The sequence below is a fragment of the Brucella anthropi ATCC 49188 genome (assembly GCF_000017405.1).
GTDB classification, from domain to species: Bacteria; Pseudomonadota; Alphaproteobacteria; order Rhizobiales; family Rhizobiaceae; genus Brucella; species Brucella anthropi.
This window is the reverse complement of the sequence record NC_009667.1, coordinates 1,800,377-1,915,719: the sequence shown is the minus strand read 5'-3', so window position 1 is coordinate 1,915,719 and position 115,343 is coordinate 1,800,377. Positions and strand designations below refer to the sequence as shown.

Below are 115,343 nucleotides of genomic sequence, written 5' to 3'. Positions count from 1 at the left end.
GAGCGCAATGAAGGCCGCATCGAGATTTGGAGTGTTGGTGCGCTGCAGCAATTCCTGCGGTGTACCCGTCGCCAGAATCTGTCCATCATTCATCGCGACCAGCCAGTCGAAACGCTCGGCCTCTTCCATATAAGCGGTCGCGACAATGACGCTCATTCCGGGGCGATCCTTGCGGATATCATCAATCAGCTCCCAGAACTGGCGCCGGGATAGGGGGTCGACACCGGTCGTCGGCTCATCGAGTATGAGTAGATCGGGATCATGGATGAGCGAACAGCAGAGGCTGGTCTTCTGCTTCATGCCGCCCGATAGTTTGCCAGCCGGACGATCGGCGAAAGCCGACATACCCGTGCGCGCCAGAAGATCGGCGATACGACGCTCACGTTCTTTTCGATTATGCCCGAACAGCCGTCCGAAAAAGTCGATATTCTCGAACACCGAAAGCGTGGGATAGAGGTTCTTCCCAAGTCCCTGCGGCATATAGGCGATACGGGGATAGGCAGACTGGAGATGACGCTTGTCCGAAATATCACCGCCGAGAACCTCGATGCATCCCTGTTGCATCGTTCGCGCTCCGGCGACCAACGATAACAGGCTTGATTTCCCGACCCCGTCAGGTCCGATCAGACCGACCATGCAGCCGACGGGAATATCAACGTTGACGTCGCGCAGAGCGCGCGTCTTCCCATAGGACAGCCCTACGCCTTGCGCCCGGACGACAAAGCTGTCGTCATTGGCGCCAGCTTTGACAGTAGAACCATTCATTTCACGGTTTCCGCGAGATTCTTCGGCCATTCGGCATTGGGGTCAAGCTTGACATAGGCCATGCCCGGCAATCCGGTTTTCACCTGTTGGATATATTTTTGAAGCAGTTCTTGCGGGATTTTTGCCTTCACGCGGAACATCAGCTTCTGGCGCTCTTCCTCCGTTTCTACGGTCTTCGGCGTAAATTGGGCCACATCGGCCACAAAGCTGATCTTTGCAGGAATGACATATTGCGGCGCGGCATCGAGAACAATCCGGGCGTCGGCCCCCATGGCCACCCGCCCGGCCTGCCCCGTCGGCAGGAAGAAAGTCATGTAAACGTCGCTGACGTCTACAAGATTGAGCACCCTCCCACCTGCGGAAAGCACTTCACCCGGTTGGGCAACGCGGTATTGAACACGTCCCGGCTTCGGCGCTCTCAAAGTGGCGTCGTTGATATCGGCCTCAATGCTCGCGATTGCCGCCTTGGCGGCTTCAACCGATGCTTCGGCATCCACGACCTGTGCCTTGGCAGCCCCAATGGCGGCCTCAGTGGCCGCAAGTTGCGCCTTGGCTGCACCGACAGCCGCCTCCGCACCCTGCGCAGTTGCACGGTCATCGTCCAGGACTTGCTGGGAAACCGTGCGCGATTGCGTCAATTGCTGGGAGCGGGCCAGACGGCGCTGGGCGGCATCCAGTTGCGCTTCGCGCTGTGCCACCGTCGCTTCTGCAGCCGTGTGTTCGGCTTCGCGCTGCGTGACAAGACTGCGCGCTGTCTCGATACCGATCTCAGCACGGCGCAATTGCGCCTCAGCCTGCTTGCGCTGGCTTTCCAGCTGATCCGTATCCATACGTGCGAGAATATCATCTGCCTGAACGAAATCCCCTTCATCTGCGAGGATTTCGCGAATGCGACCCGGGCTCTTCGTCGAAATATCGATTTCAACCGCCTCGATGCGTCCATTGCCCTTGGCGATACCGTCCGGCAACCCATCGCCGTTCAGCGCTTTCCAGGCATAGTACCCGCCTGCGGCAAGGACGATAATCGCTCCAGCCAGTATCCATTGCTTACGGTTGAAAGCCATAATGAAACACCCTCATTGCCATCGTCGTCACAATACCGTCTTCAAATGAAGCACCGGCAAGCGGTCGCTGCCTGCAAGGGTTTTGATTGTCCCCACCGCCCCGCCTCCGGCGTCTGCCAGAACCTTCTCGGGAGGATATGGAACTACCTTTTCATTTAGCAACCGGTGAATTGGGGGAAGCGATCCAGAATCGTAAACTCCCGGTTAAACCTGCTCTAATCGGAGTAAAGGCTGCCCGCCTTGATTAGGATCAAGAACCGCTAAAATACAGAACAATGTTGCTAGAGACGCGGGTGCTGATTTTATGAAACAGAGGGGAGTAACGTCGACAGCACCCGCTGGCTGTCGACAGACGACGTTACAGAAAGATCGCGCTCATGCGCTCGACAGATTGATTTAGCCGGGGTGCCATTCGAGTAGGGCCTCGGCACCCCGGGTCACCGACTCTGGTGGAAACCGGCAACGATTGTTGGTTAGCACCCGCTCAAACGAAGCTCTTTGATTTCAATCAAACAAACAACAATTCCGCAAATCGTCGTCGTTTTTTTGCCGTTAGTTTTTCCGTGGCCTGCACTTGCCCCACGTCTTTTTCAGATAGTTCGACACACCTTTCAGCTTCGGGTCGGAGAGGAAACCCTGACGAAAGAGAATGCTCCCTTTCACCTCCGGCAAAGATTCATTGAATTCTAGCTGGCGCTTGATTTCGGTCACGCCCTCGCCCGCCTGCCAACTGGGTTCAAGTGTGGTTCCAGAACCGGCCCGATAGAGTGCCAAACCAATATAAAGATCGGTCTTCGTGCCGCGAACGGTATCGGCCCACCATTTCGCAATCGTCCCGTAAGACACATCTTTGCGGCCAAAGGACCAGTAAATCTGCGGCGCGATATAGTCGATCATGCCTTCTTTCACCCAGCGCCGGGTGTCAGCAAAATCTCCGTCATAGTTCGTTTTCCCGGCGCGAGTTGCAGAACCACGCGGATCGTCCGCAGCGTTGCGCCAAACGCCACTCGGACTGATGCCGAAGCGAACATTTGGTTTGATGGCTTTTATCTTGTCTGAAATCTCTCGCACCAACGTATGGGTATTGTAGCGACGCCATTCGTATTTGCTCGAGAACCGTGTCCCAAACCGTGCGTATGATTTGTCGTCGTCAAGTTTCGACGATGCTGTCTCGTAGTAGAAGTAGTCATCGAACTGAATCCCATCGATATCGTATTTCTGGACGACCTCTGCCGTCACATTCGTCACCCATTCACGGACAGCCGGAATGCCAGGATCAAGGACGTAACGGTCGGCTGAAACACCGACCCAGTCGGGGTGGGACTTGAAAACACTGACTGGCGACTCGTTTGACGAATTCCGCAATTCCTTGCGGGTAGACGGCTTCGTATCCATCGAAACACGGTAGGGATTAAGCCATGCATGCAGTTCTATGCCGCGCTTATGCGCTTCCTGAATTGCAAATTTCAGCGGATCAAAGCCGGGATCTTTACCGAGAGTTCCAGTCAGATAGGACGACCACGGCAAATAGGATGACTGATAAAATGCATCGGCAGTCGGCGAAACCTGAAAGATGACAGCATTGATACCATGCTCAGATGCTTCATCGAAAAGTCTGAGCAGCTCTTCTTTCTGACGCTTTATGCGTTCAGCATCGTCCTCGATACGGGACGAACTGCGTGACGGCCAGTCGAGATTGAGAACTGTCGCTATCCAGCTGGCATGAAATGCATCGCAGTCGAGGGGCATGAAATCGTTCCGTCTAAACAACTCGTCAGGCAAGGGTTTGAAATGGTTCTTTAACGCATCAGAGCGCCGTACGTCCATTTGGACGCGCAAAGGTCGCTCTAATTTACTGAAATTACGCATTGTGCTTTCCAAAAAATCGATCCCGATTTTTGGCCCGATGCTGTAGCTTAAAGATGGAAAAGCAACAGCGAGGGCAGCATGTACAAGAATATTCTCGTAACCACCGACGGGTCAGAATTTGCAGAGCGCGGGCTCGTCCACGCATTTAAACTGGCACGAACAGTCGGCGCGAAGGCGACGGTACTGACTGTGACCGCTCCCTATTCCGTTTCGGGGCTTCCTGGCGGCTGGACTGATAGCCCTGCCTTCATCGAGCGCTTCGAGCAAGAATGGAACGAGTATGCCGATAAATCCCTCGCTCGTGCGCGCGAACTGGCGGCTGAAACGGAAGTCGAAGTTCATACGCTTCATGTGGTTGCCCCACATCCGGCGACATCGATCATTGAAACTTCTAAAGAACTGCGCAACGATCTTATCGTCATGGCCTCTCATGGTCGTCGCGGACTGAAAGGTATGCTTCTTGGCAGTCAAACCTACGAAGTCCTGACACGCAGCAACACACCGGTTCTAGTGGTAAAATAAAGCCACATCGAAAGGGCCCGAAATTATCGGGCCTTCTTCCTTTTCAGCCAGTCTGGTGACCCGTCGCGCTTTCGATATCGATACGGAAGAAGATCGGTTCAAGTTTGCGTTCGTGTCCGTCCTTCGCGACCGTTTTTATGTATGCCGGTTCCCACCAGGTCGGTTCCGAAGCCATAAGCGCGACGATCGCATTTTTTTCGTCCTCACGATCGATTTCCCGATAATGACCATTCAGCACAACGGTGTGCCAGTTTGTCCGGGATTCGATATGATCGAAGAGGATACAAACTGCATCATTCTTGCGCAGGGCCTCGGTCTTCTGCCCATCGGTGGTAAAAGAATAGAGCGAGCCGCCACTGAACCGGAAACTAAGCGGTACGATAAACGGACGATTGTCGAGAACATAAGCCAGCCGCCCGAGATGGGTGTGCTGTATCATGTCCCGGATATCGTATTCCGACATTTCCCTGATCATCATGGCACGCCTCCGCTGTTTGTTTATCTGCCAACAAACTAACATAGGGCGGGCCTACAGCTTTGACTGTAATCAAAACACAAGTAGAGCTAATTTATCAGACGAACAAACGCCCTTCCGCGATCTTGACCGCCGTGCCTCCAATCCTCGCTCCCGTGAGCTGCTGCTTGGCAACGTCCAGTTCGAGACGAATCCGCGAAGGTCGCCCCATCTCCATTCCCTGCTCGATCCACCACTGCGAACTGCCGTCAACAGGTTTGTCGTTCTTCTGAATCATGCCTGCAAAGGCGGCTGCAGCCGAGCCCGTAGCCGGATCTTCATAGACATTCGCCCCCGTTACAAACATGCGCGCATGGAAATTGCTGTCGAACAAAATCGTTTCGCGGCAATAGACGTAAATCGGCAAAGGTCGGCCATCGACGTGTGGGAGGCTTTCGTTCACATAGACCGGGTCAATGGACACTTTTGCTGCGGCAATCAGATTGTGAACCGGCACGAGCAGATAAGGTGTGCCCGCGCTCCAGACGCCAGGCACATGGTTCTCAAATCCGATCTCATGTGTACCGAGACCGATCGCAGCAGCGGCCTCTTCTTTCTCGACCTTGACATCAACTCGCTCCGGCAGGCGGGGCAGATCGAACTCGGCGAAGGCGCTATTTTCGCCCAATATCACGCCGCAGCGAACAATACCGACCTTCTCTTCCAAAGCCACGAGCCTGTCGGTCTCATCACCAGTTTTACGACGGCGAGCCAGCGACACGGCAGCCCCCACTGTCGGGTGCCCGGCAAAGGGAAGCTCATAATCAGGCGTGAAGATACGCACCGCCGCTTCATGTGCGGGATTGTTCGGGGGAAAAATGAAAACCGTTTCGGAAAGATTGAACTCGCGTGCGATGGCCTGCATACGCGCATCGGTCAAACCTTCGCTATCATGGACGACAGCCAGCGGATTTCCAGCCAGAGCCTTGTCGGCGAAAACGTCGAAAACCTCATAAAATCTGCCGGAAACGGCGGCGTCATTCATCCCTTATTCTCCCCTCGACCTACACACAAAACCGACTGCGAGGTCGGTTTCACTCCAATGTCTCATGCTTCGCATTGTCTGCGAGCATAGCCAATTTCGCGCCGCTGTCATCTGCAAGTCTGGCCAAGCTTTAGAGATTGTTGAAATGCCAGTCGGCAAATGCTCGCACATAGGACGGTGTTGCGTCTCCCATCGTTCGAGCTGCCTTCACTGGTATGATCTCTGATAGTTCCGGTTCTTCCTCCGCAGAAAGATATCGTTCAATCCGTGATACCAGATCGGTTGACGGCGCATCGAAATAATAACGGCGGAAAAGCGCGATGCTACGGTTTCCTGTCACAAGATTGATCTGTCGCTCCGCACGCGCGTCAAGAAGATCAAGACCCGTTTCCTCGCGAACCTCCCGTTGCCGATTGGCGTCATAATCGACAGCTCCATCGACAATGTCATTATCATCCACTGAGCCCGCCGGAAAATAGACCCTTCCCGCCCCGGCATTTTGTGTGCTCATACGCCCGGCGATCAAATGTCCTTCGCTCGAGACGACCACACCGACACCGAAAATGTGCCACGGACGTTCCTGCGATACGTCATGCCGCCAGTGCATCAGCGTTGCAAAACTGGTGCGCTTGAAGCCAGCCTGAAACACGCCGCCAATCAGTTCTGCGTGTGGTGCCAGATAGAATTCGCCATCGAACAAAGTAGGGTTGGCCGCCCGCTCACGTGTCCAGTTCGAAGCAATCGCTTCGTGGTTATCCACGGTATATGATAAAGGACCGGGCAGTACCCGGACATCGGCACTGTCAATAATGTGGACAGTATTTTCCCGAACCTGCTTCATCGCTCAAACCATGTTCAATGTCACTGCAACCGGACAATGATCGCTTGCTTTCGGGCGATCCCAACCTGTTCTAGGATAACGCTCGATCTGCTGATCAGGTGGAAAAATCGTGCGCCAAGGCTGGCCACGCCGAATGATATTCGGAACCGCCTTCTCATTTTTCTTCGCAAAAGAAGGCGATGCCATGATGTAATCAAGCTGGCAAAGATGACGCTCCTGCGGCCCGCGCGTATGGTAAAGCGTCCAGCGGTCCATAACGGGACGGCGCTCGACCAGATTGACCGCAAACCCATCGGCTAAGAGCACGTCCAACGCACTTTCTTCTTCAACCATTGGCGTGAACTGATAGCCGTTCCATTCATCGCCCCCGATAATGATCCGCTCACGATAATCATTGAAATCACCACAAATCAGCCAGCGGCGATCTGCAACATTGGATGGTCCGAACTTATCCTCGATGATACGGCGCATGGCGCGCGCCTCTGCGCGTCTCACCGGCAGAGATGCTGTCCGTCCGTCAAATCCGTTGCGCGCGCCCGTCATCGATTTCAGATGCGTAACGAAGAGCGATATGGGCTTCCCGGCAATGCGGATATCCAAATTCAGGCAATCCCGCTTGAAGATTCGGTCATGGGGTTCCAGGCCAAGTTCCCCAAGTACGGGCTCGTAGAGGCCAAAATCATTATAGGTTACATAAGCATAGCTGGTGACTTCGTCGACTTCGATGGGCTGCCCGTCCCGTGTCGTGTCGCGCATCATAACGGCAACATCTATGCCGCGGCTGTCATTGCCATCTATGAGATATTTATGTCGGAAACCGTGGCCTATCATCTTGAAAAGATAGCCATATTCAAACGCATTCAACGCCGCCAGATTATCCACCTCTTGCAGGCAGAGAATATCGGCCCGCGTTTCGGCAATCGCCAGAGCCGTCATCTGGCGTGTGTCGTCTGCGTGCGCCACAGCGCGCGCCTGCTCAAGAAGGCGATACTGCGCCTCATCGTTGATTTCGAACAATTGCAGGGTGCGATCCTGATGCAATTCATTGCGAAAGCCGGAAAAATCAAACCGGCGCATCAGATTTTCGACATTGAAAGTAGCTATGGTAAACATGTCTTCGCAATCTCTCTGCTTGCTGGGCGATTGGCAAGAGGATGATTTCCGAAACCAATAAATTTCTGCCGAAGCGGTGACTTGGATATAAAGTATACCCATATATCGGGAGAACGTTGATTAAAGCGAGCTGAAACGATGCGAAAAATTGTGCGCCTGACGATACTGACAGGGCTATTCGTTGCAGGCATTGCAAGTGTGGGTTCAGCCGTCGAACTGCGTAACAGCCAATATCTTCCCTCGCTGAAACCGAGCGGACCGTTGATTATCGGCGGTCAGGCAGGTGCCAATCGCACAGATCCGAGCGCTCGCAACTGCTACGGTTCAACGCTTTGCCGGGAAAGTGGAACTTATATCACCGAACATGGCGTATTGAACTACAAGAACGGCGATGCTCTGCAATATCGACGCACGATGCAGCCACCGGCTGCGGGCGCGCGCCCCAGCAGCAATCATATCCAGTGGTGTTCAAACCGCTATCGCAGCTACCGAACATCCGACAATACATTCCAGCCGTTGGCTGGTCCCAGAACAGGCTGCAATTCGCCATTCCAGTAAGAAAAAAGCCGGGTCTGAACCCGGCTTTTTTTATTTCCACCAACCTAGGCGGCAGCGGATTTCGTATGAGCACGTATCAAACGACCAAGGCGCTTGATGCCTTCATCGATCATCTCGTCGTTGGCGCATGAATAGCTGAGGCGCAGCGTGTTGGCACCGCTACCATCGGCAAAAAATGCCCGCCCCGGAACAAACGCCACTTTCTCGCTATCGATGGATGCAGCAAGTAGCGCTGCGCCATCCATGCCTTCCGGCAGCGTGACCCAGATGAACATACCGCCTTCAGGCTTCGTCCAGCTTGTGGTTTCAGGCATATATTTCGCCAGCGCTTCGAGCATCTTGTCGCGACGGTGCTTATAAACCTTGTGCAGCTTCGCGACCTGAGTACCAAAGCCGCCGCTCGCAACACGCTGAATAGCGATCTGGTTGATCGTGGACGAATGAAGGTCCGCAGCCTGTTTCATGAGAACAAGCTTACGAATGACTGGCTTCGACGCAACCACATAGCCGACACGCAAACCCGGAGCCAGCGTCTTGGAGAAGGAACCGCAATAGATGGTGCGGGTCTTCTCGATGTCACTGCCATTGCGGGCAATGTCCAACGCCAGAATTGGCGAAATCGCATCGCCATTGTAGCGAAGATACTGATAAGCCGCATCTTCGATAACCGGAATATCGAGCTCATCAGCCTGTGCGAGCAGTTTCTCACGACCGGCAAGATCGACGGTTTCCCCTGTCGGGTTGCTGAAATCGGCAGACAGATAAGCGAACTTGACCTGACCGCCGGCTTTCTTGGCAGCCTCTGCATAGGATTCCGGCGTGCGGTTGCCGTTGATCGCCAGCATATCGTAATTGGGCTCGTAAGCGTTGAAAGCCTGCAGCGCGCCAAGATAGGTCGGTGCGGTCACCAGTGCTGTGTCGGCGGGCGACAAAAACAGCTTGCCCAGATAATCGAGAGCCTGCTGCGAACCCGATGTGATGAACACATTGTCTTCCGTGCAGGGAATGCCAATCTTGGCAAGTTCTCCGACCAACCAGGTGCGCAGCGGCTTGTAGCCTTCCGAAACGGAATATTGCAGCGCTGCGTTGGCTTCTGGACCCGTAAGAATGTCCTTATAGGCTGCCTGGAATTCTTCGTGCGGGAAAAGAGCCGGATCAGGAATTCCGCCCGCAAACGAAATAATATCTGGGCGTTCCAGAAGCTTCAGCAGTTCGCGGATTTCCGATGCGCGCATACGTTTCGAGCGCGTTGCAAATACATTTTCCCAGTCCAACACGGGAAATCTCCTCAATTAGACTATCCGTACATTTTACGGAACTTGTAATAGCTAAGTCTCCTCAAAACTTGGCTATTGGATGTGAAGCTCTAGCGCACTTTTCGGCAAGCGAGAACAGCTTTTCCCATGCTTCTATGGAATAAAGATATTCGGAATTGTTTTGGGCCTCAAAGTGCACGAAACGAAAAATCTGGCACAGAATTTGGGTTCTTTTCGTTCGCCTTACGTTGACGATCAACCCGGCCATAGAGTGCCAACTATGAAGGGGGCGCAAGAAGCGCCCCCTCTTTTCGACCTTCATCGCGGCCGAAAACCAGATGGCATTCTGGTTCTGGCGCCCATGTCGTTTGCAGACGGCCAGAACCTGAACCCCGCCGATTTTAGTTGCGAGCCTTGTCGACAAGCTTGTTCGCTGCGATCCATGGCATCATGCCGCGGAGCTTTTCGCCGACTTCTTCGATCTGGTGGCTATCGTTGTTGCGACGGATGCCCTTGAAGCGAGCAGCACCTGCGCGATATTCCTGCATCCAATCGGAAGTGAACTTGCCAGTCTGAATGTCCTTCAGAACGCGCTTCATTTCTTCCTTGGTTTCAGCAGTGATGATGCGCGGACCAGTGACGTATTCGCCCCACTCTGCAGTGTTCGAGATCGAGTAGTTCATGTTGGCGATGCCGCCTTCGTAGATCAGGTCCACGATCAGCTTCATTTCGTGCAAGCACTCGAAGTAAGCCATTTCCGGCGCATAGCCAGCTTCGACCAGAACTTCAAAACCGGTGCGGATCAGTTCAACCACGCCGCCGCAAAGAACAGCCTGCTCGCCGAACAGATCAGTTTCGCACTCTTCCTTGAAGGTGGTTTCGATGACGCCTGAACGACCGCCGCCAACGCCCGAAGCGTAGGAGAGAGCCAGATCATGAGCATTGCCCGAGGCATCCTGATGAATGGCGATGAGGCAAGGAACGCCGCCGCCCTTCTGGTATTCGCCGCGCACCGTATGGCCTGGGCCCTTCGGTGCGATCATGACGACGTCAACCGACTTCTTTGGCTCGATGAGGCCAAAATGCACGTTGAGACCATGAGCGAAAGCGATTGCCGCGCCATCACGGAGATTGTCGTGAATGTGTTCCTTGTAGATATCAGCCTGCAGTTCGTCAGGCGTTGCCATCATCATGAGATCGGCCCACTTGGCGGCGTCAGCAACATTCATCACCTCGAAGCCGTCAGCCTGTGCCTTCTTCGCGGTCGCAGAACCTTCACGAAGGGCCACACGCACGTTAGCGGCACCGGAATCCTTGAGGTTCAGCGCATGGGCGCGGCCCTGGCTGCCATAACCGACGATAACCACCTTCTTCGACTTGATCAGGTTAACGTCTGCATCCCGATCGTAGTAAACGCGCATTTCCTTATTCCCTTCGTTCAGATTGTTCTTCGGCTTCCTTGCGTTCACCGATGTGATTAGGCCCCATAGAGGGCGAAAAACTGCTTGGTGGCGCGCCGGGCGTCCCGGATGACCACGTCGTCAGTCAGTTCCAGATGGTCGCCAAGCAGCAACCGTATTTGCATGTCCCGGACGACAAGCCCGAAAAACGTGCGAAATGCCTCATCGATATCGTCGAAGGCCAGCAAACGTGCCTCCTGCCCCATATGGAGAATGGGCTTGAGGCGCTTGGCCATGGCCACAGGGCCGTTGGCCAGAACGATATCACCTAATGTGGACTTGCCGGACGCCGCATGGCTCACCGCCAGCCGGTTCAGGGCAATGGAGGTTTTTCCCGACAGCACCAGCAGCCAGTCGCGCGCGAAATGTTCCAGGCTCGAGAAAAGAGATTCCGCATCCAGCTTTTCACGGGTCAGCGGCACGACGCGAACTTTCGATGCCTGCCAGCGAACCATCGCCGTCAACAGACCGTCGCGATCGCCAAACCATTTATAGAGGCTTTCTTTCGAGCAGTTGGCGGCACGAGCAATACTTGCCGTCGTCAAAGCGCGGTCCCCGCCTTCCACTAGAAGGCGCAACGCCTGCTCCAGAACATCGTTCTGACGCGGCGAAAGAGCCTGCTGCTTTTGAGCCTGCATTTCGTCGCTGGTATCAGTCACGGGTCTTTTCCTCCACCTTGTACCGTACGGTACGGTTCCCAATTCATAATTACTGTTTCTTCAGCGGTCAAGCATGTTTTCAAAAATTACGGTCGCCTAAAGCGGGATTAATTTTCATCGACAACAAATGCAAAAAAGCGCCTCCCCGAAACCGGAAAAGCGCTCTTTAAAACTATCAATTCAGATGAGTTACAGATTCACCTGCGTTCCAATTTCCACCACACGACCGGTGGGGATCTGGAAATATTCGGTCGCGTCCGATGCCGTTCGGGCAAGCAGGATAAACAGCTTGTCCTGCCAGAGCGGCAAGCCGGAATGGGCCGATGCCTTGAGCGAGCGGCGCGACAGGAAGAACGACGTCGTCATGATATCGAATTTCCAGCCAAGCTTTCGACAGATGCCGAGCGCTCGTGGAATATTCGGTTGCTGCATATAGCCGAAGGTAAGCGTCACCTGCATGAAGCGTTCGTTATATTGGGATACACGCGCGCGGTCGGCACTTGAAACCCATGGCTTCGATGCCGTCACAACCGTCAGTATGACGTTATTCTCGTGCAAAACCTTATAGTGCTTCAGGCTGTGCATGAGCGCAGTGGGAGCGCTTTTGGGATCGCCAGTCAAGAATACAGCCGTGCCCGGCACGATGGTCGGCGGACGTTTGGTCATTTGTTGGACGATCAGATCAAGCGGGACTTCGGCCTTGCGGGTCTTGTTAAAGAGATGCCGCGTTCCGCGCACCCAGGTCCACATGATGAGAACAAGTATCGCAGCAATACCAATCGAAGCCCAACCACCCTCATGGACTTTGATGATATTTGCACCGAAGAACATAATATCGATGATCAGGAAGCCAACAATAATCGGAAGGGCGCGGCTCACGCGCCAATTCCAGATGCGTGTCATCACGATATAGAGAAGGACCGTCGTGACCAGCATGTTGCCGGTAACTGCAATGCCATATGCAGCGGCCAGATTGCTGGACTTCTCGAACCCGAGCACCAGAATAACCACCGCCAGCCCTAAAAGCAGATTGACGCGCGGAATATAAATCTGGCCGTGCAGCTTTTCCGAGGTGTGCTGGATTTCAAGGCGCGGCAGAATGTTGAGCTGAACGGCCTGACGTGCCACCGAATAAGCGCCCGTAATAACTGCCTGGCTAGCGATAACAGTCGCTGCAGTTGCCAGCAGGACCATGGGCAACAGCGCGAAGCTCGGCATCATCTGGAAGAATGGCAATGCAGCGGCTTCGCCATGTGAAAGGATGAAGGCTGCCTGCCCAAAATAGTTGAGCAGAAGGCATGGGAACACGATCCAAAGCCATGCGCGAACGATTGGCTTGCGTCCAAAATGACCGAGATCGGCGTAAAGAGCTTCGGCACCGGTCATTGCGAGGAACACGGCACCAACCGTGATAAAGGCAATGCCCGGGCTGATCATCAGAAAGCGTACAGCATAATAGGGATTCAGCGCCACCATCACCGTAGGATCATCGAAAATATGCCAGAGACCCGACGCACCCAGCGCCAAAAACCACAATGCCATAATCGGTCCGAAGACGATGGCCACCTTGCCAGTGCCGAGTTTCTGGACCGAAAACAGCGTCACAAGAATGACGACAGTTATCGGAACAACGAACGGAGTAAGATCAGGAGCGACAATCTCAAGACCTTCCATCGCCGATAGAACGGAGATTGCGGGCGTAATGACCGCGTCACCGAAGAACAGCGCCGCACCGCAGATGCCTACCCCCAAGATAAGGTCAGGCCGGCCTTTCAACGCACCTCTGACAAGAGCCATCAACGAAAGAATGCCGCCTTCGCCGTTATTATCGGCGCGCAGAACAAACAGCACATACTTGATGGTCACAACCAGCGTCAGTGCCCAGAAGATCAGAGAAACAACACCCAGAATGTCACTGCGGGCGAGAATGCCATCGCTCGCCGCCGCATGAAGGGCTTCACGAAAAGCATAGATGGGGCTGGTGCCGATGTCACCGTAGACAACGCCCAGCGCCCCAAGCACCAGCGTTTTCATGCTCTCATTGTGCTGCTCGGCATCTTCAGCAAAAGCGACGCTTTCAGGAACACCAACGGCAGGCATAGCGGCCTGTGTGGGCGTGTCATTGCCATTTAGCTCGCCGCTCATATGCAGGCACCTCGCAACTTCCTGAAAAGATTCTGGCTGGAGTTACTGGAGATCGATTTCAGATAATGAGTGTATTCGCAAAAAGTTGCGAATTGCCGCATCGTCGCCGCACCGTTTCCCAAATCAGCTTTAATCATAAGCTTGGTATCGATTGAACGTAGCAATTCGTCCGAATGCAACCGCAATAGAACTGCCTCGGCGCAGAAAGCAGACGTCGGAAAACTGCTTCAATGCTTCCCTCATACGATCCTGCGTCCCCCAACGCATCTGAATAGTGGCGGACGCCTAAAGCTTGTCTCACCCGAATGCAAATGCGCTTTTTGCAAAGCTTCAACCCGAGCCATGCACCAAGCGCATTAACTAACATCTTATGCCAATGCCGCAATATAGCGGCTTACAGTTACCGGCATTCCATACATGAGTGCATCGGCGGTCAATCCATGTCCAATGGAAACTTCACTCAACTGAGGGATACGTTTTACCAGCGCCGGCAGGTTGTCTACTGTAAGATCATGCCCCGCATTGATATCGAGGCCTAGCGCCGTAGCGGCATTTGCAGCCTTTTCCAGTCGATCCAGTTCACGTGTTGCGGCTGCCGGGTCATCATAGGTAGCACCATAAGGGCCGGTATAGAGCTCCACACGGTCCACACCGATAGCAGCTGCGCGTTCGTATCCAAGCGGATCGGGGTCGGCGAACAATGACACCCGCATTCCGCCCGCTTTCAAACGGGCCACGATAGGAGCCAGAAAGTCAGATCTCGACACGAAATCCCATCCATGATCCGAGGTCGCCTGTGTTGGATCATCAGGAACGAGCGTCACCTGCTCAGGCTGATGTTTCTCCACCAGATCGAGAAATGCTTCGCTTGGAAAACCTTCGATATTGAACTCCGCTTGCGGAAACTCATCATCGATCAAAGCGCGTATATCACCCAGATCGGAAAACCGGATGTGACGCTGATCGGGACGCGGATGCACTGTCAATCCCGCAGCGCCTGCGGCAAGCGCAGCGCGGCCCAGACCGGTAACGCTTGGCCAAGGCAAATCACGCCGATTTCGCAGCATCGCAACAGCATTGAGATTGACCGATAATTTCGCAGGCATTGGAGACTCCCGGATAGATATCCCGCTTTATAACGCCTGCCACGAAAAAATGTGAGTGCTTTGCCGTCGCACCGCAGCCGCAATCCCCAACCATGAAATCTGCCTGCAACAATCTGGGTTTGCATAGTTTTTCCAGTTCGCATCAATTTGGAGACTGTCCGCAACCTTTGCCCCCGCTTCGACGTTTAAATCTGATCAATGATGGAGGTCTATGATGCGAAATGAGGACATACCCGTCATTCGCCGCATTCCAACAAACCGGGAAGACGTTTTTGCTTTTGCAATCGAAGGACATCTCGACGATGCGTCATTGGAGAACCTCTACGGGCTTCTTGACGCAGCTTACGAAACACATGAAGAAATTGACCTCCTGATCCGCCTAACCGGATATGAAGGTTTCGACTGGACGGCTGCATTCTCGGAAAGCATGCTGTCCATGCGCTCCAAATCCCTGAAAAAGCTTCGCCACTATGCAATCGTCGGCGGCCCCCTGTGGATACAGGCCAGCATAACCCTCATGCAGCCTTTCCTGTCGATAGAACTTCGCGCTTTCGAAGCAGACGAAGAAAACGAGGCCTGGGAATGGCTGAGTGCCCGACCGACAGACGAGTAATTATTTTACAATGGTCAAACGTTCGGCAGCCCGCGTGATCGCCGTATAAAGCCACCGCTCACGCGTATCGCGAAACGCAAAACTTTCATCGAAGAGCACGACTTCATCCCATTGGGAGCCCTGTGCCTTGTGCACAGTCAAAGCATAACCGTAATCGAAATCGTCGTAGCGTTTCTTGGTCTGCCACGGAATTTCACTGTCGGGGTCTTCGAACTGCGCCTTCAGCAGCTTGATCTTCGCCACACCGCGATCATCATCCTCAGGTGTAACCAGCAGATTGATACCGGGCTTCACCGTTTCCTTGGACGATGTCATCACCTTCCAGAGCGATCCGTTGAGAAGTCCCTTGGCAGGATCGTTGCGCAGGCAAACCAGTTTGTCGCCAGCCTGCGGGTAATCAGCAGTAAAGCCTTTTAGCTCCCGAAGGCGCTGGTTATAGCGGCGGCGCGTCCGGTTGGTACCGACGAGCACCTGATCGGCGGCTAACACCATCTCCTGATTGACGTCGCCTTTTCCGATAACCTTTGCAGCGCCATGGTCACCATAAGGAAGTTCACGCCCTTCCCGCACATCAAGCGCCATACGGATGATCGGATTGTCCTGCGCCTGACGATGAATCTCGGTCAGAAGATAATCCGGCTCGTGTTCCGTGAAAAAGCCGCCGCCGGAAATCGGCGGCAATTGCCCCGGATCGCCAAGAACGAGGATGGGTGTGCCGAAACTCATCAAATCCCGCCCCAGCGCCTCATCGACCATGGAACATTCGTCCACGACGATCATCGCCGCTTTGGCGACAGGGCTCTGCCGGTTAAGCGAGAAGGTCGGCGCGATGGAAGTCTTGCCAGTCGTTTCGTCCTCAATCGCTTCTTCGCCACGTGGGCGATAGATCAGCGAATGAAGCGTGCGTGCGTTGCTAGCGCCTTTCGAGCGCAGCACCTGTGCCGCCTTGCCGGTAAAGGCCGCAAACTGCACATCGCCATCCACATGCTCGGCAAAATAGCGGGCGAGCGTCGTCTTGCCCGTACCCGCATAGCCGAACAATCTGAAAATAGGGCTGCGGCCGTCTTTGAGCCACTGCCCGACGGCCTTCAGCGCCTGATCCTGTTCCGGTGAAAACTGCATGATCCTTTCAGACAGGATTCGCCGCCCGAAAACAAGATCAAACCGTGATCAAACGGTTTTGCTCACCAGCGCTGCAAATCTGTCAAGATCGACATTGCCACCACTGACGATCACCCCCACACGCTTGCCTTGCAGCTTCGACGCCATCTGTCGTGCGCCAGCAAAAGCGAGACAGCCTGTCGGTTCGACCACCATTTTCATCCGACTGGCGAAGAATTTCATACCGTCAACCAGTTCATCGTCGCTAACGGCCAGAATATCACGAACAGTTTCGCGGATGATGGCAAAGGTCATGTCGCCAAGAGCTTGTGTCTGGGCGCCATCCGCCAAGGTCTTCGGCACGTCGATGTGCACAATCTTGCCGGAGCGGAACGACTGCTGGCCATCATTTCCCGCCATCGGCTCGACACCGTAGACGTCGCATTCCGGCGACAAGGCTTTTGCCGCTAGCGCCGAACCGGCCAACAGGCCACCACCGCCAAGACAGACGAACAGGGCATCGAGGGGACCGGTTTCCTCAATCAATTCCTTTGCCGCAGTTCCCTGCCCGGCGATGATATCCGGATGATTGAATGGCGGAATGAGGGTCAGCCCACCGTCTTCGGCCAGACGCTTCGAAAGCACATCGCGGTCTTCTTCGTAACGGTTATAGGTCACAACCTTCGCGCCGTAGCCTCGCGTTGCATCAAGTTTCGCGCGCGGCGCATCCTCAGGCATGATGATAGTCGCGCCAATACCGAGCAGTTTTGCCGCAAGCGCGATCGCCTGCGCGTGATTACCGGACGAGAAAGCCAACACGCCTCGCGCTTTTTGCTCATCCGTAAACCGCGACAGAGCATTGAAAGCACCACGAAATTTGAAGGCACCTATGCGCTGGAAATTCTCGCACTTGAAAAAGAACTGAGCGCCGGTTTCGCGGTCGATAGTTGACGACGTGAACACCGGCGTATGGTGTGCGTATCCTTCGATCTGCTTTGCGGCCGAAATAACATCATCATAAGTTGGAAGCTGGTTCATAATTCGCCTCTTCATTCTCTATTTCAGCATCGGCCATAGGCTCAGAACGAGCAGCAGGGCCATGATAAGGTTGAACCATTTCAATCGAACAGGGTCAGAAAGCCAGTTGCGCAGCAATGTGCCAAACCCTGCCCAGACCGAAACGCTCGGCAAATTCACAATCGCGAAGGCGGAGCTGACCAGGAGCACGGCGACATAATAGTTGTCGTGATTGGCATAGGTGGCAATTCCCGTGATCGCCATTACCCAGGCTTTCGGATTGACCCATTGAAATGCCGCTGCCTGCAAGAAAGTCATTGGCTCAGCTTTATCTCGATGCTTTGCCTCTCCGATGGAACGCGACATAGCAATCTTCCAGGCAAGGTAGAGCATATAGGCGCCACCAGCGAATTTCAGCGCGGCATAGAATGACGGCACCGTTTCGATCAAAGCGCCGAGCCCGAAGCCGATCGCAAGCAGCAACACGAAGAAGCCCACACCGATCCCCAGCATATGCGGGATCGTTCGACGGAAACCAAAGTTTACGCCTGATGCCAGAAGCATGAGATTATTTGGCCCCGGCGTAACGGACGACACGAAGGCGAAGACAAGAAGCGCCAGAAAAATTTCAACAGACATAGGACGGCCCCAATTTATGGGGACAAATTAGCTCAATAAAAAACCGGCACAATCGAAACATTGTGCCGGTTTTCAAACATATTGTATCGATTTCAGTTGAAAGCTTTTACATGCCTTCCGGGCCACGGTTCATGGCTGCAACACCCGTACGGCAGGTCTCAACCAGTCCGAGTGGCTTCATGATCGAGATGAACTGATCAATCTTGGCAGTCTTCCCGGTGATCTCCAGGATGAAGTGATCCGTCGTCGCATCAACCACCTTGGCCTTGAACGCGTCGGCAAGACGAAGCGTTTCCGCCCTCGCCTCACCTTTGCCGGCAACCTTCACCAGTGCCAGTTCACGTTCAACCGGACGGTCGTGGCCAAGCTCAGAGGCGCGATGGCTGAGATCGACGACGCGGTGAACTGGAACAATCCGGGCCAGCTGGTGGCGGATCTGGTCAAGCACGTGCGGCGTGCCGCGCGTCACAATCGTAATGCGCGACAAGTGCTTTTCATGCTCGGTTTCCGAAACCGTCAGACTTTCAATATTGTAGCCACGTCCGGAGAAAAGACCGATCACGCGGGCAAGGACACCCGGCTCGTTGTCAACGAGTACCGCAAGCGTATGCGTTTCCGGCGTTTGCGTTTCGGCTGCAATGAAATAGGCCGATCCGGAAGCTAGGTTCTGTGCATTCATGATTTCTTTCCTCCGGATCAGACGAGCGCGCGGCCCTTGGCATCGATGGCGTTGGCGACAGCTTCATCCGTTGCTTCATCCGGCAACAGCATTTCGTTATGCGCCTTACCCGATGGGATCATTGGGAAGCAGTTGGCGAGATTTGCCACGCGGCAATCGAAAATAACCGGCTTGTCGATGTCGATCATTTCCTGAATGGCGGCATCGAGGTTGCCCGGCTTGTCACAACGGATACCATGTGCGCCATAGGCTTCAGCCAGCTTCACGAAATCCGGCATCGCCTCGGTATAGGAGTGCGACAGGCGATTGCCATGCAGGAGCTGCTGCCACTGGCGCACCATGCCCATATACTGGTTATTCAGGATGAATATCTTGATTGGCGCATTATGCTGGATGGCAGCCGACATTTCCTGAATGCACATCTGGATCGAGGCATCGCCCGCGATATCGATAACCAGTGCATCAGGGTGTGCGATCTGTACTCCGAGCGCTGCCGGCAGGCCGTAACCCATGGTGCCGAGGCCACCAGAGGTCAGCCAGCGGTTCGGTTCCTCGAAGCCATAGAATTGCGCAGCCCACATCTGGTGCTGACCAACTTCCGTGGTGATGTAAGTCTTCCGATCCTTGGTCAGTTCATAAAGCCGCTGAATTGCATATTGCGGCATGATGACGTCCTTGTTCGGCGCATAGGCGAGCGAATTGCGGGCACGCCAGCGATCGATCTGTTCCCACCAGGCACCGATTGCCTGCTTTTCCGGCTTCTTGTCAGAGGCACGGAACTGCCGAACAATATCTTCCAGAACATGCGCAACATCGCCGATGATCGGAACATCAACGCGAACGCTTTTGTTGATGGAGGATGGGTCGATATCGATATGAATTTTCTTCGAGTTCGGAGAAAATGCGTTCAGACGTCCGGTAATACGGTCATCGAAACGGGCACCGACGCACAGCATGACATCGCAGTCATGCATGGTCATGTTGGCTTCGTAAGTGCCATGCATACCGAGCATGCCGAGCCAATTCTTGCCGGAGGCCGGATAGGCGCCCAGCCCCATCAGCGTGGATGTGATCGGGAAATTGCTGATCTCAACCAGCTCGCGCAGCAGACGGGAAGCTGCCGGGCCGGAATTAATCACACCGCCGCCAGAATAGATGACGGGCTTCTTTGCATTGACGAGCAGACGAACGGCGTCCGAAATTGCCTGCGCCTTGCCGTCGAGAACCGGACGGTAGCTGGTGCGCGGCGCGGTTTCCGGTGGCGTGTAAATACCCTTGGCGAACTGGATATCCTTCGGAATGTCGACCACAACGGGACCGGGACGACCGGTGGAAGCGACATGAAAGGCTTCATGCAGGATGCGCGCCAGATCGTTGACGTCCTTCACCAGCCAGTTGTGCTTGGTGCAGGGGCGCGTGATACCAATCGTATCGCATTCCTGAAACGCATCGGAGCCGATCAGCGTTGTCGGAACCTGACCAGAAATGCAAACCAGCGGAATGGAATCCATCAGGGCATCCTGCAGCGGCGTAACTGCATTGGTCGCACCCGGACCGGAGGTAACAAGCATCACACCGACTTTGCCGGTCGAACGCGCATAGCCTTCCGCAGCGTGTCCTGCGCCCTGCTCGTGTCGGACCAGAACGTGCTGAACCTTGTCCTGCTGGAACAGTTCGTCATAGATCGGAAGCACAGCGCCGCCGGGATAACCGAAGATGCTCTCCACACCCTGATCGATCAAAGCCTGAATGACCATTTCTGCGCCGGTCATTTCGCGTGGATTGCTTGCTTCCTGCGTTTCTGCGGCGTTTGCGTCCGCCTCACGTTTACCTGCAGTCATTGTTCTCTTCCCGTCGTCTGCATTTCATTTCTGATTTGGATAATAAAAAAGGCCCCCGAGGGAGCCTGTCTTTCGCGCATGGGAGCTTTCGCCGGATGGTTACACCATCCTGCCCATGCGCGCCCGTACCACAAGAATAATAATCGTGTTCATGGTGGCGGACACTAATAGCCGGATTTGGCGTCGTCAACGCATAAATACATCGCCCGCGATATTTTCTTAGGCTCACCCGCCCCAAACGATAACTTTATTTCAACGGAAGATTCTTATCCTGACACGAAACCTCCTGTTGAAAGTTGGGGCGGAGTGGGCAGCATGAGCGAAATTGGGGACAGTTCCAACGCGCGAGAACAGAGCGAATATGTGCAGCGCAATCGCACGGAAGGCTATGTCATCCAATGCGATGGCGAGAGTGCCATCGTCTCAGCGCTATCAGGCCCCTCTTCGGCAGCATCTGACGATTATTGGGCCGTAGGTCAGCTTATATCCATTCAGGCAGGCGACAATCGCGTCGTGGGACTCATCCGCAACGTGCTTGTTCCCGGTGATGTCTGGATACGCGGCGGTGACAACACGCTCCATGTCCATGTCGAGTTTCTGGGTGAAGTTCGCGTGCAACCGACCGGGCAGACCACTTTCAACGGCGGTATTTCGCAGTTTCCCCATCCCGGCGCTATTGCTCACCGTATCCGCGCCACCGACCTTGCCGCCATTTATGCGCAAACAGGTCACAGCAGCGTTTCAATCGGTACACTCACGCAGGACGCAACCGTTCCGGCTTACATATCGGTCGATGATCTTATCTCCCGGCATTTCGCTATCGTCGGCACAACGGGCGTCGGCAAGTCGAGCGCAGTCATCCTGCTGCTACGCCGGATCGTCGCCGAAAAGCCCAATCTGCGTGTGCTCATTCTTGATCCACACAATGAGTTCGCGAGCGCATTTCCCGATCTGGCCGTGGCGGTCGATCAGACGAATATCGAACTGCCATTCTGGATGCTGCGGCTGGATGAATTTGCAGATGTGATCTTTCGCGGGCGCGCGCCGGACCCGATGGAACTCGATATATTGCGTGATCTGGTCCAGCTAGCCCGCGAAAAAATGCAGGGCACAGAACTGTCAGCCGCGAAAACATTGCGACGGCAGCTTGCCGACCGCCAGAGCGTCAGCGCCGACACGCCCATCGCCTACCGTCTGCTTGACCTGATAGCCCTCATCGATGAGCGTATGGGTCTCCTCGACAGCAAGGCGGAACGTCCCTATCTGCGCAGCCTCAAAGCTCGGCTTGAATCGATCTCTGCCGATCCCCGCTTCCGTTTCATGTTCGCTGTAACTGGCGGCTCGGAAACAATGCGACAGGCCATTGGCCGGATTTTTCGCATCCCGCTGAACGGAAAACCCATCTGCACATTCCAGCTTGCAGGCTTACCATCCGAGGTTGTCAACGCTGTTGCTTCCGTCTTGTGCAGACTGGCATTCGATATCGCCCTTTCAAGTGAGGGCAGCCTACAGACACTGGTAATCTGCGAGGAAGCCCACCGCTATATTCCAACCGACCGCGACGCCGGGTTCTGGCCGACAAGGCAGGCAATATCCCGAATTGCCAAAGAAGGTCGAAAATACGGTTCCTATCTCGGAGTTATAAGCCAGCGCCCCGGCGAGCTTGATCCAACGATCCTCTCACAGTGCAATTCGATTTTTGCGATGCGGCTCGGTAATGAACGTGATCAGGAAATCATCAAAGGTGCCATTCGCGGCGGCGCACAGAGCATGGCAGGCTTCCTGTCATCCATCGCCAACCGCGAAGCGATAGCCTTCGGCGAAGCGTTCTCAACACCGATGCGTCTCACATTCGAAACCATCCCACCTCATCAGCTTCCCGGACGCAGCAAAAGCGAGAGCGCTCTTTCCAGCTGGCGCAACGACGAAAAGATATCCCTCGACCGTATCGTTGAAAAATTACGTGCTTTTGAGAACAGTTCACAGACGGAACCGGTGGACCAACTCGGAGACGAGGATAATCTGTGGGGCAGCCCAGTCTCTACCAGTCGCCGTGACCAAGCGCCTACCGACGAAGCTTACCATCGCTCATCTTCTTCGCCGAGGCCACAAACATCACTCAGTCTCGACACAAAACAGAGTATTGAGAAGATGGGCGAACTGGTGCGCAGCTTTCGCAAGGATCGCGAGCGCTAGATAGTGTAGCGAATCCGAAAATCCTATCAGCCTGAAGCTAGGCGCAGACGCGGTTACGGCCCATATTCTTCGCGGCATAGAGCATCTTGTCAGCGCGACGATAGAGATCTTTCGAGGTCTCGCGCCGATCCCATATCGCAAGACCGATACTGACGGTAACGCCAAGCTTTTCATCGCCAAGATCGATTTCGAGCGTCGATATGGCCTTGCGAATACGATTAGCAAGCTTGATCATCAATTCCGCGTCCATGTTCGGCGCAAGGACTGCGAACTCCTCGCCACCAAGCCGGGCGACAACATCATGATACCGTGTATAGTCCTTGAGACACCGCGCCACCTCCTGCAGCACGACATCGCCAATGTCATGTCCGTAGGTATCGTTCACGGCCTTAAAGTGATCGAGATCGATAATCATCAGTCCGACAGGCCGCTGTATACGGTCAAACTGGACCAGATATTCCTTTAGCGCCTCGTCGAAATAGCGCCGGTTCTGCATACCAGTCAGGCTGTCCGTCAACGCAGCATGTTCGAGGGTCTGCGACCGTTCGGAAAGATCCTGCGTGATGACCTGCAGTTTGCCGTGGTCCAGCGCATCGGTGCGAATTTGGGGATAGATCAGGAACAACCCGCAAGCGATTGTCGCAATCAGCACCCAGATTGTGACGTGGTTCAGCTGGTCGAGTCTCGAAACCAGTTCATAGGCGCCCGCATCAAGAGGCAATGTCTGCAATTGTCCGATGTCGACACGAGCTTGATAAAGCAACAGCCCGATACCGAACATCAGAACAATCAGAATAAAAAATGCCCGTTCCGATTTATGAAACCGCATAGCCCGCGCCCACCTCTCCTGTTTCAGAGAGTGCCAGCGAGTTATTTCGTTGTCGTTAATTGAGCGAAGGCATCATCGGAATTTGCGTGCGTGCACCAGCTATCATCAAGCTGATTTCGAAACCAGGTCGACTGACGCTTTGCATATTGCCGGGTGGCGATAACCGAACGTTCAATGGCTTCTTCCCGCGACATCGAGCCTTGCAAAAATGCCGTGATTTCACGCACACCGATGGCCTTCATTGCAGGCAATGCCGGGTCGAGATCAAGCACCAGCAATGCCTTTACTTCGTCAATCGCACCATTGTCCCACATCAGGGCAAACCGCCGGGCAATACGCTCTGAAAGCCATGTCCGGTCCGGCAGCAAGACGATCTTGCGGGCGCTATGATCGTCTACCAGTGCCTGCCCTTTCGTCTGTTGCCATACAAGAAGCGACTTTCCAGTGCCTTCAAAAACCTCCAGCGCCCGAACGATGCGCTGGCTGTCGAAAGGTTGAAGGGTTGCGGCCATCTCCGGGTCACGTTCGCTGAGAAGCCGGTGAAGATTTTCTGGACCGTCCATCTCCATCCGTCCTCGCCAATAGGCGCGAACATCACCCGGCACCTCTGGCATCTGCGACAGTCCACCGAGAAGCGCTCTGAAATAAAGCCCCGTCCCGCCAACAAAGATCGGGGTCCTGTGCTTCATGGCAGGTTGCGTTAGCAGGTCAGCTACATCGTCCAGCCATCGTCCGGTCGAATAGGACATCGATGGCGCGACGTGTCCATAGAGATGATGTTCTGCCGCAGCCAGATCCGCTTTGTTCGGCCGCGCAGTCAGAAGGTCAAGAACATCGTAAACCTGCATGGAATCGGTGTTCACGATGAAACCGCCGGTCTCATGAGCCATGCGAATGGCAAGTGCCGACTTGCCGCTGGCCGTCGGGCCAGCTATCAGGATTGCATTCGTGATCGCACCCTCATTCATCGTCGGAATTGCTCTCCATGTCCCAACAGGTTTCTCTCGTCGCCACTTTGATTGCCAATCCGGCCAAGGCCTCGCTTGCATCAGCGCTTGGGATTAAAGCCTCAGCGGCAGTGAACGCAACTGGACTCTACTGGCTGGCCGACAACATTGCCTGCGACATTGCGCTTCCATCGGGGATCAGCAGTGACGAAGCCGAAACCCTGCTGCGCCATTCGCTTGATGGCGCGCCGGTCGACGTGGTGGTGCAGGAACAGGAGCACCGACGCAAGAAAATTCTGATTGCCGACATGGATTCCACGATGATCCAGCAAGAGTGCATCGATGAACTGGCAGAGGAAGCCGGGCTGCGCGAGCATGTGGCTGCAATCACCGCGCGCGCCATGAACGGCGAGATCGCTTTCGAACCAGCCTTGCGCGAGCGGGTCGCCTTGTTGAAAGGTCTGCCGCTCAACGTAATCGACAAGGTCATTTCAACCCGCATTACACTGATGCCCGGCGGCCCGGAACTCGTGCGCACCATGCGTAAACATGGCGCTTACACGGCGCTGGTGTCCGGCGGTTTCACCTCATTCACCCAGCGTATCGCCGAAATGATCGGCTTCAACGAAGAACGTGCGAACAGGCTGATCGACGATGGTTTGCATCTGACCGGGCTGGTCACAGAACCAATTCTCGGCCGGGAAGCCAAGGTCGAGAAACTCGAGGAAATCGCCGAGCGCCTTGGTCTCACACCAGATGATGTAATCGCAGTAGGTGACGGGGCGAACGATCTCGGCATGATCCAGCTTGCAGGCACTGGCGTCGCACTCCACGCAAAGCCGACTGTGGCAGCGCAGGCCAGAATGCGGGTTGACCATGGCGACCTGACCGCCCTCCTCTATATTCAGGGCTATCGAAAGACGGATTTCGTTCAATGATCATTCTGGAAACGCCACGCCTCATCATCCGGAACTGGGAAGATCACGACCGCGACCTGTTCCATGTCATCAATTCAGATGAAGAAGTCATGCGTTTCTTTCCCTTTCGTAGAAATCGCTCGCAATCGGATGAACTGTTCGACCACCTCCGGAAGATGATTTCTGAAACGGGTCTCGGTTTCTATGCGCTGGAAGAAAAAGAAGAAGGTCAGTGCATCGGTTTCGCCGGTCTCGCCCGCACTGACCTTGAACCTTATTTACCGGATGGCACCGTTGAAATCGGCTGGCGGCTGGCCCCTCCCTTTTGGGGCAAAGGCTATGTGACCGAAGCGGGCAAAGCGCTGATCGAATATGCTTTCGGCACCCTTGGCCTCACCGAAGTGGTTTCCTTCGCCGTCCATAATAATGAGCGGTCTACGGCCGTCATGCGTCGCATCGGCATGACCGGCGACCCGTCGAGCGATTTCAACCATCCGCGCGTGCCGGATAAAACTCCGCATTTGAAGCTTCATTCCGTCTACCGCATTCAGGCAGCCTGACCAGCCACCCAGCCCGAAGACCATGCCCACTGGAAATTATAGCCGCCGAGCCAGCCGGTAACATCGACAACCTCGCCGATGAAAAAAAGGCCGGGAACGGATTTGGCTTCCATGGTCTTGGAGTCGAGATCGCGCGTATCGACCCCTCCAAGCGTAACCTCCGCCGTACGATAGCCTTCCGAGCCGGCGGGCTTGATGCGCCAGTCGTTTATCGCGGCCTCAACACGGCGAAACATCTTGTCCGACATATCCGCCAGATGACCGGTCGCACCAATTTCCTCGGCTATGGTTTGCGCAAGTTTCCTCGGAAGATAAAGCGCCAGTGCGGTCTGCAATGCCTGCTTGCCGTTCTGTTTGCGCTGCTCACGCAGGGCTTCGAAAATGTCCGTCTCCGGTAGCATCGCAATGCGGATTTCATCTCCTTCACGCCAGTAGGAAGAAATCTGCAGGATCGAAGGGCCACTAATGCCACGATGCGTAAAAAGCATCGCTTCGGCAAATTTCGTTTTGCCGCAGGAGACAACGGCATCGACGGCAACACCGGCCAGCGGTTTCAGCCGCTCAAGTGTGTTGGGTTCAAACGTCAATGGCACCAGTGCCGGTCGTGTTTCGACAATCCGCAATCCAAATTGTGTCGCGATATCGTAGCCGAAGCTTGTAGCTCCCATCTTCGGGATAGATTTCCCGCCACAGGCCACGACCAGTGATCGACAGCGAACAGGTCCATCCGTTAGCTGAAGCGTAAAACCATGTGCGGATTTTTCGACCGAACTGACACTGCAACCAAGCTTTAGTCGCGCGCCATGGCGCTTCATTTCCCCCAGCAACATTTCAATTATCTGCAACGCCGAGCCATCACAGAAGAGCTGCCCGAGTGTCTTCTCGTGATAGGCGATACGATGACGTTCCACGAGCGCAATGAAGTCGCGCTGCGTGTAGCGGCTCATAGCAGAGATACAAAAATGCGGGTTCTGTGAGAGATAATTTTTCGGACTTGCATGAAGATTGGTGAAATTGCAGCGACCACCGCCCGATATACGGATTTTCTCACCTGCTGCCTTTGCGTGATCCACGACCAGCACGGAACGCCCGCGTTTGGCCGCCTCGATGGCACACATCATGCCTGCCGCGCCAGCGCCTATGACCACAATATCGACTGTTTCCAACTCACCCTACTCCGAATGGCGCCGGTCCATAGCATACCGGAGGCGAATGAAACAGAAGGCTCTGCCATTTCGAACGACAAATAAGGAAGTACTCGAATCTCTTTGTACGGTTCTGGCGCCAAGTGATTCAAACCGCAAAACAAAACGGCATTGCAGATTTCCCTGCAATGCCGCTTCAGCAGTACATTCAATTGAGGATCAATTGATCCGGACAGTCACGAAACGCAGTTCCCCCGAACGAGAAGCCAGCATCATAAGTGCATTCTTGCGTCCTTCGCGGCGCAGCGCATCAATGCGCTTCTTCACGTCTTCCGGCGTCTTCACGTTCACCTGCCCGATATCGACGATAACATCGCCGGTTTCGATACGCTTCTCGCCAGCAGCTGAACCAGGAGCGACGTAAAGAACAGCAACGCCTTCTACATCTTCGGCAATGCCAAATTCTCCGCGAACATCGTCATTCAGCTCGCTGAGCTTCATTCCAAGAACGCTCGGGGCAGCGTCACTCTTCTGTTCTTTTTTTGACGTATCCGGCGTTTCCGCACCTTCATCACCGCCCTCGCCCTCGGGCAGCGGAGCCTGATCTTCCGTCGCAGCTTCGGTGCTCTTGTCATCCTCGACCAGACGTCCGAGCTTGACCTTCACCGTCTTTTCCTCACCCTGACGAACCACGACGATCTCGACGTCCTTGCCGACCGGGGTTTCCGCAACCAGTCGCGGTAGATCGCGGGCGGTGTCGACCGGCTTGCCTTCGTAGCGGATCACGACATCTCCGGCTTCAATGGCCTTGTTGTCGACGCCGGAATTTTCGATCAGCCCGGCAATCAGCGCGCCCTTGGCTTCCTTCAGTCCAAGGCTCTGAGCGATATCCTCGGTAACAGGCTGGATACGTACACCAAGCCAGCCACGGCGAACTTCACCGAACTCCTTGAGCTGGTCGATAACACCCACAGCCATTTCCGCAGGGATGGCAAAGCCGATACCGATAGAGCCGCCCGAGGGCGAGATGATTGCAGTGTTGATACCGATCACCTTGCCATCCATATCGAACAGCGGCCCACCGGAATTGCCACGGTTGATGGCCGCATCGGTCTGGATGAAGTCATCATAGGGACCGGAATTGATATCTCGCTTGCGGGCCGAAATAATGCCCGCAGTCACCGTTCCACCAAGACCGAAGGGATTGCCAATCGCAAGGACCCAGTCGCCGATACGCGCCTTTTCCGAATTACCGAATTCTACGGCCTTCAGCTTGTGCTTGGACGGATCCACCTTGAGGATCGCCAGATCGGTCTTAATGTCTTTTCCGACCAGTTCCGCTTTCAGCTTGGACCCATCGTTGAAATTGACTTCGATCTCATCCGCATCGGCGATGACGTGATTATTCGTTACGATGAAGCCCTTTTCGGCATCGATGACGAAGCCGGAACCCAGCGACTGGACCTTGCGCGACTCGTCGCCTTGCGCGCCGCCCTTGTCACCGAAGAAGTCCTTAAAATATTCCTGGAATGGAGAGCCTTCCGGCACCTGCGGCATCGGAACCGCACCGTCACCTTCGCCATCTTCCTTGACGGTCTGTGAGGTCGAGATGTTCACCACTGCATCCAGCAGCCCTTCGGCCAGATCGGCAACGGAAGCCGGTCCCTGAGCCGCGATTGCCGGAGGTGTCCCTACCGAAAGAGTGCCAGCGACGGTCATCGCCCCCAATGCCACGGTTGCGAAAAGGGTGCGAGCAAATCCCGCCTTTGGTGCAATTGCCATGAAGCCCTGCTCCGTTCCTGTTTGCTTGCAGTCGTTTGATTAGCGATAGATGTACTAAGGCTTGATCGCTGCAAAATACGGCCTGTTTACGGCCCCGCATAGACTACAGACAATAAATAACGGAAGGAAAGCGGCTTATCCCCTGACAAGCCAAACAATGCCGACGCCGATTGCGAGCGCTGCAATCCCGGCAATGCGCAACATGTTCTCCGGCGTCTCACTCGCTTCACGAGCAAGCTTCTTCGCCAAGGAAGGAAAGCCGCCGTAGAGCAGCCCTTCGAGAACGAAGAGAAGACCTACGGCGGCTAAAAAATCGCTCATGAGCGTTTGACCCGGTTGTTACTGGGCAGGCGTTGCCAGCTTGCCGCCAGCATCACGGAAGAACTTGAAGAACTCCGAGTCCGGCGAGAGAACCAGCGTTGTATCCGGGGTCTCAAGGGCTTCACGATAAGCAGACATCGAGCGGTAGAAGGCGAAGAAACCAGGGTCCTTGCCTGCAGAGCCTGCGAAGATCTCACTGCGCTGCGCATCGCCTTCACCACGAAGGATTTCCGATTCCTTGCGTGCTTCTGCAATCGTTTCGACGACCTGACGATCCGCGACAGCGCGGATGCGCTGGGCAGCTTCACGGCCACGGGCACGCAGGCGCTCTGCTTCGGCAAGACGCTCTGCCTTCATGCGGTCATAGGTCTGCTGCGAAACTTCAGCCGTCAGATCGGTACGACGGATACGCACATCGGCGATGGTCAAGCCAAGCGACGTTGCATCGGGACGAAGCTGGTCACGCACTTCGCGCATCATGTCGCCACGCTCTTCCGAAAGTGCCGCTTCGAATCCGCGCTGGCCGTAAACGCTACGCAATGCAGCATCAAGACGCGTGCGAAGACGCTGCTCGGCAAGCAGCGTGCTGCCCGAAACGGTTTCACGGAACTTGCGCGCATCGGTAATGCGATAAACGAGGAACGCATCGACGTCATAGAACTTGCCGCCCGAAACCTGAACGCGGATATCGTCCAGATCGAAGCGCAGCAGGCGATCATCGATCAACTGCACAGTATCTGCATCAAGGAAGCCAAAAGGTAGTTTGAAGTAGATGCCCGGTTCCGTCTTCACATCAACGATCTGACCGAAGCGAAGCACGATAGCCTGCTGACGCTCGGATACGATGAACGTGGCGGAGTAGATCAGGAAAGCGATGACGGCGATAATGCCGCCAATGATTGGGAGCCTGTTCTGAGCCATTACTGGTTACCTCCGCTCGGGGTCGTCGTGGTCGCATTCACGCCTGGGCGTGGCTGCTGGCGCATGAGTTCGTTCAGCGGCAGATAAGGCACGACATCCTTTCCAGGTTCGACAATAACTTTCTTGGTGCTCTTCAGCACCTGTTCCATGGTTTCGAGGAACAGACGGTTACGCGTCACTTCCGGCGCCTTCTGGTATTCACCCAGAACGGAGCTGAAACGCTGAGCCTCACCTTCCGCGTCCTGAACGACACGGTTCTTGTAAGCGGCTGCTTCTTCGCGAAGCTGGGCTGCTTCACCACGAGCCTGACCGAGCTTCTGGTTCGAATACTGGTTCGATTCTTCCACGAAACGGTCTTCGTCCTGTTCGGCACGCTGCACTTCATCGAAGGCATCAGCCACTTCACGCGGCGGTGCTGCATCTTCGATGGAAACGGCGTTGATCTGGATACCCGTTTTGTAGGTATCGAGCGTCTGCTGAACAATATCGCGAACACTGGATGCGATTGCCGAACGGTTGTCGCGGAAAACGTCCTGAGCCGGTCGACGGCCAACGATTTCACGGATCGCGCTTTCAGAAACCTGCTGCACCATCGCATCCGGATTATCGACGTTAAACAGATAGGCTTGCGGATCGGAAACGCGATACAAAACCGAGAACTGAACGTTGACGATGTTCTGGTCGCCCGTCAGCATCAGGCCCTGCGTCGCACTTCGGTTGCCCTGCCCACCGATATTGATCTGCTTTTCGACGATCTGCGCCTTTTCATAGGTTTCAATCGGCCACCAATGGAAATGCAGTCCCGGTTCGGACACTTCTTCCTTCGGCTTGCCGAAGCGCAATTCGACGGCAAGTTCGTCCGGCTGCACGGTATAGACGGACTGGAAGAGCCAGAAGCCGACAACTGCCGCGCCAATAAGGAAAAGAACGCCGCGATTGCTGCCGCCCTTGCCACCACCACCGGGGAAGACCTGCTTCAGACGATCTTGTCCTTTGCGCAGAATATCTTCGAGATCAGGTGGTGTGTTCTGGCCGCCGCCACGTGGGGCCTTTGGCCCTTGTCCCCAAGGACCGCCATTATTGTTGTTATTGTTATTATCGCCGCCGCCACCCCATGGGCCGCCGCCACCATTCTGATTACTCCAGGGCATCCTCACCTCTCGTCCAGGCGACGGGAAAGCGAGCTGCCCACTCCCGTCATCAACTAATGTTTCCGTTTTATAGGCATCGGGAGGTCCGCTTTCAACGCGAAGACGACAAAATTCGTGAACTATGCTTTACACAGCACGTTTTTCGTACACAAAATAGCGCGTTGGGTGACTATCCTTGTCACCAGCGGGCACATCCTCCTGCGAAACGACGCGCCAGATTTGGAGGTCGATTTCTGGAAAATGCGTATCTCCATCGATCTCGGCCAGCACGCGGGTCAGGTGAATATGGTCCGCGAGAGGCAAAGCCTGCGCATAAATTTTCCCACCGCCTATGACGCAAACCTCTCCGACACCCAGGTCAGCGGCCAGTTTTTGTCCGAGCGCAATTGCCTCTTCGAGAGAACCGATAGCACTTGCACCTTCAGCCTGAAATCCGTTGTCCCTCGTCACGACAATATTGGGCCGTCCCGGCAAGGGGCGCCCAATAGATTCCCAAGTCCGCCGCCCCATGATAACCGGCTTGCCGAGCGTCAGGGCCTTGAAGCGTTTGAGATCGGTTGAGAGCCGCCACGGCATATCATTGTCGCGCCCAATGACGCCGTTTTCGGCGGCAGCAACAATGATTGAAACAATCGGTTCTTGTACGGACATGGAATGCCTCAGACAGCAATCGGCGCTTTGATCGTCGGATCGGCCTCATAGCCCTCAAGCTGGAAGTCCTCAAAACGGAAAGCAAAGAGGTCCTTCACATCCGGATTGATCCACATTGTCGGCAATTTCTTTGGTATTCGGGTAAGCTGCAGGCGCGCCTGATCGAAATGATTGGCGTAAATATGCGCATCCCCGAGCGTATGGATGAACTCTCCCGGTTTCAGACCGGCAACCTGCGCGATCATCATCGTCAACAACGCATAGGAAGCGATATTGAACGGCACGCCCAGAAATATGTCCGCAGAGCGTTGATAAAGCTGGCAGGAGAGTTTTCCATCGGCGACATAGAACTGGAAAAGACAGTGGCATGGCGGCAAAGCCATTTCATCGACCAGCGCCGGGTTCCACGCCGATACGATCAGGCGCCGCGAATTGGGATTTCCATGCAGCATCTTGAGAAGATTCGCGATCTGATCGATATGGCGGCCATCCGGCGCTGGCCATGAGCGCCACTGATAACCATAAACCGGGCCCAAGTCGCCATTCTTGTCTGCCCATTCATCCCAGATCGAGACGCCATTTTCCTTCAGATAGGCGATGTTCGTATCACCTTTCAGAAACCAGAGCAGCTCATGGATGATCGAGCGAAGATGCAGCTTCTTGGTCGTGAGAACCGGAAACCCCTCTTCGAGATTGAAGCGCATCTGATATCCGAAAACCGATCGCGTACCTGTACCCGTGCGGTCACCACGGTCGGTGCCGTTATCCAGCACATGTTGAAGAAGATCGAGATAGGTGCGCATGGGGGATGATCCAGAATCCGATTCGTTTAAGCCACTATAAAGAAAAACCCCGGTGTAAGGCACCGGGGCTTCGGATTCACCAGATCGCTGTGGATCAAAGGCCGCCGAGTTTTCCGAGCTGCTTGGCGACCAGATAATAGAAGGTAACGCGATTCTTGTTGCGATCACCCTTCATGACTTCCGCAACATGCGCGACGACTTCGTCACCCTTAGCTTCGTCATCAACGCCGAGTTTCTTGGCAACCCAATTGGTGCGGACGCGCTTCAATTCTTCCGGGTCCGTTGCCGAAACGAGCGAGGAATCGCGATTGCGCAGCGCAATACCCAGATGCTTGACGATCTTGTCGACTACAGCTTCATCGGCACCGGCATCGTAGCGACGGACATCCGCGAGATATTCACTCATATATCCACTCTCCTTCGAATGGGGTATCAGCACCCCGTTTCAGCCACGGAATCCGGCTATATAAGAATTTACTTGCCGACCCCGATATGTTGCGAGGATTGACCAGCAAATGCAGGCTGTCAATGAAAAATGAACACAAGGGCTGGTTGTCGGGAGCCTATTGGCAAAACCCGTTAAAAACTACGCACCCTCTTCCAATCATGATCAACCGCGCCTATATACGGCGTGTCGGCGCAAGCTGACTATGGTGATAAATGGACGGTGTAATAAACCCATTGGACCCGGGGGCGGTACCCGGCGCCTCCACCAGAATACAAATCAGCCTATCGGTTTGTATTGTGGCGGGGGCGAAACAGGATCGACAAGGGTGTAAAGATCGCTCTTTTACTCGGCATGATACCACCGTTATCGGGTCAATTGAGTAGTTGCAAATGACAACAAAGCTCAGGGTTATGCTCTCGCTGCCTAATGGCGGTGCGGGAAACCCACTCTAAAGTCCTTAGGGTTAGCCCCTTAAGGCGGGGTTCGGAGGCACCTGGCAACAGAAGCCTCCACTTCGTTTCCTTACTCATAACCGATTGATTTTTGGTCATTTTAGTTTTCCAGTTTTCAACTGTTTTACAGTTTCGTTCTGTTTCCGTTTTTTTAGATCGATCAAAATAGCCTGTCCGCCCATCTTGCGATCAGCGTAACGGCTATATCTTTCGACCATCTGTGGACTCATTCCGACCGCATCACATATCTGCGGTGCACTAAATCCATCTTGGCGCAAACGAATGACCGCATTGGCACGCAAACCGTGCCAGACTACATCTTCGATCACCGGCTGGCCTGTTCGAGCGTCATTCAACCACTTCCACATAAGATTGGTTGTGAACGGTTTGCCGTTGTCTTGATAAAGAAATGGGCCGGGCCTTTTTTCCCATTTCGCCATTTCTGATTCCAGTTCTGGGAAGATTGGACACCAAGGGCGAACGCCGGTCTTCTTTTGTGGAAGGCTAAAGCCGCCCTCATCGATATCGTTCCAGCCAAGCCGCACAACATCACTTATTCTCTGTCCGGTATATCGTGCGAGAACGTAAGCGCGGTGCAACATGCCTGTGAAATTCTTGTCCGCGAATGCAAGCTGATCAGGCGTCCACGGCTTATGCCCCTCGCCTTGCTGAAAATGAGCCACACCTTGCGTTGGATCACGGCCTAGCAATTCACGCGGACCGCTGGCCCATCGGCACATTGCACGCAAAGCGTCGAGAAGGTTGTTTGCGGCACCCGGCGTAGTTGCGCCAATCTTTTCCATTAAGGCTTGAACATGAGACGGCCTGAGAGCCTCAGCTTGCAAATCACCCCAAACCTTACGGACGATTCGCAATTGCCGTCGATACTGTTCTGTAGTGCTGACGGCTAATTTGCGCGGCAATCCGGGCCATGCAGCCTCATATGCATCAATCAATGCGCCTATGGTACCGTCGACAACTGGTCCGCTGATACCTTGTGCCTGCCGGACAGCTTGCCAAAACTCAGGAGAATGTGGATCGTTGGGAAGCTTAACCCGCTCCCCAACATGATTTGTGCCCCGGCCTGTCTGATAGTAAAAATACTCTTTGCCGCGTGAAACGACACGGTGAACACCTTTTGGCAGCGATACGGTTGCCGGCCTACGATGCTTGCGAGACATTATCTAACCCCGCCATGAACGGATCATCGGAATGTCCACCGGAGGAATTTGCATCTAGTAAAGCTTGCACTTGCGTCCAGCTCCAACGCACTGATCCACCGAGCCTAACAGGTTTTGGAAGCAAGCCCCGCCGCACATAATCATCAACAGTAGTTTCGCTAGAGCGTTTCCCTGCCTGATTGAATCAGCAGGCTTTGCAAATCAGTTACTTTCTGATTCAAGCTATCTGCCGATGGAGGTCGGCAGATATGTCGCGAGCCCTTTCCATTGATCTTCGAATACGTGTAGTTGCTGCCGTTGATGGCGGTGCATCGCATCGAGAGGCTGCTGAGCGTTTCGGTGTAAGCGCAGCCAGCGTTAGCCGTTGGCGTAACCTTCAACTCCAGCAGGGAAATGTTCGACCCGGTCCACTGGGCGGCGACCGCAATTCTCACAAGACAGAAGCTCATGCTGATCAGATCATGATCTGGCTCGCCGAACACAGGGACGGTACTCTCTTCGAACTTCGCAGTGATTTGGCCGCCCAAGGCATCATAATCAGCAAGTCGGCACTGCACCGCTTTCTTGTCCGGCACGAACAAACGCGTAAAAAAAGACTGGCCATGCTGTAGAGCAAAGCCGTCCAGACGTTCTGGAAAAGCGGCAATGCTGGTTCGAGGAGCAACTTGATCTCGATCCAGAGCGGCTCGTGTTCATCGATGAGACCTGGACAGCGACCAATATGGCCCGTAGTCATGGGCGGTGCCGCAAGGGTGAGCGGTTGCGAATGGGTTTTCCTCACGGCCATCGCAAAACGACCACGTTGGTTGCGGGGCTGCGCAATACGGGAATGGTCGCGCCACTTGTCATCGACGGCCCCATCAACGGTGATTGGTTCGAGGCGTATGTCGCTCAGGTGTTGGTTCCAACATTGAAACCAGGTGATATTGTCATCCTCGATAATCTGTCCAGCCACAAACGACCGGCAGCAAGAGAATTGATCGAGGCGGTCGGCGCGACAATGATGTTCCTTCCACCTTACAGTCCAGACTTCAACCCGATCGAAAAGGCCTTCTCCAAGCTGAAGGCGCTTTTACGAAAGGCTGCCGAGAGAACAGTCAATGGGCTTTGGGATCGCATCGGTCAGATGGTTGAACTCATCGAACCGCAAGAGGCTCAGAATTACTTCAACTCGTGCGGATATGATCCAACTTGAAAGGGAAACGCTCTAATATCGAGTTCAGTGGCTAGACGTGCTTTGCCCAGATATGAAGGGGGACGATCCCCCAACAATATTCGTGGAAATTCCTCAGCGTTTTTCATGAGTACAGAACGTTTAGCCATCGCTCAGCCCTCCATTTTGCCGGAAATAGCCCTATAAGCAGGAAGAACGAGCTTTATTGCAGCCTCATGGAATGGGCTGTCATGTCGCCATTTGACGGCCTTGCGGTCATCTTTACTCAGTGGCGGCCAAACGCGGTATTCACCGTCTCTCGATACCAGAGCCGCACCCCGAATGGTGAGGCCACCGGCAACGCTAAGGTCGGCATAGGCCAGCAAATCAAAGTCAGGCTTTGCCGCACCGTTATAAAGCCGCATCCCAAGAAGCTGAATATCCATTTCCGCCCCCTTATCGAGCCAATCGAACAGCGACAGAAACCGCAGCCGCAGCCGCTGTTTCAACCGCATGGCCGATCAATGTATTTCCGGTATCGCTGGCAGTGACTTTCTTCGCAGTCGCATCCCAAAAGACTTTCTGCCCTTCGATCAGCCCTGCACCTGTAACTTTTGGAAGATTGAAAACGCCTTCCAGATAGGTTGATACTTTCTGGCCTGCACTGGCGTCTGTTGCGGCAACGCCGAATAGATCACCAGTCAAGAAACCTTCACCTGACACAACACCGGCTAAAGGCGCGGTGAGATCAACAATATTGCCATGCTGCACATAGTTTCGCATATCAGTAGCCCTTAGAAACTCTAGGATAAATCAACCGGCGCGACGGTTTTAAAGCCGTCGCAATCCGGGTTTCGAGATCAGCAATGGCAGCGGCCAATTCAGCGTCACTGCGATATTCGGTTTCATCATCCCCAAAGCGGGTCTTGCGAACACCTTCGGCCCGTAAGGCTCGAAGGTTTGCAAGCTGCTGCTGCATCTCGGTTACGTTCATGGCTAAGCCGCCTTATGGTCAAGGCGCGTCCAGCTACGCCATTCGAGCCAGCCAAGGCCGAACGGGTGGCGTATCTTGAACTGCACTGCATCCGTATTAAAATCGATACGGCTGTCAGTGAAAGGCGCTTCCTGCCCTTGCAGATAAACCCGCACAGCGCCGTCCATCTTCGACGGTGCTGCAACCAACCACGATGCATCAGGATCACTTAGGCGCGGCTCAACGACCACTTGCAGCTTGCCTGCCAGCGGGTTCACGTCAGCGATTGCGGAAGCCTGAATGCTGGCGAGAAGGCGAAGTGCGGTTTCCTCAAAATCGGAATGCACAAGCCAATGTGTCGGATAAACACCGATCATTACATCGCCCACACCCTTACGCTTTGCCATGGCAGAGCGTGCGCCCATAATCTGCTTGACTTCCGTCAGACCATCCAGTGTGAGGTCAACAATATTGCCACGGCTTGCATGGAAAACCGTTTGACCGTCCTTCATTTTCGGACCGGACAAACTGCCCTGCTGCACATAAGCAACCTGACGATCTGCAATTTCCGCAGCCATGCGCTTGCCAAACTGCGTGCCGTCATTGCCAAGGCGCGAACCAGCATTGATCGTCAATTCATATGACTTGCTGGTAATGCCGCCGATCACGGCAACACTGACTGTCTCGCCGGTTTCGTGAATAAACGAATGCTTGTATTCGCCACTCTCTAATTTGTCGGCGATTGCAAGACTGGTCCAATCAGCAAGGCCGCGTGTTTCTGCATTGAATGTTGAAACACTATCGCGACCAAACAAAGCAGCCATAGGGGAAGCTGCTGCATCCAATTCCCGGCGCATAGCGAGATTGAAAGTACCGCCTGCAATCAGCGGGAAATCGGATGTGGTGGCAGCACGGCGAACAACTTCCGCATCAGATAGGCCAATGGTTGCAATACCAGCATTGCGGCAAAGACGTTCAGCCAATGCACGTTCACCTTGTGCAAACACTTCCGCAGCCTGCCCGCTAGGCTGTTCACCACGATTGACAGCATCATAGAAATTCACAACGGCATTGCGCAGAATGACAGGATTGTCGAGTGTCTCATCATTATGCTGCCGGATTGTGCGAACAGGCGGAGCGCTGCGCTCTACCGCTGCAAGCGCCAAGGCAGTACGCTCACTGTCTGGCGCGTCGGAATTGCGCAGCGCTTCACGCACAGCGTCTGGAACGCCAGCAGCACGGCAAACCGTGTCCCACTGCTCAACCGACATGCGGTTGTTTTCGATCACATCTTCGGGGTCCATAGGACTGCTCCTGATTTTTGAATGGGGATCAGCAGGATTGACCACAAAGCTGCCCTCGATCAGCTTCCCCGAAAGGGCTGTTCTGATCTTGCGGCCTGTTGCGGGGTCTTTGCTGTCGCGCCATTTCGAAACTGAAAAAGAAATGGAAAAGCTCGATTGCACGCCATCTTTAAGATTGGCGGCGAGCGCGTCATTATCAGCACGCGAAGATAAGCGCCCTTCGGCTACGAGGGCTTGAATGTCGCCTTCGATTGTTTCGAGGCGGAAGTTTTTAAGAATGCCCACCGTGTCCCGAACACTGATGGAATGATCTGTTTGCAGTGGCAGACTGTCCGGCCAGCCGTTAGCGCCGAACGATGCAAGGTCCAGCACTTCAAAATGGCTTCCACAATTTACGGGTGCAGATGTTGCGACAACAACCGTAAAGGATCGCGTTTCTGGATCGTAGCTGTTCGGCTTAGACTGTGCCTGAAACCGACGAACAAGATTTGTCATTGTTGATTTCCTTGAATTTTGACGGTTTTGTCGGCTTCAAATTCTGACTGCACAGTCTCGTATTCTCGGCCCCGCGCCTCGATGATTTCCTTGCGGGACTTTAAACCAGCATTCAGCAGGGAAATATCGGCGTTGGCTTCCTTGAGACGGTCGATTTCCGGCCAGCTTGGTTCGATCCAACCATGGTCAAGATCGGCTCTAATCCGGCCTGCCAGTCGCTCGATAGCCTGCCAGCGGGTGAACACGGGATCGAGAACGCCCTCGATCAAAGTAACTTTGCGAGTGGCTTCCGCCTTGCGGCGTGCTGTCAATGCACCGCCACGAAAACTGGAATAATTCACGCCCTCAAGATCGCCGATCAGATCTTCATAGGTCACACCAACCGATGCCGCTATCTGGCGATAAAGCACCTTGATAAAAGCGTTGAAGTCGGGCGACTGTGGACCGTTGACAACTTCAACCTGTTCACCGGGACGTGCACGAATAATAGCACCGGGTTCCAAAGATGGATTAGGCTCACCGTCAAAAGCATCTGTTCCGTCAGGACTGGTCAAGATTGCCGTCAGCATCGCACTAACCTGCAACTGCTTGAGCCGCGCTTCTATTGCGATGCTTGCATTGTTGAGAACCGGCAAAGTTGCGACAAGCGCACTGATACCGCGCACTTGTCCGGGAAACTCATGCTCAAACACATGCACAACATCCGGTGCATCAAATCGAACCGATTGCGTGTTACGGGCGAATGGATCGCCGGGAGAGTTCGGCAATATCCAATAACCAGCAATCACGCCAAGGCCATCACGCTCGACACCGGCAACGATAGAGCCGGACGCGCCCAAGTCTTCATTCTTGGAACGATCAAGCTGTTCGGGGTCGAGAAGCTGAAAAGCGTATCGGCCATCAATGACACGATGCAAACCAAGAATTTCACCGCTGATCACCCACGAACGGATCGAAGCACGCTGCATGGCAGTAACCGACATAAGCGCAGATGGGTCAATGCGCGTGGCATTGAACCGGGCATCAACAATCTGATCAGGTGTATTCAACCGAACACCACTGCCCACGATCTGCGATACAACCAGATTAACCGCCGAACGCACAACAGGATCATTCACATAAAGCCCAGCAACACGCTGGGAAACGGTCTGGCCTGCCTGTCGAATATCAGCCGAACCAGAGATCACACGCGGATCATCCGGCCAGTTTACGCTTGCAGCGTTCACGGCACGTTTATGGTTTGGATTCCCTTTGTTCGAACGCGAGAAAAGTTTAGGGAAAGGCAGGGCCATTATTCGATCTCCAATCTCTAAGCTTTATCGAACAAGCCTGCCAGCTGATCGCTGAGATGCTCGCCTAAAACCCTCGTATCGACAACAACGAAACCCGGTAAACGCAAGCGAAGTGTTTCTTCGAGGCTATATACTGTTTCAACTTGTAGTCGTTCACCCTGCCTGACATTGAACGCTGCTAGATATGGCAATTCTCCTACTTGCTTTGCGAACACTGGATCGTCGGCTACAGCGGCATAAACGAAGGGAACCGCGAAGCCAGCCACATGGAATGCATCACTGAGATCCGAGATTATGCGCCATTTCGTGAAATGGTTGACAATGGCTAATTGAGCTACATCGCCGACGACATACCCCCATCGGCCATTATCCTGCTGAGTACCAAGCTGGAGAAGTCCGCGCCGCCGCCAATCCCGCAAGACATCAGGTGAAAGGCCGGTTCTTGCTTCAACTTCCGAGGGTGAGATTAAACGAGTCATCTTAAATATCCGTGTGATTGTCACACACATAATACCGTGTGATGATCCCATGTCAATGCTCGAAAAAATGATTTATTCAAGCTACCACTTATATACTTGCCAAGCGTTGCGGTGTGGATAAGTTTAGCTACGAGCGTGATTGCGACATGTGCTCCCGCATTTCAACGCCCTCCAACGCTGCGAGTGCATTGAGCGCCTTCTTGTCCGCAACCTCAAGAACACGGCTCACGCCACCAAGAATGTTATTATATGGTCGGGATAAGTCTTCACTGATATTTCCCAAACATTCGATAGCAGTGCGCAATAACGCCGAAACGTCATATGCATCATCAATTGCAAGATTGAGTTCATCTTTATCGATCATGGCAAAATAACTCCCTTTTCAGCACAAATACGACGTGCATACGCAAGGGCTTCGCGCTTTTGGTTCGAATCTAAGCCTGACCACAACAGCAAAATTTCCGCGTCAATTTCAGACAAGCCTTCGGGATTAGCCGGAATAGCAGATTTCGGCATAATGTACCTCCATTGATATATTTTAAATCAAGTGATATGCGTAATATCATCAGATTTTTAATTGATCAATAGGCTATCAAAAGATATGTCACATATCACGGGATCGCAAATTCGCGCAGCCAGAGCATTGTTGCGTTGGCGTGCAGAAGATTTAGCGAATGAAGCAAAAATCGGCGTTGCTACAGTCAGGCGAGCGGAAGCAAAAGACGGCGACCATGGAATGACAGATGCAAACGAATCTGCAGTTCGCACTGCATTTGAAAAGGCAGGCGTTATTTTCGTCGCTGAAAATGGTGAGGGGCCGGGTGTAAGATTAAAAAAATCCGGCCAATAATAATTATAACCCGAAGAAGGAATACTGGGGGATTCTAGATGAATGCAATCCAAACAGAATACAACGGATACAAATTTAGGTCGCGGACAGAAGCAAGATGGGCCGTATTTTTCGCCGGTCTTGGAATAAAGTATGAATATGAAAAAGAGGGCTTCAAGCTTAACTCTGGTCCATACCTTCCCGATTTTTGGCTCCCAAAATATCAAATGTGGGTTGAAATCAAAGCTGATTATCCATCAGATCAAGAAAAAGTGCTTTGTGACGAACTAGCCGAAGTAACTAATTTTACTACGTTACTAATCTTCGGACAACCTACGCCAGAGGGCTACGGCATATACATATCGCCCAATAGTGATTTTCCATTTTCTGGAGAAAAATACCTATTTGGTCAAGATAGAAAGGTCGATAAGGTTCTTTGGATACTTGAAGAAAATCAAGAGCGCGGGATCTGCTTAGATCCTGATAAGAATGATCGGTCAGGAGATAAATATTTGCTAGGTCAATATGCATCTTGGATAAATGCCGCTCTTGAAGGGGCGAGTTCAGCCAGATTTGAACACGGCGAAAAACCAAATGTTTGAGAAAGAAAAAATCATGACCTCAGTCAAAATCGATGTACAAGAGCGGCATCCAGCTGGCTTCAAATCGCGGAGAGAAACACTTGGCTTAACCCAAGAGGAATTAGCAGCTTCCGCCGGCATAAGCGTTCAGGAACTTGACTCCCTTGAAAACACCCCTGCCAATTCTGGAAGTTACAACTTTGCGAATGCAGTCAAAGTTGAACAGGCGCTCGCCCAAGCCGAGCCTAAATAGCTAAATCAAGTCGCCAACTTGGCGACTTGATCAACTGGCCAACTTGGCCACATGAAATACGGGTGACACCGTGTCGCCCGTCCGGGCCTGCAAATTTGCAGCCCCATATTACTTATCGCAGCCACTTCGACTTCGTAACGGCCTGCACTTTTGGCGCGATTGTTTCTACACCAAGCCGCAAATCATCAATGCGCTGATCCCAGTTGATATTCAGTATCTGGCGTGCTGCGAAACCATACACAACACAATCCAGCGCTTCGGCTCTACGACCGGGAATGCGCTCAAATCGGCGTTGTGGCTGGCCGCGTGTATAGCGCACAACAACCCGCTCACTGGCAAGCTGTTCAAACCACGACAACGGCAACCGATCAGAGAAACGGATTGTTCGCCCTCTCGATAGCCGCGCTGTCAGGTGAGATTTCAAACCGTCCACGCCGACAATCCAAAGCGCCCCACCTTTCACTTTCGACTTGGATTTCTCAATCCATGGACGATTTCCGTTTACGCCCTTGATTGCCAGAACCTTACGCGAAGAACGCGGAAAGCAGAACGAATAGACGTTTTCCATCGTCTCGCCGTCAGAACTATCGATTGCAACAGCATCCAGCCCTAGCTTGCCACCGAGCGGATGATCAAATCGCATTTTTAGAACAGCATCAATTTCGGTCCATGTTGCGTCATCATCTGGCAAGCCCCAAATCACCTTGTGATCAAGGATCATAGCCTCGCCATCCCGCGTCCAACCGATAATTGTAACCTCAAGGCGGTCGCGTTGCGTGTCTACTCCTGCTGTGAGGGCAAGAACGCTTTCTGGCAGCATATCAAGCGAGATCGCTTCGACACGGCTTGCCAGTTCGCTATCGTCCATTTCCTCGCCGCTTTCACGCCACCCCTGCCCCAGCACAAGATTGATGAATGTTTGCAGCAAAGCAGGATCGTCTTTGGCTGCAAGAAACTCTTTGGCGAGAATGCCCCACGCTGCATTTTCCAGCGGCGACACTAGCGAGTTGATACGAAACCCCGCATGGCCTTTCACTTCCGGCGCTGTGATACGCCAGCGACCGGCTGCAACCATGCTGCCCTTGTATCTTTCCTCGACGACAGAACCGCAGCCAGGGCAAGCCCAATGAGCCTTTTCCGGCTCACCTTCCGGCCAGTGAATGTCCTTCCATTCGATTTCGTGGAAGTCTCCACATTCAGGACAAGGCACCTCATAAATTCGCTTGTCTGAACGCTCATAGGCGCTCAACACATGGCTGCTATCTTCATAGATCGGGGTTGAGCCGATTATGATTTTCCGATCAGGAAAAGACATGGTGCGCCGTTCGGCAATCGGGATAGGACTGCCTTCCTTGGTCATTTCCATGCCGTCAGTCTCGTCCATGATCAGGATACGGGCATTGTGAGCGCGAAGATTGCGCGGTGCTTTGGCCGCGATAACTTTGAGACTGCCCCCGGGAAAACGCCGTGACAAAAGCGTATTGCGTTTCTCGCTGCCTTTATCGCTTGCCAGCGCATTCGCAAGACATGGCGAAGCCTCAAAAGTCGGCTCGACATTCGACACAACAAATGTTCGGCAATCATCCTCAGTTGGCAGCACGAACAAAACGGGTGCCGGTTCGTTCACCACGTGCGAACCAAGCAGACCAACCAGCAATGTGGTATAACCAATACGGGCAGATTTCACGACCGTAATGCGTTCAATCTTCGAATCGCTCATTGCATCGGCCATGCCACGCTGAAAAGGATATAGCCGAATAGGGCCGCGCATGGCCGACACATCGGCAGGCAACCGCACTTCACGCTCGATCCATTGCGACAGTTGCAACCGTGCAGGCGGAATAATCGACCGGCGCGAACGCTCACGAACTTCGATAAGTGTTTCACTGATCATTGCCAAACTCCGTAAGCATCCGGCGCAGTTCGCCGTCTATGGCTTCAATATCCTCAGCCGTCAGGTGTGGCAGAAGCTGTCTCAGCCGCGAAGGCACGGCGAGAACGCTTGAACGCAACTGCATCCACTCACCCGACCAAAGCCGTTCCACTTCGCTCGCAGACACCAACTCACGCCGAATGGTCGCATTTTTCAGTTCGACAGCATCCGCTTGTGCCTTTGCCAGCCTTGCGCGTTCCGCCGTCAGTGAGATCGCCTGCTTTTCCTCACCGAACAGCGTGGCACCTTGCGCCTGACTTGCTGCACGTGTCGGATTGATATTCTCGGAGATCCAGAGTTTGCACCGCGCAACGTCAATTTTTCCATCGCGCTCCACAGGCATTCCCGCAGTGATCATCTGCGAAACCCGACCGGGAGAGACATTGATCAGCTTGGAAAAACCGCTTTTCGAAATGGTGCGCGGCTCTTGTTTTAACGCCGGATCGGCTGAAACTTCATGAGAAATATTCATGAGTATCACCATCTAACCAATTGTTTTTAGCTATAAAATTTAACTGCACAGACCGAAATCCCGCAGTCGCGCTCACCCGCAGCAGACAGATACCCGGAAGGACCCAAACGCTCATGCCCCGACTGCCCTTGCAGCCATTGGCACCACATTCCCGCCGCCTGCCTGCCTTGCCACCAGTGCAGCCATGAATGCTGGTAGTGCCTTCACTCCACCGCGTGGGAAGCTCATAGCCTTGGCATCCCGTGGAAACGGCCAGCCCCTTGCCTCAAACTCGCACTGCCAATCGTTCCATTGAGCGCTGCCCGATGTGACAGCTTCCATCTCGAAAGCCATCTTGCGGATCGAAGGCGCAAGCGTTTCATGCTCAAGCGCCTTTGGCTGTTCGAACATGCTGTTGATCTCAGGCCATCCATGCTTAGCTTGATGATCCAGAACAAGGGCTGGTCTTTTCTCAATCTCAATCAGGTTTCGAAGCAAAGCGGTTCCCGGCCTTGGCAATGCCCCCGGCCCTTTTGCCAATTTGTCGAAAACAGCTATCGACCATGCCGCCTTGAATGGTTCATCGGCAGCGTCATGCACACGCGCCGCGCTCAAGGATTTAATCAGGGATTTATTCAAAGAGGTTTGTAGGACATATTTGTCCACCTTTTCGGCATTCAAATGTCCACCTTTAGGGACAGCCGTGTCCACCTTTTCAACTAAACGTGGACAATTCTGTCCACCTTTATCAGGCGCGATAAACGCTATATCAGCGCCCGTTTCGTCCGCTTTCGTGCCTACCTTGATAACTGCAAAATACGTCAGCGCCTTCGAACGTCCGCCATTGCCATTCGTCGCAACATGGCCGCGCTCACGCAATAATGAGACAGCGCGCTGGATCGTCTTTGGAGAGCAACCAGCCTCTTTTGCAAGCGTCTCATATGACGGCCATGCATTCAGGTTTCCGCTACTGGCGAAGCCCCTGCGATTGAAATAGCGGCTAATACGAAAGGCAGCATCGCGTGATACTGTCGTAAGCTGCTGATCATCGTAAATCTGATCCAGCCACGCCATGCGGCTACGGGTGAAATCATCGCTCATTGCTACGATCCCCCGTATTGCTTGAATTTGCCAGCATACGCGCTTGTTTCATCGCTTCGATAGCGTCTAGCGCTGTAAGAGCAAAACGCTCACGTAGGACAGGTATTTTGGCGCCTACGCATTGCTGTCCGCATTCAAACAGCCATTTCGCAGCAACAAGAATTTCTGGATTAAGCTGATCAGCCATCATCAAGCCTCACCAAGCTGCAAGACTAAACGAGTTTCACCACGATCATCAACCGCAGCAACTTCAAACCAAGGCTGGCCCGGACGTGCCAAAGCTCGCACCTTGTCCTTTGCCCTGACTGTGACAGTCGGGTATTTGGTACGGTCGATATGAAGTTCTGATTTTTGGGCAACGATACGCGTGCGCCAAGATGATTTGCTCGAACCGCCAATCGTAGTGGACTTGCCACCACCAACGCGCAGAACGGCTTCTATCTCGATTATAGGGCGGCTGGGATCGGTAGTGCCTTGAGCCGTGAAAAACGACAATCGAACCGGCTCAGCAAATGCCCGATCGACAACGGCCATGGCCCGATCTCGTAAGCGATGATAACGTGCAGGCATCATATCGACACCTCACATACATCAGCGGCAGCAATTATTTGCCCGCGTTCAACCGCTTTACAGTAAGCCGGTTTGTTCCAATAATGTTCATGGTTTTCCTGTAGTTCGCTGGAAAACCTATTCTCTTTAATTTCAATAAGTAAGGTGGGTTCAAGTGGAAGCCTCCACTTTCCCTTTCACATTACTTATGCAGCGGCGGCTTCCGTATCGAGTTCACTTGCCTTGCGCGAAAGAACGATCTGCGTCAGCACGAAGGCCGTGAGCGCACAACCGGCAATTCCGCCGACCATCGGCACAGCCGTTCCGTCAAAGAACGAGCCTGTCACCCCAATGGCAACGCCGCCAATCACGAAATGCAGCGTACCCATCAGCGCAGAAGCAGTTCCTGCAATCTCGCCGTGGTCTTCCAGAGCCAGCACCGCCGTTGTTGGGATGACAAGGCCAAGGAAACCATAGCCTACGAACAGGAAGCCTGCGATCAACCAGAGCGACTGATGCCCCATGAGTGCGGCGGCGAACATGGCGAGCATTGCCGCTGCAAATCCGGAAACGGCGAATCGCATGACGCGGCGAAGCCCGAAGCGTGCCCCCAACCAGCCGTTCAACTGCGAAACGCCGAAGAACGATACTGCATTGGCCGAAAACGCGATGGCATATTGCGTCGGCGTCAGGCCGTAATGGTCGATAAGCACGAAGGACGAGTTGGCGAGATAGACGAAAAAGGACGCGATGCCAAAGCCGCCAACAAAGACCAGTCCGAGGAAATAGCGATCCTTAAGCAGACGACCGTAGCCGCGCAAGGCGCTGCCCAGATTGCTTTCAAGCCGGGCCTCTGCCGTCCGCGTCTCTTTCTGTGCAGTGGCCACCAGGATGATACCAATAACGGCAGCGACCAGAACCGCCCAGAAAACACCACGCCAGCCAAAGAAGCTGATGATGACGGAACCGGTCAGCGGCGCCAGAATCGGCGAAATGGAGAAAACCAGCATCAGAAGCGACATCAGACGCGCTGCCTCGATACCTGTGTGAAGGTCTCGCACGACAGCGCGCGGGATGACCATACCGGCCGCTGCACCCAGCCCCTGAACGAAGCGGAAAAGCACGAGCACATCTATATCGGTCGCGACGGCGGAGCCAATGCTGCCGATACCGAACAAGACCAGACCGCCATAAAGCGGAAGTTTACGCCCGACCATATCCGACAGCGGCCCGCAGAAAAGCTGCGCAACCGCGAGAGCAATGAAAAAGGCCAGAAGGCTCATCTGCACCGCACCAGTTTCCGCGTGCAAATCGGCGGCAATGGTGGGCAGAGCTGGCAGATACATATCGATCGCAAATGGGCCAATGGCGGAAAGAAGGCCAAGAACAATGGCATTGCGCACAAGACTGGAAGCCATGGGGGACGCGCTTTCATCAATGTTTCGTGAGGTTCCCGCACCGATTTCGAATCTCCGGTTTTGCTTGGGAGGATGGCGCCATCGGGCTCGCAAAATCGGTACAGGACAGATAAATATTTGTATTCGCTACCGGTTTTCGTTCCATCTTGACGATATCGACCTGTTTTCCATTACGGCCGACACTTGAAAACTCTGTAGCGAAAGGCATTCTATACGCATCGTCAAAACAGATTTGACACTGATGTCAAATTAGACACCATTGTCCAAAACGTCAAGCTATCTTATGTTGGAGTTATGAAGCCTACTGACATTATCGACATGGCCGCCCTGCCCGAGAAGCGTGCTGTATCCGAAAAGGGCCTGAATTCCGCGGTGATAAAGCCCGGACAGTGCATGAAGCGCGACTTCATTTTGTGTTCTGCTGCGCGTGTTTTCAATCGCGACGGATTTCAAGGCGCGAGCATAGACCTCATTGCCAACGAAGCGGGCGTGTCACGTCAAACCATCTATAATCACTATCGCGATAAGGAAGCTTTGCTTGCTGCCGTCGTCGAGGATGCGCTTGCACGTATGAACGCGAGCCTGTTCGCAGTTCTGGCCACTTTCCCCCAGACTGGCGAAAATCTGGAGCACGATCTGGTGGCTTTCTCGATCCGCATGAGCCGGAATTGCATATACGATTCGTCCGGTGCGTTTCTGCGCAAGGTAATGCAGGCCAATGAGACCAACCTGCCGCTTGCAGCCAATATTTGCAGCACCAAAGGCCCGGCACAAGCCATCCCGGCCATAGCAGCCCGTCTGGCGCGCCTCGCCATGGATGGTCATCTGCGCGTCGACGATCCGGACCTTGCCGCACGCCATTTCATGGCGCTCATCAATGCCGACACGCACTACCATATGCTAACCGGTCAGGGTGTGGACGATGCAATCATCGAAAAGAGCGCCGTCAACGGAGTACGCACGTTCCTGATGGCCTTCGGAAGTCGATAGAGGCAAGCGCACCCTATTGCGTTCAAAAATTGCACATCTTTCCGCCACAGGCGTCGTCCTATTGCTTTTTCAGATCATATATCATCCGTTCCGGCGAGAACGAACTTGACATCGACCTCCGAATCCGTGGGATAAGCAAACCATGGTACAGGACCTAATCCGTTACGATATTCTCGCTCAGGAAGCCCTACGCGGCGTCATTCGCAAGGTTCTTGCGGAAGTGGCCAAGGCCGGCTTGCCAGGCAACCATCATTTCTTCATCACGTTCCTGACTGGAGCGCCCGGTGTGCGAATTTCCTCGCGCCTGAAGGAAAAATATCCCGAACAGATGACAATCGTTTTACAGCATCAGTTCTGGGACATGCTCGTTACGGATCAACTATTCGAAGTTGGCCTGTCTTTCGGTGATATTCCTGAAAAGCTGACTGTACCTTTTTCTGCCGTCCGTGGTTTCTACGACCCTTCGGTCAATTTCGAACTCGAATTCGATGTCGCGATCGCACAGCCAGAAAGCGACAATGACGAAGGCGGCAATGTAGCGCCTATCGAAATCCTCCCCACGGAAGCACCGGTCGAGAAGGCAGAAAAGCCTAAATCGAAGTCGCGCAAGACTGCAGCCGAAAAAGAAGCCGCTGCGGCCAAAGACAACAATGCAGATGATGGCACCGACAAGGAAGCCAAACCTTCTGCCGATGTTGTTTCACTGGATGCTTTCCGGAAAAAGTAATTCCGCACACACCATCCTCATGTGAATAATGGGCCAGAACTCCGATTGGTTTCGTCCGTTTGTTTGATTGGACAGTTCCGTTTCACTGTTGATCGTGATCAATGGTGAAAAGCAAACCGGCGCTTTATACTCTGTTCTGACGGCAACCAGTTCAGGATTGAGTTCGATGATTCGTGCAATTGCTCAGGCAGTATTGTGGGTAAGCGGCATTGTCGCGGCTTTCTTCGTGGCAAAAGACGAACCCAACTTTCCGCTTCTGCAGATGACAGTTGGGCTTATACTTCTGATTCTGGCGTCCTTGGCCATCTGGTGGTTCACCAACCCCAAAGATCCGCAGAAGTAGAGCCACCCTATTACGAGCTTGCGAGACCGGGCCGAAACGCGGTAATTTTTCAGGAGCCTTCAACATTTCCGCGTGGTTCCATGAGCGATATCGTCAATCTCAGACAGTTCAAAAAGCAGAAAGCCCGCGCTGAAAAAGAAAAGCAGGCTGACCAGAACCGCATTCAATTCGGGCGTACGAAGACCGAAAAAGCTTTCGCTCGCACGGAGACGACAAAAGCGGAACGTTTTCTGGATCAGAACCGTCTGGAAAAAAACGATAAGCCGGACGGGACAAAGTGAACTCGTCAGGAGGTTTACGCAAACATTCCGTCAGTATTCGCGGGCACGCAACCAGCTATACGCTTGAAGACCCGTTTTTCGAACTGGTTGAGGAAATTGCGGCCACACGAGAGCTTTCCGTAGCGGCCCTGATCGCAGAAGTCGACAGCAAGCGTGACAGATCAATCAATCTGTCTTCCGCACTTAGACTTCATGTTCTGGATTGGCTCAAATCCAGAATAATTCAAGGCTGAGGTACAGGCACCACAGGCGTCGTTTCCAGACTTTTCAGGAATTCGTTGAGGGATTGACCACCTTCCGGCGATGCCAGAGGATCTTTCGATCCACCTGCCGGTCCGCCTTGCGGCTTCTCAGCCTCAAGCCGTTGAGCTTCCGCGGCGGTTTTCCGAGCCGCTTCGCGCGCACTGGCTTCGGCACGGCGTCTCGCCTCGTCCTCACGCTGCGAACGATCACGTTCCACTTCATCTGCTTCGAACAGCCCAAGCTGACGACGGAGGCGCTGCTTCTCCATCAAACTCGCCTGCATGGATTCAACACGTTCCTGTTCGCGTTCAAGCGCACGCTGGGTCAGGAACTGAACAAGCGGCTGCCTGTCGAATGACACCTCCGGCGCGCTATAACTACCGCCGAGAGAAAAGGCCACCTGCGGAGAAATACCTGTATCGGCGCCATCCCCGTTCTGGAACGTCAAAGTACCGTTTCCGCCAATTCCTAGTGTCGACAGGTCGAATTGCAGATCGCTGAGAAGAGCAGCATTTCCATCGCTCAGATTTGCCGCAGCCATACGTGCGACACCGCCGCTGATCGTAAAGTCAAACCGCGCGTTGCCTGGCGCAAATGTGCCCTGCCCGGTTGCCTTGTCGGCAATGCCGACAAATTGCTTGGAAGCAAGCTTGTCGGAACCGGAGAACTGATCGCCCGTTGCATCGGCCGCCGCTATCATTGCAGGCAATGCCGCCCCATCCAGACCGTCGACGGTGAAATTCTCCACGTCAAAACTTGCCGCTCCCGCCAGCGATCCGACCAGCGCCGCAACGCTCTCGCCGCTACCATTCAGATTGACGGCAGCTTTCACCACACCGCCCAGCGGTGCAGAACCGTTCTCTAGCTGGTAAAAATCCTTGAGCTTTGCGCCACTCCATTTGAGCTCTGTCGAGAGGAGTGCATTCTTGTCGCTATTGCTCAGAGAAACGTTTCCAACCAGATATCCACCTGCCCAGTTGCCGGTCAATTCGTTCAACTGAAGACTATCCATGGTCTTCAGAAGCCGCGTTGAAAACTCCGTAGCGGTCCCGAACCCTTCCATATGAGCTTGCGCCACGTTGAGCTTCATATCCAGCAATAACGGCAGGGACGGACGGACCGCGAATGCACCACGCGGCCAGATTGTCTTCGTGGTGGGCTTGGCCGGCTCAAATGCATCCTGCCCAAGCATGATAGCAGCAAGACTATCAACCTCGAGCGTCGCGAGCTTTGCCTCACCCTTCAACTGCGGCAGGCCGCTATCGGCAAAATTGGCCTCCAGCCGCGCGGAAACATCTTCTCCATCCAGCTTTCCTGTCAGATTGGGAAACCGCAAGATACCCTTTGCGAACTGAAAATCGCTGGCAAGGTCTGCTGAAAGCCCTTCACCAAATCCGGGCAGCGCGAAACCAGCCGTTGCGATGAAAGGCTGCAGGTCCGCAGACTTCAACTGGGCTTTGCCGCTGGCAGCGATATCCCCGCCGACAAGCGAAATCACACCGTCTGCAGTCGCCAAGCCGTCTGGTGCCGTGAGCTTGAGCAATGTCCGCATGCCTGCACTCGGCGCACCCTGCATGCTCAGGTCGGCGGTAAGTTCACCAGCAAGCCCAAGCGGCAAGGCAGGCAAGCCGATCAATGCGAGTACCGCCTCGCCTTGCTCTGATGTTGCCGTGCCGTTCAATTGCATCTGCAACGGCTCGCCCTCACCCTCGCCACCGCTCGCCGTGCCCGACAGGTCCAGCTTCATGCCGCCTGTTTTCCCGGTAACACTGAACGAAAACTCCCCGACACCGGGAGCACTTTTGGTGTTTGCCTCAGCAGGCCGGGCACTCTTACCCTTGGATGCCGCGCCTTTAGCAGGTGTCTTGTTCGCCACAGGCACGGACGGCGCCACCGCATTGGCGATGACATTGATCTCGCTATCCTCGAACAGCCCAGGGAAATTCGCCGCACGCAACGAAAGCGCATGAAACAGCGGTAGCTGGGGATAGCGGTTGGCCATCAGCGAGAGGAAACGCGAAAGATCTCCAGACAGTATCGTCGCATCGAGCGAGCCGGAAGGCGTATTGGAGAAGGGTTCGTAGGTGCCTGTTGCAGTAAGCGTCGTGCCCGCTACATCGCCAACCAGCAGCCGGTCGAAATCGAAGCGCCCGTCATGCAGCCGGAGCGCCATGTCGACATTGGCCGCTTCCATGTCCTGATAGCGGACAGGCCCTGCCTTGAATGCCAGGTTCAGCGATTGGCCATCGAGAAAACCCAGCCCGTCACCACTGGAGAAAAAGGCCGTAAAAGCTTGCAGCGCTTCGCTTTCCACCGCTCCGCCATTGAGCGTCAGCGTAATTGAAGGCTGTGCCAACCCTTTCACTTCGCGAACAAACGAGCCTTTGAGTGTGGTTTTTCCCAACGCAATTTCGAGATTATCGATCCGCTGCATTCCGTCGCGAAGATCGACCTGTCCTGAAAAACCCGCGCCTTCGAGTTTGCGCACAGAATCGTCAACTGTCTCGTTCAGCCAGCTTGCGAGACCGGACGGCTGACGCGACGCAACAAGCATATCACCCTTAAAGCCAAAATCCTTGCCAACCGAGAGCGTGCCCTTGGCTTCCACCTTGGTTCGCCCCGGAAGATCAGCAGCGAACTGACGAATATTCCAGTTCTTTCCGTCAGGCTCCGCGCTCACTGTGACTGAGCGTATCGTTGTACCACCTGCAATGACGGCAGGCAGACGCAAATCCACATTGCCGGGTATAGTCGGAATGGGCAGTTGTTCGAGAACACGACGCGCTATCGCAATACGATCAGCCACCGGCATTACGGAACCGGATTGTTCTTCACTGGCGGCTTCATTCGGCCCCCAGAAAAGCTGCTGCCCATCGGCGCTGACCTCGAAACGCGGCTTGTCGCCATAATCGATGAATGCCTTGCCATTCACCACATAAGGATTGTCGGCAGGCCCCTGCTCCATCCGAAATTCGCTGGCATCGAAGCGATTGCGATCCGCCTTGAATTGACCGGTTACGCGCACACCACTGAAGAAGGGTGTTTCCGTCGGCGTTTTCTGATCCTTAGTCGTCTTGGCAACCATATCGGAAGAGCGGAGCGAAAAGTCACCGGCATAGTCGAGCCGACCTTCAGTCACGGTCACATCGCCATCGGTCTCGAAAGTAGCCGGGATTGCTTTTGGCGAAATACGTGCGCGAACGCGCAGCGACCCGTCCGGCTTTGCCTCGCCACTCGTTAGGTCGATTGCCAGCTTTTCGCCCTGAAGAACGAGACTTCCGTTTGCCTGCCATGGACCTGCAAGACTGTTTGCGGAGATCACAGCATCAAGTTCGGTAGCTGTATGACTGCGACCGCTTGCCTCTTCGCGAAGGGTAATTGTTCCGTCACTGACGGAAAGCCGTTCCAGCCTGATTTTCGTCGGATCGAGCGGCGTCGACGGGCGGATTGCCCAATCAACCTTGCCGCTTTTGTCGAGAGAAATTGTAACCTGTGGACGATCCACACGCATATCGAAAATCAGAAGCTGGCCGCGCAGAAACGGCATCAGCTCGGCGTCCATCGAAAACGTATCGACGGTCATCACCGGATGAGCTGCATCAGGCCCAACACGCACATCAGAGAACGCGACGGAAGGAAACGGCAAAAGCCGTGCGCTGACGTCACCAGCGACCTTGACAGGGCGCCCCAAAACACGGCTGGCCTCGCGCTCGAAATCGGCACGATAGCCGCTCCAGTCAACAAAAGGCGGCACGACAAGTGCTGCCGTCAACAGCAGCACGAAAAGCCCGCCGACGATGACGAATATGCGGCCCAAGAACCAGCTCCGGTCAAACAGATTGCAAGTTAGCGCGAAACAAAGAGTGAATCACGCTGTCTTTATCTGCGCAACATAACGGCATCGATCCGGCGACAACAAGGCAAATTGCATCACAGCCACATCGATATGCACGCCTGCCTGAATCAAACTCTTGGCAAACCCGTCCAAACGGCTGATTTGAATCAGGAAATCAGTATTTTACCCGGATTCATGATGTTGTCGGGATCGAGCGCTTTCTTGATGGTTCGCATGTAGTCCGTGGCTTCGCCCAGCTCCATGGCCAGATACTTCATCTTGCCCTGCCCGATGCCATGCTCGCCGGTACAGGTTCCCTCCATGGCAATGGCGCGCTTGGTCAGCCGATCCATGAAAGCTTCGGCACGCTCCATCTCGCTGGCATCTTCTGTATCGAGAAGCAGGAGAAGGTGGAAATTACCATCTCCCACATGCCCGACAATCGGCGCTATAAGACCTGTTTCGGCAAGGTCCTTTTCCGTCTCGCCGATGCAGTCTGCAAGACGTGAAATCGGCACGCAGACATCGGTGGAAACGCCCTTGCAACCGGGCCTCAGCAGAAAGGACGCAAGATAGGCGTCGTGACGCGCCCGCCATAGCCGGTCGCGTTCCTCAGCATCGTGGGTCCACTGGAAATTGCCCCCACCATTGCCTGCAGCAATTTCTCCAAACAATTCCGCCTGTTCGGCAACGCCGCTTTCCGTGCCGTGGAACTCGACAAACAGATAGGGCTGTGCCTCATAAGGCAGTTTGGAATGGAGGATCAGCGCCTGCATCTGAAGCGTGTTTACAAGCTCGATACGTGCAACGGGGATACCCATCTGGATGGTTTCAATCACCGTGCGGCAAGCCGAATCCACATCCGGGAAAGGACAGATACCACCGGAGATCGCCTGCGGTATCCCCTGTAGTTTCAATGTCAGTTCGGTGATGATGCCAAGTGTTCCCTCGGCTCCGACAAGCAGCCTCGTGAGATCGTAACCCGCAGCCGTCTTCTTCACGCGCTTGGAAGTCTCGATCAACCGCCCATCGGGCATCACGGCTTTCAGCGCCAGCACATTCTCGCGCATGGTCCCATAACGCACTGCATTCGTACCGGACGCACGGGTGGAAGCCATGCCGCCCAGCGTGGCATTGGCACCCGGATCAATCGGAAAGAACAGTCCCGTATCGCGCAGATATTCATTCAGTTCCCGGCGCGTAATGCCCGGTTCCACCACGCAATCCAGATCTTCCGCGTGCACCGCAATCACCCTGTTCATGCGCGTGAGGTCAAGAGAGACACCACCAGCGGGCGCATTCACCTGCCCTTCGAGCGACGAACCGGCGCCGAAGGCGATAACCGGAACGCGATGTTCGGCGCAGATACGCACAACATCCTGCACCTCCTGCGCAGTCTCCGCAAAGATGACGATGTCCGGCGCCTGTGTCGGTACATAGGTCGTCGTGTGACCGTGCTGCTCGCGGATAGCCTGACCGGTCTGCGCACGCTCACCGAAACGCTGCTTGAGAATACCCACTGCTGCTGCAATACCGTTCTCATTGCGTGCAAGCGCGACAACATTTTCAAGCGACATCGTTCATTCTCCGAAATTCATAGTCAAACGGCAGGCAACGCCAATGCGACCGGGTCTTGTCCAAGATGCTCGGCAACGGCGCGGATCACCAGATTATGGTCCTCGCGCTGCGGCAGCCCCGATACGATTACTGCGCCGATTACGCCTGCCCCTGCAACGCGGATCGGAAATCCGCCGCCCGCCAGCGCGTAATCTTCGACATTCAATGCTTTATGGAGAGCAAACATGCGATCGTCGCGATTCTGTTCCAGAACAAGACGATAGGTCGAAGCATGAAAGCGGCGCACGACATTGAACTTGCGGCGCAACCATTCCTGATTGTCCACTGTGCTTCCGGCGGTCGTCGCATAAAACAATTGCCGGTCCCACAGGGAAATTTCGGTGGCAATGCCGAGCTTTTCCTTCACGGCGATATCGCGAATGCGATGACCAAGCGCGAATGCTTCATTCTCGTCAAATGACGGAAAAATAAGCGCCTGTTCCTGCCGGATGATCTGCGCAATCGCCTGCTTGCTGTCGTCGCCCTGTGCCATTCTCTGCATTTCCCCGATGAGCCGCACGAAATCTGTGCGTTCCTTGTGCGCCTTCGATCACGTGATTGCAATAAGGGTTGTCCGCCATCAAACTTGATTGATCGGATGCAATCCACTAGTGGAGCCTTATGGTTCAGAACCCCAATATAGATGTGCCCCTGAAAGGCGATCAAATACCGGATTTTGTCGAAACCGCCGTGTTCAAGCGCGACGTGTTCTCGGAAACCCATGCCGGTTATTTCGTAGGCGATCCCGATACCCGTATCATCCGTCGTGTCGTAAGCGCTGCTCCCTGGTGGTCGAAGCCGCTGGCATGGATATTGGCCCGGCGCGAAATCCGTGGCCTCAAGACTGTACGCGGCATTGAAGGTGTCCCGCAGCTCCTCGCCGTCGATAAGGACGGGCTGTATCGATCCTGGACGGAAGGCACACCGCTGCATCTTGCGCGCCCGTCCGATCCGAAATGGTATCGCACCGCGCACCGCATCCTGCGCGATATGCGCCGTCTTGGCGTTACCCACAACGACCTCGCCAAACCGCAAAACTGGCTGATGACGCCTGAAGGTGAAGCTGCAGTCATCGATTTCCAGCTTGCAAGCGTGCATCGTCGTCGTGGCGCGCTCTATCGCCTGATGGCCTATGAGGATTTTCGCCACCTCATCAAGCAGAAGCGTGCTTTCGCAAAGGACATGATGACACCAACGGAAAAGCGCATTCTGGCGCGCCGTTCGCTGCCGTCGCGCATCTGGCTGGCGACAGGCAAGAAAGTCTACAACTTCATCACGCGCGGCATTTTCAGCTGGTCGGACGGCGAAGGCACCGGTGACCGGATCGACAATGAAGGTCCTGCAATTCAGGCGGCCCTCAAATCTGATCCGCGTGTCTCGGATGTAGCTCTCGCGCTTTATTCGCTGCCAGCCAAGGGCGTCGGCATCTATGCTTTCGTGGAGACTCTCAACGCCGACGAAAAAAGCCTGCGCGCGCGCTTGAAAGGCCAGAAGGTTGAACTGATCCAGCCGGTTGCCCATCTGCCCCGGCGCGCTGACGGGACCATCCGGGACGACATTCTGCGGCTGATCGCGATGAACCAGATGACGGAACTCGATGATCTGTTGCAGCGCGAACCGGAACTGCGCGGACTTGTGGAAGCACTGGCCTCGCATCGCCTGAACTTTACGGATCGTCGCGTCACTCAATTAGAGTAGTCGAATATTTTAACCCTTTCGCTGGTCTTTCAGCCACGAATCATTACATTCGGGTCAAATGTCTGACTTTCCCGACGATATGCCGTTTTTCGGCGATGACGACGCTCCGGCAGGCCGCACGCCTGCTCCCGGTGGCATTGCCGCACGTGCCATGGCAGCACGCAACCAGCAGCGTGGCGAGCCTGATTACCTGAAAGGGTTGAACCCCGAGCAACGTCAGGCAGTCCTGACGACGGAAGGTCCTGTTCTGGTGCTTGCCGGTGCGGGCACGGGAAAAACGCGCGTTCTGACAACGCGTATTGCACATATTCTGACCACCGGCCTTGCCTATCCAAGCCAGATTCTCGCCGTGACTTTCACGAACAAGGCCGCGCGCGAAATGAAGGAGCGTATCGGTCATCTGGTCGGAGGCGCAGTCGAAGGCATGCCGTGGCTCGGCACGTTCCACTCGATCGGTGTCAAGCTTTTGCGTCGCCATGCGGAGCTTGCAAATCTGACATCGGATTTCACGATCCTCGACACCGACGACGTGATCCGGCTTATCAAGCAGCTCATTCAGGCTGAAGGGCTTGATGACAAGCGCTGGCCTGCCCGCACCTTCGCCAACATGATCGATGGCTGGAAGAACAAGGGATTCGGGCCATCCGATATTCCGGAAGGCGATGCGCGCTCGTTCGGCAACGGTCGTGGCCGCGAGCTTTATCAGGCCTATCAGGAGCGCCTGCGCACATTGAACGCCTGCGATTTCGGCGATCTTCTGCTGCATCCGATCCGTATCTTCCGCAATCATCCGGATATCCTGCGCGAATATCACGCGAAGTTCCGCTACATTCTGGTGGACGAATATCAGGATACGAATACGGCGCAATATTTGTGGCTGCGTCTGTTGGCGCAAAGGCCGCAGACACGTAACACAGCACCAGCGCCTATTCCGACCGAAGGTCGGCAAGCCCGACCGGGCGTCGCGCCTGATGGCGCGCCCCCGCGGAGCGAGCCGCGCAGCGGCGACAGCGTGAGCGCAAACAAATCAGCACAGGTAAACCTGTGCTGCGTCGGCGACGACGATCAGTCGATTTACGGCTGGCGCGGAGCAGAAGTGGACAATATTCTTCGCTTCGAAAAGGATTTTCCGGGCGCAGTCGTCATCAAGCTTGAGCGCAATTACCGCTCCACAGCGCATATCCTCGGTGCAGCCGCCCACCTGATCGCACATAACGAGGGTCGCCTAGGCAAAACGCTGTTTACCGAAGCACCCAATCCAGACGATCCACGGGTCAAAGTTCATGCGGCCTGGGACTCGGAAGAGGAAGCTCGTGCTGTCGGCGAAGCCATTGAGCAGGCCCAGCGTCAGGGGCATCTCCTCAACAACATGGCGATCCTCGTCCGCGCTTCTTTCCAGATGCGTGAATTCGAAGACCGTTTTGTCACGCTCGGCCTTAATTACCGCGTCATCGGCGGCCCGCGCTTCTACGAGCGGCTCGAAATCCGTGATGCGATGGCATATCTGCGTGTCGTTGCACAACCGGCAGACGATCTGGCGCTGGAACGCATCATCAACACGCCTAAGCGTGGTCTGGGCGAAGCCGCGATCCGCCAGATCCATGACTATGCACGTGCACGCGATATTTCGATGTTTTCCGCGGCCTGCGATCTCATTGAAACCGAGGAATTGAAGCCGAAACCACGCTCCGCACTGCGCGAAGTGGTCGAGAATTTCCTGCGCTGGCAGTCCCTGATCGACAACACGCCGCATACGGAACTGGCCGAAACCATTCTGGATGAATCCGGCTATACGGCCATGTGGCAGAATGACAAATCGGCAGAAGCACCGGGCCGGCTTGAAAACCTCAAGGAACTGATCCGTTCCATGGAGGAATATGAGAGCCTGCGTGGATTCCTTGAGCATGTCGCACTCGTCATGGACGCCGAACAGAACGAGGATCTGGATGCCGTCAACATCATGACGCTGCATTCGGCCAAGGGTCTGGAGTTTGAAACCGTCTTTCTTCCCGGCTGGGAAGAAGGCCTGTTTCCGCACCAGCGCGCGCTTGATGAAGGCGGACGTTCCGGCCTTGAGGAAGAGCGCCGCCTCGCCTATGTCGGCGTGACCCGCGCCAAGAAAAACCTGCATATCTGGTTCGTTTCCAACCGACGCATCCACGGCATGTGGCAATCGACCATTCCTTCCCGTTTTCTGGAAGAACTACCGGAAGCGCATGTGGAAGTGGCCGAACTGGAAGGCAATTACGGCGGTTATGGCGGAGGCTATGGACAGTCCCGCTTCGACAAGGCTGATCCATTCCAGAATTCCTATTCGACACCCGGCTGGCAGCGCGCGCAGCAGAATCGCTCCGATGCCACCCGTAACAACTGGGGTTCTCGTTCGGGCAGCAAAGTGGAACGCATCGGCTATGGCGAGACCGATTCCGGTTTTGGAGCTGGTCGTGGCTCCATCAAGGGACGCACGATTGACGGTGAACTGGTGGCTAAGTCAGTGGCCGACAAGCCATCGGCCTTCAAGGCGGGCGACCGCGTGTTCCATATCAAGTTCGGCAACGGAACGATTTCGCTTATTGACGGCAACAAGCTGACCATCGATTTCGACAAGGCCGGACAGAAGCGCGTTCTCGATAGTTTCGTCCAGCCGATCTAGTTTCCATCACAGATGAAGGATCAGGGCAGCCGGATTATTCCGGCTTGCCCTTTGCCCATGTGACGTCACCCTTGTAAAGCGGCACGGTTGAAAGCGACGTTTTCGCTGAACCGTCCTGAACCTGTGTCGCATGGGCGAGATAGAGCAGAGTATTGTTTGTCTTGTCGTATATGCGCGTGATGACAAGCTTCTTCCAGATCAAGCTTGTACGCTCGGAGAACACCCGTTCCCCGCCCTTACCGAGATCGATATCTGCGATAGTGATCGGCCCTGTCTGCTCGCAAGAGATGGACGCATTGGACGGGTCCTCAAACCAGTTGCCTTTCTGCAGCCGGTCGATCATGCCGCGCGAAAACGACGCCAGATGACAGGTTACGCCCTGCACTTTCGGGTCCTGTACCGCATCGATGACGATATCGTTTCCAAGCCAGTCGACGCCAACCTTGCCAACTTCTTCAGCCGGAGCGGCCGAAGCCGCAACGACCAACATGGGAGCAAGCAACAACCCGGCAAAACGCTTCAGTCCGACCATATCTTCCAGCCTCCAGAACTGTTGTGATGCCAAGGTGGGTAAACAATTGCGGCTTTGCAAGAGCCGGAATTCAGCCGCTCCACTTTTCCAGAAACGCCTCGATTTCGAGCGTCTGGATGTCTGGAACCGCTTCATAGAGCTTTTCCACCGACCAGTTCCACCATTCGAGTTCGAGCAGTCGGTCTATGACAGCATTATCGAAGCGTTTGCGGATGAAACGAGCGGGAACACCGCCGACCACATGATAGGGTGGCAAATTCTTCGTCACGACCGCATTCGCGCCAATCACGGCACCGTGGCCAATCTGAACGCCCGGTGTGATGACCGCGCCGTGGCCGATCCATACATCGTTACCGATGATCACGCGCTGCTCCTGACGGCTTGCCCGGAACTCGCCATCAACGCCCAGATAACGAAAATATTCATTCGGTCGATAACTGACTTTATGAGTCGTGAGCCGCTCCATCGGGTGTTCGAGAGCATTGATGCGAACATTCGCAGCAATTGAACAAAACTTGCCGATCTCGGCATAGATTCCCTCGCCGTTCCGCTCGAAATAAGTGAAGTCGCCGACCGTGACTTCACGAAGAATCACACGCTCGCCAATATCGGCATACCGTCCCAGCTTGACGGATTTCAGCTGAGCCGTCGAATGAATGCGGGGTTCGCTGTTCTGGAAACGGAGATCATCTGACGACATCATTGCAAACTCACCTCAAGCTTCCCTGCAGCGCAGTCAGCTCTGGAACGAACTGCTTAAGCCGCTTCCTGCGAACTATCTTGCTCGCCGGAAAGATAATCCTTGATAACATTCGGCAGAACATCGTCAAACTTCGCAATGAGGGCCTGGTGAATTTGGGCTCGAAAAGCGGGCTCGAAACGCTCAAAACCCTGCACGCAGCCGAAGGGCGCTGAACCGGCCTCGATCGCCTCAAGTTCTTCCGCCCAATGTTTTTCCTGGACAAAATCCAGATAAGCCAGTTCTCTCGCCGGACGAACAGAAGCTTTGTGCCGCAAAATCTCCAGATGATTGGCGAGAGCAACCGTATTGAACTGTTCGATATCGCGATATCGAAAACCGACCTGCCGATTCAGAACATCGGGACGTTCGGTGAAAAAAGCCGCCAGCGTGCTGCGCCGCAACGGATGTGGGTGATGATGGATCGACATGAATCGATCCTTCATGCCAGCAGTGACAGCGCCTTTCCATTGCGCCATGCGGAATTTCGGAAACGTATATTCATACCGCGATATCTTGCCAAGCAAATGGCGCAGCTTGTACTTCCAGCGTGTGTTTTCAGGTCGCACCCAATCGCCATGAAGAACAGGGCGCTCGTTCTCATAAAGATCGGATACTGTCAGCGGAGCATTCACGAAGAAATCGTCGTTGGAATAAATAAAATGCTCCGACAGCCCGGGTATCCGCCACATCGCACCTTCAATAGCGCGGGCGTTGAACGAAGGGCGAGCAGCCGGCAAACCATCAAAAATATCATCATGTGATACGATCTGGATAAAAGAAGCATCACATTTGCCCTCATGCTTGAATGCATCGAGGAAACGGGGCTTCTGATGATCGGTGATGATGAAAATGCGCTTGATGAACGGGGCGAATTTGATGACGGAAGCGATGTTATAATAAATCTCGCCATTATCGAGATAACGTTCGTTTGTAACGGCTTCGAAATGCGTGCGATCAGAATTTGGCGCGAACCTTTTTCTGGCAGCCATATGCGCGGGATCCTGCCCGTCAACCCAAGCGATTACGTAATCGACTTCCAATATTGCCCTCACAAGAAATTGCAATTTTATGACCGAAATATATCAGTTCGATCAACCTTGCAAAAAGAAAGAACGAAGAAGCTGTTCAACTTTGGTCACGCGGATGAGACAGGAGCCAAACTGTGCGAAGAGCCATTATCCACCGCGCGACAAATAGTCAAAAGTTTCAGAAATTATTGAAAATTGAGCAAATGGCCGTACATTACCGCCATGCTCTTCATGATGCAGGATGCGGCTATATCGACCGTTCTGCAGCGCATAAAGAAAAGATAGATTGTTGATCAGCGCATCAAGGCGCGTACGGAAATTCAAGGCTGACTGGACATGAAAAAATTCCTGCCCATCTTCATCATCGCCTTCATCGTCGTTATCGTCGGCGCTGCGGGTCTCAATCTTTTCCGAGACAAGGAAGCGGCTAAAGAACCCTTCGGCGGTCCGCTTAACCTTGTGACCATGGATGGCACGCCTTTCACCGAGAATGACCTGCGCGCTGCGCCAGCAGCAATCTTTTTCGGCTTCACCCATTGCCCGGACGTCTGCCCCACCACGCTCTATGAGCTTGATGGCTGGCTGAAGCAGCTTGGGCCGGAAGCCAGTGACATCAAGGCTTATTTCATCACCGTTGATCCGGAACGCGACACGCAGGAAGTCATGAAGACCTATGTCGGTAACGTTTCCGACCGCATCATTGGCATCACCGGTACACCACAGAATATTGCTGATATGGTCAAATCCTACCACGTCTATGCCAAGAAGGTTCCGGGCGAAGACGGCGAATATACGATGGATCATACAGCATCGGTATTTCTGCTCGACAAAGGCGGTCGCTTCCGCAGCACAATCGCCTATCAGGAAAACCCGGATACGGCTCTGGAAAAGTTGAAGAATCTGGCCAAAGGCGCTGCAAAGAGCTAAATAGAATCTACGAAGCATTTCCATCGGAAATGCGTCAGAGCCTGAATCAAAAAGCGGCATGTGTGTGCGAAAATGGTGATTTTCGAGTACCGGAGCGCAATGTACTTCTGAGCATGGTCCCGAAAAGTTGCAGACTTTACGGATAAGACTATGCACCAGAGAAAGCTACATGAGCACCGGAACGCAGAAAAATTGCCATTTGCAACCATACAGGTCGGCTTTTGGTACAGACTCTCAAAGATAGAGAGCTTTATTACTTCATGGCCCAGTCACGACTTTTCTTTTCGGCGGATAAGGCAGAAGCCGAGCGCGTCTACAACATTCTCGAACAGGCTTTCGAGGAAGACGGCTTCCCCATCGCTATCACCGAAATCGATGAAGACCGGCAGATTTTCGAGGTGTCGGTTTATGTCGAGGACGATGCCGAAGATGTCGCCAAGCGGATCGATGCGTTGGTGGGTGCGGACATTTTCTCCGTTGAAGAACTGCCCGACATCGACTGGGTCACGCATTCGCTGGAAGGTCTGAAGCCTGTCAGAGCCGGGCATTTCTTTGTCCATGGCTCGCACGACCGCGACAAGATCGAAGCAGGCGACATCCCCATTGAAATCGATGCTGGTCTTGCCTTCGGCACCGGCCATCACGGAACGACGGCAGGATGCCTTGAACTGATCGAGGAAACTGTCAACGGCGAACATCCGACCAATGCGCTCGACCTTGGCACCGGCAGCGCTGTTCTTGCCATCGCCATAGCCAAGCTCGCTCCCATTCCTGTACTGGCTACCGATATCGATCCTGTCGCCGTCACCGTCGCCGCAGAGAATGCCGCCAAGAACGGTGTGGCAGAACATATCGTTACGGCAACGGCGGAAGGCTTCGGCCACCCGATCTTCCGTTCCTATTCGCCATTCGACCTGATCGTCGCCAACATTCTTGCCAATCCGCTTATCGAGCTGGCACCTTCCCTCAAGGAGCATCTGGCATCCGGCGGTTCCATCGTTCTTTCCGGAATACTTGACAGTCAACACGATGCAGTGCTCGCTGCCTATCAGGCACAGGGACTCACCCACCAAAAGACGCTGCATCGCGAAGGCTGGGTAGCAATTCATCTGAAATAACAGGCCGTTTGAACCACGGCGTATTCCTGTTTTGAGCGAGTTAAACCTATGGCTTTTCAGAGTTTCGACGTCACCACAAATCCGGCCAATGGCGGCCCACGCGTTGCGAAGCTGCGCGCGAAAATGGCCGAACTTGGCCTTGACGGATTTCTGGTTCCTCGCGCAGACGAGCATCAGGGTGAATATGTTCCGCCCCATGCGCAGCGCCTTGCCTGGCTGACCGGCTTCACCGGATCGGCCGGTGCCGCGCTCGTCCTCAAGAATAGCGCCTATATCTTCGTCGATGGGCGTTATGAACTGCAGGTCCGCGCCCAGACGGACCCCAAGGTCTTCTCCTATGAAAGCCTCGTTACAAATCCGCCGGCTTCCTGGCTGGCAGAAAACGGCAAGGGCCTGCATATCGGCTTCGATCCTTGGCTCCATACCATTTCCGAAGCCCGCAATTTACGTGAAGCACTGGAGGCTCAGGGCGGTCAGCTGGTCCCGGTCGAAACCAATCTTGTCGACGCCGTATGGGACGATCAGCCTGAAGTGCCAACGGCAGAGGTCACAATTCAGCCGGCCCGTTTCGCAGGACATGAAGCGGAAGACAAGATCAAGGAAATACAGGCAGCCGTTACCGCAAGCGGCGCCAGCGCAACTGTCCTGACTGACCCGTCATCAGTCGCATGGGTGTTTAATATCCGCGGCAAGGACGTATCCAACACGCCGCTTCCGCTAAGCTTTGCCATCATTCCTGCGAAGGGTGAGCCAGAGCTTTTCATCGATGAACGCAAACTTGCCATTGAACCGCGCGCCTATCTGACCCAGCTCGCCAAGCTCTCGGCACCGAGCGATCTGGAAGGGCATCTCAGTGCTCTCGCGGCCAAGGCAGAAGCTATTCTTCTAGACCCGACTCTTGCGGCTGAGCAGCTCCGCCTCGTTGTCACCAGCGCAGGCGGCAGTGTGATCGAAGGCAAAGACCCTGCCCGTATTCCACGCGCAATCAAGAACAAGGCTGAACTTGATGGCTCACGCGCCGCCCATGAGCGCGACGGTGTGGCTATGGTCAATTTCCTCTCATGGGTCGACGGCCAGAAGCCCGGCACAATCGATGAAATCAGCGCAGCGCAGAAGCTGGAAGAATCGCGTGCCGATGCCGGGCGCGACTTCCAAATGCCGCTGGAAGACATATCCTTCGACACGATCTCCGGTGCGGGGCCGAACGGCGCAATCATCCATTATCGCGTCAATACCGACACCAACAGAACGCTTGAAGATGGCGAGCTATATCTGGTCGATTCCGGCGCACAATATCGCGACGGAACTACCGATATCACCCGCACCGTCCCCATCGGCAAGGTAACGCCAGATACGATCAAGGCATTCACGCTCGTGTTGAAAGGTGTGATTGCGATCACGACGGCTCGCTTCCCGAAAGGCACACGCGGGCAGGATATCGACGTTCTGGCGCGCATCGCATTATGGAAGCATGGTTTCGACTATGCGCACGGAACCGGCCACGGCGTCGGCTCCTACCTGTCAGTGCACGAAGGCCCACAGAGCATTTCGAAAAAGGGCGCGCAGGAACTGCTGCCAGGCATGATCCTTTCCAATGAACCGGGCTATTACAAACCCGGTTCATTCGGCATCCGCATCGAAAACCTTATCATCGTTACCGAACCGGAAGTGCCGGAAGGCGGCGACATTGCGATGATGGGCTTCGAAACACTGACGTTCTGCCCTATCGACCGTCGTCTGATCGACAAGTCGCTTTTCACGCAGGAGGAAATCGACTGGCTGAACCGCTATCATGCCAGCGTGCGCGAGAAGCTGTCCGGCCACCTCAAGGACACTGAACGCAAATGGCTTGAAGCGGCAACCGCGCCGCTTTGATAATGCATTCACACCGTGAAATGGCGTAGCGCGATCAAAAGCGCTACGCCCGCAAAGAACATGGTCATCATGCTGAGCCGCAACGAAAGCACGATGCAAACCGCGAGCACGAGCAGTTCCCGCCAGCCATGATCCGAAGCAGGCGCGGCCACGATGGCCGTCAGAACGGCTGCAGGCACGGCGTTGAGCGCCGCTTCCACCCGGTAATGCACACGGCTGAAGCGTGACAGGACCAGATGCCCGCCAATACGGGTGAGATAGGTGCAGAGCGCGCCTACGAGAATGATCCAAATCGTGGTGGACATTTACGCCTCCCCTTCGCGTGGCTTGGCAATAATCGCCGCAAGAACAATGCCGCCGAGTGCACCCAGCGAAACATGCCACGGCGACCCCACGAACTTGTAGGCTGCCACGGCTGAAATCGCACTGACGATCACGACCGGCAACCAGTTCTGCCGATGGCGGAAACTCATCACCATGCCGAGAAAATAGATCGGCAACAAAAAATCGATGCCGAAGGCGTAGGGATTCGTGATCAGATTGCCGAACAGCCCGCCAATCAGCGCTTCGAGAACCCAGGTCAGATAGAATGTGAGCCCGATGGCCATATACCAGACGAAGGTGACCGGCTTACCGGCTTCCGCTCGTTGTTCAACTTCCGCATACTGGATGTCTACCAGTACGAAAAAGGCCAGTGCCTTCTGCCATGGCTTGAAGTGACGGATACGCCGACCTGTGCTCGCCGAGTAAAGCACGTGCCGGAAATTGACGGCGAAGATCGACATGACGATCATCCACGGCGCAATGTTCTGGCCGAAAAGATCGAGCCCGACCATCTGGCTGGCACCGGCATAGATGATGGAACTCATGAACACCGCTTCGGCGAGCGACAATCCGTTATCGACAGCAAGCGCACCGAACAGCAGGCCAAAGGGCGCGCCGACAACGACAAGCGGAAGTCCGCGCCGGACACCGTCAATAATATCGGCGCGCGCTGAAGCCCTTACGGGCCGAAAAGTCTGATCCACGAATATTCACTCCTCCGAATGAAGAGTAGTTAGGAAATTCTGCGGCCCGTTGGAATATGATTTCCCAAAAAATCATACTATTAAACAGCAATGCCGCATTTGCGCATCACTCATAAATCCGGCTGATGCATTCATGAACGATTATGATTGTTGTGGAACGGTCTTTTCGATTTTGTGCATCCAGTCTACGAGCGGACGAGCCCGTTCGGTGAAGTCGACAAGACGATCCGCCAGATCGGCACGGGTAATCGTTTCAGGGTCGATTTCTATCCGCACCGAGAAATGCCGATTGCGAATTGCTTCCAGCAAATCATCATCGGTCACGGCCTCGAAACCACGTGGCGTGCGTTTCAGCCGGTCGTAATCGCTGATTTTCAAACCATTTTTCTTGAGTTTCGCGACCATGGCGCGGAATTCTTCCGGCTTCTCTGCAATGGCCGTGCGTATAGCCAGAAGCAGTTCCTTCTTTGGGCCCCACCAAGCCACACAGGCGTAACAGTCGCGGACACCTGGCAGGCCGATGCAGACATAGAAGCAGCCACTCTCGTCCCATTTGGTACCCGATTGCGACAGCAGCGCAGACAGGTGACGGTTATAGGGGGCCTTGTCCTTGGAAAACCGCGTATCCCGTTTGATGCGGAACTGCGATTTCACACGGTCGCCCTTGAACGGCAGACCGGCTTTTTCAAAACGACCCGTCAATTCCTCGACAAGATCGCCAAGCGGTTCCTTCAATTGCTGCTCGAAAATATCCTTGTTCTCGACGAACCATTCGCGATTCTGGTGAAAATCCAGAGCTTTCAGAAACGGGATCGCTTTTTCACCAAAACCGCTGAACGGGGCCATTATTCTTCTCCGACCAGTGTAAACCAGGCGTCTTCATCAATGACTTCGATTCCCAACTCGGATGCCTTGGCGAGTTTGGAACCCGCCCCCGGTCCGGCCACCACAAGATCGGTCTTTTTCGAAACCGATCCAGCCGTCTTTGCTCCGTAGCGCTCAGCCATGGCCTTTGCCTCATCGCGCGACATACGTTCCAGACTGCCGGTAAATACCACCGTCTTGCCTTCGACCGGCGAACCGGTCGATACGAGTGCAACTTCGTCTACAGGAGTCACTCCTGCTTTGAACAAGTTGTCCAATACTTCGCGATTATGCGGCTCCGCATAAAAATCCACGACAGCTTCAGCAACGATGGAACCGATGCCCTCAACGGCAATCAGTTCCTGCCAGGCTTCATTGCCCTTGTCGGTGCGGTCACCCTCTTTTGGCGGAACTGCTTCCAGAGCAGCTTCTTCAAAGGCAGCATAAGACAGATAGGCGCGCGCAAAGCGCTTGGCATTCACCTCACCAACATGACGGATACCAAGGCCGAACAGAAAGCGATGCAGGGCAATCTCGCGCCGATCATTGATCGCATCATAAAGCTTCTTCACGGAAGTCGCGCCGAAACCTTCAATGTTCTCCAGTTTCTTGAGAGGCGATTCAGCCTGTCGCTGTTGCAGCGTGAAGATATCCGCAGGCGATTTGATCTTCAGTTTGTCATCTTCGGCATGGAAGAAGAATTCGACCTGCTTTTCGCCAAGGCCTTCAATATCGAACGCATTGCGCGATACGAAATGACGAATGCGCTCGACCGCCTGCGCAGCACAGGTCAGGCCGCCGGTGCAGCGATAGACCGCCTCGCCCTCTTCGCGCACGGCATGACTGTGACAGACCGGGCATTCATGCGGGAACACAAACGGCGTTGCATCGGCTTTGCGCTTCTCCAACACGACATCGACAATCTGTGGGATCACATCGCCTGCGCGCTGCACGATGACCGTATCGCCGACGCGAATATCATGCTCATCAGCACGAATACGCTCACCCTTGAGTCCGATACCCTTGATATAGTCCTCGTTGTGCAGCGTCGCATTGGTGACGACCACACCACCGACGGTGATTGGCTCCAGCCGCGCCACTGGCGTCAGCGCGCCGGTGCGCCCGACCTGAATGTCGATGCCGCGCAAGATCGTCGTAGCCTGTTCTGCCGGAAACTTGTGCGCAATGGCCCATCGTGGGCTGCGCGAGCGGAAACCGAGCCGCGTCTGCAGATCGAGCCGATCAACCTTATAGACGACACCGTCAATGTCGTAGTCGAGCTGAGCGCGCTCAAGACCGATGGCGCGGTAATGCGCGAGCAATTCGTCTGCACCGTGAAGCCGCTTCGTCAGCGGATTGACCGGGAAACCCCATTCGCGGAAAATCTCGACCATGCCCATCTGCGTATCGGCAGGCATGTCCGACATTTCGCCCCAGGCATAGGCAAAGAATTTCAGTTTGCGGCTCGCCGTCACCTTGGCATCGAGCTGGCGCAGGGAACCTGCTGCCGTGTTGCGCGGGTTCACATAAGTCTGCTTGCCTTCAGCGGCCATCTGTTCGTTGAGCGCGAGGAAGTCACTTTTGGCCATATAGACCTCACCGCGTACTTCAACGACGGAAGGCGCTCCAGCCGGAAGCCGGTTCGGAATTTCGGCAATGGTGCGGATATTCGTCGTGACATTCTCGCCGGTTGTGCCGTCACCGCGCGTCGCGCCGCTAATCAGAATTCCATTCTCGTAACGGATCGACATGGAAAGCCCATCGATCTTCGGTTCAGCGGTAAATGCAATGGAATTATCCGGCAGCGGCCCCAGGAAGCGATAGACACTGCCCACGAAATCGCGGACGTCATCGTCTGAAAACGCATTGCCGAGCGAAAGCATCGGGCGTGCATGAACAACCTGCGCAAATTTGGAAACAGGTGCTGTACCAACACGCAAGGACGGGCTGTCTGTCCGCACCAGATGCGGGAAGCGCGCTTCAATCGCATCGTTACGCCGCTTTAGCGCGTCATACTCGGCATCGGAAATCTCTGGCCGGTCATTGGCGTGATAGAGCTCATCATGATGCGCAATTTCGCGCGCCAGACGTTCCAGTTCTGAAACGGCTTCAGGTTCGGTCAGTTTTTCGACGGGAGTATCGGTCATAAGCGGAGCAAAACCTGCTGATTCAATTTTGCTCAACATAACCAAGAAATACGGCTACGCATACAGCCGCGCTCGGTTACGAACATGTGGTCACACTGACAACGTTCTGTCAGGAGACAAGCGCGCTATTCTTTGTTTGTACGCATTATCCGACGCATCGAAGCGGGATCAGAAATCAGTCCAGTGGACTGATTTCCCCGCGTAGGCGCTTCGCACTTTTGGCTCGCAAATGCTCAATTCTCGGCCAGCAGGCGCTCTGCTGCTGCGCGTGCTTCATCGGTGATGCTGGCACCGGCCAGCATACGGGCAATCTCTTCCTGCCGCTCGTCCACTCCGATGGATCGGATCGAGGTAGACATACGGTCTTCATCGGTCGCCGACTTGGCAATCAGGAAATGTGTGGAGGCACGCGCTGCCACCTGCGGCGCATGTGTGACCGAAAGCACCTGCACGCGCCCGGAAAGCCGTGCAAGGCGCTGCCCGATGGCATCCGCCACCGCACCGCCCACGCCGGTATCGATTTCATCGAATACGAGCGTCGGAGCAGAACCGCGATCCGCAAGCGCTACCTTCAACGCCAACAGGAAACGCGAAAGCTCACCGCCCGAAGCAACCTTCATCATCGGTCCAGCCCGCGTGCCCGGATTGGTGCGCACCCAATACTCAACCGTATCGATGCCTTCCGCCGCCCGTGCTTGCGCGTCGGTCGTCATTTCAACGATGAATTCTGCGCGCTCCAGTTTCAGTGCAGGCAATTCGGCCATCACAGCAGCCTTCAGATGCTCCGCTGTTTCCTTGCGCAAACCGGAAAGCTTGGCTGCCGCCGTGTCATAGGCCGCCCGCATTTCAGTCGCCTGACCTTCAAGCTGGATAAGCTTTTCCGCTCCAGCGTCCAGATCGGCGAGATCAGCATCCATCTTGTCGCGCAGCGCAGGCAATCCCTCCACCGCGACAGAATATTTGCGTGCGGCAGCGCGGAGGGCAAAAAGCCGTTCCTCGACCTGCTCCAGCACGCGCGGATCGAAATCGATCTCGCGCATGGCATGATCTATGCCGTCCTGCGCAAGAGCTAGACTGTTAAGCGCCTCATCGATTGCCTTGCAAACCGGCTCCAGCAAATGCGGCGCTTCGGGAATCTTGCGCTCAAGACGGCGCACAAGGCTCGCCAGCGTCGGTACAGGTGATCCCTGCCCCGACAGCAACTCGCCAGCTTCGTTCACGTCACCGGCGATCTTTTCGGATTTCATCATGATCGCACGGCGCTCGGCGAGCTCTTCTTCCTCGCCGGGTTGCGGATCGAGCTTGGTCAGTTCTTCAACCGAAGAACGCAGATAATCGCCTTCACGCTCGGCCTGCTCTACGCGGGCACGATGCTTGGCAAGTGCGGTTTCCGCATCGCGCCAGGCCTTGTGACGCTCGCGAACCACTGCCGCCTCTGGCTCGAGACCACCGAAAGCATCCAGCAATGTACGGTGAAGATCGGTATCGATCAGCGCACGGTCGTCATGCTGGCCGTGGATTTCCACCAGCCTGCGTCCGAGATCACGAAGAAGCGCGACGCTCGCCGCCTGATCGTTGATGAAGACGCGCGTGCGACCATCGCCCATCTGCAGGCGACGCAGGATGATGTCACCATCATCGTCAAAACCGTTATCACGCAGAAAAATCCGGGCCGGATGTGCGCCCGGTACATCGAACACCGCTGTCACCTGCCCCTGATCGGCACCGTGACGCACCAACGAGGCGTCGCCACGTGCGCCAAGCGCCAGCGAAAGCGAATCAAGCAAAATAGACTTGCCCGCCCCGGTTTCACCGGTAAGTACGGACAAGCCTGTCTTGAACTCGATGTCGAGCCTTTCAATCAGAACAATATCGCGGATCGACAGGTGCGACAGCATGTGAGAACCAGCTTATGAACCGCCGCCGGTGATGAGCGACGAAGCCTTGGCCAGCCACGAATTGCCATTCTCGCGCGGCTGAAGACCGCCGCTCTGCAAAAGCTTGTAGCTGTCCTTGTACCACTGGCTGTCCGGATAGTTCTTGCCGAGAACCGAAGCTGCCATCTGGGCTTCCGACGTCAAGCCAAGCGCATAGTAGGCTTCGACGAGACGAGCCAGTGCTTCTTCCACCTGACGGGTATTGGAATATTCCTCCACAACGCCGCGGAAGCGCTTGATAGAGGCAAGGTATTCCTTGCGTTCCAGATAATAGCGGCCAACCTGCATTTCCTTGCCAGCGAGCTGGTCGCGGGCGAAACGGATCTTGGCCCTGGCATCATCCGTATATTCGGAATCCGGGAAACGATCGACCACTTCCTGCATCGCAGCGATTGCGCGACGGCTTGCAGCCTGATCGCGGGTCACGTCCGGAATCTGGCGGAAGTAGGAAAGACCGATGATGTAATAGGCATAGGCCGATTCAGGCGAAGTCGGGTAAAGCGTGTTGTAACGCTTCGCCATCGAGATCGCTTCTTCGTAATTGCCCTTGCGGTAGTTGGTGAAGGCAGCCATCACGAGCGACTTGCGTGCCCATTCCGTGTAGGGATGCTGGCGATCGACGGCGGCGAACTTCTTCGCAGCTTCATCAAGGCGACCTGCGTCCAGATTGGCGAGACCTTCATTGTAGGTTTTGTCGGCAGGATCAATCGTCTCGACATACTTGGTGAGATCGATGTCGTCGTCCTTGCTGGCACAACCGGCGAGCGGGATAAGAACGGCGATAGCGCCAGTCAGCAGCGCGGTTTTCGTCACACCCTTGAATTTGAAACTCGTCATGCGGTCTCCGGCCTTCTGACAGCGTCATTCCTGTTTGGAGTTGCGTGCTTCTAGCACTGCACGGCAGCTCCATCCATACAAATCATTCAGCTTCAGCGAATGTACGAACATAGCTGACGCTGTTTTGGCCGTCCATAAACCACATGCAGGCGAAATCGGCAATCGTCTAGTGGTCTGAATCCGCCGGACGGCGTATCGAAACGCGTAACCAGTGTGAATTGTCCCCGGTATTGGCTACCCGTATGGGTAGTTGCTCCCCGATCAATCCACCGTAGAACGGCGCACCGACTCAATTGTGAGGTGAACCGGCGAACACGGCTCAATTAAGGCCATGCGCCGATACATACTATTTCTTGGCTAAACTTAGAGCGCCCATGGAGCCGCTATATTCGGCTTCACAGCAACGAAATCCGATGCTCTCGAGTTCTGGCGAACACCCGAAGCCTCGACGATATCGAACGCCGTCTTGTCCGACAGCAGCGCCTTCACCGTTTCCGCATTCAGCCTGTGACCACTGCGGTAGGACCGGAAACAGCCAATGAACGGCAGACCGGCAAGTGCCAGATCGCCGACGGCATCGAGCGTCTTGTGACGAACGAATTCGTCCTTGAAACGCAGCCCGCCCGGATTGATGACAGAATTGTCGTCACCAATGACAAGCGAATTGTCGAGCGACGAGCCAAGCGCATGGCCGGAGGCCCAAAGACGTTCCACATCCTTCATGAAACCGAACGTCCGCGCGGTGGAAAGCTCCTTGCGGAAAGTCGCTTCGTCCACGTCGTCTGCAAATTTCTGCCGACCGATCAGCGGGCATTCGAAGTCGATCTCGACTTCAAACCGCGTACCGGCGAAGGGGCGGAATTCACCCCAGGAACCGCCAGCTTCGACGCGAACCGTTTTCAGAATACGGATAAAGCGGCGCTTCGCTTCCTGCGTGACGATACCTGCCTCATCGAAAGCTTCGATGAAACGAGCAGAAGTGCCGTCGAGAATGGGAACTTCAGGACCATCAATTTCAACGACAAGGTTATCAATGCCCAGCGCAGCGACCGCCGCCATCAGGTGCTCGACTGTGTCAATCTTGGATTCTTTCGGTCCGAGCGACGTGCAGAGGTCTGTTGCGCCAATCTGTGAGACATGGGCGCGCACTTCCGGCGCCTTTCCCTTCAGATCTGAACGCTGGAATACGATTCCCGTATCGGCATCGGCCGGGAAAAACGTCGCCGAAGCTGGAGCTCCGCCATGAACGCCGACGCCCGAAAGCGTAACCGCACGACCAATTGTCTTTTGATAAGCGCTCAAGAGAGTTCCAATCTGCTGAATAAAATGAATACAGGCCGTTTAAACGGAATTTCAACACAGCCCATTTCGCAATTCTTTGCGTCTATATGGATAGATATAGCTAAAATTGCGACAGGAAATACAAAGGGTTCACAAACTCGTGCTGCCCGAACCATACCCCGTTACAATTAAAATAATAATTTGCGTGACTTGAACAAAATCACGCTTTCTTACGAATGTTTTGATTTTGTTTACTGAAACGAAAAAGCCGCGGGGGTTACCCGCGGCTTTCCTATTCACTCACCGAAATGGCTCAGTTCGACTGACGGCGCAGGAAGGCCGGGATTTCGAGCTGATCTTCTTCCGAAGCTGCACGCGGCTGCGGACGACCCTGATCATCAAGCTGGCCGCGACGCGGTGCGTAGATGGACGAGTCCTGCTGCGGAGCGCGACGTTCAGCCGGACGCATGCCAGGTTCACGGTGCTGAGCCGGTTCCAGACGGGCTGCAGGCTGATCTTCCTCACGACGCGACAGACCATGAGTCAGGCGCTTCAGGAGGCTCATCGGGCCGCGCGGCTCTTCCTGTGCAGGCTGCTGCGGAGCACGACGGGCATTGATTTCAGCCTGTGCAACCGGCGGAAAATCCGAAACGGCAGGCATGCGCGGAGCAGGACGCGGTTCACGAACCGGCTGTTCATGCATCTGCGGCTGCTGGTAGGCCTGTGGCTGTGCTGCCTGATGACCTGCCGGTGCCTGCGGCATCGGTGCACGGGCAACCGGAGCGCGTTCGAAGGACTCCGGTGCCGGAGCCTGGAAAATGCGGCTCTGCGGACGGAATTCCGGCTCAGCAGAAGCCGCAGGAGCTGCCGGTGCGGCTGGAATTTCAGCTTCGGCAGACTGGATCGCCTGGGCAATCGGATCGACCTGACGCGGCTGTTCAACAACTGGAGGACGAAGTGCGCCATGCGGAGCCATTGGCTTCGCCTGTGCAGTCTGCTTTACCGGCTGGCGAAATTCCAGCGGCGCAGGCGCCGCGTCTCCTAACTGCTTATCGATACCGGTAGCGACGACAGAAACGCGGATGACGCCTTCGAGGCCTTCGTCGAAGGTTGCGCCAAGGATGATGTTCGCATCCGGATCGACTTCTTCGCGAATACGCGTAGCAGCTTCGTCGACTTCGAACAGGGTCATGTCGCGACCACCGGTGATCGAGATCAGGAGGCCCTTCGCGCCGCGCATCGAGGTTTCGTCGAGCAGCGGGTTAGCGATTGCAGCTTCGGCAGCAGCCATTGCACGGCCTTCGCCGGAAGCTTCGCCCGTACCCATCATGGCCTTGCCCATTTCGCGCATCACCGAACGAACGTCAGCGAAGTCGAGATTGATGAGGCCTTCCTTGACCATCAGGTCGGTGATGCAGGCAACGCCCGAATAAAGCACCTGGTCAGCCATTGCGAAAGCATCGGCGAAGGTGGTCTTGTCGTTGGCAATGCGGAAGAGGTTCTGGTTCGGAATGACGATAAGCGTATCGACGTTCTTCTGCAGTTCTTCGATGCCGAGATCGGCAGTCTTCATGCGGCGGGCGCCTTCGAAATGAAAAGGCTTGGTCACGACGCCAACGGTGAGGATGCCCCGTTCACGGGCAGCGCGCGCCACGACCGGAGCAGCGCCGGTGCCGGTGCCGCCGCCCATACCGGCGGTCACGAAGCACATATGCGTGCCATTCAGGTGATCGACGATTTCGTCGATGCACTCTTCAGCAGCCGCACGGCCAACTTCTGGCTGGGAACCAGCACCAAGACCCTCTGTAACGGCAGCGCCGAGCTGGATCATGCGTTCGGACTTCGACATCGTCAAAGCCTGAGCGTCGGTGTTGGCCACGACGAAATCCACGCCGCGCAGACCGGCATTGATCATGTTGTTGACCGCATTGCCGCCGCCGCCGCCGACACCGAATACGGTGATGCGGGGCTTCAGCTCGGTGATATCCGGCTTTTGCAGATTGATAGTCATAGGTCCTTGTTCCTCTTAAGCCTTACCACCGCTTCGCCGCCGCGGTGTGGATTGGTTGTTACCCAGATGGTCACGCCCCAATAATTCAACACGCTATTTCAACAGCTTACACAATACTTACTACTCAGAAACTCTCTTTCAGCCATTGGCTGACACGTTGAATGCGCCCACCCGTACCGGTCATGAGACCGGAGGAAGCCGCTTTCACCGACCGCTCTTCTATCCCGGCCACCTGCGGGTAAATCAGAAGTCCAACGGTCGCGGCAAAAGCTGCCCCCTTAGCCGCCTCAGGCAATCCCGCTATTCCTAGAGGACGCCCGATTCGTACATTTCTTGCAAGGATTCGCCTGGCTGCCTCTGGCATTCCTGGCAGCTGGCTTGCGCCGCCGGTCAGAACCACACGCTTGCCGACAATATGTCCAAGACCTGACTGGTTAAGCCTGTCGCGCACCAGTTCCAGCGTCTCTTCCACTCTTGCACGGATAATCCGCGTCAGCACCGAGCGCGGATATTGATTGGGTACATCACGCTCATCGTCGCCGATGGGCGGAACGGAGATGAGATCGCGGTCATCGGCAGCGCTCGGCAGAGCGGAGCCATACATAACCTTCAGACGTTCGGCATCTTCCATCCGGGTGGAAAAGCCGCGAGCCACATCCATCGTCACGTGATTGCCGCCGATTGCCACTGCATCGGCGTGAATGAACTTGCCTTCGGAGAAGACGGAGATCGTCGTCGTGCCGCCGCCCATATCGATGCAGGCCGCGCCCATTTCAGCTTCGTCGCCGACCAGAGCGGCAAGACCGCTGGCATAAGGCGTTGCAACGATGGCTTCCACCGACAAATGGCAGCGATTGATGCAAAGCTCCAGATTGCGCAGTGGCGCTGCATCGGCAGTCAGCACATGCATATCGACGCCAAGGCTGTCGCCCAGCATGCCGAGCGGATCGCGAATACCGCGTTCGCCATCGAGCGTATAGCCGACCGGAAGCGAATGAACGAGGTGACGCTCGGCTGCGAGCGCCTGCTTGGCACCGGCAGCCAGTACGCGGCGAATATCGGTCTGCTCGACTTCATGGCCGCCCAGATTAACGCTTGCCGTGAAGGTTTCGCTCTTGAGGCGACCGGCTGAAATATTGACGATCAGGCTATCGACGGTCAGACCAGCCATGCGCTCAGCTGCATCGACCGCAAGGCGGATCGACTGCTCTGCCGCATCCAGATCAATGATGACGCCCGACTTGACGCCGCGTGAACGCTGATGGCCGATGCCGAGCACTTCCATACGGTGCGTGCGACCTGGCAGCAGTGCGCCGCCTTCATGCGGACGCAACCGTGCGATGACGCAGGAAACCTTGCTCGATCCAACATCCAGAACCGTTAACAGGCGCACCTTGCGCCCTGCAGCTCCGCCTTGTGATGATCCCTTGCCGCCCAGAATACTCATACGCGCTTCCCCGTGCGGGATAGTTCTTTTTTACGCTCTGCCAGAAACTTCTGGCGCTGCTCCATGCCACTCGCAGTCAATTGAACAGTCACGCGATCATCGAGACGAAGATCGACCGCAGCGATATCGCGCGACAGAAGATGCTGGTCCTGATCGAGCTTCTCGACCTGCGCGAGCGCCTTCAGCGGATCGGTTTCCGGCAGCATGATGCGCACGCCATTATCCAGAAGCAGATCCCAGCGACGGTCGCCGACACGGATGTAGGCGCGAACCTTTCCGGCCAGACCCGGATAGGCAGCGATTTCATCAACGAAGCCCTTGACCTTCTTTTCCGCGCCCTCGCCCACGACGAGCGGCAACGAATTGTAACGGCCCGGACGGAACGGAACGATGGTATCGCCGGCGGCGTCGATCAGCGCCAAATCCTTGTCGTTTTGCCAGATGGCGAACGCCTTGCGTTCATGCAACGAGACAAGAACCGTACCAGGATAAACCTTGCGAACTTCTGCGCTTTCAACCCATGGCAGCTTGTCGATGGATTGGCGCGCTTCTTCAGCGCTCAGACCGACGAGAGATGTCTCGCCATCGAGATCGAGCTGACCCAGAATATCGATATCGGACGTCTCGTTGTTGCCGACGACCTTTATATCCTCAATTGCGAAACCGAGTGTGGAAGCAGTCGCCTTGACCACCTCCGGCGTGTGACCGCCAACCGCCATGCCATAAAGGCCGGTAGCACCAAGGAAACCCAGCATGCCGACAGTGCCTGCATGGCGCGGAATATTTACATTGCCTTGGAAAAGGCGAGCAGCAAAGCGAAACGGCTTGCGCAGGAAACGCGGCAGGACAAAAGCAGCACCCGTCGCTCCCGATGCATCCCGCATCGAGCCCGAGCGCCCATATCCGTCCGATTTTCCGTTCAACGCAAACAAGACGCGTCCTCCACCATCCAACTCAACAATTCACCGAAAGAGATACCAGCCGCTTTGGCGATATCAGGCACGAGCGAGGTAGGAGTCATCCCCGGCTGGGTATTGATTTCCAGCCAGATAACTTCGCCATCATCAGAGAAACGATCGTCGAAACGGAAGTCTGACCGGCTTACGCCCCGACACCCGATTGCCCGATGCGCCGTAAGGGCCATTGTTTGTATTTTTTGGTAAATATTTGGTAAAATTTTTGCCGGACACACGTGAGATGACGCGCCTGCAACATATTTTGAATCATAATCGTAGAACTGATGACCGACCGGAATGATCTCACACACGTCCATGACGCGGTCACCCATCACGGCACAGGTCAATTCCCGGCCGGGAATGTATTTTTCGACCAGAACCTCGGCACCGTAGTTCCACTCAGCCGAACTGATGATTTGCGGCGGATGCGTCTGATCCTCCTTGACGATCACGACGCCAAAGCTCGAACCTTCGCGAACAGGCTTGACCACGTAAGGCGGCTCCATCGGATGCTCAGTGCCGATCTCAAAACGGTTGAGCAGAAGCGAGGAAGCAACAGCAACACCGGCAGCAGCCGCAACCTTCTTGGCGCGGTCCTTGTCCATGGCGAGCGCCGATGCGAGCACACCCGAATGCGTGTAGGGAATCTGGAGATATTCGAGAACGCCCTGAATAGCGCCATCCTCACCGAAAGGGCCATGCAGCGCATTGAACGCAACGTCGGGCTTCAGTTCGGCAAGAACGCTGGCAACATTGCGATCCACATCAATACGCGTCACGCAATAGCCGCGCTCTTCAAGGGTCGCAGCGCAAGCCGTTCCGGAGGACAAGCTGACCGGGCGCTCCGAAGAGAAACCGCCCATCAAAACGGCGACGTGCTTTCCCGTCATGTTAGCATCCCCTCTGCGCAATCCCCTGCGCATCAATTAAACAGAATCCGAGTAACCCAGCAGCAAAGGCCGCAGGCACCCGCGGCAGGAAAATCCTGCCGAATCAAATCACTGTGTGGTTAACCCTAAAGAATCAGAGGATTGATTCCGTGACAAGACCCTATAGAAAGGGACGAACCTTACGCGTCGCTTGTGAAGGCAAAAAAGCCCGGAATATCAGGTAGAAAATCCGGGCAACTTTTTTATCAAAATTTTCCAAGAAACTCTTCTACCGCCTCGCCCTCGCGGAACAAACCGAGACGTTTGATTTCCCAATGAAGGCGAATACCCGAATTTTCAAAAACTCTGGCGCGAACCGTTTCGCCCAAAGTCTCCAGATCGAGCCCCGTTGCGGTGCCTGTATTGATCATAAAATTGCAGTGCATTTCGGACATCTGCGCGCCGCCGACGCGCAAACCGCGGCAACCTGCCTTGTCGATTTCCTTCCAGGCCGATGTGCCTTCCGGATTCTTGAAGGTCGAGCCGCCTGTCTTTTCGCGTACAGGCTGCACCGTCTCGCGATGATGCTGCACCTCGTCCATGGCTTGTTTGATCGCTTCATGCTCGCCGGGAGTTCCCTCGAACAAGACAGAGGTAAAAATCAGATCCGACGATGCTGAGGAATGCCGATACGCGTAGCCCATATCCGCATTGGAAAGCACATGCACCTCGCCCTTGCGATCAAGGGCGCGAACCTCCACGACGCGCTCGCGCGTTTCCACGCCGTTGGCGCCTGCATTCATGCGCAAAGCCCCGCCCATGCCGCCGGGTATGCCATGGTAGAAGTGGAAGCCAGCCAGCCCCGCTTCCAGCGCCGCTGCGGCCACACGCTTGTCAGGCGTCGCCGCGCCTGCCCGCAGTTGCGTCTCAGAAACCTGATCGACTTCGCCGAAGCCTTTTGCGGAAAGCCGCACGACAAAGCCTGGAACACCGCCATCACGCACCAGCAGATTGGAGCCGATGCCAACCACGAGAATCGGTACCTCTTCCGGCACAGCCTTCAGAAATGAGGAGAGGTCTTCTTCATCGGCAGGCTGAAACAGAACCTGTGCCGGTCCGCCAGCGCGGAACCAGGTGATCTTGTCCATGCCGGTATCGGGCGTCAGCCGACCACGCAAGCCCGACAATTTGCCGTCGAGCTTCTTCAGAAGCGTCTCGCCGCTTTCCATCTTACTTCTTACCCTGTTCTGCCAGTTCTTTCGGCAGTGCATATGCCCACTGCGTAATATTGCCTGCGCCGAGGCAGACTACGAAATCGCCCGGCTCTGCAATCGACGCGACCAACGGCGCCAGCGCCTCGGGGCCACTGGCATAGCGCGCATCGCGATGACCTGCGGTCTTGATGCGTGATACGAGCGCTTCGGAATTGACGCCTTCGATCGGGTCTTCGCCTGCCGTATAGACCGGCGTCACGATGACCGTATCGGCATCGTTGAAACATGCCGCGAATTCGTCGAACAGGCTTGCCAGACGCGTATAGCGGTGCGGCTGCACGATGGCGACAACACGACCTTTCGTGGCTTCGCGTGCAGCTTTCAGCACGGCGCGGATTTCAACCGGGTGATGGCCGTAATCGTCGAATATCTCGACGCCGTTCCATGTGCCCGTATGGGTAAAGCGACGCTTCACGCCGCCGAACGAGCCGAGACCGCGACGAATATCGTCGGCAGAGATACCCAGCTCATGCGCGACAGCGATTGCTGCCGTCGCATTGGATACGTTGTGCTGGCCCGGCATCGGCAGACGCAGATCCTTGATCTCGGTCGCCTCGCCCTTGCGGGAGCGGATCACGACATCGAACAGGCTCGCCGCGCCATCCATGCGGTGATTGACAAAACGCACGTCAGCCTGCGGGTTCTGGCCATAAGTCACAATACGGCGGTCTTCGATGCGGCTCACCAGAGCCTGCACTTCAGGATGGTCAAGGCACATCACGCCGAAGCCATAGAATGGAACATTCTCGACAAACTGCGCGAAAGCCGCGCGCACATTTTCGAAATTGCCGTAATGGTCGAGATGTTCCGGGTCGATATTGGTGACGACCGCAATATCGGCAGGAAGCTTGAGGAACGTACCGTCGCTTTCATCCGCTTCCACCACCATCCAGTCACCATCGCCCATGCGGGCATTGGTGCCATAGGCGTTGATGATACCGCCATTGATAACCGTTGGATCGAGGTGCCCGGCATCGAGCAAAGCCGCAACCATTGAGGTCGTGGTGGTCTTACCATGCGTACCGCCAATCGCAACCGCATGACGGAAGCGCATCAACTCGGCCAGCATTTCGGCGCGGCGCACGATAGGCAGCAGCTTTTCGCGTGCAGCAACCAGCTCGGGATTGTTCTTCTTGATCGCCGTCGAAACGACAACCACTTCGGCATCGCCGATATTTTCAGCCTTGTGGCCGACAAAGACCTCAATGCCTTTTTCACGCAGGCGCTGCACATTGGCACTGTCGGACTGGTCCGAGCCCTGCACATGATAGCCGAGATTGTGCAGCACTTCGGCAATACCGCTCATGCCGATGCCGCCAATTCCGATGAAATGGACAAGCCCGATATTCAGCGGCATTTTCATGGCCGAGTTCCTTCTTTGAATTCCTGAACAGATTTACCTGCTGCAATAGCCTCTGCCAGATCAGCAAGCAACCGCGCTGCATCCGGCTTACCAACGCTTTTTGCAGCTTTTGCTTGTGCTTCGAGGCGCTGTGGCTCATTCATCGCAGCCTGGAGTATCTCGGCAAGGCGTTCTGGCGACAATTCCGACTGGCGAACAACCTCGCCACCGCCGACAGCCGCGAGCGCTGCCGCATTCGCTGCCTGATCATGATCGAGCGCGTGCGGAAACGGCACCAACATCGCCGGACGACCGATCACGGTGATCTCAGAAACGGTCGAAGCACCGGACCGCGAAATCACGAACTGGGCATCCGCCATGCGTGCTGGCATATCGTTGAAAAACGGCGCAACATCAGCGGGAACACCAAGCTTCTTGTAAGCTTCGCGCACAGCGGCTTCGTCTTCCTTGCGGGCCTGCTGGGTGATCAGCAGCCGCGCCCGGTCCCTATCCGGCAGCAAGGCCACGGCAGCGGGAATGGCTGTCGAAAAGAACTGTGCGCCCTGGCTACCGCCAAAAACCAGCAGGCGGAAACGTTCATCCGCCTTGACCGGCTTGTAAGAAGTCTCAGCCGCGGCCAGAACTGGAGGACGCACAGGATTGCCGGTCGTGACCGTTTTTTCGGCATAGACCCCGCCGGTCTCGGGCAGAAAACCGCCTGCAATCGCTTTCACGCGGCCAGCAAGCCCTTTGTTGGCGCGGCCCATGACGGCATTCTGCTCGTGCACCATCGTCGGGATATTCATGTTGCTCGCGGCATAGAGCGGCGGCAGTGTTGGATAGCCACCAAAGCCCGCGACGAGTTTGGGCTTCAGCCGGCGGAACAATTTACGGGAATCGAGATTGCCCTGCCATAGTGACCAGAACGTCTTCAGGAGCGCTATCGGGTTGCGGCCTGCAATTGTTGCCGAACGAATGACATGAACATGATCTTCCGCGAAGGCACCCGCGAAACGCTGCGCGCGCGCATCGGTCGCCAGATGAACGTCCCAACCACGCGCCTTCAGTTCATGCGCCAGCGCTTCCGCCGGAAAAAGATGACCGCCCGTTCCACCGGCGGCCAGTACAATTACGCCTTTTACCATCGACCCCTCACAGCGCAGGAATGCGTTTGCCCATGTCGACACCGCTGCCGACCGTATGGGTCATGCGGGCTTCCGGACGGCGGCGCGTCAGAGCCAGAAGGATGCCCATCGTGATGGCAATGGCGATGAGCGAGGAACCGCCATAGGAAATGAACGGCAGGGTCATGCCCTTTGCAGGCATGAGATGCAGGTTCACGGCCATGTTGATGATCGACTGGAAGCCGAACAGAATGACAATCCCCGAGACGGCCAGACGGGTGAACGGATCACGCTCGCGCAGCGCAATCGAAAGGCCGCGCACGACGATGAATGCGAACAGCAGCATGATGATCATGCACAGGATGATGCCGTATTCTTCTGCTGCAACCGAGAAAATGAAATCGGTATGGCTGTCCGGGATGATGCGCTTGATGGTGCCTTCGCCCGGACCTTGTCCGAACCAGCCGCCACGCAGAATCGCTTCGCGTCCGGCATCGACCTGGAACGTATCGCCCTCGCCTGTCATGAACCGATTGATACGACCCGCCACGTGATCGAACATGAAATAGGCTGAGATGCCGCCGCAAACCGCAAGACCGCCAAGAACCAGAATCCAGAACATCGGCAGACCGGCGAGGAAGAACATGGCACCCCATGTGCCTGTGGTCAGCATTGTCTGGCCAAGGTCAGGCTGAAGGACGAGCAAAGCAGCAACGGTGCCGAACAGCAGCATGGCAAGAAAATTGCCGGGCATTTCGCCACCGCGTTCACGCTCCGAGAACAGCCAGGCGCAAACCACCACGAAAGCAGGCTTCATGAATTCCGACGGCTGGATAGAGATACCCGCCAGATTGACCCAGCGCCGCGCACCTTTCACTTCGATACCGAAGAACAGTGCGGCAACCATCAATACAAGCGAAATGCCGAGCAGGATCAAAGCAAATCGCCTGATCTGGCGCGGCGACAGAAACGACACGCCGATCATGACGCCAACTGCCGGCAGCATGAAGAAAATCTGGCGCTCGACAAAATGGAACCCGTCGAGGCCAATACGCTGGGCCACGGCAGGACTTGCAGCAAATGACAGCAGAATGCCAAGCCCCATCAGGGCCAGACATGCAGCGAGGAAGAAGCGGTCTATTGTCCACCACCAATTGGCGACAGGACCGCGATCGACACGGCTTACCATCAGCTTTTTCCTCCTATAGGTTCAACACCCGGAAGCGCCAGAACAGCGCTGCGGAATGCATCGCCGCGTTTTTCAAAATTCTGGAACTGGTCGAAGCTCGCGCAAGCAGGCGACAGCAGCACAACCGGTTCGGGAGCAGCATCGTTACCGGCATCGCGGGCAGCGTGCTCGACAGCGACTGCAAGCGTGTCGGAAATCTCGAACGGCGCCGCATCGCCAAGCGTTGCAGCAAACTGTGCTGCGGCTTCGCCGATCAGATAGGCCTTGGCAATCCGCGGGAAGAACCCGGCCAGCGAAGCAATTCCGCCAGCTTTCGGCACACCACCTGCAATCCAGTAGATGTTCTGCAGAAAGGACGACAATGCCGGAGCCGTTGCTTCCGCATTGGTTGCTTTGGAATCGTTGACGAACAGTACTTTTCCGCGATGCCCAACCTGTTCCATGCGATGGGCCAGGCCGGGAAAGCTCTTCAATCCCGCATCGATTTCTTCAAGGCTTAAGCCCACTGACAGGCACGCGACGACAGCCGCAAGCGCGTTCTGCGCATTATGCGCGCCGCGCAGCGAACCGATACCTTCCAGGGAAGCGATTTCGTCAATTTCCCCGTCCTGCGACCAGAGCAGCTTTGCGCCGTCAGCGAAATAGCCTTTGCCGAGGTGCCTTTCCTTGGAAATTCGCACGACGTGTACACCATCGCGATAAAGCCGGTCCGCAATGGCTTCGCAATAATCATCATCAACGCCGACAATTGCCGTGTCGCTCGCCGCCACCAGACGTTCCTTGATCGCGGCATAGTTTTCCATCGAACCATGACGGTCGAGATGATCCGGTGTCAGATTGAGCAGAATGCCCGCCGTCGGGTTCAGCGATGGCGCCAAATCGATCTGATAGGATGAACATTCGACCACATAGAAGCGATTTGCCTGCGGCGGCTCCAGCGTCAGGATTGCGGTGCCGATATTGCCGCCAAGCTGCATATCCCGACCGGAAGCCTTGATGATATGGGCGATCAAAGCGGTCGTCGTCGATTTGCCGTTGGTGCCGGTGATGGCGATGAACGGGCAATCGGGAGCAATGTGATTGCGCTCGCGGACAAACAGCTCCACGTCGCCGATGATTTCGACACCTGCGGCATGAGCCAGATCGACAGTCCAGTGTGGCTTTGGATGGGTCAGCGGAACGCCCGGCGAAAGCACGAAAGCCGCAAATTGCGACCAGTCAGCCTGCCGCAGATCGCCTGTGGCAATGCCCGCGCTCTGGGCACGGGCAACACTGTCGGGATTGTCATCCCAGGCAATGATCTTTGCGCCGCCCGCAAGAATGGCCTTGGCGGTCGCGATACCCGACCCGCCCAGTCCGAAAAGGGCGACTGTCTTATCCTTGAGGGCGGTGATCGGGATCATTCGATATGCCTGTTATCTGAGCTTCAGGGTGGAAAGACCGATCATCGCGAGAATGATCGCAACGATCCAGAACCGGATCACGACCTGGCTCTCGGTCCAGCCCTTCTTTTCGAAATGGTGGTGAATAGGCGCCATGAGGAAGACACGCTTGCCGGTCAGCTTGAAGGAGCCAACCTGAATGATGACGGAAAGCGCTTCGACGACGAACAGGCCACCGATGATGGCGAGAACGATTTCATGCTTCGTTGCAACCGCAACGGTGCCCAGCATACCACCCAGCGCCAGCGAACCCGTATCGCCCATGAAGATAGCGGCGGGAGGCGCATTGAACCACAGGAAGCCGAGGCCCGCGCCGATAACAGCGCCAAGAACCACAGCAAGTTCACCTGTGCCCGGCACGAAATGAATTTGCAGATAGTCAGCGAAGATCGCGTTGCCGGAAAGATAGGCAATGAAGCCGAAAGACGCCGCGGCCACCATGACCGGTACAATTGCAAGCCCGTCGAGACCATCTGTCAGGTTTACGGCATTGCCTGCGCCAACCATGACGAAGGCTGCAAACGGAATGAAGAACCAGCTCAGATTGACGACGAACTGCTTGGCAAACGGAAATGTCAGCGAAGAGGAGAACGGCTCCTGCCCTGCCCGCATGATGACAAAAGCGGCAACAGCGGCGATCAGGAATTCGATGCCAAGACGCGCCTTGCCGGAAAAGCCCTTGTCAGACTGCTTCGTCACCTTGAGATAATCATCATAGAAGCCGATGGCGCCGAAACCCACCGTAACCAGCAGAACGACCCAGACATAGACGCTGGCCAGATTGGCCCAGAGCAGGCACGACACAAGAATGCCGGTCATGATCATAAGACCGCCCATGGTGGGCGTACCGGCCTTCTTGAAATGGGTCTGCGGACCGTCAGCGCGGATCGGCTGGCCTTTCCCCTGACGCACCCGGAGCGAGTTGATGATCGACGGGCCGAACAGGAACACGATCAGCGCCGATGTAATCATCGCGCCGCCGGTGCGGAAGGTAATGTAGCGGAACACATTGAGCGGTGTCATATGTTCGGCGAAGAAGGTGAGAAGCATCAACATGTAGAGAAAAATCCCTCAAATACCGCTTACTCCGCGGGTTCCACCGGCGGAAACTGGCTGATCAACGTCTTGACGATTTTGGAAAAGCCGATCCCCTTCGACGATTTCACCATGATGACATCGCCCGGACGGACCGCCTTGATCACCAGCGGCAACAATTCGTCGGTGCTTTGCCTGTACTCGGTCTGAATTTCAACCGGCAAGGCATTTTTCAGCGCCGACATGTCCGGTCCACCGATAAAAAGCGTGTTCACTTCAGCATCCACGATCGGGCGCGCGAGATCGGCATGAAGTTTGCCCGATTGACGGCCAAGCTCCAGCATGTCCCCCAGAACTGCGATGCGACGACCACGCGAGCCTTCCGGTGTGGTCGAATGCAACAACGACAGGGCTGCGCGCATCGAGGTCGGATTGGCGTTGTAGCTCTCATCAATCAGCGTGAAGGTTCCTTCAGGATGCTGAAGCACATGGCGCGCGCCGCGACCGCCTTCGGCAGAAAGCGTCGCCATGGCCATCATCACCTTGGCGATATCAGCTCCGACCAGATCAGCGGCCCCAAGAACGGCGAGCATGTTCTGCACAATATGACGGCCCGGCATACCAACCTTCACGGCTGCTTCATGCGTTCCGATTTTGACCGTCATGCAAGAGCAGGTTGGGTGCAGCTTCACTTCGCGCAGACGATAGTCGGACCGGGCGTTCTCGCCGAATGTGGCAATGTGTTCGACACCAGCCTTTTCGGCCAGTTCTTCCAGCTGTTTGAAGCGCTTGTCATCACGATTGAGAAGCGCATAGCCGCCTGGAACTATGCCTTCGAAAATCTCCGCCTTGGCAACGGCGATTTCTTCCAGATTGGCGAAATGACCAAGATGTGCCGGTGCAATCAGCGTGATCAGCGCCACATGCGGGCGCACCATCTTCACCAGCGGACGAATTTCGTCGTGATGGTTCATGCCGATTTCGAAAACGCCGTAATCCGTATCGGCAGGCATGCGCGCAAGCGTCAGCGGCACACCCCAATGATTGTTGAACGACGCCACAGAAGCATGGACCTTGCCGACTTCCGAAAGAACGTGACGCAGGGCTTCCTTGGTCGTCGTCTTGCCGACGGAACCCGTCACCGCGATGATCTGCGCCTTCGAGCGTGCCCGCGAGGCAATGCCAAGCTTGGTCAGGGCCTCAAGCACATCCTCGACCACGATCATCGGTACTTTGGAATTGCCGAATGCGGGCAGACGATGCTCGGCCACCACAAGAAGACCCGCACCAGCGGCCATGGCGCTGGTTACGAAATCATGCCCGTCGAACTGTTCGCCCTTGATGGCGAAAAAAGCCTCGCCCGGTTTCAGCGAACGGCTGTCGATTGAGATGCCGGTTATGCCGCCGGGAAGGTTGCCAAAGGGCCTGCCTTCCATGGCTTCAACCATATCGTTGGATGTCCAGAGCCAGTCACTCATTCCGAGCGCTCCTCAAGGCGGGCAGCAAGTGCTGCTGCAACTTCCGCATGATCAGAGAACGGCAAGGTAATGCTGCCGACAATCTGGCCCTCTTCATGCCCCTTGCCTGCAACGACCAGCGTATCGCCCGCCTGCATCATGGAAACAGCGGTAAAGATAGCCTCTCGACGATCACCAATTTCGGTCGCGCCCGGCGCTGCTGCCATGATTTCCGAGCGGATTTGGGCTGGAACCTCCGAGCGCGGATTGTCGTCCGTGACGATTGCCACATCCGCCAGTCGCGAGGCGATTTCGCCCATGATCGGACGCTTTCCCTTGTCGCGGTCGCCGCCACAACCGAAGACCACGATCACCCGGCCCGTCGTGAACGGACGCACCGAAGTCAGAACATTTTCCAACGCCTCAGGCTTATGGGCGTAATCGACATAGGCTGGAGCGCCATCTTCCGTCGCACCGACGAGATCGAGCCGTCCCGGTGCGCCTTTGAGGAGCGCCAAGGCACGCATTGCAGCCGCAGCCGGAACGCCCGTAACCATGGCAAGCCCTGCGGCAACCAGCGCATTTGCGACCTGAAAATCTCCGGCGAGCGGCAGTTCGATCTCAAAAATCTCATCGCCGATGCGCACTTCGACATGCTGGCGGAAACGCTCGTGCTCGACCCGCTTGAGAGCAATGAAATTGCCTTTTCGTCCGACCGTCTTCACGTCGCATCCAGCAAGCGTCGCCGCCTCGATGGCCTGCGCCGAGAAATGATCGTCGGAGAAGATGATGGCTGGCGCACCCTTCGGCAAAAGCGTGTTGAAGAGACGCATCTTCGCGCCAAGATATTCCTCGATGGTCGCGTGATAATCCATATGGTCACGACCGAGATTGGTAAACGCACCGGCAGCGAGCTTGACACCATCGAGACGACGCTGATCAAGGCCATGCGATGAGGCTTCCATGGCCGCATGGGTCACGCCTTCATCGGCAAGCTCTGCCAGAACACGATGCAACTCCACCGGATCGGGTGTTGTCAGCGAATTATAGTCGCTGCGCGTCGGCGAAAACACGCCGGTCGTGCCGATATTCGCCGCCGGAAAACCGGCATAGGCCCAAATCTGCCGGGTAAAGGACGCGACGGAAGTCTTGCCGCTGGTGCCTGTAACTGCAACCATAACTTGTGGCTGCTTGCCATAGAACTGCGCCGCAGCTACTGCCAATGCAAGGCGGGGATCATCGACATGAAGAACCGGGACGCCTGCGTCAGCGATAGCCGTATCCTTGCCTGCGATGATGGCGCTGGCGCCGCGCTTGACGGCATCGGCGACAAAAGCCGCACCGTCTGCTTTCACGCCTTTCAACGCTGCGAAAAGAAAACCGCGTTCGACCTTGCGGGAGTCCGACGTGACGCCGGTGATCTCCACCTCACCGGCATCGCCGGAGGCCAGTTCCTTAAAGAGAGCGATTTCCTTCAGTTTCATGGTCATACCAAATCCAGATTCAGTTGTGCGCGTTTCGCTGCAAGGGCTGCTTTATGCGAATCAGTCGTATTCGTTGGAAACCATTGCTGGCGGCACTTCCTGTTGAAAATCAGGCTTGCCGCTTAAATTGCTAACCATTGCTGGCTGGGCTTCGAGTTGGAAATCGGGCTTCACGCCGAGGAACGAAGCAGACCGGCGGATGATCTCCGAAACCATCGGTGCTGCATTGAGACCCGCGGTTGCGCTGAACTTGCCTTCTTCCGGCTTCGGCTCGTCGATGATGGTCAGCACGACATAGGTCGGATCATCCATCGGAAATGACGCCAGAAATGCGTTGAAGCGCACATCCTTCGAATAGCGGCCATGCACCACCTTTTCCGCCGTACCGGTCTTGCCGCCGACGCGATAGCCCGGAACAGTGGCCCGCTTGCCGGAGCCGCCCTGGGCGGTCGCATTGAGGCGATAGAGGTAACGCATATCCGCAGAAACCTGTGGATGAATGACCTGCTTGGCCACCTGATCAGCCTGAGCCTGCGTGCGCATCAGGAAAGTCGGCTCCATCAGCTTGCCGCCATTCATCAGCGCAGCCGCACCGACCGCCGTCTGCAACGGCGTCGTCATCATGCCGTGGCCGAACGAAATGGTCATCGAATGGACCTTCTTCCACACACGCGGTTCAACGGGACGCGCCACTTCCGGCAACTCCGTCTGCATGCGGTCGAGAAGGCCGATCTTCTTCAGGAATGCGCGATGGCCTTCAATGCCAACGGCATCCGCCTCGCGGCCCGAACCGATATTAGACGAGAAGATGAAGACTTCCGGCAGCGTCAACCAGCGGCCCTTGCCGTGGAAGTCACGGATCGTCTGGCGACCGAACACCAGCGGACGGCTGGCATCGAGTTTCGACTGCAGGTTGAACTTACCGGAATCGAGCGCCATCGCCGTGGTAAAGCTCTTGATGGTCGAACCCATTTCATAGGTGCCTGCCGACATGCGGTTCAGGCGGTCCTTGTCCAGAGCATGGACCGGGTTGTTCGGATCAAAATCCGGCACCGATGCCATGGCGATCACTTCGCCGGTCTTGACGTTCAGCACCACAGCACCGGCAGCAATTGCCCGGTAGCGTTCCATGGCCTTGACGAGTACGTCACGCATGATGTGCTGTACACGAATATCGATCGAGAGGCGCACCGGCTCCAGCGACTGTCCGGTCGCAAGGCCGACAGAACGCAGATCGGTCAGCCCCTGACTGTCGATATATTTCTCCATGCCCGCAATGCCCTGATTGTCGACATTGACGAGACCGAGGATATGCGACGCGGTCGGGCCACCCGGATAGAAGCGGCGCTTTTCCGTACGGAAGCCGATGCCCGGCACGCCGAGCGCCATGATCTGGCTCTGCTGGCGGGGCGTCAGTCCACGCTTGATCCAGACGAAACCGGCGCCACTTTTCAAACGCTTATATGTCGCTTCCCAATCAAGATCGGGCAGCACCGTCGACAGCATTTCGATGGTTTCGTCGGGATCGACGATCTTGCGCGGCTCCGCATAGAGCGAAGCAGTCTTGATGTCGGTCGCGAGGATTTCGCCGTTACGGTCGAGAATATCCGGGCGCGACGCGAGCTGGTGAACCGCCGGGCCTGCATTATCCTCATTTTCGCCGCCGATGACACCGAAATAGATGAGCTTGCCACCCATCACACCATAGATGCCGACAAAGCAGGCGATCGCCATCCAGAGACGATTGCGCGCGCGGTTGCCATGCTTTTTGCGCGAGCCGACAAACGCCATGTTGCCGGCCAGCTTTTCATCGCCAACCGGCTCAACACCGTCATCTGCCTGCATATTCTTTTTCCCGAAAAGTCTCAGCCGCATGATCAGTGCCTCGCCCCGCTTTTCTTGACGCTGCCGGTCGTGATGGCATCCTTTTCAAGCACGCCGCTTGCAAGCAGTTCGTCGCTGCCGGAGATGATCTTCTGGATATCGTCAACCGGACGTTCCGGAATTTCGTGGACACCCAGCACAAGCTGTTCGGCTTCGATCGGCTGGAGGTTGAGTTCCTTTTCGTAGACACCAACGAGACTTTGCAGGCGACCAGGCTGGGTCATCAATGCCCAGTCGGCGCGCAAGAGCGTGATCGTGTCCTTTTCGGAGTCGATCTGTCGCTTCAGCTTGGCGATCACCGCGATCTGCTTTTCCGCGTCATATTTGATCGTGTAGGTGACGGTCGCCGCCACCAGCATCGCCGCTATCATGATGATGTCGAAAGTACGCAGCACTCGTTCAACTCCGGGCCAGTTCGTTCGTCTCGGGCAGTTTGGGCAGTCCGAAAAGCGATAAATCGTCTTCCAGTGGCGGATTTTCCGTCCTTATTCCAGCGCGCAGCTTCGCCGAGCGCGCACGTGGATTTCGTTCTTCTTCCTCTGCGGTCGGGCCAACAGCGCCCTTGACCGCGGGCGTAAAGCTCGGCAGACGGACATGTGTTTCCGGCAGATGACGCGATCCGGCACTACCGCCGGCGCGGTCAGCGAAATAGCGCTTCACCATGCGGTCTTCGAGCGAATGGAAGGTCACGACAACCAGCCGGCCGCCCGGTTTCAGGATGCGTTCGGCAGCAAGCAACGCCCGCGCCAGTTCGCCCAACTCGTCATTCACATAGACCCGCAGCGCCTGAAAAACCCGCGTCGCCGGATGGATGCGATCCTTCGGATTGCGTCCCACCAGCGTTTCGATGGCATTGGCAAGATCGAGCGTACGCGTGAAAGGCTGTGCGGTCCGGCGCTTGTCGATCATGCGTGCAATGCGGCCTGCATGGCGCTCTTCGCCCAGAAAATTGAAGATGCGGGCAAGATCACCGGTCTTGAGACGGTTCACCACATCGGCAGCGCTTGGTCCTTTTTTCGACATGCGCATGTCGAGCGGACCATCCTTCTGGAAGGAAAAGCCGCGCTCGGCCTCATCGATCTGCATCGACGATACGCCAATATCGAGCACAACGCCGTCCACCTTGCTGCCTGCTCCCTTAACCTTCGAGACTGCTTCATCAAGAGCAGAGAACCGGGACTCGACCAGATCGAGCCGGCCCGGAAACTGCTTTTCCATCGCCCGCCCGGCTTCGATTGCGGTCGGATCGCGGTCAATCGCGATCACGTCCGCTCCCGCTTCCAGTATGCGACGCGTATACCCGCCAGCACCGAATGTCCCATCGACAATCACTGCGCCAGATACAGGCTTCAGGGCGTCGATCACTTCGGCGATCAGCACCGGAACGTGACGGACTTCAGCCCCTTCGGCTTGAGAATTGTCTCCGCCGAGGCTTGCCATCATTCCGATCCTTTCCCGGGTACTTGGCCCGTTTTTAAAGCGTCTCGCGCTTCAATCTTTTGTTTTCACGCATGTTTTGTTCCAAAATCGGTTCCCAACTTCAGGAAACATGCTTTCGTGTTTTGCTTGCGGATTCCGCCCATTTGCCGTCAACGTGGCGACATGGCGGATTCGTTCGTCAGTTATCGGATATTAAGCTTAATGAAGCGTTATCCTTTGGCTCAGCACTTCTACAGAACTGTGCCAGCCCCATAATTTTCAACAGGGATTTTTTGAAGGCGGTTTGCGCTCAGCAGTTGCCCGAAAACGGACATTTGCTTCAATCCAAATGCGATGGACCCACACACTATGCATCACAAGCTTATGATTTGTGATGCCCCGCCCCCGGTTGACGCCCTCCCATCATTGGCATATTTAATGCAAATAGTTTGCAACTGCATAAACACCCAAGGCATTGAGTATGGCACCCCATGGAGCAGGCCCCTCCGGCGCTGGCGAAGTAACATTTGAAGGCTGGCGACGTGATCGCGGCGAAGCATCCATGTCCGATGTCCACCGCTCGATCCGAGTCAATCGTTCAGGTTCAAAGTTCCGTCGCGCACTTTCCTTCTTCGGTCCCGGCTATCTGGTAGCCGTTGGCTATATGGACCCCGGCAATTGGGCCACCTCGCTCGCTGGTGGCTCTCGCTTCGGCTATACGTTGCTATCCGTTGTGCTGCTGTCCAATCTTATGGCCGTGCTCCTGCAGGCGCTTTGCGCACGTCTTGCCGTCGCAACCGGCCGCGATCTGGCACAGGCTTGCCGCGATGCCTATCCGCGCTTTCTCGCATGGCCGCTCTGGTTCCTGGCCGAACTGGCAATCTGCGCCACCGATCTGGCGGAAGTCATCGGCACCGCCATCGGCCTCAACCTGCTCTTCGGCATTCCGCTGGAAATCGGTGTCATCATCACTGCTGCCGATGTGCTTCTGGTTCTTTATCTCCAGAACAAGGGATTTCGCCGTGTCGAGGCGCTCATCATCACCCTTCTGGGCGTGATTGCGCTCTGCTTCCTTATTCAGATTCTGATGGCGCAGCCGCAATGGGGCGCAGTCATCAAGGGCTTTGCGCCAACAACCGACATCATCCGCAATCCGGACATGCTTTATATCGCCCTTGGTATCATCGGCGCCACGGTCATGCCGCATAATCTCTATCTGCATTCGGGCATCATCCAGACACGCGATTACGGCCACACGACCGCTGAAAAGCGCGAAGCCATACGCTTTGCGACATGGGATTCCACCATTGCGCTGACATTCGCGCTGCTGGTCAATGCATCAATCCTGATCCTGGCTGCTGCAAGCTTCAACGCCACCGGCAATACTGCGGTCGAAGATCTCGACAAGGCCCATGCTCTTTTGAACCCGCTGCTGGGATCAGCCCTTGCGCCAACGCTTTTTGCGATTGCGCTTCTGTGCTGTGGCCTGAACTCGACCATCACCGCGACGATGGCCGGACAGATCGTCATGGAAGGCTTCATCGATATTCGCCTGAAGCCGTGGCTGCGCCGTGCGATCACCCGCTTCGTGGCCATTGTTCCCGCTGCCGTCGTGACGATCATGTACGGTTCGCAGGGAACGACAGAGCTTCTGATCCTGTCTCAGGTCGTGTTGAGCCTTCAGCTACCCTTTGCCGTCATTCCACTCGTGATGTTCACGGCGGAGAAAAAGAAGATGGGATCGCTGGTCGCGCCGCGCTGGGTGACGTTGCTTGCTGCCATTACCGCTGCAATCATCGTCGTGCTGAATATGAAGCTGATCTACGATTTCCTGTCCGGCGTGCCAATTTAAGCCCCTCCCGAGGCTTTTCGAATGGGCGGCTCCGTATCTTGAAGCCGCCCATTCTTTTACTTCACCGCCGCATTGCCGCCATCGGCGTAAAGCGCCGAACCCGCGACAAAACTCGACATCGGGCCTGCCAGAAACAGCGCGGCCTGAGCGATTTCTTCGGGCTGGGCGATCCGTTTCATCGCATGCAGGCCTGCAGCCCATTCCTTGTGCTTTTCATCTCCGCCCATCGGCGTATCGACACCACCCGGCAAGAGCGCATTTGCCCGGATACCACGGGCGCCGTAATCGGCGGTTATGCCCTTCACCATACCCATGAGAGCTGCCTTCGAGGTTCCGTAAACCGACATGCCCGGAATGCCGACGCTCGTGCCGACAAATGTCGAGGTGAAGACAATCGAGCCTCCACCCCTTTCAAGCATCAGAGGGATTTGTGATCTCGCTCCCATAAACGCCGAGGTCAGATTACCTGCCAGCACCCCCGCCCAATCATCGGGCGCGATTTCGGCAAGCGGCGCGATAGGGCCGACCGTGCCAGCATTGTTGACGGCTATATCAAGGCCGCCGAATGTATCCTTCGCTGCCGCAGCAAGTACCTCATGCGTTTCAGCTTCCGAGACATCGCCAGCAACACAATGCGCCTTTCCGCCAAACGCCGCGATCTCCTCCGCAACACGTTCTAGACCGGCAAGTCCGCGAGCATTCAGCACAATGGCTGCGCCCTCTCTGGCAAAAAGCAATGCAGCAGCCCGCCCTATTCCCGACGATGCACCGGTGATGATTGCGACCTTGTCTTTCAAACTGGACATACTGAACCTCCGTGATTTCGTGGAGGTCCCAATTAAAGTCCCGGCAGTAACGCAACTATCCGTTTCTTGCGTTTGAATGCTGAAGCAGTCGATTAGGAGCATTTCCAGCAAAAACATGAAACGGTTTTGCGTAGGGCAATGCGACAACACAAACAGTTGGAGCGGTTCCAACGCTTCTTTTAAAATAGAAGCCGCTCTAGAAAAAATTGTCAGTCGGTCTGTAAGCCGGGTTCTGTATGGCCGGGCTTTCGCCCGACGTGGCAGCCATTCATCTGGGACGGATGTCGCCACCCGCCTCGTGCAACCCACCCGGACGGCTGATCCGGAAACCGATTGCCGGCCCTTGCGAGCCAGCGCGCCGTCCCTATTCGGTTTTGCTCCCGATGGGGTTTACCGTGCCGTCTGCATTGCTGCAGACGCGGTGGGCTCTTACCCCACCCTTTCACCCTTACCCCGTCATCCCTGCCGTTTCGTTGCGCAACGGTACGGAAGACGGGGCGGTCTGCTTTCTGTGGCACTTTCCCTGGGGTCACCCCCGCCGGGCGTTACCCGGCATCGTGTTTCCATGGAGCCCGGACTTTCCTCACCTGCCGCCTTTCGGCATATGACAAGCGCGGCTGCCCGACCGACTGACAGCGCGCATATAGCAACGATAGCGGAACAGTGGAACCGGATTCCGGAAAAAATCTGCAGTCACCGGAAACAGAAAAGCCGACAGTGTCTCCACTGTCGGCTTTCCGTTCACATCAGGCGGCCTGTACTCTACGCGACCGCCGACGTAAATCTGCATTCGCATCCTGAAAATGCATCAGAGCGCGCGCATATAGGCCTTGACCGAGCTGCAATATTTCGCCGAGGTCGGGTTCATACGCTTTGCGCCGTGACCGGCATTGTACTTCAGGATCGTGCCGCAAGTGCTGCCGCCGCCGAGCTTCTGCGCCTGGGCCAGATACTTCATGCCGAACTGGATGTTCGTGGAAGGCTCATAGAGACCCTTGGCTGAACCCGTGTAGCCGAGGCCACGTGCGGTCGAGAGCTTGATCTGCATCAGGCCGATTTCACCGGCCTTGCCACGCACATTCGGCTGGAAATTGCTTTCGTGACGCACAACCGCATGGGCAAGTGCGGAAGGCACGCCATAGGTCGATGCGTAACGATTGATGATGCTTGAATAAGCGCCGCCGCTCTTGGCGTTACGGGCAGTCGTGTCCTTCGACTGCGAACGCTTAGCAGCAGAACCCTTGCCCGTAGAATTCTTGGCAGTCGGAGCCGCACGGCGGCTGACGACCGATGCCTTCTTCGGCGCTTTGGTTGGCTTTTCCGCCTCGGCAGTCTTGTTCTGCTGGCGTGCCTTGAGGAGAGCTGCGAGGTTGGTCGGTTCAGTTGAAGGGGCACTCAGTGCTGGATTCAGGCCAAACGAACTCATCGCGCCAACAAGGGCGCAAACAACAACAAATTTAATTTTCATAACCTACCGTCTTGGAACGTTTCTTTTCTCAGACTGTCTGTCTTGGGTAAAAACAGTCCTGTTTTTTGATCCCGCCCGATATGGGTTGTCAGGCCCTTGTCCGCTGGGATTGAGCGATGAAGTGCCGGGCAAATGCAGCCGAAGATTGGTTGTAAAAGTAAAATAGTCTTACAGGTTGTAACATTCGTGATTCACGCAAACGCGGCGTAAACCTTCGTCACAACCCTTCTGCAACCGGGCTGGATCGATCTATTTTTATGAAATCATTACAGAAATACGAATCAACGCTGGATAGAGAGATTAACCGCCTGCATCTCGTCAGGCGGTAACATTCTGCAGGGAAAAAATTAGCCTGTAGAGGGTATCTATAGTAGATACATCAGCCACCCCGTCCACATTTTGTGTCCGAAAATGTCGCTGAAAGGCCTTAATCACAGTCTCGGTGCCTTCATCGAAGACACCAGTGATGGCGATTTCGTAGCCATAAAGTGCCAGCATGGATTGCAACGCCTCGACCGGCTGGCCGTTTTCGCCACGTGCCAGAAACCGCCCGCCGCGGATCGACGTCGGCTCGATATAGTGGCCGATACCCGCCTCGTGGAGCCGCTTCCAGGGGAAGTTATGGCCCGGGTCTGTCTTGCGCGAAGGTGCAATATCGGAGTGGGCCAGAATATTTTCCGGCTTGATGGTATAACGCTCGCATATATCGCGGCAGAGGCGGATGACCGCATCGATCTGCGCATCCTTGAACGGCGGATAGTCTTCAAGATTACCCGGATTGACGATCTCAATGCCGATGGAGGCCGAATTGATGTCCGTTTCGCCCTTCCAGAAGCTCTTGCCCGCATGCCAGGCACGGGCCTTTTCCGAAACCATCTGCACGATCCGCCCGTCTTCATGGACAAGGTAATGCGCGGAAACTTCCATATCTGGCGATTTAAGAACCTGCACGGCCTCTTCGGCAGTCGCCAGACCGGTATAATGGAGAATGAGAAAGGCGGGCACCTTGCCGTCGCGACGCGGACCGAAATTGGGTGACGGATCAAGCGTTGCACCGGCAAAATCGGGCCGGTCAAGCGCCAGCTCCCGCAACAACTCGCTCTCGATTTCGCGCACGCTGCTCATGCAGCCTCCAGATTCTTCTCAATGCTTGCCCAGGCAGCGTTTATCGCTGCCAGACGCCTGTTGGCAATGGTTATGAATTCAAGCGGCAAGCCCTCTGCCACCAGCCGGTCCGGATGATGTTCCTTGACCAGCGAACGATAGCGCTTGCGGGCCATCTCGAAGGAAACGCCGCGCTCCAGCCCCAGAATGGCATAAGGATCGTCAGCACCGCGCTGGACATGCCGGATCGAGATACGATCGAAAGCGACTTCATCATAGCCGAAAATATCCGCAACGCCTGCAAGGAAGGCCATCTCTTTTTCATGCACATAGCCGTCAGCGGTGGCTATATGAAAAAGACCGTCGAGGATATCCTCAAGCAGATGGCAATCGGGTTGTCCTTCACTACACAATCCGGCGAGCTGACGCGCATAGGATTCATAGCCAGCGACATCCTGCTTGGCGAGATCGTAGAGCCGCGCAACATGCGCCGTCTCTTCCTTCGGCACGGCGAATATATCCTGAAAGGCGCGGATTTCGTCCTGTGTGACGACCCCGTCGGCCTTGGCCATCTTGGCTGAAAGCGCGATCATCGCAATGGAGAAGGCCACCCGGCGCCGTGTATCGGCGTCACCTTCGAAAACGGTGCGCACGGCTTCGATAACGCCAGTAATGGCATTCGACGCCACGTAAGTGACAAACTCACCGATGCGAACCCAAATCGACATGGGACTTTTCTATAGAATTCCGAATGAACTGAAAACCGCCCAGGCGAGCGAAAGTCTAAAAAACAAACATTTAGAAAGAATATCAGGACATTGGCTTAGATTGTTGCCGAGTTCCGCAACGAACGCTTATTGCTGGGGTTCGCGTTCGTCGAAGGAACGCTGTGCGGCCGTGGCTGCTGCTTGTCCAGCCGTCTGTGCCTGCTGATCCGTTTGACCGACAGATTTTGCCGCGGCAACGGCATTGGTCCGTGCGCGTTCAATGGCTGCTGCCTTCTCTTCCGGGCTCACCACACCGGAACTGTCGCGGAGCGACTTGACCAGATCGGGGCCTTTCTCCGTGCTTCCACTTTCTGCCGGTTTGGCAGGCTGCGATACAGCAGCGGCGCCCTGCTCGCTGCCATTCGTAGTGGCAGCAATCTCGTCGTCTCCTTTGCCGCAAGCGGCAAGCACAACAAGAACAATCGCAGAGATGAAAAACAGGAAGTTACGGTTCATGACAAAAGCCATAACCGAACCGAGCCTGCGTTGAAACACGGAAAACGCAGAATGCCCGTCTTTTCCCGACATGGTTGCTTTAACGTTCATCTCAATCCTAAAACCATTGGCTTAAAGCCATTGGTCTAAAGCCTTTGACCGAAGCCTATTGGCACGAATGGCGACCCGGAAACCGGATCGCCACCCGCATGCTAGTGCATCACGACTTCCCAACCTTAGTTGGAAGGCGCTGTCCCTGTACCTGGCGCCGGGGTAGCCGGTGCCGGAGTTGCCGGGGCTGGCGTCGTCGTCGTGTCATTGTTCGAGGGCGCTGCCGGCGCGGATGGTGCCGGTGCGTTGCTCGTGTCGTCCTTCTTGTCATTGCACGCTGCAAGGCCGAGAAGCGATACGGCGGCGACAGAAGCAATCAGAAACTTCTTCACGTTGGCTCTCCTTCCTAGATCAGGCTCGTTGGCCTGGTTTCAGGCATTAAATGGCAATATTGCCAAACGCCTCTCTCTGTTTTCTCCGTGCGTGACCGGTTGATCCGGCCAATCACCTTTACGGTCACTCATCGACACAGAAATCCCGTCGACTCGGACCGTCACACAAGAAAACGGCAACGGCGCGAAAAAGTTCTCTCAAATAGTCTTACCGACCGTAATAAAGCGACAGTATTACAGGCGTATAGGCGCATTCATCTGGTTTAAAAACCCGCAATTAATTCGTCACGCCCCTGTCATTGGACGATGTTTAACTTGGCAAAATCAAAGTCGGGATTCGTGCACTAGGGGAATTTTTGATGACACAGCAAGCATCAGCCGACACAATTCTAAAGCAGGCCGTGACCCAGAACAGCGCCCTCTCGCGGGCAGGCTTTTCTGAAAGGCTGTTTGCCTGGCTGTTCAAAGGGCTGGTCTATCCGCAGATATGGGAAGACCCGGAAGTTGATATGGCAGCTCTGGCTATAGAGCCGGACCACCGCATCGTCACCATCGCGTCCGGCGGATGCAATGCCATGTCCTACCTGACCGCCGATCCGGCACGTGTGGAGGCGGTCGATCTCAATCAGGCACACGTCGCGTTCAACCGGCTGAAGATTGCGGCTGTCAAAAACCTGCCCGACTACGATGCATTCTACCGATTTTACGGGAAAGCCGACGACAAGACCAATCTTGCCGCCTACAAGCGCTTCATCCGCCCGCATCTGGACAGCGAAAGCCGCGACTATTGGGAAAAACGCAAATGGAATGGCCGCCAGCGTATTTCCATTTTCTGGCGCGACCTCTATCGCCACGGCTTGCTTGGCGTCTTCATCGGCATGGGCCATCGCGTGGCGCGCCTCTACGGGATCGATCCGCGCGACATCTTGAAGGCGCGCACAATGGAAGAGCAGCGTAGCTTCTTCGACACGGCGCTTGCCCCGCTCTTTGAAAAACGCATGGTGCGCTGGGCCACGGCCCGCAAATCATCCCTTTTCGGACTGGGCATACCGCCACAGCAATATGATGCCCTTGCCACTGCAGGAAACGGCGACATGGCGCTTGTCCTGCGCAGCCGTCTTGAGAAACTCGCTTGCGGTTTCCCCCTTACCGACAATTATTTCGCCTGGCAGGCATTCGGGCGCGGCTATAGCGGCAATGAGGAGACCGGGCCTCTCCCGCCCTATCTGTCACGCTCCAATTTTGAAACAGTACGCGCACGCGCTGATCGCATGACCGTACAGAACGCAAGCTATACCGATTTTCTCGCTGCCAAGCCTGCGGCATCCGTCGACCGTTATATCCTGCTGGATGCGCAGGACTGGATGAATGACGAGCAGCTCAATGCCCTCTGGAGTGAAATCACCCGTACGGCAGCACCAAATGCCCGTGTCATCTTTCGTACCGCAGCCGAACCGAGTCTGCTTCCAGGACGGGTGGCACCGCAGATTCTGGATCGCTGGGACTATCAAGCGGACGAATCCCGCACCCTGCACGACCGCGATCGCTCGTCGATCTATGGCGGGTTCCATCTTTATGCGCTGAAGGATGCCTGACATGTCGCGCAGCCCATGGAGCGTTCAGGGTATAGACCATGCCAACCTCATGGATCGGGTCTACCGTCGTCAGCGGCACTTCTATGACGCGACCCGCAAATACTATCTTCTGGGTCGCGACCCCATGATCGCAGGACTGTCCGTACCCAAGGACGGCACAGTTCTGGAGATCGGCTGCGGCACCGGCCGCAATCTGATAAAAGCTGCAGAAAACTACCCCGATGCAAAACTCTTCGGCATCGATATTTCAGCAGAAATGCTGGATACGGCACGCCGGGCGGCGGAGCGCGCTGGCATCGAAGATCGCGTCCGGCTTGATCGTGCGGATGCGGCCCAGTTCGATCCAGAACGACTGTTCGGGCAAGCCGGCTTCGACCGGATTTTCATTTCCTATGCCGTATCGATGATACCGCAATGGCAGTCGGTCATTCGTGAAAGCATCCGGCACCTCAATGCGGGCGGAGAATTGCATATCGTCGATTTTGGCGATCAGGCCCGGCTGCCGCGCTGGTTCGGAAAGGCACTCTTCCAATGGCTGGAATGGTTCCATGTCACACCGCGCAGCGACTTGTTCGCGGTTTGCGACCAGCTTGCGCAGGAACGCAGTGCTGTCGTTGAGAAGCGCATTCTTTATCGCGGCTTTGCCTGGATAACAGTTGTTCGTTCGACAATGCCACCCTCTGCCACAGATTAGCACCAAACTTGCCCGCCAGACTGGTGACGTCCGGCTCCGGATCGCGTAACCGTTAGAAGACTGATTCGCGACACGGAACCACTATATGAACCGTCTGGCCAGCTGCAGCATTCTCGCCCTCGGCGCTTTACTTCTCTCCGCCTGCACGACGGTGGATTACGACTTTTCCGACGTAAAGAAATCGGGCGGCTCGGTGGCCCGGATCGCACCGCCGTCCGGCTCGGTAAAGGCACCGCGCTTCGGTGATCGCGACCCGCACGACTGGACCGGTAAAACGCCCTGGCACTATCCGATCCACGGCACAGACGTTTCCAAATATCAGACCAACATTGACTGGAGCGCCGTGCGCGCCAGCGGCATTTCCTTCGCCTTCATCAAGGCAACTGAAGGCGGTGACCGTGTCGATGATCGTTTTCAGGAACACTGGAACGGCGCGCGCCAGGCGGGTATCCGACGCAGCGCCTATCATTTCTACTATTTCTGCCGTCCGGCCATCGAACAGGCCCGCTGGTATATCCAGAACGTGCCGCGTGATCCGAGCGCGCTTCCACCCGTTCTCGATATGGAGTGGAACCCGCAATCGCCAACCTGCAAGCTGCGCCCCAACGCAGCCGTTGTGCGCAAGGAAATGCGCATCTTCCTGCAGGCGCTGGAAAAGCATTACGGCAAACGCCCGATTGTTTACACGACGGTCGATTTCTTCGATGACAACGACTTGCGGCAGATGGCAGACTATCCGTTCTGGCTGCGCTCCGTTGCCGGTCATCCGGACGAGAAGTACGGCCCGCATCCGTGGACGTTCTGGCAATATACCGGCACCGGCTCCATTCCCGGCATTAAGGGCGACGCCGATATCAATGTCTTCGCAGGCGATGCCAACTCGTGGAAAAAGTGGCTGGAAAGCAACAAGGTCCGCTAACACGGCGCAGTTTGGCAGTTCACACCAAGTTTTGCTTCATTTCCGGGGCTTGTTCGGGCAATAGCTAAAACAATCCCCGAAAGGGAGCCTTTTGCTCCCAATCTATTAGTGTGAGTTACCAATGAAGTTTTTTGCTTCAGTTATCGCAGCCGCCTTGCTTGCATCGACAACCATGTCGGGTGCACAGGCCGCCGCGTCTCCGGCGCCTGCTGCGACGCCAACTGAAAACACCGTCAATCTTCCCAAGCCGGAATGCGAGATCGATTACGGCCAGTGGATGGACAATCTGACCAAGGAAGCCCGCGACGCCGGTGTCGGCGAAAAGGGCATCGCCGAATTGCACAAGGCCATGCTTGAGCAAAAGGTGCTTGATCGCGACCGCAAGCAGACTGTTTTCAACCTGACCTTCACCGAGTTTTCCAAGCGCCTCATCTCGGAAGCGCGTTTGAAGAAGGGCCGTGAAAATCTGGCCAAATATGCCGACGTCTTCAAGAAGGTTGAAGATACCTATGGCGTTCCGGGGCCAGTCCTTGCCGCGTTCTGGGGGCTTGAAACCGACTATGGCGCCATTCAGGGTGATTTCGACACGCTGAATGCACTTGTCACCCTCTCCTATGATTGCCGCCGTCCGGATCTGTTCCGCCCGCAGTTGATTGCCCTTCTCAAGCTATTCGATCAAGGCGTCGTCGATGCAGCAACAACCGGCGCATGGGCTGGCGAAATCGGCATGATGCAACTTCTGCCGAAGGATTATCTTGAACGTGGCGTCGATGGCGACGGCGATGGCAAGGTCGATCTGAAGAGCAGCGTTCCCGATGCCATGATGACCGCAGGCCGCATGATTTCGGAACTCGGCTGGAAGCGTGGCCAACCTTGGCTGGAGGAAGTTCGCCTGACCAAGGATCTGCCTTGGGAAGAAGCGATCCGCACCAACCGCAAGCCACATTCCTGGTGGGCTGAGCAAGGTGTGATGGGCCTCAACGGTCCACTCGGCCCCGATGATGGCGACGCGTCGCTTCTACTGCCGCTGGGCCGCAAGGGACCGGCTTTCCTGTCCTATCCCAACTTCGACGTGTTCGTGGAATGGAACAAGTCCATCGTCTACGCCACAACGGCTGCTTATTTCGCAACACGTCTGGCTGGTGCACCTGCCTTCGATCCGGGTAATCCAGTTCCGGGTCTGACACAGGACCAGTTAAAGGAACTTCAGACCAAACTCCAGGCCCGCGGTTACGACATGGGCGGAAAGATCGACGGCGTGTTCGGTCTCCTGACCCGCGATGCCGTGCGCGCCGAACAGATGCGCCTTGGAATGCCTGCCGATTCATGGCCGACACAAGAGCTTCTCGATAGGCTCTAACTCGACAAGGCGCGGTTCAAAAAACCGCGCCTTTTCTTTTCCTGAAGTGAAATGCGCCCCATGCTCACAACGCTGATTGTCGTCCTTCCTGTTTTTGCGCTGATTTTCTCCGGCTGGGGTGCCTTCAAGCTGAAAATACTCGGGCCTCATGCGATAGCGGAGCTGAACCGTTTCGTCGTCTATCTGGCGCTGCCTGCTCTTCTCTTCGACATCATGGCCAATACGCATGGCAGCGAACTCTGGCAGCCGGGCTTCATCGCAGTGTTTCTGCTTTCGAGCGCCATTGCTTTCGCATTGCCCTTTCTGGTGCGACGGCGTGGAAAGCTACCTCTGGCGGATACCGCGCTTGACGGGCTGAACGCCGCCTACCCGAATACCGGCTATATGGGCATTCCGCTTTCGATGATCGCCTTCGGGTCAGGCGTTTTGGCAGCAACCACCATTTCGATCATCATCACCGTCTGCGTCACGTTTGCTTTTGCGATCGTGCTGATCGAAATCGGCCTGCAGACAGAGAAGAAGCCGCTTCATCTCATCTGGAAAGTCATGCGGTCCCTGATCCGCAATCCACTGCTTGTCGCTCCGGCGCTCGGCGCGTTGGTGTCCTTTCTGGGACTCACCATCCCTGCCCCGGCCGAAACCTTCCTGAAGATGCTCGGTGGTGCCGCATCTCCTTGCGCACTGGTGGCGCTTGGCCTGTTCCTCGCCCAGCCGCGCAAGATCGAACGCGAAAGCGTCAATGCCATCGCTTTTCTTGTTTCGGTCAAGCTCATCGTCCAGCCGCTCGCAACCTGGCTGCTGGCGGTCTATGTATTCGGACTGCCTCCCCTGCTCGCACAAAGCGCTGCTCTTCTTGCCGCACTTCCGACCGGCACGGGCCCCTTCATGCTGGCTGAGCATTATCGTCGCGAGGCGGCGATAACCTCCAACGTCATCCTCTACTCGACAGTGATATCTATCCTCACCTTGTCGGCATATTTGGCGCTAATTCGCTAAAAAGCGCAAAAAACATCGCCAAAAGCCGGTGGCAACTACGGCGAAAACAGTACCAAACGTGGCAGTTCGGTGTCTTTTTCATGAAATGTGAACAAATTTTTCTAGTCAAATATTTCAATAGTTTAGGTGGTAAACGATAGGTTTATTTCTCCATCACGCCAGATTGCAGCACGAAATCTTCTTTTGTTCGAGGCGTTTTGCGCTTAGATTCCAGCTTCCTACCAGCGCGCGTCCGGTCACCCGGGCGCATATGAAGGAGACAGACCAATGGGACTTACGCGATCTTTGAATGTCCTCATGATCTGTGCGGCATTTGCATTTGTTGCAGCGTTGATAGCAGGCGTCATCCCTTAGGGGAATTAGCCTAAACCATTACGGCGGCTTCGGTTTTGAGGATAGGCCGACCCGCACGAAAATGAAAAGCCCGGCGTCACCGCCGGGCTTTCTTTATCTTAGGCAACTTCCAGAGCTGCTTCCGTCTTCGGCCTTATGCCGATCATGTGACAGATCGCAAAGGGCAGATCGGCGCGATTCATCGTGTAGAAATGGAAATCCTGCACGCCGCGTTCGATCAGATCCATCACCTGCTCGGCGGCAATTGCCGCGGCGACCAGCTGATGCGTCTGCGGATCATTGTCCAGTCCTTCGAAACGCTCCGCCAGCCAGCTCGGAATATGCGTCGCCGACCGCGCGCAGAAGTTTTTGACCTGCTTGAAATTATGCACCGGCAGGACACCTGGAACGATCGGGATGTAAATACCGGCACGGCGCACGCGCTCGACATAACGCTCGTAAAGGTCATTCTCGAAGAAGAACTGCGTGATGGCCCGCGTCGCACCATTATCGACCTTGCGCTTCAGCATATCGATATCGGTCGCAAAATCCGGGCTTTCCGGATGCTTTTCAGGATAGGCGGAAACCGAAATGTCGAAATCGGCAATATTGCGCAAACCGGAAACCAGTTCAGCGCCATTCTGATAACCACCCGGCGTCGGCACATATTTCTCACCAATACCCGCCGCCGGATCGCCGCGCAGCGCCACGAAGCGGTTGACACCGAGAGCCGCGAATTCACGCACGACACGATCGACTTCCTCGCGTGTCGCATCCACGCAAGTCAGGTGCGCCGCTGGTTTGACATCGGTTTCCTTAAGGATGCGCGCCACGGTACGCGCCGTACGTTCACGCGTGGAACCACCGGCACCATAAGTCACGGAGACGAATTCGGGCTGTAGCGGAGCGAGCCGCGTCACCGTATCCCAGAGACGCTGTTCCATTTCCTCCGACTTGGGCGGGAAGAATTCGAACGATACCCGGGTGGTCTGGCCAACATCCGGTCGGCGGGAAAGACCGTAAAAACCCATCAAACTGTCTCCGTCATGCTCATTATCTGCTTTTGTCGCATTGTCTTTATCCCAAAACCGGTTCCCACTTTTGGGAGACATGCGAAGCCGGATCGGCAATGAGAAGGCGTGGGTCGCGGGCGAGCCATAGCTTCACCGTCAGCCCCTCTTCTCCATTGGCCGCCTTCGGCTCCAGTTCCAGTGTCTTTTCCGGCTCAAGACCGGCATCTCTCATCCAGCCCAGCATCTGCTCGTCGCTGAATCCAAGCCGCAAATGGGCGTGTTCCTCACGCAGGAATTCGAGCTTGTGCGGCGCAAAATCGACGATCAGCAACCGTCCGTTGGGGCGCAAAGCCCGCGCCGCTTCACGAATGGCTGCAAGCGGATCATCAAGGAAGTGCAGAACCTGATGAATAGTCACCAGATCGAAGCTCTCACGTTCTACAGGCAGCGCATAGACATCGCCTTGGCGAACCTGCGCATTGCCGATGGCTGCAAGATCGAGATTGGCTCGCGCTACAGACAGCATGTCACGATTGATGTCGATGCCGACACCACGAAGGTAAAGCGGGGCAAAAAGCTCCAGCAACCGACCCGTGCCGGTGCCGACATCCAGCATCGCCTGAAACGGCTTGTCACCGATAACTTTCTTAAGCGCGACTTCAACCGCATTCTCGGAAACATGCAGCCTGCGAATCTGATCCCAGCTGCCGGCATTGGCGCTGAAATAGGCGGCCGCCTTTTCCTGACGGCTGGACTTCACTTGCGACAGGCGTTCCATGTCGCGCTCAACCAGCGCATCCGCCTTGTCGAGACGAGCCAAAAGCCCACGTGCAAGATCGCCACTGATCGCATTGTCGGCGAGACGGAAATAGGCCCACGCGCCTTCCTGATAGCGATCGATAAGATCGGCTTCTCCAAGCAGCTTCAGATGGCGCGAAACCCGCGGCTGGGATTGCCCCAATATCGTCGTCAGGTCGGAGACGGTGAGATCACCGCGCGAAAGAAGCGCCAAAATACGCAAGCGGCTTGGTTCAGCCACCGCCTTCAGCACATCTACCATCAGATCGAGTTGCAGTTGCAAACCGGTCATGCCTTCCGCTCTTGATTGATCCATCACCTCATTTACGGCCCATCGCGGCAATCCGTAAAGATATAAAGATATGTTTATATGAAAAGTAATTCCTGCGCAAGCGATTTTCGTGGCACAATGAAGCAGACGAAGGATTCGCCTCAATAACTGACTGTAAGGATAAGCCATGCGTGCAGGCACAATGCGCCAGAAGGCAATCGCCAAATCGCTGACGCTCCTGCTTCCGGCAGTACTCTATTCGGATTCAGAACCGATCCGCGCTGCGGCGCTCAGCCCCCATATGAAGACGTTGCCACCATCTACTGCCGTGTGGCTGGCGACAGTCGCGCATGTGCGCCACACGCATACTGATTACGATGCACTGCGGGATGATGGATATGACAAGGATTCAGCGCGTTTCTTCGTGCTGGATGCGATCAACACCAAGCTGACCGAATGGCGCGCCACGCGCCTTCTGTCGCCCGAAGACGACGAAGCCGTGGAGATGTGAAAACGCCGCCCGGAGGCGGCGTTTGATACGCGATAGAACACCGGCTATTCGGTGCCGTGGCCTTGCAGATATCCATGTTCACGCGGGTTCGGCATGACAAGGCTGACGACGAAGACGATCACCATCATCACGGTCACATACCAGAAGAAGCCGCTTTCCATGCCCTGCTGCTTGAACCAGAGCGCCACATATTCAGCCGTGCCGCCAAAGATCGCATTGGCGATGGCGTAGGAAAATCCGACGCCCAGCGCCCGCACTTCCGCCGGAAACAATTCCGCTTTCACGATGCCGCTGATGGAGGTGTACATGCTGACAACCGCCAGAGCGATCACGATATAGATGAATGCCCAGGTCGAGCTCTGCACCGAACCGATCAACGTCATGAGCGGGATTGTGGTCAAGATTGAAATGCCGCCAAAGCCGATCATCATCGTCTTGCGGCCGATCCTGTCGGACAACGCGCCGAAAAGCGGCTGCATCAACATATAGGCCAACAGCACGAAGGTCATGGTTTCGCTGGCCGTTTCCTTGCTCATGCCAGCCGTGTTGACCAGATATTTCTGCATATACGTGGTGAAAGTATAGAAGGCGAGCGAACCGCCAGCCGTGAAGCCGACGACGACAAGGAAGGCCTTGCGATGGTTCTTCCAGATATTGGCGAAGCTGCCCGCCGCCTTGTTGTTGCGGGTTTCTTCCGTCGAGGTCTCGTGAAGGGTCCGCCGCAGAAAAAGCGCGACGATGGCTGCAACACCGCCAATGGCGAATGGAATGCGCCAGCCCCAGGCATGAAGCTCGTCCGATGTCAGGAAGAACTGCAGGACCACGATCACAAGAACAGCGAGCAACTGCCCGCCAATCAGCGTGACATACTGGAACGAGGAGAAGAAGCCACGGCGCCCGGCCAGCGCCACCTCACTCATATAGGTAGCGGTAGTGCCGTATTCGCCGCCCACGGAAAGGCCCTGCAAGAGGCGCACGATCAACAGCAGGAATGGCGCCAGAACACCTATCGTTTCATAGGTCGGCAAAATGGCGATGGCGAAAGAGCCAAGGCACATCATCGTAACCGAAATCAGCATGGATGTGCGCCGACCAAGCTTGTCGGCAATGCGACCAAACAGCCAGCCACCGATGGGGCGCATGAGGAAGCCAGCCGCAAAAATCGCAGCCGCATTCAGCAACTGGCTGGTCTGGTCCTCCGCAGGGAAAAACTGCGATGCGAAATAAAGCGCACCGAAGGAATAGACGTAAAAATCGTACCACTCCACCAGATTACCCGATGCGCTGGCCACGATGGCAAAGACGCGGCGGCGCGTGTCATGGGCATCATGTGCCGCTTCGACCTCGCCATTGGCGTCAGCATGCATTTCTGCATTGTTCATTCTGAAAACTCCCGATAGCAGGCGGTTCTCAAACAGCCTGCAAGCCGCCGACCCCAAGCAGGGATTACCGAAATCGGCGATTGTTTCACTTCGTAAACATAAAACTACGAACTGCATTTCAACCCGAAAGCAGGCTCGTATTTGAAATGTCCTCCCGGTCGAAATCACGCTGCTTGGATCTATTGCGAAGACGCAAAGACGCCTGAAACAGTCCTTGAACCGGCGGCCTCGGCGTTCATTCCCATTGAAAAATAAAAACGGAGCAAGAGCATCGAAACCGGCCTCCTGAACGAAATCGCAACGGGGATGGCGCGCATCGCGGCGTTACGATCATGACGGCTCATATTTAGAGCGGTTTCAGGACGCGGCCAGACCATAGGAACAAAATCGTTTGCATGCAATCTATTCCAATATTAGAAATTGCTCAAATGAACGATTGACGTTGCCGAGCGATGAGCTGCCAATATAAGACATTGAAATAATTATAAAATAATTGTATTTTCCTACACGGGCAATCGATCAATTCCCCGTGTAGAGCGATCTTCGGGCAACTATCTCTTCTGAACAACCAAGAAAATACGCGGAAAACGCAGCAGGACTTTCCCGTCTACTGCCACCGGATAATGCGGCGCAATCCTCGCCTTGTAAGCCTTCAGATAGTCGGCCTGCTCCTGTTCATCGAGCGGATCGAGAAACGGTCGCAATCCGGTCGCCTTTACCCATTCCACAATCGCATCAACGCCATCCAGCGGATGGTTATAGACCGTGTGCCATATATCGAGCCGGGCGGCCTGACCGGCGAGCGCATTATAATATTCCATCACCGGGGGCAGAGGTCCCCTGCCCTTGGCGCCGATCTTGGCAGCAAAGGCCTCTGTTTTTGCGACGTCACGCATACCGACATGGGTCTGCTCGCCCATATTGTCAGGCATCTGGACGGCCAGCACCGCGCCGGGACGAAGCAGCGACAAGAGGCGTTTCATCTGCTTGATGTGATCCGGCAGCCACTGGAAAACGGCATTGGAGAAGAGGACATCGGTTTCCGCATCCGGCTCGTAGCTCGCCACATCGCCGATGGTGAAATCCACCTTCGGCAGGCGGACCTTGGCCTTCTCGATCATGTCTGGCGATGTATCGAAGCCGGAAACATCAGCTTCCGGCCAACGCTCAACCAGAAGCTCCGTCGAGTTACCCGGTCCACAGCCGATATCGACAACCTTGCGCGGCTTATCGACCGGTATCTGGGCCAGAAGATCACGTGCCGGGCGGCTGCGTTCGTCTTCAAACTTCAGATATTGCTTTGCAGACCAATCTTTCATCATGTTTCCCTTCATCAAATAAAAAGGCCGGTGCAATGCACCGGCCTTAACTTTAAAGCGCCAAAGGTTCATTGAGGTTCTGGCTATGGCGAGACGAAAATGGTGAGGTTCGAGAACCGGAGCGGAGCGTACTTTGCGTACGTGAGCACCTGAAGCGCAGAACCACACCATTTGCAGACCGCCAGAGCCTGAACATCTCGAACCTTACCGTGTGAGCGGCTTGTAGGTCACCCGTTTCGGGTTGACGCTATCCGGTCCAAGACGACGGATCTTGTCAGCTTCATAGTCCTCGAAGTTGCCTTCGAACCATTCGACATGGCTGTCGCCTTCGAATGCGAGGATATGTGTTGCCAGACGGTCGAGGAACATACGATCGTGGCTGATGATAACGGCGCAGCCAGCGAAGTTTTCCAGCGCATCTTCAAGCGCGCCGAGCGTTTCCGTATCGAGATCGTTGGTCGGTTCGTCGAGCAGCAGGACATTGCCGCCGGACTTCAGCATCTTGGCAAGGTGAACGCGATTGCGCTGGCCGCCGGAAAGATTGCCGACCTTCTGCTGCTGGTCGCCGCCCTTGAAGTTGAACGCACCGCAATAGGCTCGGGAGTTCATTTCAAACTTGCCGAGCTTGATGACGTCATTGCCGCCGGAAATCTCTTCCCAGACGGTCTTGTTGGCATCGAGCGCGTCGCGGCTCTGGTCCACATAGGAAAGATGAACCGTATCGCCAATACGAACCGAACCGTTATCCGGCTGCTCCTGCTCCGTCAGCATCTTGAAGAGCGTCGATTTACCGGCACCGTTCGGGCCGATCACACCGACAATGCCGCCTGCTGGCAGCTTGAAGCTCAGATCGTCGATCAGGAGACGGTCGCCATAGCCCTTCGACAGACCCTCGACCTCGATGACCACCTGACCGAGGCGTTCACCAACCGGGATGATGATCTGCGCATCGCCGGGGCGGCGTTCTTCCGCGCTCTTGACCAGTTCGTCATAGGCCTTGATACGCGCCTTGGACTTGGCCTGACGGGCCTTCGGGCTTGCAGAAATCCATTCACGTTCACGCGACAGCGCCTTTTCACGGGCAGCCTCTTCGCGGCCTTCCTGCTGCATGCGCTTGGCCTTGGCTTCCAGATAGGCGGAATAATTGCCTTCATAAGGAATGCCGCGACCACGGTCGAGCTCGAGAATCCAGCCCGTCACATTGTCGAGGAAGTAGCGATCGTGGGTGATGATCAGCACTGAACCCGGATATTCTCGCAGGTGCTTTTCAAGCCATGCAGTCGTTTCGGCGTCCAAATGGTTGGTCGGTTCGTCGAGAAGCAGCAGATCAGGCTTCGAAAGCAGAAGCTTGCAAAGTGCCACACGGCGCTTTTCACCGCCCGATAGTTTGGTCACGTCGGCATCGCCCGGAGGGCAACGCAGCGCTTCCATGGCCATTTCAACCTGGCTTTCGAGATCCCAGAGGTTCTGGCTGTCGATGATGTCCTGAAGCTTCGCGCCTTCATCCGCAGTTTCGTCAGAATAGTTCATCATCAGTTCGTTGTAACGGTCGATGATCGCCTTCTTGGCGGCCACACCTTCCATCACATTACCGAGCACGTCCTTGGAAGGATCGAGTTCCGGTTCCTGGGCAAGATAACCGCAGGTCGCGCCATCGGCCAGCCAGGCCTCGCCGGTATATTCCTTGTCGAGACCGGCCATGATCTTGAGGATGGTCGACTTACCGGCGCCGTTCGGGCCGAGAATGCCGATCTTCGCGTCGGGATAGAAGGAGAGATGGATATTCTCCAGAATCTTCTTGTTGCCATAGGCCTTATTGAGGCCGGACATGTGATAAATGAACTGGCGTGCCATAAAGCGCGTCGTCTCCGCAGGTTGAGAAGCGCGATCGGTCTTAACATTGCCGAACCGCGCGGAAATTGCTGACGCGTATGTAGGCCAAATATGCCCCGGACGCAAACGGCAACCCACCAAACGGAAGCAGCCGGAACCGCAAATCAAACTCTGATGAAAACCATAAATAATGAAACCGGGCGCGGATATTTCCGTCACCCGGTTTCCCCTCTGGCCACCGTCCGCGAAAGTTTCCTCCCTTTCATCGGACGGCCTGCAAGTTATGACGTGGAATCCCGTTTAAAACGCCCCTGATTGCCCTTCAAAAACCCCGTCTGCAAAGCTAGATTTGCCCAAGCTTTTGCGCTTTTCAAGCGGAATCTGCACAAAAAACGCAATTGCCTAAAATTCATTCACACTCCGTTCCAGTGCCTGTTTAAGCGACGCCGCAACGGAGGAGATTGACTATTTGCACGGCATAAAATCAGATGGCGAAATGACATTCAAAACCATTCATCATCTGCCGGTTTCAGACAAATCAGAACTCCCGTTCCGCACCGTCCGCGCCGGGACACCGCGAGCCGTTGTCCAGATATGCCACGGCCTTGCCGAACATTCCGCACGCTATGAACGCTTCGCGTCCGCCTTGGTCGCAGCAGGCTACCACGTCTATATCCACGACCATCGCGGCCACGGCGCCAATATCGGCGCTCATGCGCCAAGAGGAATGTTTGCACAAAAGCAGGGCCATATCGTGGCTATCGAGGACGTGCGGGCGCTTAACCGGAATATTCACGAGAACCATCCGGGCCTTCCGGTCGTGCTTTTCGGACATTCCATGGGCGGGCTGATCACGCTGAACTATGTGCTGGACTACGCTGACACAGTCGATGCCGCCGCGATCTGGAATGCCAATGTCGATGGTGGCGCGGAAAGCGCTGCAGCGCTCGCACTTCTTTATATGGAGCGCATGCTGAAAGGCTCGGATGTTCCGAGTACCATTCTGCCAAAGATGACTTTCCGCGCCTGGGGTCGATCCATAAAGGGCCACCGCACGCTATTCGACTGGCTCTCGCACGACCCGGCAGAGGTCGACGCCTATGTCGCAGATCCGCTTTGCGGCTTCGATGCCAGCGTGGCGTTATGGATCGACATTTTCCGCTTGATCCGCCGTGGCGCCGACGACCGGAACTTTTCCAATATCCCGCGAAACATGCCCTTCAATCTTGTTGGTGGGACCGAAGACCCTGCAACGGTGAACGGTGCCGCCGTGCGCAGACTGGCAGACAGAATGCGGAAAATGGGTTTCGAGCGTATCAATTGCACGATCCTGCCCGGCACCCGCCACGAGAGCCTCAATGAAATCAACCGGGACGAGGTGACACAGAATTTTCTGGACTGGCTGGCGGAGGCTCTTCCGTATTCGGCAATGTCCGGCTAAAAAACGGCAGTCAACCGATCAATCAAGCTATTATCCGGGCCAGAACTCACGTTTACTTGAACCGTCTTGGCTTTGCCATCCAATCAATGCTATGGAGCGCGCCTTGCGCGTTATCGGGTTTCCGGGCAGGAAAGCCGAGCTTAAGCAGATAGCGCGAGGAATAAAGGAACACTCCGCTTGGACACACCGACGATTTCTGTGGTTATCCCCTGCCGCAACGAAGCCGACAATCTTGCCTTTTTGCTGGATGAAGTCGATGCCGCCATGCAGGGCCGCGCATACGAAGTCATCGTCGTCGACGACGGTTCGACGGACTCGACCAGCGATGTACTCGCGGGCCGCATTCATGCCGGCAAGCCACTCCGCCATCTGCGCCATGACCGGTCGTCAGGCCAGAGCGCTGCTGTGCGCTCCGGTGTTTTCGCGGCACGCGGCAAGATCGTCGTGACTATGGATGGCGACGGACAGAACAACCCCGCCTATCTCCCGGTTCTGGCAGATGCAC

At 55.5% G+C, this 115,343-nt stretch carries 110 protein-coding genes and 2 other RNA genes (2 of these 112 running past the window's edge); 30 read left to right on the top strand and 82 right to left on the bottom strand.

All coding sequences use genetic code 11. The features are described 5' to 3' along the window. The 3 genes from rbbA to OANT_RS09470 all read right to left on the bottom strand — a co-directional run. Positions 1–765, bottom strand: partial view of a ribosome-associated ATPase/putative transporter RbbA gene (rbbA, locus tag OANT_RS09480; protein ID WP_012091810.1) — the beginning only. Its footprint begins 2,016 nt before the window's first position; the window shows 765 of its 2,781 coding nt (coding positions 1–765); it begins with the start codon at positions 763–765; its stop codon lies beyond the left edge, outside the window. Beyond that, the gene (locus OANT_RS09475) at positions 762–1,829 is read right to left on the bottom strand and encodes an HlyD family secretion protein (RefSeq protein WP_012091809.1); all 1,068 of its coding nucleotides are present in this window, start codon (positions 1,827–1,829) and stop codon (positions 762–764) included. Before OANT_RS09475 ends, rbbA begins: the two co-directional genes overlap by 4 nt. Before the next feature lie 552 nt (positions 1,830–2,381). Then, positions 2,382–3,578 (bottom strand): glycoside hydrolase family 10-like protein, encoded by a 1,197-nt coding sequence (locus tag OANT_RS09470; RefSeq protein WP_040129204.1) that lies wholly within the window; start codon positions 3,576–3,578, stop codon positions 2,382–2,384. A 198-nt stretch (positions 3,579–3,776) separates the two neighbouring features. Between OANT_RS09470 and OANT_RS09465 the strand changes: the two genes are divergently transcribed. Continuing rightward, on the top strand, positions 3,777–4,220 hold the full coding sequence (locus OANT_RS09465; RefSeq protein WP_010659788.1) for a universal stress protein: 444 nt from the start codon (positions 3,777–3,779) through the stop codon (positions 4,218–4,220). A gap of 43 nt (positions 4,221–4,263) precedes the next feature. On the opposite strand, the gene OANT_RS09460 is transcribed toward OANT_RS09465, so the two are convergent. The 4 genes from OANT_RS09460 to OANT_RS09445 form a co-directional block, all read right to left on the bottom strand. Next, on the bottom strand, positions 4,264–4,698 hold the full coding sequence (locus OANT_RS09460; protein WP_012091807.1) for a pyridoxamine 5'-phosphate oxidase family protein: 435 nt from the start codon (positions 4,696–4,698) through the stop codon (positions 4,264–4,266). 94 nt (positions 4,699–4,792) lie between these two features. Next, a complete protein-coding gene (locus OANT_RS09455) occupies positions 4,793–5,719 on the bottom strand; it encodes a PhzF family phenazine biosynthesis protein (RefSeq protein WP_010659786.1) in 927 nt (308 codons plus the stop codon). Between the two features lie 130 nt (positions 5,720–5,849). Continuing rightward, the gene (locus tag OANT_RS09450) at positions 5,850–6,560 is read right to left on the bottom strand and encodes an NUDIX hydrolase (protein ID WP_012091806.1); all 711 of its coding nucleotides are present in this window, start codon (positions 6,558–6,560) and stop codon (positions 5,850–5,852) included. A gap of 3 nt (positions 6,561–6,563) precedes the next feature. Beyond that, positions 6,564–7,673 (bottom strand): endonuclease/exonuclease/phosphatase family protein, encoded by a 1,110-nt coding sequence (locus OANT_RS09445; protein WP_012091805.1) that lies wholly within the window; start codon positions 7,671–7,673, stop codon positions 6,564–6,566. Between the two features lie 138 nt (positions 7,674–7,811). Between OANT_RS09445 and OANT_RS09440 the strand changes: the two genes are divergently transcribed. Continuing rightward, on the top strand, positions 7,812–8,231 hold the full coding sequence (locus OANT_RS09440) for a BA14K family protein (RefSeq protein ID WP_012091804.1): 420 nt from the start codon (positions 7,812–7,814) through the stop codon (positions 8,229–8,231). Between the two features lie 44 nt (positions 8,232–8,275). On the opposite strand, the gene OANT_RS09435 is transcribed toward OANT_RS09440, so the two are convergent. From OANT_RS09435 to OANT_RS09410, 5 genes are all read right to left on the bottom strand, one after another. Beyond that, positions 8,276–9,508, bottom strand: a complete 1,233-nt coding sequence (locus OANT_RS09435) for an aminotransferase-like domain-containing protein (RefSeq protein WP_012091803.1) — start codon at positions 9,506–9,508, stop codon at positions 8,276–8,278. 380 nt (positions 9,509–9,888) lie between these two features. After that, positions 9,889–10,908 (bottom strand): ketol-acid reductoisomerase, encoded by a 1,020-nt coding sequence (ilvC, locus tag OANT_RS09425; RefSeq protein ID WP_010659781.1) that lies wholly within the window; start codon positions 10,906–10,908, stop codon positions 9,889–9,891. Between the two features lie 56 nt (positions 10,909–10,964). Then, a complete protein-coding gene (locus tag OANT_RS09420) occupies positions 10,965–11,606 on the bottom strand; it encodes a TetR/AcrR family transcriptional regulator (RefSeq protein ID WP_010659780.1) in 642 nt (213 codons plus the stop codon). Positions 11,607–11,795: 189 nt separating this feature from the next. Further along, positions 11,796–13,751: a potassium transporter Kup gene (locus tag OANT_RS09415; protein ID WP_010659779.1), complete on the bottom strand. Its 1,956-nt coding sequence runs from the start codon at positions 13,749–13,751 to the stop codon at positions 11,796–11,798. A 368-nt stretch (positions 13,752–14,119) separates the two neighbouring features. Continuing rightward, complete coding sequence (locus OANT_RS09410) at positions 14,120–14,857, bottom strand: pyridoxine 5'-phosphate synthase (RefSeq protein ID WP_012091801.1); 738 nt, start codon at positions 14,855–14,857, stop codon at positions 14,120–14,122. 214 nt (positions 14,858–15,071) lie between these two features. Between OANT_RS09410 and OANT_RS09405 the strand changes: the two genes are divergently transcribed. Next, positions 15,072–15,470: a SpoIIAA family protein gene (locus OANT_RS09405; RefSeq protein WP_012091800.1), complete on the top strand. Its 399-nt coding sequence runs from the start codon at positions 15,072–15,074 to the stop codon at positions 15,468–15,470. Here the strand turns inward: OANT_RS09405 and OANT_RS09400 are convergent, their stop codons facing one another. From OANT_RS09400 to OANT_RS09380, 5 genes are all read right to left on the bottom strand, one after another. Beyond that, on the bottom strand, positions 15,471–16,592 hold the full coding sequence (locus OANT_RS09400) for an ATP-dependent DNA helicase (protein ID WP_010659776.1): 1,122 nt from the start codon (positions 16,590–16,592) through the stop codon (positions 15,471–15,473). A gap of 48 nt (positions 16,593–16,640) precedes the next feature. Beyond that, a complete protein-coding gene (locus OANT_RS09395) occupies positions 16,641–17,609 on the bottom strand; it encodes a threo-3-hydroxy-L-aspartate ammonia-lyase (RefSeq protein WP_012091799.1) in 969 nt (322 codons plus the stop codon). 18 nt (positions 17,610–17,627) lie between these two features. Further along, entirely contained in the window at positions 17,628–18,227 is a 600-nt protein-coding gene (locus OANT_RS09390; protein WP_010659774.1) for a LysE family translocator, read from the bottom strand. A 106-nt stretch (positions 18,228–18,333) separates the two neighbouring features. Then, a complete protein-coding gene (ilvN, locus tag OANT_RS09385) occupies positions 18,334–18,906 on the bottom strand; it encodes an acetolactate synthase small subunit (protein WP_010659773.1) in 573 nt (190 codons plus the stop codon). Positions 18,907–18,923: 17 nt separating this feature from the next. Then, positions 18,924–20,747, bottom strand: coding sequence for an acetolactate synthase 3 large subunit (locus OANT_RS09380; protein ID WP_012091798.1), 1,824 nt, complete (start codon positions 20,745–20,747; stop codon positions 18,924–18,926). 315 nt (positions 20,748–21,062) lie between these two features. Between OANT_RS09380 and OANT_RS09375 the strand changes: the two genes are divergently transcribed. Beyond that, positions 21,063–22,943 carry an ATP-binding protein gene (locus tag OANT_RS09375; protein ID WP_010659771.1) on the top strand — a complete coding sequence of 627 codons (1,881 nt, stop codon included), beginning with the start codon at positions 21,063–21,065 and terminating at the stop codon, positions 22,941–22,943. A 37-nt stretch (positions 22,944–22,980) separates the two neighbouring features. Here the strand turns inward: OANT_RS09375 and OANT_RS09370 are convergent, their stop codons facing one another. Together OANT_RS09370 and miaA are read right to left on the bottom strand one after the other, a co-directional pair. Next, complete coding sequence (locus tag OANT_RS09370; RefSeq protein ID WP_012091797.1) at positions 22,981–23,772, bottom strand: GGDEF domain-containing protein; 792 nt, start codon at positions 23,770–23,772, stop codon at positions 22,981–22,983. A 41-nt stretch (positions 23,773–23,813) separates the two neighbouring features. Next, positions 23,814–24,740 carry a tRNA (adenosine(37)-N6)-dimethylallyltransferase MiaA gene (miaA, locus tag OANT_RS09365; protein ID WP_012091796.1) on the bottom strand — a complete coding sequence of 309 codons (927 nt, stop codon included), beginning with the start codon at positions 24,738–24,740 and terminating at the stop codon, positions 23,814–23,816. A 17-nt stretch (positions 24,741–24,757) separates the two neighbouring features. Between miaA and serB the strand changes: the two genes are divergently transcribed. Together serB and OANT_RS09355 are read left to right on the top strand one after the other, a co-directional pair. Continuing rightward, positions 24,758–25,657 (top strand): phosphoserine phosphatase SerB, encoded by a 900-nt coding sequence (serB, locus tag OANT_RS09360; RefSeq protein WP_012091795.1) that lies wholly within the window; start codon positions 24,758–24,760, stop codon positions 25,655–25,657. After that, complete coding sequence (locus OANT_RS09355; protein ID WP_012091794.1) at positions 25,654–26,196, top strand: GNAT family N-acetyltransferase; 543 nt, start codon at positions 25,654–25,656, stop codon at positions 26,194–26,196. The genes serB and OANT_RS09355 overlap by 4 nt, the downstream gene beginning before the upstream one ends. On the opposite strand, the gene OANT_RS09350 is transcribed toward OANT_RS09355, so the two are convergent. From OANT_RS09350 to OANT_RS09315, 8 genes are all read right to left on the bottom strand, one after another. After that, positions 26,184–27,362, bottom strand: coding sequence for a BaiN/RdsA family NAD(P)/FAD-dependent oxidoreductase (locus tag OANT_RS09350; RefSeq protein ID WP_012091793.1), 1,179 nt, complete (start codon positions 27,360–27,362; stop codon positions 26,184–26,186). The two genes, OANT_RS09355 and OANT_RS09350, sit on opposite strands and share 13 nt — an antisense overlap. 198 nt (positions 27,363–27,560) lie before the next feature. Beyond that, the gene (locus OANT_RS09345) at positions 27,561–29,123 is read right to left on the bottom strand and encodes a Do family serine endopeptidase (RefSeq protein WP_012091792.1); all 1,563 of its coding nucleotides are present in this window, start codon (positions 29,121–29,123) and stop codon (positions 27,561–27,563) included. 135 nt (positions 29,124–29,258) lie between these two features. Further along, complete coding sequence (locus tag OANT_RS09340; RefSeq protein ID WP_006467185.1) at positions 29,259–29,444, bottom strand: DUF2065 domain-containing protein; 186 nt, start codon at positions 29,442–29,444, stop codon at positions 29,259–29,261. Positions 29,445–29,462: 18 nt separating this feature from the next. Beyond that, entirely contained in the window at positions 29,463–30,365 is a 903-nt protein-coding gene (gene hflC / locus OANT_RS09335) for a protease modulator HflC (protein ID WP_010659764.1), read from the bottom strand. Next, positions 30,365–31,516: an FtsH protease activity modulator HflK gene (hflK, locus tag OANT_RS09330; protein ID WP_012091791.1), complete on the bottom strand. Its 1,152-nt coding sequence runs from the start codon at positions 31,514–31,516 to the stop codon at positions 30,365–30,367. Before hflK ends, hflC begins: the two co-directional genes overlap by 1 nt. Positions 31,517–31,642: 126 nt before the next feature. Next, positions 31,643–32,167, bottom strand: coding sequence for a dihydrofolate reductase (locus tag OANT_RS09325; protein WP_010659762.1), 525 nt, complete (start codon positions 32,165–32,167; stop codon positions 31,643–31,645). Positions 32,168–32,175: 8 nt separating this feature from the next. Continuing rightward, positions 32,176–32,970, bottom strand: a complete 795-nt coding sequence (locus tag OANT_RS09320; RefSeq protein WP_012091790.1) for a thymidylate synthase — start codon at positions 32,968–32,970, stop codon at positions 32,176–32,178. 94 nt (positions 32,971–33,064) lie between these two features. Then, positions 33,065–33,376 (bottom strand): DUF2853 family protein, encoded by a 312-nt coding sequence (locus OANT_RS09315; protein ID WP_010659760.1) that lies wholly within the window; start codon positions 33,374–33,376, stop codon positions 33,065–33,067. 188 nt (positions 33,377–33,564) lie between these two features. Here OANT_RS09315 and ssrA point away from each other — a divergent pair. After that, positions 33,565–33,932: a transfer-messenger RNA gene (gene ssrA / locus OANT_RS25605) on the top strand. Positions 33,933–33,965: 33 nt separating this feature from the next. Here ssrA and OANT_RS09305 read toward each other — a convergent pair. Then, positions 33,966–35,051 carry a tyrosine-type recombinase/integrase gene (locus OANT_RS09305; RefSeq protein WP_012091789.1) on the bottom strand — a complete coding sequence of 362 codons (1,086 nt, stop codon included), beginning with the start codon at positions 35,049–35,051 and terminating at the stop codon, positions 33,966–33,968. Positions 35,052–35,299: 248 nt separating this feature from the next. Here OANT_RS09305 and OANT_RS25600 point away from each other — a divergent pair. Beyond that, a protein-coding gene (locus tag OANT_RS25600; protein WP_011982578.1) for an IS630 family transposase occupies positions 35,300–36,246 on the top strand; the annotation gives its coding sequence in 2 pieces (ribosomal slippage) (positions 35,300–35,639 and positions 35,639–36,246; 948 coding nt in all). 131 nt (positions 36,247–36,377) lie between these two features. Here OANT_RS25600 and OANT_RS09290 read toward each other — a convergent pair. From OANT_RS09290 to OANT_RS26720, 8 genes are all read right to left on the bottom strand, one after another. After that, entirely contained in the window at positions 36,378–36,650 is a 273-nt protein-coding gene (locus OANT_RS09290; RefSeq protein WP_012091788.1) for a hypothetical protein, read from the bottom strand. A gap of 10 nt (positions 36,651–36,660) precedes the next feature. After that, on the bottom strand, positions 36,661–36,987 hold the full coding sequence (locus OANT_RS09285; protein ID WP_012091787.1) for a DUF2190 family protein: 327 nt from the start codon (positions 36,985–36,987) through the stop codon (positions 36,661–36,663). A 1-nt stretch (position 36,988) separates the two neighbouring features. Continuing rightward, on the bottom strand, positions 36,989–37,198 hold the full coding sequence (locus OANT_RS09280) for a phage head-tail joining protein (RefSeq protein ID WP_012091786.1): 210 nt from the start codon (positions 37,196–37,198) through the stop codon (positions 36,989–36,991). Positions 37,199–37,200: 2 nt separating this feature from the next. Further along, a complete protein-coding gene (locus OANT_RS09275; protein WP_012091785.1) occupies positions 37,201–38,976 on the bottom strand; it encodes a phage major capsid protein in 1,776 nt (591 codons plus the stop codon). Then, positions 38,973–40,202 carry a phage portal protein gene (locus OANT_RS09270; RefSeq protein ID WP_235823008.1) on the bottom strand — a complete coding sequence of 410 codons (1,230 nt, stop codon included), beginning with the start codon at positions 40,200–40,202 and terminating at the stop codon, positions 38,973–38,975. The genes OANT_RS09275 and OANT_RS09270 overlap by 4 nt, the downstream gene beginning before the upstream one ends. A gap of 83 nt (positions 40,203–40,285) precedes the next feature. Continuing rightward, positions 40,286–40,747 (bottom strand): MerR family transcriptional regulator, encoded by a 462-nt coding sequence (locus OANT_RS09265; protein WP_041545116.1) that lies wholly within the window; start codon positions 40,745–40,747, stop codon positions 40,286–40,288. Between the two features lie 127 nt (positions 40,748–40,874). Further along, on the bottom strand, positions 40,875–41,111 hold the full coding sequence (locus tag OANT_RS09260; RefSeq protein WP_040129194.1) for a hypothetical protein: 237 nt from the start codon (positions 41,109–41,111) through the stop codon (positions 40,875–40,877). Beyond that, on the bottom strand, positions 41,108–41,263 hold the full coding sequence (locus OANT_RS26720) for a hypothetical protein (protein ID WP_158304326.1): 156 nt from the start codon (positions 41,261–41,263) through the stop codon (positions 41,108–41,110). Before OANT_RS26720 ends, OANT_RS09260 begins: the two co-directional genes overlap by 4 nt. Before the next feature lie 85 nt (positions 41,264–41,348). Between OANT_RS26720 and OANT_RS09255 the strand changes: the two genes are divergently transcribed. Genes OANT_RS09255 through OANT_RS09245 form a run of 3 tightly spaced genes read left to right on the top strand, consistent with a single transcriptional unit; the run spans position 41,349 to position 42,410 of the window. Continuing rightward, entirely contained in the window at positions 41,349–41,597 is a 249-nt protein-coding gene (locus OANT_RS09255; protein ID WP_012091782.1) for a helix-turn-helix domain-containing protein, read from the top strand. A gap of 38 nt (positions 41,598–41,635) precedes the next feature. Then, positions 41,636–42,178 carry a PDDEXK family nuclease gene (locus tag OANT_RS25065; RefSeq protein WP_012091781.1) on the top strand — a complete coding sequence of 181 codons (543 nt, stop codon included), beginning with the start codon at positions 41,636–41,638 and terminating at the stop codon, positions 42,176–42,178. Next, positions 42,171–42,410 carry a helix-turn-helix domain-containing protein gene (locus tag OANT_RS09245; RefSeq protein WP_012091780.1) on the top strand — a complete coding sequence of 80 codons (240 nt, stop codon included), beginning with the start codon at positions 42,171–42,173 and terminating at the stop codon, positions 42,408–42,410. Before OANT_RS25065 ends, OANT_RS09245 begins: the two co-directional genes overlap by 8 nt. 112 nt (positions 42,411–42,522) lie before the next feature. Here OANT_RS09245 and OANT_RS09240 read toward each other — a convergent pair whose 3' ends face one another. The 6 genes from OANT_RS09240 to OANT_RS09215 form a co-directional block, all read right to left on the bottom strand. Beyond that, positions 42,523–44,304 (bottom strand): phage terminase large subunit family protein, encoded by a 1,782-nt coding sequence (locus OANT_RS09240; protein WP_012091779.1) that lies wholly within the window; start codon positions 44,302–44,304, stop codon positions 42,523–42,525. Beyond that, positions 44,294–44,815: a DNA packaging protein gene (locus OANT_RS09235; RefSeq protein WP_012091778.1), complete on the bottom strand. Its 522-nt coding sequence runs from the start codon at positions 44,813–44,815 to the stop codon at positions 44,294–44,296. The genes OANT_RS09240 and OANT_RS09235 overlap by 11 nt, the downstream gene beginning before the upstream one ends. A gap of 111 nt (positions 44,816–44,926) precedes the next feature. Continuing rightward, a complete protein-coding gene (locus OANT_RS09230) occupies positions 44,927–45,895 on the bottom strand; it encodes a helix-turn-helix domain-containing protein (protein WP_012091777.1) in 969 nt (322 codons plus the stop codon). Beyond that, positions 45,885–46,085, bottom strand: coding sequence for a hypothetical protein (locus tag OANT_RS09225; protein ID WP_040129192.1), 201 nt, complete (start codon positions 46,083–46,085; stop codon positions 45,885–45,887). The genes OANT_RS09230 and OANT_RS09225 overlap by 11 nt, the downstream gene beginning before the upstream one ends. Continuing rightward, the gene (locus OANT_RS09220) at positions 46,085–46,429 is read right to left on the bottom strand and encodes a hypothetical protein (RefSeq protein ID WP_235823009.1); all 345 of its coding nucleotides are present in this window, start codon (positions 46,427–46,429) and stop codon (positions 46,085–46,087) included. Before OANT_RS09220 ends, OANT_RS09225 begins: the two co-directional genes overlap by 1 nt. Positions 46,430–46,650: 221 nt before the next feature. Then, positions 46,651–47,862 (bottom strand): multidrug effflux MFS transporter, encoded by a 1,212-nt coding sequence (locus OANT_RS09215; RefSeq protein WP_010659759.1) that lies wholly within the window; start codon positions 47,860–47,862, stop codon positions 46,651–46,653. 294 nt (positions 47,863–48,156) lie between these two features. On the opposite strand from OANT_RS09215, the gene OANT_RS09210 reads away from it, so the two are divergent. The 5 genes from OANT_RS09210 to OANT_RS09195 all read left to right on the top strand — a co-directional run bounded on the left by OANT_RS09210 (position 48,157) and on the right by OANT_RS09195 (position 50,436). After that, on the top strand, positions 48,157–48,852 hold the full coding sequence (locus OANT_RS09210) for a TetR/AcrR family transcriptional regulator (protein ID WP_012091775.1): 696 nt from the start codon (positions 48,157–48,159) through the stop codon (positions 48,850–48,852). 142 nt (positions 48,853–48,994) lie between these two features. Beyond that, positions 48,995–49,579, top strand: a complete 585-nt coding sequence (locus OANT_RS09205; RefSeq protein ID WP_012091774.1) for an SspB family protein — start codon at positions 48,995–48,997, stop codon at positions 49,577–49,579. 88 nt (positions 49,580–49,667) lie between these two features. Next, positions 49,668–49,922 carry a hypothetical protein gene (locus tag OANT_RS26400; protein WP_115179278.1) on the top strand — a complete coding sequence of 85 codons (255 nt, stop codon included), beginning with the start codon at positions 49,668–49,670 and terminating at the stop codon, positions 49,920–49,922. 80 nt (positions 49,923–50,002) lie between these two features. Then, positions 50,003–50,203, top strand: a complete 201-nt coding sequence (locus OANT_RS09200; protein ID WP_012091773.1) for a DUF4169 family protein — start codon at positions 50,003–50,005, stop codon at positions 50,201–50,203. Then, positions 50,200–50,436: a ribbon-helix-helix domain-containing protein gene (locus tag OANT_RS09195; RefSeq protein ID WP_012091772.1), complete on the top strand. Its 237-nt coding sequence runs from the start codon at positions 50,200–50,202 to the stop codon at positions 50,434–50,436. Before OANT_RS09200 ends, OANT_RS09195 begins: the two co-directional genes overlap by 4 nt. Here the strand turns inward: OANT_RS09195 and OANT_RS09190 are convergent. From OANT_RS09190 to OANT_RS09180, 3 genes are all read right to left on the bottom strand, one after another. Further along, complete coding sequence (locus OANT_RS09190) at positions 50,427–54,263, bottom strand: AsmA family protein (RefSeq protein ID WP_012091771.1); 3,837 nt, start codon at positions 54,261–54,263, stop codon at positions 50,427–50,429. The two genes, OANT_RS09195 and OANT_RS09190, sit on opposite strands and share 10 nt — an antisense overlap. 185 nt (positions 54,264–54,448) lie before the next feature. Continuing rightward, positions 54,449–55,858 (bottom strand): FAD-binding oxidoreductase, encoded by a 1,410-nt coding sequence (locus OANT_RS09185; protein ID WP_012091769.1) that lies wholly within the window; start codon positions 55,856–55,858, stop codon positions 54,449–54,451. Positions 55,859–55,881: 23 nt separating this feature from the next. Then, on the bottom strand, positions 55,882–56,391 hold the full coding sequence (locus OANT_RS09180) for a heme-degrading domain-containing protein (RefSeq protein WP_012091768.1): 510 nt from the start codon (positions 56,389–56,391) through the stop codon (positions 55,882–55,884). A gap of 128 nt (positions 56,392–56,519) precedes the next feature. Here OANT_RS09180 and OANT_RS09175 point away from each other — a divergent pair, with 128 nt between their 5' ends. Then, a complete protein-coding gene (locus OANT_RS09175; protein WP_012091767.1) occupies positions 56,520–57,596 on the top strand; it encodes a serine/threonine protein kinase in 1,077 nt (358 codons plus the stop codon). Between the two features lie 58 nt (positions 57,597–57,654). Beyond that, on the top strand, positions 57,655–60,249 hold the full coding sequence (locus OANT_RS09170; RefSeq protein WP_012091766.1) for an ATP-dependent helicase: 2,595 nt from the start codon (positions 57,655–57,657) through the stop codon (positions 60,247–60,249). Between the two features lie 34 nt (positions 60,250–60,283). Here OANT_RS09170 and OANT_RS09165 read toward each other — a convergent pair whose 3' ends face one another. The 3 genes from OANT_RS09165 to OANT_RS09155 form a co-directional block, all read right to left on the bottom strand. Further along, entirely contained in the window at positions 60,284–60,781 is a 498-nt protein-coding gene (locus OANT_RS09165) for a CreA family protein (RefSeq protein ID WP_010659748.1), read from the bottom strand. A 70-nt stretch (positions 60,782–60,851) separates the two neighbouring features. Then, complete coding sequence (locus OANT_RS09160; protein WP_012091765.1) at positions 60,852–61,484, bottom strand: DapH/DapD/GlmU-related protein; 633 nt, start codon at positions 61,482–61,484, stop codon at positions 60,852–60,854. Positions 61,485–61,537: 53 nt separating this feature from the next. Further along, positions 61,538–62,512, bottom strand: coding sequence for a stealth family protein (locus OANT_RS09155; RefSeq protein WP_012091764.1), 975 nt, complete (start codon positions 62,510–62,512; stop codon positions 61,538–61,540). Between the two features lie 375 nt (positions 62,513–62,887). On the opposite strand from OANT_RS09155, the gene OANT_RS09150 reads away from it, so the two are divergent. The 3 genes from OANT_RS09150 to OANT_RS09140 all read left to right on the top strand — a co-directional run bounded on the left by OANT_RS09150 (position 62,888) and on the right by OANT_RS09140 (position 66,471). Then, complete coding sequence (locus OANT_RS09150) at positions 62,888–63,478, top strand: SCO family protein (protein ID WP_010659745.1); 591 nt, start codon at positions 62,888–62,890, stop codon at positions 63,476–63,478. A 260-nt stretch (positions 63,479–63,738) separates the two neighbouring features. Continuing rightward, positions 63,739–64,596: a 50S ribosomal protein L11 methyltransferase gene (locus OANT_RS09145; protein WP_029929026.1), complete on the top strand. Its 858-nt coding sequence runs from the start codon at positions 63,739–63,741 to the stop codon at positions 64,594–64,596. Positions 64,597–64,644: 48 nt separating this feature from the next. Beyond that, on the top strand, positions 64,645–66,471 hold the full coding sequence (locus OANT_RS09140; RefSeq protein WP_012091762.1) for an aminopeptidase P family protein: 1,827 nt from the start codon (positions 64,645–64,647) through the stop codon (positions 66,469–66,471). Positions 66,472–66,479: 8 nt separating this feature from the next. Here OANT_RS09140 and OANT_RS09135 read toward each other — a convergent pair whose 3' ends face one another. The 22 genes from OANT_RS09135 to rsmH form a co-directional block, all read right to left on the bottom strand. Next, complete coding sequence (locus OANT_RS09135) at positions 66,480–66,776, bottom strand: AzlD family protein (RefSeq protein WP_012091761.1); 297 nt, start codon at positions 66,774–66,776, stop codon at positions 66,480–66,482. Next, a complete protein-coding gene (locus OANT_RS09130) occupies positions 66,777–67,499 on the bottom strand; it encodes an AzlC family ABC transporter permease (protein ID WP_012091760.1) in 723 nt (240 codons plus the stop codon). Positions 67,500–67,640: 141 nt separating this feature from the next. Further along, complete coding sequence (locus tag OANT_RS09125; RefSeq protein ID WP_012091759.1) at positions 67,641–68,345, bottom strand: DUF2461 domain-containing protein; 705 nt, start codon at positions 68,343–68,345, stop codon at positions 67,641–67,643. Further along, positions 68,345–70,510 (bottom strand): NAD-dependent DNA ligase LigA, encoded by a 2,166-nt coding sequence (gene ligA / locus OANT_RS09120; protein WP_012091758.1) that lies wholly within the window; start codon positions 70,508–70,510, stop codon positions 68,345–68,347. Before ligA ends, OANT_RS09125 begins: the two co-directional genes overlap by 1 nt. A gap of 233 nt (positions 70,511–70,743) precedes the next feature. After that, the gene (recN, locus tag OANT_RS09115; RefSeq protein ID WP_012091757.1) at positions 70,744–72,408 is read right to left on the bottom strand and encodes a DNA repair protein RecN; all 1,665 of its coding nucleotides are present in this window, start codon (positions 72,406–72,408) and stop codon (positions 70,744–70,746) included. Positions 72,409–72,420: 12 nt separating this feature from the next. Next, positions 72,421–73,284, bottom strand: a complete 864-nt coding sequence (locus OANT_RS09110; RefSeq protein WP_012091756.1) for an outer membrane protein assembly factor BamD — start codon at positions 73,282–73,284, stop codon at positions 72,421–72,423. A 363-nt stretch (positions 73,285–73,647) separates the two neighbouring features. Then, a complete protein-coding gene (lpxC, locus tag OANT_RS09105; protein ID WP_012091755.1) occupies positions 73,648–74,586 on the bottom strand; it encodes a UDP-3-O-acyl-N-acetylglucosamine deacetylase in 939 nt (312 codons plus the stop codon). A 292-nt stretch (positions 74,587–74,878) separates the two neighbouring features. Beyond that, entirely contained in the window at positions 74,879–76,576 is a 1,698-nt protein-coding gene (ftsZ, locus tag OANT_RS09100; RefSeq protein WP_012091754.1) for a cell division protein FtsZ, read from the bottom strand. A 124-nt stretch (positions 76,577–76,700) separates the two neighbouring features. After that, positions 76,701–78,023: a cell division protein FtsA gene (gene ftsA / locus OANT_RS09095; protein ID WP_012091753.1), complete on the bottom strand. Its 1,323-nt coding sequence runs from the start codon at positions 78,021–78,023 to the stop codon at positions 76,701–76,703. Further along, positions 78,020–78,955, bottom strand: coding sequence for a cell division protein FtsQ/DivIB (locus tag OANT_RS09090; protein WP_040129183.1), 936 nt, complete (start codon positions 78,953–78,955; stop codon positions 78,020–78,022). Before OANT_RS09090 ends, ftsA begins: the two co-directional genes overlap by 4 nt. After that, positions 78,943–79,869: a D-alanine--D-alanine ligase gene (locus OANT_RS09085; RefSeq protein WP_012091751.1), complete on the bottom strand. Its 927-nt coding sequence runs from the start codon at positions 79,867–79,869 to the stop codon at positions 78,943–78,945. The genes OANT_RS09090 and OANT_RS09085 overlap by 13 nt, the downstream gene beginning before the upstream one ends. Before the next feature lie 245 nt (positions 79,870–80,114). Continuing rightward, positions 80,115–81,077 carry a UDP-N-acetylmuramate dehydrogenase gene (gene murB, locus OANT_RS09080; protein WP_012091750.1) on the bottom strand — a complete coding sequence of 321 codons (963 nt, stop codon included), beginning with the start codon at positions 81,075–81,077 and terminating at the stop codon, positions 80,115–80,117. Between the two features lies 1 nt (position 81,078). Further along, positions 81,079–82,485 (bottom strand): UDP-N-acetylmuramate--L-alanine ligase, encoded by a 1,407-nt coding sequence (gene murC, locus OANT_RS09075; protein ID WP_012091749.1) that lies wholly within the window; start codon positions 82,483–82,485, stop codon positions 81,079–81,081. Then, positions 82,482–83,609: an undecaprenyldiphospho-muramoylpentapeptide beta-N-acetylglucosaminyltransferase gene (gene murG / locus OANT_RS09070; protein ID WP_012091748.1), complete on the bottom strand. Its 1,128-nt coding sequence runs from the start codon at positions 83,607–83,609 to the stop codon at positions 82,482–82,484. The genes murC and murG overlap by 4 nt, the downstream gene beginning before the upstream one ends. 7 nt (positions 83,610–83,616) lie before the next feature. Then, positions 83,617–84,777, bottom strand: coding sequence for a putative lipid II flippase FtsW (gene ftsW, locus OANT_RS09065; protein ID WP_012091747.1), 1,161 nt, complete (start codon positions 84,775–84,777; stop codon positions 83,617–83,619). Then, a complete protein-coding gene (gene murD, locus OANT_RS09060; RefSeq protein WP_012091746.1) occupies positions 84,777–86,180 on the bottom strand; it encodes a UDP-N-acetylmuramoyl-L-alanine--D-glutamate ligase in 1,404 nt (467 codons plus the stop codon). Before murD ends, ftsW begins: the two co-directional genes overlap by 1 nt. 12 nt (positions 86,181–86,192) lie before the next feature. Further along, positions 86,193–87,275: a phospho-N-acetylmuramoyl-pentapeptide-transferase gene (mraY, locus tag OANT_RS09055; protein WP_012091745.1), complete on the bottom strand. Its 1,083-nt coding sequence runs from the start codon at positions 87,273–87,275 to the stop codon at positions 86,193–86,195. A gap of 26 nt (positions 87,276–87,301) precedes the next feature. Further along, positions 87,302–88,732 carry a UDP-N-acetylmuramoylalanyl-D-glutamyl-2,6-diaminopimelate--D-alanyl-D-alanine ligase gene (locus tag OANT_RS09050; protein ID WP_010659725.1) on the bottom strand — a complete coding sequence of 477 codons (1,431 nt, stop codon included), beginning with the start codon at positions 88,730–88,732 and terminating at the stop codon, positions 87,302–87,304. Continuing rightward, the gene (locus OANT_RS09045) at positions 88,729–90,201 is read right to left on the bottom strand and encodes a UDP-N-acetylmuramoyl-L-alanyl-D-glutamate--2,6-diaminopimelate ligase (protein ID WP_012091744.1); all 1,473 of its coding nucleotides are present in this window, start codon (positions 90,199–90,201) and stop codon (positions 88,729–88,731) included. The genes OANT_RS09050 and OANT_RS09045 overlap by 4 nt, the downstream gene beginning before the upstream one ends. 54 nt (positions 90,202–90,255) lie before the next feature. Next, on the bottom strand, positions 90,256–92,070 hold the full coding sequence (locus tag OANT_RS09040; RefSeq protein WP_040129181.1) for a peptidoglycan D,D-transpeptidase FtsI family protein: 1,815 nt from the start codon (positions 92,068–92,070) through the stop codon (positions 90,256–90,258). A gap of 2 nt (positions 92,071–92,072) precedes the next feature. Then, a complete protein-coding gene (gene ftsL, locus OANT_RS09035) occupies positions 92,073–92,474 on the bottom strand; it encodes a cell division protein FtsL (protein WP_010659722.1) in 402 nt (133 codons plus the stop codon). 4 nt (positions 92,475–92,478) lie between these two features. Next, on the bottom strand, positions 92,479–93,522 hold the full coding sequence (gene rsmH, locus OANT_RS09030; protein WP_012091742.1) for a 16S rRNA (cytosine(1402)-N(4))-methyltransferase RsmH: 1,044 nt from the start codon (positions 93,520–93,522) through the stop codon (positions 92,479–92,481). A 457-nt stretch (positions 93,523–93,979) separates the two neighbouring features. On the opposite strand from rsmH, the gene OANT_RS09025 reads away from it, so the two are divergent. Next, complete coding sequence (locus OANT_RS09025) at positions 93,980–95,350, top strand: Nramp family divalent metal transporter (RefSeq protein ID WP_012091741.1); 1,371 nt, start codon at positions 93,980–93,982, stop codon at positions 95,348–95,350. A 56-nt stretch (positions 95,351–95,406) separates the two neighbouring features. Here the strand turns inward: OANT_RS09025 and OANT_RS09020 are convergent, their stop codons facing one another. The 7 genes from OANT_RS09020 to OANT_RS08990 form a co-directional block, all read right to left on the bottom strand. Continuing rightward, positions 95,407–96,156 carry an SDR family oxidoreductase gene (locus OANT_RS09020; RefSeq protein ID WP_012091740.1) on the bottom strand — a complete coding sequence of 250 codons (750 nt, stop codon included), beginning with the start codon at positions 96,154–96,156 and terminating at the stop codon, positions 95,407–95,409. 205 nt (positions 96,157–96,361) lie between these two features. Further along, positions 96,362–96,789: RNase P RNA component class A (gene rnpB, locus OANT_RS25135), an RNA gene on the bottom strand. 175 nt (positions 96,790–96,964) lie between these two features. Beyond that, on the bottom strand, positions 96,965–97,624 hold the full coding sequence (locus OANT_RS09010) for a lytic transglycosylase domain-containing protein (RefSeq protein WP_010659717.1): 660 nt from the start codon (positions 97,622–97,624) through the stop codon (positions 96,965–96,967). A 318-nt stretch (positions 97,625–97,942) separates the two neighbouring features. Further along, positions 97,943–98,749: an N-acetylmuramoyl-L-alanine amidase gene (locus OANT_RS09005; protein WP_012091739.1), complete on the bottom strand. Its 807-nt coding sequence runs from the start codon at positions 98,747–98,749 to the stop codon at positions 97,943–97,945. Beyond that, positions 98,746–99,456, bottom strand: a complete 711-nt coding sequence (locus tag OANT_RS09000; protein WP_012091738.1) for a J domain-containing protein — start codon at positions 99,454–99,456, stop codon at positions 98,746–98,748. The genes OANT_RS09005 and OANT_RS09000 overlap by 4 nt, the downstream gene beginning before the upstream one ends. 126 nt (positions 99,457–99,582) lie before the next feature. After that, positions 99,583–100,041, bottom strand: a complete 459-nt coding sequence (locus tag OANT_RS08995) for a hypothetical protein (RefSeq protein WP_012091737.1) — start codon at positions 100,039–100,041, stop codon at positions 99,583–99,585. A gap of 125 nt (positions 100,042–100,166) precedes the next feature. Then, positions 100,167–100,373, bottom strand: a complete 207-nt coding sequence (locus OANT_RS08990; RefSeq protein WP_010659713.1) for a hypothetical protein — start codon at positions 100,371–100,373, stop codon at positions 100,167–100,169. 359 nt (positions 100,374–100,732) lie between these two features. Between OANT_RS08990 and OANT_RS08985 the strand changes: the two genes are divergently transcribed. From OANT_RS08985 to OANT_RS08965, 5 genes are all read left to right on the top strand, one after another. After that, complete coding sequence (locus tag OANT_RS08985; RefSeq protein ID WP_012091735.1) at positions 100,733–101,968, top strand: BtaA family protein; 1,236 nt, start codon at positions 100,733–100,735, stop codon at positions 101,966–101,968. 1 nt (position 101,969) lies between these two features. After that, a complete protein-coding gene (locus OANT_RS08980) occupies positions 101,970–102,662 on the top strand; it encodes a class I SAM-dependent methyltransferase (protein WP_010659711.1) in 693 nt (230 codons plus the stop codon). Between the two features lie 85 nt (positions 102,663–102,747). After that, a complete protein-coding gene (locus OANT_RS08975) occupies positions 102,748–103,581 on the top strand; it encodes a glycoside hydrolase family 25 protein (RefSeq protein ID WP_012091734.1) in 834 nt (277 codons plus the stop codon). A gap of 121 nt (positions 103,582–103,702) precedes the next feature. Further along, entirely contained in the window at positions 103,703–104,941 is a 1,239-nt protein-coding gene (locus OANT_RS08970) for a lytic murein transglycosylase (RefSeq protein WP_012091733.1), read from the top strand. A gap of 60 nt (positions 104,942–105,001) precedes the next feature. Further along, a complete protein-coding gene (locus OANT_RS08965; protein ID WP_012091732.1) occupies positions 105,002–105,937 on the top strand; it encodes an AEC family transporter in 936 nt (311 codons plus the stop codon). 452 nt (positions 105,938–106,389) lie between these two features. Here the strand turns inward: OANT_RS08965 and metF are convergent, their stop codons facing one another. Both metF and OANT_RS08955 read right to left on the bottom strand, forming a co-directional pair. After that, positions 106,390–107,301 (bottom strand): methylenetetrahydrofolate reductase [NAD(P)H], encoded by a 912-nt coding sequence (gene metF / locus OANT_RS08960; RefSeq protein WP_012091731.1) that lies wholly within the window; start codon positions 107,299–107,301, stop codon positions 106,390–106,392. 46 nt (positions 107,302–107,347) lie between these two features. Then, complete coding sequence (locus tag OANT_RS08955) at positions 107,348–108,373, bottom strand: ArsR/SmtB family transcription factor (protein WP_010659707.1); 1,026 nt, start codon at positions 108,371–108,373, stop codon at positions 107,348–107,350. A 166-nt stretch (positions 108,374–108,539) separates the two neighbouring features. On the opposite strand from OANT_RS08955, the gene OANT_RS08950 reads away from it, so the two are divergent. Further along, a complete protein-coding gene (locus tag OANT_RS08950) occupies positions 108,540–108,863 on the top strand; it encodes a DUF2293 domain-containing protein (protein WP_012091730.1) in 324 nt (107 codons plus the stop codon). A gap of 44 nt (positions 108,864–108,907) precedes the next feature. Here the strand turns inward: OANT_RS08950 and OANT_RS08945 are convergent, their stop codons facing one another. From OANT_RS08945 to ettA, 3 genes are all read right to left on the bottom strand, one after another. After that, positions 108,908–110,245, bottom strand: a complete 1,338-nt coding sequence (locus OANT_RS08945) for an MFS family transporter (RefSeq protein WP_012091729.1) — start codon at positions 110,243–110,245, stop codon at positions 108,908–108,910. 551 nt (positions 110,246–110,796) lie between these two features. Then, on the bottom strand, positions 110,797–111,564 hold the full coding sequence (gene tam, locus OANT_RS08935) for a trans-aconitate 2-methyltransferase (RefSeq protein ID WP_012091728.1): 768 nt from the start codon (positions 111,562–111,564) through the stop codon (positions 110,797–110,799). Between the two features lie 204 nt (positions 111,565–111,768). Beyond that, entirely contained in the window at positions 111,769–113,418 is a 1,650-nt protein-coding gene (gene ettA / locus OANT_RS08930) for an energy-dependent translational throttle protein EttA (RefSeq protein WP_012091727.1), read from the bottom strand. A 475-nt stretch (positions 113,419–113,893) separates the two neighbouring features. Here ettA and OANT_RS08925 point away from each other — a divergent pair, with 475 nt between their 5' ends. Both OANT_RS08925 and OANT_RS08920 read left to right on the top strand, forming a co-directional pair. Further along, positions 113,894–114,838, top strand: a complete 945-nt coding sequence (locus OANT_RS08925) for an alpha/beta fold hydrolase (RefSeq protein ID WP_012091726.1) — start codon at positions 113,894–113,896, stop codon at positions 114,836–114,838. A 177-nt stretch (positions 114,839–115,015) separates the two neighbouring features. After that, positions 115,016–115,343, top strand: the start of a protein-coding gene (locus OANT_RS08920; protein ID WP_010659700.1) for a glycosyltransferase family 2 protein. The gene runs 404 nt beyond the window's last position; 328 of the gene's 732 nt are visible here — the first part of the coding sequence; it begins with the start codon at positions 115,016–115,018; the stop codon falls past the right edge of the window.

Bases quoted from the DNA above. Each gene is read 5' to 3' on its own strand.
- OANT_RS09475 (WP_012091809.1), bottom strand. From the start codon at position 1,829: ATGGCTTTCAACCGTAAGCAATGGATACTGGCTGGAGCGATTATCGTC.
- OANT_RS09470 (WP_040129204.1), bottom strand. From the start codon at position 3,578: ATGCCCCTCGACTGCGATGCATTTCATGCCAGCTGGATAGCGACAGTT.
- OANT_RS09465 (WP_010659788.1), top strand. From the start codon at position 3,777: ATGTACAAGAATATTCTCGTAACCACCGACGGGTCAGAATTTGCAGAG.
- OANT_RS09460 (WP_012091807.1), bottom strand. From the start codon at position 4,698: ATGATGATCAGGGAAATGTCGGAATACGATATCCGGGACATGATACAG.
- OANT_RS09455 (WP_010659786.1), bottom strand. From the start codon at position 5,719: ATGAATGACGCCGCCGTTTCCGGCAGATTTTATGAGGTTTTCGACGTT.
- OANT_RS09450 (WP_012091806.1), bottom strand. From the start codon at position 6,560: ATGAAGCAGGTTCGGGAAAATACTGTCCACATTATTGACAGTGCCGAT.
- OANT_RS09445 (WP_012091805.1), bottom strand. From the start codon at position 7,673: ATGTTTACCATAGCTACTTTCAATGTCGAAAATCTGATGCGCCGGTTT.
- OANT_RS09440 (WP_012091804.1), top strand. From the start codon at position 7,812: ATGCGAAAAATTGTGCGCCTGACGATACTGACAGGGCTATTCGTTGCA.
- ilvC (WP_010659781.1), bottom strand. From the start codon at position 10,908: ATGCGCGTTTACTACGATCGGGATGCAGACGTTAACCTGATCAAGTCG.
- OANT_RS09415 (WP_010659779.1), bottom strand. From the start codon at position 13,751: ATGAGCGGCGAGCTAAATGGCAATGACACGCCCACACAGGCCGCTATG.
- OANT_RS09410 (WP_012091801.1), bottom strand. From the start codon at position 14,857: ATGCCTGCGAAATTATCGGTCAATCTCAATGCTGTTGCGATGCTGCGA.
- OANT_RS09405 (WP_012091800.1), top strand. From the start codon at position 15,072: ATGCGAAATGAGGACATACCCGTCATTCGCCGCATTCCAACAAACCGG.
- OANT_RS09400 (WP_010659776.1), bottom strand. From the start codon at position 16,592: ATGCAGTTTTCACCGGAACAGGATCAGGCGCTGAAGGCCGTCGGGCAG.
- OANT_RS09395 (WP_012091799.1), bottom strand. From the start codon at position 17,609: ATGAACCAGCTTCCAACTTATGATGATGTTATTTCGGCCGCAAAGCAG.
- OANT_RS09390 (WP_010659774.1), bottom strand. From the start codon at position 18,227: ATGTCTGTTGAAATTTTTCTGGCGCTTCTTGTCTTCGCCTTCGTGTCG.
- ilvN (WP_010659773.1), bottom strand. From the start codon at position 18,906: ATGAATGCACAGAACCTAGCTTCCGGATCGGCCTATTTCATTGCAGCC.
- OANT_RS09380 (WP_012091798.1), bottom strand. From the start codon at position 20,747: ATGACTGCAGGTAAACGTGAGGCGGACGCAAACGCCGCAGAAACGCAG.
- OANT_RS09375 (WP_010659771.1), top strand. From the start codon at position 21,063: ATGAGCGAAATTGGGGACAGTTCCAACGCGCGAGAACAGAGCGAATAT.
- OANT_RS09370 (WP_012091797.1), bottom strand. From the start codon at position 23,772: ATGCGGTTTCATAAATCGGAACGGGCATTTTTTATTCTGATTGTTCTG.
- miaA (WP_012091796.1), bottom strand. From the start codon at position 24,740: ATGAATGAGGGTGCGATCACGAATGCAATCCTGATAGCTGGCCCGACG.
- serB (WP_012091795.1), top strand. From the start codon at position 24,758: ATGTCCCAACAGGTTTCTCTCGTCGCCACTTTGATTGCCAATCCGGCC.
- OANT_RS09355 (WP_012091794.1), top strand. From the start codon at position 25,654: ATGATCATTCTGGAAACGCCACGCCTCATCATCCGGAACTGGGAAGAT.
- OANT_RS09345 (WP_012091792.1), bottom strand. From the start codon at position 29,123: ATGGCAATTGCACCAAAGGCGGGATTTGCTCGCACCCTTTTCGCAACC.
- OANT_RS09340 (WP_006467185.1), bottom strand. From the start codon at position 29,444: ATGAGCGATTTTTTAGCCGCCGTAGGTCTTCTCTTCGTTCTCGAAGGG.
- hflC (WP_010659764.1), bottom strand. From the start codon at position 30,365: ATGGCTCAGAACAGGCTCCCAATCATTGGCGGCATTATCGCCGTCATC.
- hflK (WP_012091791.1), bottom strand. From the start codon at position 31,516: ATGCCCTGGAGTAATCAGAATGGTGGCGGCGGCCCATGGGGTGGCGGC.
- OANT_RS09325 (WP_010659762.1), bottom strand. From the start codon at position 32,167: ATGTCCGTACAAGAACCGATTGTTTCAATCATTGTTGCTGCCGCCGAA.
- OANT_RS09320 (WP_012091790.1), bottom strand. From the start codon at position 32,970: ATGCGCACCTATCTCGATCTTCTTCAACATGTGCTGGATAACGGCACC.
- OANT_RS09315 (WP_010659760.1), bottom strand. From the start codon at position 33,376: ATGAGTGAATATCTCGCGGATGTCCGTCGCTACGATGCCGGTGCCGAT.
- OANT_RS09305 (WP_012091789.1), bottom strand. From the start codon at position 35,051: ATGTCTCGCAAGCATCGTAGGCCGGCAACCGTATCGCTGCCAAAAGGT.
- OANT_RS09290 (WP_012091788.1), bottom strand. From the start codon at position 36,650: ATGGATATTCAGCTTCTTGGGATGCGGCTTTATAACGGTGCGGCAAAG.
- OANT_RS09285 (WP_012091787.1), bottom strand. From the start codon at position 36,987: ATGCGAAACTATGTGCAGCATGGCAATATTGTTGATCTCACCGCGCCT.
- OANT_RS09280 (WP_012091786.1), bottom strand. From the start codon at position 37,198: ATGAACGTAACCGAGATGCAGCAGCAGCTTGCAAACCTTCGAGCCTTA.
- OANT_RS09275 (WP_012091785.1), bottom strand. From the start codon at position 38,976: ATGACAAATCTTGTTCGTCGGTTTCAGGCACAGTCTAAGCCGAACAGC.
- OANT_RS09265 (WP_041545116.1), bottom strand. From the start codon at position 40,747: ATGACTCGTTTAATCTCACCCTCGGAAGTTGAAGCAAGAACCGGCCTT.
- OANT_RS09260 (WP_040129194.1), bottom strand. From the start codon at position 41,111: ATGATCGATAAAGATGAACTCAATCTTGCAATTGATGATGCATATGAC.
- OANT_RS26720 (WP_158304326.1), bottom strand. From the start codon at position 41,263: ATGCCGAAATCTGCTATTCCGGCTAATCCCGAAGGCTTGTCTGAAATT.
- OANT_RS09255 (WP_012091782.1), top strand. From the start codon at position 41,349: ATGTCACATATCACGGGATCGCAAATTCGCGCAGCCAGAGCATTGTTG.
- OANT_RS25065 (WP_012091781.1), top strand. From the start codon at position 41,636: ATGAATGCAATCCAAACAGAATACAACGGATACAAATTTAGGTCGCGG.
- OANT_RS09245 (WP_012091780.1), top strand. From the start codon at position 42,171: ATGTTTGAGAAAGAAAAAATCATGACCTCAGTCAAAATCGATGTACAA.
- OANT_RS09240 (WP_012091779.1), bottom strand. From the start codon at position 44,304: ATGATCAGTGAAACACTTATCGAAGTTCGTGAGCGTTCGCGCCGGTCG.
- OANT_RS09235 (WP_012091778.1), bottom strand. From the start codon at position 44,815: ATGAATATTTCTCATGAAGTTTCAGCCGATCCGGCGTTAAAACAAGAG.
- OANT_RS09230 (WP_012091777.1), bottom strand. From the start codon at position 45,895: ATGAGCGATGATTTCACCCGTAGCCGCATGGCGTGGCTGGATCAGATT.
- OANT_RS09225 (WP_040129192.1), bottom strand. From the start codon at position 46,085: ATGATGGCTGATCAGCTTAATCCAGAAATTCTTGTTGCTGCGAAATGG.
- OANT_RS09220 (WP_235823009.1), bottom strand. From the start codon at position 46,429: ATGGCCGTTGTCGATCGGGCATTTGCTGAGCCGGTTCGATTGTCGTTT.
- OANT_RS09215 (WP_010659759.1), bottom strand. From the start codon at position 47,862: ATGGCTTCCAGTCTTGTGCGCAATGCCATTGTTCTTGGCCTTCTTTCC.
- OANT_RS09210 (WP_012091775.1), top strand. From the start codon at position 48,157: ATGAAGCCTACTGACATTATCGACATGGCCGCCCTGCCCGAGAAGCGT.
- OANT_RS09205 (WP_012091774.1), top strand. From the start codon at position 48,995: ATGGTACAGGACCTAATCCGTTACGATATTCTCGCTCAGGAAGCCCTA.
- OANT_RS09200 (WP_012091773.1), top strand. From the start codon at position 50,003: ATGAGCGATATCGTCAATCTCAGACAGTTCAAAAAGCAGAAAGCCCGC.
- OANT_RS09185 (WP_012091769.1), bottom strand. From the start codon at position 55,858: ATGTCGCTTGAAAATGTTGTCGCGCTTGCACGCAATGAGAACGGTATT.
- OANT_RS09180 (WP_012091768.1), bottom strand. From the start codon at position 56,391: ATGGCACAGGGCGACGACAGCAAGCAGGCGATTGCGCAGATCATCCGG.
- OANT_RS09175 (WP_012091767.1), top strand. From the start codon at position 56,520: ATGGTTCAGAACCCCAATATAGATGTGCCCCTGAAAGGCGATCAAATA.
- OANT_RS09170 (WP_012091766.1), top strand. From the start codon at position 57,655: ATGTCTGACTTTCCCGACGATATGCCGTTTTTCGGCGATGACGACGCT.
- OANT_RS09165 (WP_010659748.1), bottom strand. From the start codon at position 60,781: ATGGTCGGACTGAAGCGTTTTGCCGGGTTGTTGCTTGCTCCCATGTTG.
- OANT_RS09160 (WP_012091765.1), bottom strand. From the start codon at position 61,484: ATGATGTCGTCAGATGATCTCCGTTTCCAGAACAGCGAACCCCGCATT.
- OANT_RS09155 (WP_012091764.1), bottom strand. From the start codon at position 62,512: ATGGCTGCCAGAAAAAGGTTCGCGCCAAATTCTGATCGCACGCATTTC.
- OANT_RS09150 (WP_010659745.1), top strand. From the start codon at position 62,888: ATGAAAAAATTCCTGCCCATCTTCATCATCGCCTTCATCGTCGTTATC.
- OANT_RS09145 (WP_029929026.1), top strand. From the start codon at position 63,739: ATGGCCCAGTCACGACTTTTCTTTTCGGCGGATAAGGCAGAAGCCGAG.
- OANT_RS09140 (WP_012091762.1), top strand. From the start codon at position 64,645: ATGGCTTTTCAGAGTTTCGACGTCACCACAAATCCGGCCAATGGCGGC.
- OANT_RS09135 (WP_012091761.1), bottom strand. From the start codon at position 66,776: ATGTCCACCACGATTTGGATCATTCTCGTAGGCGCGCTCTGCACCTAT.
- OANT_RS09125 (WP_012091759.1), bottom strand. From the start codon at position 68,345: ATGGCCCCGTTCAGCGGTTTTGGTGAAAAAGCGATCCCGTTTCTGAAA.
- ligA (WP_012091758.1), bottom strand. From the start codon at position 70,510: ATGACCGATACTCCCGTCGAAAAACTGACCGAACCTGAAGCCGTTTCA.
- recN (WP_012091757.1), bottom strand. From the start codon at position 72,408: ATGCTGTCGCACCTGTCGATCCGCGATATTGTTCTGATTGAAAGGCTC.
- OANT_RS09110 (WP_012091756.1), bottom strand. From the start codon at position 73,284: ATGACGAGTTTCAAATTCAAGGGTGTGACGAAAACCGCGCTGCTGACT.
- ftsZ (WP_012091754.1), bottom strand. From the start codon at position 76,576: ATGACTATCAATCTGCAAAAGCCGGATATCACCGAGCTGAAGCCCCGC.
- ftsA (WP_012091753.1), bottom strand. From the start codon at position 78,023: ATGAGTATTCTGGGCGGCAAGGGATCATCACAAGGCGGAGCTGCAGGG.
- OANT_RS09085 (WP_012091751.1), bottom strand. From the start codon at position 79,869: ATGACGGGAAAGCACGTCGCCGTTTTGATGGGCGGTTTCTCTTCGGAG.
- murB (WP_012091750.1), bottom strand. From the start codon at position 81,077: ATGGAAAGCGGCGAGACGCTTCTGAAGAAGCTCGACGGCAAATTGTCG.
- murC (WP_012091749.1), bottom strand. From the start codon at position 82,485: ATGAAAATGCCGCTGAATATCGGGCTTGTCCATTTCATCGGAATTGGC.
- murG (WP_012091748.1), bottom strand. From the start codon at position 83,609: ATGGTAAAAGGCGTAATTGTACTGGCCGCCGGTGGAACGGGCGGTCAT.
- ftsW (WP_012091747.1), bottom strand. From the start codon at position 84,777: ATGGTAAGCCGTGTCGATCGCGGTCCTGTCGCCAATTGGTGGTGGACA.
- murD (WP_012091746.1), bottom strand. From the start codon at position 86,180: ATGATCCCGATCACCGCCCTCAAGGATAAGACAGTCGCCCTTTTCGGA.
- mraY (WP_012091745.1), bottom strand. From the start codon at position 87,275: ATGTTGATGCTTCTCACCTTCTTCGCCGAACATATGACACCGCTCAAT.
- OANT_RS09050 (WP_010659725.1), bottom strand. From the start codon at position 88,732: ATGAGTGACTGGCTCTGGACATCCAACGATATGGTTGAAGCCATGGAA.
- OANT_RS09045 (WP_012091744.1), bottom strand. From the start codon at position 90,201: ATGACCATGAAACTGAAGGAAATCGCTCTCTTTAAGGAACTGGCCTCC.
- OANT_RS09040 (WP_040129181.1), bottom strand. From the start codon at position 92,070: ATGCGGCTGAGACTTTTCGGGAAAAAGAATATGCAGGCAGATGACGGT.
- rsmH (WP_012091742.1), bottom strand. From the start codon at position 93,522: ATGATGGCAAGCCTCGGCGGAGACAATTCTCAAGCCGAAGGGGCTGAA.
- OANT_RS09025 (WP_012091741.1), top strand. From the start codon at position 93,980: ATGGCACCCCATGGAGCAGGCCCCTCCGGCGCTGGCGAAGTAACATTT.
- OANT_RS09020 (WP_012091740.1), bottom strand. From the start codon at position 96,156: ATGTCCAGTTTGAAAGACAAGGTCGCAATCATCACCGGTGCATCGTCG.
- OANT_RS09010 (WP_010659717.1), bottom strand. From the start codon at position 97,624: ATGAAAATTAAATTTGTTGTTGTTTGCGCCCTTGTTGGCGCGATGAGT.
- OANT_RS09005 (WP_012091739.1), bottom strand. From the start codon at position 98,749: ATGAGCAGCGTGCGCGAAATCGAGAGCGAGTTGTTGCGGGAGCTGGCG.
- OANT_RS09000 (WP_012091738.1), bottom strand. From the start codon at position 99,456: ATGTCGATTTGGGTTCGCATCGGTGAGTTTGTCACTTACGTGGCGTCG.
- OANT_RS08995 (WP_012091737.1), bottom strand. From the start codon at position 100,041: ATGAACGTTAAAGCAACCATGTCGGGAAAAGACGGGCATTCTGCGTTT.
- OANT_RS08985 (WP_012091735.1), top strand. From the start codon at position 100,733: ATGACACAGCAAGCATCAGCCGACACAATTCTAAAGCAGGCCGTGACC.
- OANT_RS08980 (WP_010659711.1), top strand. From the start codon at position 101,970: ATGTCGCGCAGCCCATGGAGCGTTCAGGGTATAGACCATGCCAACCTC.
- OANT_RS08975 (WP_012091734.1), top strand. From the start codon at position 102,748: ATGAACCGTCTGGCCAGCTGCAGCATTCTCGCCCTCGGCGCTTTACTT.
- OANT_RS08970 (WP_012091733.1), top strand. From the start codon at position 103,703: ATGAAGTTTTTTGCTTCAGTTATCGCAGCCGCCTTGCTTGCATCGACA.
- OANT_RS08965 (WP_012091732.1), top strand. From the start codon at position 105,002: ATGCTCACAACGCTGATTGTCGTCCTTCCTGTTTTTGCGCTGATTTTC.
- metF (WP_012091731.1), bottom strand. From the start codon at position 107,301: ATGGGTTTTTACGGTCTTTCCCGCCGACCGGATGTTGGCCAGACCACC.
- OANT_RS08955 (WP_010659707.1), bottom strand. From the start codon at position 108,373: ATGACCGGTTTGCAACTGCAACTCGATCTGATGGTAGATGTGCTGAAG.
- OANT_RS08950 (WP_012091730.1), top strand. From the start codon at position 108,540: ATGCGTGCAGGCACAATGCGCCAGAAGGCAATCGCCAAATCGCTGACG.
- OANT_RS08945 (WP_012091729.1), bottom strand. From the start codon at position 110,245: ATGAACAATGCAGAAATGCATGCTGACGCCAATGGCGAGGTCGAAGCG.
- tam (WP_012091728.1), bottom strand. From the start codon at position 111,564: ATGAAAGATTGGTCTGCAAAGCAATATCTGAAGTTTGAAGACGAACGC.
- ettA (WP_012091727.1), bottom strand. From the start codon at position 113,418: ATGGCACGCCAGTTCATTTATCACATGTCCGGCCTCAATAAGGCCTAT.
- OANT_RS08925 (WP_012091726.1), top strand. From the start codon at position 113,894: ATGACATTCAAAACCATTCATCATCTGCCGGTTTCAGACAAATCAGAA.